At 71.5% G+C, this 112,364-nt stretch carries 99 protein-coding genes and 8 pseudogenes (2 of these 107 only partly in view); 51 read left to right on the top strand and 56 right to left on the bottom strand.

What is annotated here, in order from left to right; genetic code table 11:
- From nth to ACZ404_RS16755, 3 genes are all read left to right on the top strand, one after another.
- Positions 1-684, top strand: partial view of an endonuclease III gene (gene nth, locus ACZ404_RS16765; RefSeq protein ID WP_468440603.1) — the 3' portion only. 201 nt of this gene lie to the left of the window's left edge; 684 of the gene's 885 nt are visible here — the last part of the coding sequence; its start codon lies off the left edge, out of view; its stop codon occupies positions 682-684.
- Between the two features lie 52 nt (positions 685-736).
- On the top strand, positions 737-1,432 hold the full coding sequence (locus tag ACZ404_RS16760; protein WP_468440387.1) for an NUDIX hydrolase: 696 nt from the start codon (positions 737-739) through the stop codon (positions 1,430-1,432).
- A gap of 117 nt (positions 1,433-1,549) precedes the next feature.
- On the top strand, positions 1,550-2,749 hold the full coding sequence (locus tag ACZ404_RS16755; protein ID WP_468440385.1) for a MarP family serine protease: 1,200 nt from the start codon (positions 1,550-1,552) through the stop codon (positions 2,747-2,749).
- Positions 2,750-2,770: 21 nt separating this feature from the next.
- Here ACZ404_RS16755 and ACZ404_RS16750 read toward each other — a convergent pair whose 3' ends face one another.
- From ACZ404_RS16750 to ACZ404_RS16725, 6 genes are all read right to left on the bottom strand, one after another.
- Entirely contained in the window at positions 2,771-2,950 is a 180-nt protein-coding gene (locus ACZ404_RS16750; RefSeq protein ID WP_468440383.1) for a hypothetical protein, read from the bottom strand.
- Positions 2,951-3,088: 138 nt separating this feature from the next.
- Entirely contained in the window at positions 3,089-4,012 is a 924-nt protein-coding gene (locus ACZ404_RS16745; protein ID WP_468440381.1) for an alpha/beta fold hydrolase, read from the bottom strand.
- Positions 4,009-4,497, bottom strand: coding sequence for a phage holin family protein (locus ACZ404_RS16740; RefSeq protein WP_468440379.1), 489 nt, complete (start codon positions 4,495-4,497; stop codon positions 4,009-4,011). Before ACZ404_RS16740 ends, ACZ404_RS16745 begins: the two co-directional genes overlap by 4 nt.
- A 113-nt stretch (positions 4,498-4,610) precedes the next feature.
- Entirely contained in the window at positions 4,611-6,053 is a 1,443-nt protein-coding gene (nhaA, locus tag ACZ404_RS16735) for a Na+/H+ antiporter NhaA (RefSeq protein WP_468440601.1), read from the bottom strand.
- 182 nt (positions 6,054-6,235) lie between these two features.
- Positions 6,236-8,191, bottom strand: a complete 1,956-nt coding sequence (gene acs, locus ACZ404_RS16730) for an acetate--CoA ligase (RefSeq protein ID WP_468440377.1) — start codon at positions 8,189-8,191, stop codon at positions 6,236-6,238.
- A 92-nt stretch (positions 8,192-8,283) separates the two neighbouring features.
- Positions 8,284-10,596, bottom strand: a complete 2,313-nt coding sequence (locus ACZ404_RS16725; RefSeq protein WP_468440375.1) for a SulP family inorganic anion transporter — start codon at positions 10,594-10,596, stop codon at positions 8,284-8,286.
- A gap of 340 nt (positions 10,597-10,936) precedes the next feature.
- Between ACZ404_RS16725 and ACZ404_RS16720 the strand changes: the two genes are divergently transcribed.
- A complete protein-coding gene (locus ACZ404_RS16720; RefSeq protein ID WP_468440373.1) occupies positions 10,937-12,202 on the top strand; it encodes a polysaccharide deacetylase family protein in 1,266 nt (421 codons plus the stop codon).
- A 46-nt stretch (positions 12,203-12,248) separates the two neighbouring features.
- Here the strand turns inward: ACZ404_RS16720 and ACZ404_RS16715 are convergent, their stop codons facing one another.
- The gene (locus ACZ404_RS16715) at positions 12,249-13,229 is read right to left on the bottom strand and encodes an ATP-binding protein (RefSeq protein WP_468440371.1); all 981 of its coding nucleotides are present in this window, start codon (positions 13,227-13,229) and stop codon (positions 12,249-12,251) included.
- Positions 13,230-13,329: 100 nt separating this feature from the next.
- Here ACZ404_RS16715 and ACZ404_RS16710 point away from each other — a divergent pair, with 100 nt between their 5' ends.
- The gene (locus ACZ404_RS16710; RefSeq protein WP_468440369.1) at positions 13,330-14,154 is read left to right on the top strand and encodes a Fic family protein; all 825 of its coding nucleotides are present in this window, start codon (positions 13,330-13,332) and stop codon (positions 14,152-14,154) included.
- A gap of 676 nt (positions 14,155-14,830) precedes the next feature.
- On the opposite strand, the gene ACZ404_RS16705 is transcribed toward ACZ404_RS16710, so the two are convergent.
- The 4 genes from ACZ404_RS16705 to ACZ404_RS16690 all read right to left on the bottom strand — a co-directional run bounded on the left by ACZ404_RS16705 (position 14,831) and on the right by ACZ404_RS16690 (position 19,525).
- On the bottom strand, positions 14,831-15,670 hold the full coding sequence (locus ACZ404_RS16705) for an LURP-one-related family protein (RefSeq protein WP_468440367.1): 840 nt from the start codon (positions 15,668-15,670) through the stop codon (positions 14,831-14,833).
- Between the two features lie 94 nt (positions 15,671-15,764).
- Positions 15,765-17,813: a phosphocholine-specific phospholipase C gene (locus tag ACZ404_RS16700; protein ID WP_468440365.1), complete on the bottom strand. Its 2,049-nt coding sequence runs from the start codon at positions 17,811-17,813 to the stop codon at positions 15,765-15,767.
- Between the two features lie 210 nt (positions 17,814-18,023).
- Complete coding sequence (locus ACZ404_RS16695; protein ID WP_468440364.1) at positions 18,024-18,488, bottom strand: hypothetical protein; 465 nt, start codon at positions 18,486-18,488, stop codon at positions 18,024-18,026.
- A 92-nt stretch (positions 18,489-18,580) separates the two neighbouring features.
- Positions 18,581-19,525: a hypothetical protein gene (locus ACZ404_RS16690; RefSeq protein ID WP_468440362.1), complete on the bottom strand. Its 945-nt coding sequence runs from the start codon at positions 19,523-19,525 to the stop codon at positions 18,581-18,583.
- 489 nt (positions 19,526-20,014) lie between these two features.
- On the opposite strand from ACZ404_RS16690, the gene ACZ404_RS16685 reads away from it, so the two are divergent.
- The 4 genes from ACZ404_RS16685 (at position 20,015) to ACZ404_RS16670 (ending at position 26,555) form a co-directional block, all read left to right on the top strand.
- Positions 20,015-23,713: an AfsR/SARP family transcriptional regulator gene (locus tag ACZ404_RS16685; protein WP_468440360.1), complete on the top strand. Its 3,699-nt coding sequence runs from the start codon at positions 20,015-20,017 to the stop codon at positions 23,711-23,713.
- Positions 23,714-23,841: 128 nt separating this feature from the next.
- On the top strand, positions 23,842-24,516 hold the full coding sequence (locus tag ACZ404_RS16680; RefSeq protein ID WP_468440358.1) for a M15 family metallopeptidase: 675 nt from the start codon (positions 23,842-23,844) through the stop codon (positions 24,514-24,516).
- Between the two features lie 82 nt (positions 24,517-24,598).
- Complete coding sequence (locus tag ACZ404_RS16675) at positions 24,599-25,138, top strand: RNA polymerase sigma factor (protein ID WP_468440356.1); 540 nt, start codon at positions 24,599-24,601, stop codon at positions 25,136-25,138.
- Positions 25,139-25,382: 244 nt separating this feature from the next.
- On the top strand, positions 25,383-26,555 hold the full coding sequence (locus ACZ404_RS16670; protein ID WP_468440354.1) for a C40 family peptidase: 1,173 nt from the start codon (positions 25,383-25,385) through the stop codon (positions 26,553-26,555).
- A gap of 21 nt (positions 26,556-26,576) precedes the next feature.
- Here ACZ404_RS16670 and ACZ404_RS16665 read toward each other — a convergent pair whose 3' ends face one another.
- Positions 26,577-27,440 carry a glutathione S-transferase C-terminal domain-containing protein gene (locus ACZ404_RS16665; RefSeq protein ID WP_468440352.1) on the bottom strand — a complete coding sequence of 288 codons (864 nt, stop codon included), beginning with the start codon at positions 27,438-27,440 and terminating at the stop codon, positions 26,577-26,579.
- Between the two features lie 137 nt (positions 27,441-27,577).
- A complete protein-coding gene (locus ACZ404_RS16660) occupies positions 27,578-27,682 on the bottom strand; it encodes a putative leader peptide (RefSeq protein ID WP_468440350.1) in 105 nt (34 codons plus the stop codon).
- A 247-nt stretch (positions 27,683-27,929) separates the two neighbouring features.
- On the opposite strand from ACZ404_RS16660, the gene ACZ404_RS16655 reads away from it, so the two are divergent.
- From ACZ404_RS16655 to ACZ404_RS16645, 3 genes are read left to right on the top strand one after another with little or no spacing between them, the layout of a single operon-like run.
- On the top strand, positions 27,930-28,994 hold the full coding sequence (locus ACZ404_RS16655) for an aromatic ring-hydroxylating dioxygenase subunit alpha (protein WP_468440348.1): 1,065 nt from the start codon (positions 27,930-27,932) through the stop codon (positions 28,992-28,994).
- A complete protein-coding gene (locus ACZ404_RS16650; protein WP_468440346.1) occupies positions 28,991-29,170 on the top strand; it encodes a hypothetical protein in 180 nt (59 codons plus the stop codon). Before ACZ404_RS16655 ends, ACZ404_RS16650 begins: the two co-directional genes overlap by 4 nt.
- Positions 29,164-30,096: a PDR/VanB family oxidoreductase gene (locus tag ACZ404_RS16645; protein WP_468440344.1), complete on the top strand. Its 933-nt coding sequence runs from the start codon at positions 29,164-29,166 to the stop codon at positions 30,094-30,096. Before ACZ404_RS16650 ends, ACZ404_RS16645 begins: the two co-directional genes overlap by 7 nt.
- Positions 30,097-30,114: 18 nt before the next feature.
- Here the strand turns inward: ACZ404_RS16645 and ACZ404_RS16640 are convergent.
- Positions 30,115-30,366 (bottom strand): annotated as a pseudogene (locus tag ACZ404_RS16640) (discoidin domain-containing protein); the annotation flags it as partial.
- Between the two features lie 81 nt (positions 30,367-30,447).
- Entirely contained in the window at positions 30,448-31,134 is a 687-nt protein-coding gene (locus ACZ404_RS16635; RefSeq protein WP_468440342.1) for an MmyB family transcriptional regulator, read from the bottom strand.
- Positions 31,135-31,374: 240 nt separating this feature from the next.
- Between ACZ404_RS16635 and ACZ404_RS16630 the strand changes: the two genes are divergently transcribed.
- From ACZ404_RS16630 to ACZ404_RS16620, 3 genes are all read left to right on the top strand, one after another.
- Positions 31,375-32,031 (top strand): helix-turn-helix domain-containing protein, encoded by a 657-nt coding sequence (locus tag ACZ404_RS16630; protein WP_468440340.1) that lies wholly within the window; start codon positions 31,375-31,377, stop codon positions 32,029-32,031.
- A 32-nt stretch (positions 32,032-32,063) separates the two neighbouring features.
- Positions 32,064-32,603, top strand: a complete 540-nt coding sequence (locus ACZ404_RS16625) for a toxin-antitoxin system, toxin component (RefSeq protein ID WP_468440599.1) — start codon at positions 32,064-32,066, stop codon at positions 32,601-32,603.
- Positions 32,604-32,840: 237 nt separating this feature from the next.
- On the top strand, positions 32,841-33,068 hold the full coding sequence (locus ACZ404_RS16620) for a hypothetical protein (protein ID WP_468440338.1): 228 nt from the start codon (positions 32,841-32,843) through the stop codon (positions 33,066-33,068).
- 30 nt (positions 33,069-33,098) lie between these two features.
- On the opposite strand, the gene ACZ404_RS16615 is transcribed toward ACZ404_RS16620, so the two are convergent.
- Positions 33,099-33,773, bottom strand: a complete 675-nt coding sequence (locus ACZ404_RS16615) for a 4'-phosphopantetheinyl transferase family protein (protein ID WP_468440336.1) — start codon at positions 33,771-33,773, stop codon at positions 33,099-33,101.
- Positions 33,721-34,650 (bottom strand): metallophosphoesterase family protein, encoded by a 930-nt coding sequence (locus tag ACZ404_RS16610; RefSeq protein ID WP_468440334.1) that lies wholly within the window; start codon positions 34,648-34,650, stop codon positions 33,721-33,723. The genes ACZ404_RS16615 and ACZ404_RS16610 overlap by 53 nt, the downstream gene beginning before the upstream one ends.
- Positions 34,651-34,892: 242 nt before the next feature.
- Between ACZ404_RS16610 and ACZ404_RS16605 the strand changes: the two genes are divergently transcribed.
- Positions 34,893-36,068 carry an ATP-grasp domain-containing protein gene (locus ACZ404_RS16605; protein WP_468440332.1) on the top strand — a complete coding sequence of 392 codons (1,176 nt, stop codon included), beginning with the start codon at positions 34,893-34,895 and terminating at the stop codon, positions 36,066-36,068.
- 165 nt (positions 36,069-36,233) lie between these two features.
- Complete coding sequence (locus ACZ404_RS16600) at positions 36,234-36,761, top strand: ATP-binding protein (RefSeq protein WP_468440330.1); 528 nt, start codon at positions 36,234-36,236, stop codon at positions 36,759-36,761.
- A gap of 25 nt (positions 36,762-36,786) precedes the next feature.
- Here the strand turns inward: ACZ404_RS16600 and ACZ404_RS16595 are convergent, their stop codons facing one another.
- Positions 36,787-37,728, bottom strand: a complete 942-nt coding sequence (locus ACZ404_RS16595) for a CU044_5270 family protein (protein ID WP_468440328.1) — start codon at positions 37,726-37,728, stop codon at positions 36,787-36,789.
- Complete coding sequence (locus ACZ404_RS16590) at positions 37,721-38,371, bottom strand: RNA polymerase sigma factor (RefSeq protein WP_468440326.1); 651 nt, start codon at positions 38,369-38,371, stop codon at positions 37,721-37,723. Before ACZ404_RS16590 ends, ACZ404_RS16595 begins: the two co-directional genes overlap by 8 nt.
- A gap of 247 nt (positions 38,372-38,618) precedes the next feature.
- On the opposite strand from ACZ404_RS16590, the gene ACZ404_RS16585 reads away from it, so the two are divergent.
- The gene (locus ACZ404_RS16585) at positions 38,619-40,301 is read left to right on the top strand and encodes a carbohydrate binding domain-containing protein (protein WP_468440324.1); all 1,683 of its coding nucleotides are present in this window, start codon (positions 38,619-38,621) and stop codon (positions 40,299-40,301) included.
- Between the two features lie 808 nt (positions 40,302-41,109).
- Here ACZ404_RS16585 and ACZ404_RS16580 read toward each other — a convergent pair.
- The 6 genes from ACZ404_RS16580 to ACZ404_RS16555 form a co-directional block, all read right to left on the bottom strand.
- Entirely contained in the window at positions 41,110-44,163 is a 3,054-nt protein-coding gene (locus ACZ404_RS16580) for an alpha-mannosidase (protein ID WP_468440322.1), read from the bottom strand.
- Positions 44,164-44,196: 33 nt separating this feature from the next.
- Positions 44,197-45,537 carry a 6-phospho-beta-glucosidase gene (locus ACZ404_RS16575; RefSeq protein WP_468440320.1) on the bottom strand — a complete coding sequence of 447 codons (1,341 nt, stop codon included), beginning with the start codon at positions 45,535-45,537 and terminating at the stop codon, positions 44,197-44,199.
- A gap of 410 nt (positions 45,538-45,947) precedes the next feature.
- Positions 45,948-46,403, bottom strand: a complete 456-nt coding sequence (locus ACZ404_RS16570; RefSeq protein ID WP_468440318.1) for a MaoC family dehydratase — start codon at positions 46,401-46,403, stop codon at positions 45,948-45,950.
- 8 nt (positions 46,404-46,411) lie between these two features.
- Positions 46,412-47,914 (bottom strand): acyl-CoA synthetase, encoded by a 1,503-nt coding sequence (locus ACZ404_RS16565; RefSeq protein WP_468440316.1) that lies wholly within the window; start codon positions 47,912-47,914, stop codon positions 46,412-46,414.
- A gap of 10 nt (positions 47,915-47,924) precedes the next feature.
- A complete protein-coding gene (locus tag ACZ404_RS16560) occupies positions 47,925-48,800 on the bottom strand; it encodes an amidohydrolase family protein (protein ID WP_468440314.1) in 876 nt (291 codons plus the stop codon).
- Positions 48,800-49,717 carry an SDR family NAD(P)-dependent oxidoreductase gene (locus tag ACZ404_RS16555; RefSeq protein ID WP_468440312.1) on the bottom strand — a complete coding sequence of 306 codons (918 nt, stop codon included), beginning with the start codon at positions 49,715-49,717 and terminating at the stop codon, positions 48,800-48,802. Before ACZ404_RS16555 ends, ACZ404_RS16560 begins: the two co-directional genes overlap by 1 nt.
- Before the next feature lie 202 nt (positions 49,718-49,919).
- Between ACZ404_RS16555 and ACZ404_RS16550 the strand changes: the two genes are divergently transcribed.
- Both ACZ404_RS16550 and ACZ404_RS16545 read left to right on the top strand, forming a co-directional pair.
- Complete coding sequence (locus ACZ404_RS16550) at positions 49,920-50,339, top strand: MarR family winged helix-turn-helix transcriptional regulator (RefSeq protein ID WP_468440597.1); 420 nt, start codon at positions 49,920-49,922, stop codon at positions 50,337-50,339.
- Complete coding sequence (locus ACZ404_RS16545) at positions 50,336-51,145, top strand: IclR family transcriptional regulator (RefSeq protein WP_468440310.1); 810 nt, start codon at positions 50,336-50,338, stop codon at positions 51,143-51,145. The genes ACZ404_RS16550 and ACZ404_RS16545 overlap by 4 nt, the downstream gene beginning before the upstream one ends.
- A gap of 157 nt (positions 51,146-51,302) precedes the next feature.
- Here the strand turns inward: ACZ404_RS16545 and ACZ404_RS16540 are convergent, their stop codons facing one another.
- Positions 51,303-52,556, bottom strand: a complete 1,254-nt coding sequence (locus ACZ404_RS16540; RefSeq protein WP_468440595.1) for a lipase family protein — start codon at positions 52,554-52,556, stop codon at positions 51,303-51,305.
- 302 nt (positions 52,557-52,858) lie between these two features.
- On the opposite strand from ACZ404_RS16540, the gene ACZ404_RS16535 reads away from it, so the two are divergent.
- Positions 52,859-53,662, top strand: coding sequence for a DUF817 domain-containing protein (locus ACZ404_RS16535; RefSeq protein ID WP_468440308.1), 804 nt, complete (start codon positions 52,859-52,861; stop codon positions 53,660-53,662).
- A 147-nt stretch (positions 53,663-53,809) separates the two neighbouring features.
- Complete coding sequence (locus ACZ404_RS16530; protein WP_468440306.1) at positions 53,810-55,207, top strand: glycoside hydrolase family 16 protein; 1,398 nt, start codon at positions 53,810-53,812, stop codon at positions 55,205-55,207.
- Here the strand turns inward: ACZ404_RS16530 and ACZ404_RS16525 are convergent.
- Positions 55,201-56,115 (bottom strand): helix-turn-helix domain-containing protein, encoded by a 915-nt coding sequence (locus ACZ404_RS16525; RefSeq protein ID WP_468440304.1) that lies wholly within the window; start codon positions 56,113-56,115, stop codon positions 55,201-55,203. The two genes, ACZ404_RS16530 and ACZ404_RS16525, sit on opposite strands and share 7 nt — an antisense overlap.
- Positions 56,116-56,261: 146 nt before the next feature.
- On the opposite strand from ACZ404_RS16525, the gene tkt reads away from it, so the two are divergent.
- From tkt to ACZ404_RS16485, 8 genes are all read left to right on the top strand, one after another.
- Entirely contained in the window at positions 56,262-58,337 is a 2,076-nt protein-coding gene (gene tkt, locus ACZ404_RS16520) for a transketolase (RefSeq protein WP_468440302.1), read from the top strand.
- 19 nt (positions 58,338-58,356) lie between these two features.
- On the top strand, positions 58,357-59,499 hold the full coding sequence (gene tal / locus ACZ404_RS16515) for a transaldolase (RefSeq protein WP_468440301.1): 1,143 nt from the start codon (positions 58,357-58,359) through the stop codon (positions 59,497-59,499).
- Positions 59,499-61,091 carry a glucose-6-phosphate dehydrogenase gene (gene zwf, locus ACZ404_RS16510; RefSeq protein ID WP_468440298.1) on the top strand — a complete coding sequence of 531 codons (1,593 nt, stop codon included), beginning with the start codon at positions 59,499-59,501 and terminating at the stop codon, positions 61,089-61,091. The genes tal and zwf overlap by 1 nt, the downstream gene beginning before the upstream one ends.
- Positions 61,088-62,014 (top strand): glucose-6-phosphate dehydrogenase assembly protein OpcA, encoded by a 927-nt coding sequence (gene opcA / locus ACZ404_RS16505; RefSeq protein ID WP_468440296.1) that lies wholly within the window; start codon positions 61,088-61,090, stop codon positions 62,012-62,014. Before zwf ends, opcA begins: the two co-directional genes overlap by 4 nt.
- 1 nt (position 62,015) lies before the next feature.
- Positions 62,016-63,662 carry a glucose-6-phosphate isomerase gene (pgi, locus tag ACZ404_RS16500; protein WP_468440294.1) on the top strand — a complete coding sequence of 549 codons (1,647 nt, stop codon included), beginning with the start codon at positions 62,016-62,018 and terminating at the stop codon, positions 63,660-63,662.
- A gap of 7 nt (positions 63,663-63,669) precedes the next feature.
- A complete protein-coding gene (gene gnd, locus ACZ404_RS16495; protein WP_468440292.1) occupies positions 63,670-64,548 on the top strand; it encodes a phosphogluconate dehydrogenase (NAD(+)-dependent, decarboxylating) in 879 nt (292 codons plus the stop codon).
- Between the two features lie 6 nt (positions 64,549-64,554).
- Entirely contained in the window at positions 64,555-65,142 is a 588-nt protein-coding gene (locus tag ACZ404_RS16490) for a histidine phosphatase family protein (RefSeq protein WP_468440290.1), read from the top strand.
- 92 nt (positions 65,143-65,234) lie between these two features.
- Complete coding sequence (locus ACZ404_RS16485) at positions 65,235-65,900, top strand: TetR/AcrR family transcriptional regulator (protein WP_468440288.1); 666 nt, start codon at positions 65,235-65,237, stop codon at positions 65,898-65,900.
- Positions 65,901-65,906: 6 nt separating this feature from the next.
- On the opposite strand, the gene ACZ404_RS16480 is transcribed toward ACZ404_RS16485, so the two are convergent.
- A complete protein-coding gene (locus tag ACZ404_RS16480) occupies positions 65,907-66,248 on the bottom strand; it encodes a VOC family protein (protein WP_468440286.1) in 342 nt (113 codons plus the stop codon).
- Between the two features lie 53 nt (positions 66,249-66,301).
- Entirely contained in the window at positions 66,302-66,901 is a 600-nt protein-coding gene (locus tag ACZ404_RS16475; protein WP_468440284.1) for a TetR/AcrR family transcriptional regulator, read from the bottom strand.
- A gap of 88 nt (positions 66,902-66,989) precedes the next feature.
- On the opposite strand from ACZ404_RS16475, the gene ACZ404_RS16470 reads away from it, so the two are divergent.
- The gene (locus ACZ404_RS16470) at positions 66,990-67,886 is read left to right on the top strand and encodes an NAD(P)-dependent oxidoreductase (RefSeq protein WP_468440282.1); all 897 of its coding nucleotides are present in this window, start codon (positions 66,990-66,992) and stop codon (positions 67,884-67,886) included.
- Position 67,887: 1 nt separating this feature from the next.
- Here ACZ404_RS16470 and ACZ404_RS16465 read toward each other — a convergent pair whose 3' ends face one another.
- The gene (locus ACZ404_RS16465) at positions 67,888-68,325 is read right to left on the bottom strand and encodes a PPOX class F420-dependent oxidoreductase (RefSeq protein ID WP_468440280.1); all 438 of its coding nucleotides are present in this window, start codon (positions 68,323-68,325) and stop codon (positions 67,888-67,890) included.
- Positions 68,326-68,564: 239 nt separating this feature from the next.
- On the opposite strand from ACZ404_RS16465, the gene ACZ404_RS16460 reads away from it, so the two are divergent.
- On the top strand, positions 68,565-69,788 hold the full coding sequence (locus ACZ404_RS16460) for a serine hydrolase domain-containing protein (RefSeq protein WP_468440278.1): 1,224 nt from the start codon (positions 68,565-68,567) through the stop codon (positions 69,786-69,788).
- Between the two features lie 51 nt (positions 69,789-69,839).
- Here ACZ404_RS16460 and ACZ404_RS16455 read toward each other — a convergent pair whose 3' ends face one another.
- The 7 genes from ACZ404_RS16455 to ribA form a co-directional block, all read right to left on the bottom strand.
- Positions 69,840-73,331 carry a glycosyltransferase gene (locus ACZ404_RS16455; RefSeq protein WP_468440276.1) on the bottom strand — a complete coding sequence of 1,164 codons (3,492 nt, stop codon included), beginning with the start codon at positions 73,329-73,331 and terminating at the stop codon, positions 69,840-69,842.
- A 105-nt stretch (positions 73,332-73,436) separates the two neighbouring features.
- Positions 73,437-74,174, bottom strand: coding sequence for a hypothetical protein (locus ACZ404_RS16450; protein ID WP_468440274.1), 738 nt, complete (start codon positions 74,172-74,174; stop codon positions 73,437-73,439).
- A 20-nt stretch (positions 74,175-74,194) separates the two neighbouring features.
- On the bottom strand, positions 74,195-75,346 hold the full coding sequence (locus tag ACZ404_RS16445) for a saccharopine dehydrogenase family protein (protein WP_468440272.1): 1,152 nt from the start codon (positions 75,344-75,346) through the stop codon (positions 74,195-74,197).
- The gene (locus ACZ404_RS16440) at positions 75,339-76,400 is read right to left on the bottom strand and encodes a saccharopine dehydrogenase (protein ID WP_468440270.1); all 1,062 of its coding nucleotides are present in this window, start codon (positions 76,398-76,400) and stop codon (positions 75,339-75,341) included. Before ACZ404_RS16440 ends, ACZ404_RS16445 begins: the two co-directional genes overlap by 8 nt.
- Entirely contained in the window at positions 76,397-77,542 is a 1,146-nt protein-coding gene (locus ACZ404_RS16435; RefSeq protein ID WP_468440268.1) for an NAD(P)/FAD-dependent oxidoreductase, read from the bottom strand. Before ACZ404_RS16435 ends, ACZ404_RS16440 begins: the two co-directional genes overlap by 4 nt.
- The gene (locus ACZ404_RS16430; RefSeq protein ID WP_468440266.1) at positions 77,539-78,510 is read right to left on the bottom strand and encodes an ornithine cyclodeaminase family protein; all 972 of its coding nucleotides are present in this window, start codon (positions 78,508-78,510) and stop codon (positions 77,539-77,541) included. The genes ACZ404_RS16435 and ACZ404_RS16430 overlap by 4 nt, the downstream gene beginning before the upstream one ends.
- Before the next feature lie 33 nt (positions 78,511-78,543).
- Positions 78,544-79,203 (bottom strand): GTP cyclohydrolase II, encoded by a 660-nt coding sequence (gene ribA, locus ACZ404_RS16425; protein WP_468440264.1) that lies wholly within the window; start codon positions 79,201-79,203, stop codon positions 78,544-78,546.
- A gap of 38 nt (positions 79,204-79,241) precedes the next feature.
- On the opposite strand from ribA, the gene ACZ404_RS16420 reads away from it, so the two are divergent.
- On the top strand, positions 79,242-80,018 hold the full coding sequence (locus ACZ404_RS16420) for a creatininase family protein (protein ID WP_468440262.1): 777 nt from the start codon (positions 79,242-79,244) through the stop codon (positions 80,016-80,018).
- Positions 80,019-80,071: 53 nt separating this feature from the next.
- On the opposite strand, the pseudogene ACZ404_RS16415 reads toward ACZ404_RS16420, so the two are convergent.
- The 5 genes and pseudogenes from ACZ404_RS16415 to ACZ404_RS16395 form a co-directional block, all read right to left on the bottom strand.
- Positions 80,072-81,097 (bottom strand): annotated as a pseudogene (locus ACZ404_RS16415) (lysylphosphatidylglycerol synthase transmembrane domain-containing protein); the annotation flags it as partial.
- Positions 81,094-82,077 (bottom strand): methyltransferase domain-containing protein, encoded by a 984-nt coding sequence (locus ACZ404_RS16410; RefSeq protein WP_468440260.1) that lies wholly within the window; start codon positions 82,075-82,077, stop codon positions 81,094-81,096. The pseudogene ACZ404_RS16415 and the gene ACZ404_RS16410, both read right to left, overlap by 4 nt.
- A complete protein-coding gene (locus tag ACZ404_RS16405; protein WP_468440258.1) occupies positions 82,074-83,273 on the bottom strand; it encodes a glycosyltransferase family 4 protein in 1,200 nt (399 codons plus the stop codon). The genes ACZ404_RS16410 and ACZ404_RS16405 overlap by 4 nt, the downstream gene beginning before the upstream one ends.
- Positions 83,270-83,668, bottom strand: a complete 399-nt coding sequence (locus tag ACZ404_RS16400; RefSeq protein ID WP_468440256.1) for a 6-pyruvoyl trahydropterin synthase family protein — start codon at positions 83,666-83,668, stop codon at positions 83,270-83,272. Before ACZ404_RS16400 ends, ACZ404_RS16405 begins: the two co-directional genes overlap by 4 nt.
- Positions 83,669-83,804: 136 nt before the next feature.
- On the bottom strand, positions 83,805-84,788 hold the full coding sequence (locus ACZ404_RS16395; RefSeq protein WP_468440254.1) for a zinc-dependent alcohol dehydrogenase: 984 nt from the start codon (positions 84,786-84,788) through the stop codon (positions 83,805-83,807).
- Between the two features lie 121 nt (positions 84,789-84,909).
- On the opposite strand from ACZ404_RS16395, the gene ACZ404_RS16390 reads away from it, so the two are divergent.
- The gene (locus ACZ404_RS16390) at positions 84,910-85,683 is read left to right on the top strand and encodes a CDP-alcohol phosphatidyltransferase family protein (protein ID WP_468440252.1); all 774 of its coding nucleotides are present in this window, start codon (positions 84,910-84,912) and stop codon (positions 85,681-85,683) included.
- Between the two features lie 125 nt (positions 85,684-85,808).
- On the opposite strand, the gene ACZ404_RS16385 is transcribed toward ACZ404_RS16390, so the two are convergent.
- From ACZ404_RS16385 to ACZ404_RS16375, 3 genes are all read right to left on the bottom strand, one after another.
- Positions 85,809-86,531 (bottom strand): YcnI family copper-binding membrane protein, encoded by a 723-nt coding sequence (locus ACZ404_RS16385; RefSeq protein ID WP_468440593.1) that lies wholly within the window; start codon positions 86,529-86,531, stop codon positions 85,809-85,811.
- Positions 86,532-86,595: 64 nt separating this feature from the next.
- Entirely contained in the window at positions 86,596-87,219 is a 624-nt protein-coding gene (locus tag ACZ404_RS16380) for a hypothetical protein (RefSeq protein WP_468440250.1), read from the bottom strand.
- Positions 87,220-87,499: 280 nt separating this feature from the next.
- Entirely contained in the window at positions 87,500-88,237 is a 738-nt protein-coding gene (locus ACZ404_RS16375; protein WP_468440248.1) for an SDR family oxidoreductase, read from the bottom strand.
- 92 nt (positions 88,238-88,329) lie between these two features.
- Between ACZ404_RS16375 and ACZ404_RS16370 the strand changes: the two genes are divergently transcribed.
- The gene (locus tag ACZ404_RS16370; RefSeq protein WP_468440246.1) at positions 88,330-89,193 is read left to right on the top strand and encodes a LysR family transcriptional regulator; all 864 of its coding nucleotides are present in this window, start codon (positions 88,330-88,332) and stop codon (positions 89,191-89,193) included.
- Positions 89,194-89,382: 189 nt separating this feature from the next.
- The gene (locus tag ACZ404_RS16365; RefSeq protein WP_468440244.1) at positions 89,383-89,832 is read left to right on the top strand and encodes a spore-associated protein; all 450 of its coding nucleotides are present in this window, start codon (positions 89,383-89,385) and stop codon (positions 89,830-89,832) included.
- A gap of 223 nt (positions 89,833-90,055) precedes the next feature.
- Here ACZ404_RS16365 and ACZ404_RS16360 read toward each other — a convergent pair whose 3' ends face one another.
- Together ACZ404_RS16360 and ACZ404_RS16355 are read right to left on the bottom strand one after the other, a co-directional pair.
- On the bottom strand, positions 90,056-90,805 hold the full coding sequence (locus tag ACZ404_RS16360) for a hypothetical protein (protein WP_468440242.1): 750 nt from the start codon (positions 90,803-90,805) through the stop codon (positions 90,056-90,058).
- Between the two features lie 32 nt (positions 90,806-90,837).
- Positions 90,838-91,071 (bottom strand): annotated as a pseudogene (locus ACZ404_RS16355) (transposase family protein); the annotation flags it as partial.
- Positions 91,072-91,154: 83 nt separating this feature from the next.
- Here ACZ404_RS16355 and ACZ404_RS16350 point away from each other — a divergent pair.
- From ACZ404_RS16350 to ACZ404_RS16340, 3 genes and pseudogenes are all read left to right on the top strand, one after another.
- Positions 91,155-91,526 carry a VOC family protein gene (locus ACZ404_RS16350; RefSeq protein WP_468440240.1) on the top strand — a complete coding sequence of 124 codons (372 nt, stop codon included), beginning with the start codon at positions 91,155-91,157 and terminating at the stop codon, positions 91,524-91,526.
- Between the two features lie 131 nt (positions 91,527-91,657).
- Positions 91,658-91,741 (top strand): annotated as a pseudogene (locus tag ACZ404_RS16345) (RHS repeat-associated core domain-containing protein); the annotation flags it as partial.
- Positions 91,742-91,895: 154 nt separating this feature from the next.
- Positions 91,896-92,159, top strand: a complete 264-nt coding sequence (locus ACZ404_RS16340) for a ubiquitin-like domain-containing protein (protein WP_468440591.1) — start codon at positions 91,896-91,898, stop codon at positions 92,157-92,159.
- A 251-nt stretch (positions 92,160-92,410) separates the two neighbouring features.
- On the opposite strand, the pseudogene ACZ404_RS16335 reads toward ACZ404_RS16340, so the two are convergent.
- Positions 92,411-93,178: pseudogene (locus ACZ404_RS16335) on the bottom strand (helix-turn-helix domain-containing protein); the annotation flags it as partial.
- 36 nt (positions 93,179-93,214) lie between these two features.
- Complete coding sequence (locus ACZ404_RS16330; RefSeq protein ID WP_468440238.1) at positions 93,215-93,940, bottom strand: peptidoglycan-binding domain-containing protein; 726 nt, start codon at positions 93,938-93,940, stop codon at positions 93,215-93,217.
- 343 nt (positions 93,941-94,283) lie between these two features.
- Between ACZ404_RS16330 and ACZ404_RS16325 the strand changes: the two genes are divergently transcribed.
- The 4 genes from ACZ404_RS16325 (at position 94,284) to ACZ404_RS16310 (ending at position 97,806) form a co-directional block, all read left to right on the top strand.
- Positions 94,284-94,730: a peptidase inhibitor family I36 protein gene (locus ACZ404_RS16325; protein ID WP_468440236.1), complete on the top strand. Its 447-nt coding sequence runs from the start codon at positions 94,284-94,286 to the stop codon at positions 94,728-94,730.
- 76 nt (positions 94,731-94,806) lie between these two features.
- Complete coding sequence (locus ACZ404_RS16320; RefSeq protein WP_468440234.1) at positions 94,807-95,670, top strand: hypothetical protein; 864 nt, start codon at positions 94,807-94,809, stop codon at positions 95,668-95,670.
- Between the two features lie 704 nt (positions 95,671-96,374).
- Positions 96,375-96,791, top strand: coding sequence for a hypothetical protein (locus ACZ404_RS16315; protein WP_468440232.1), 417 nt, complete (start codon positions 96,375-96,377; stop codon positions 96,789-96,791).
- 361 nt (positions 96,792-97,152) lie between these two features.
- Entirely contained in the window at positions 97,153-97,806 is a 654-nt protein-coding gene (locus ACZ404_RS16310; protein ID WP_468440230.1) for a hypothetical protein, read from the top strand.
- Positions 97,807-97,910: 104 nt separating this feature from the next.
- Here ACZ404_RS16310 and ACZ404_RS16305 read toward each other — a convergent pair.
- Positions 97,911-98,441 (bottom strand): annotated as a pseudogene (locus ACZ404_RS16305) (transposase family protein); the annotation flags it as partial.
- Here ACZ404_RS16305 and ACZ404_RS16300 point away from each other — a divergent pair.
- The 5 genes and pseudogenes from ACZ404_RS16300 to ACZ404_RS16280 form a co-directional block, all read left to right on the top strand.
- Positions 98,441-98,593: pseudogene (locus ACZ404_RS16300) on the top strand (RHS repeat-associated core domain-containing protein); the annotation flags it as partial. The pseudogenes ACZ404_RS16305 and ACZ404_RS16300 sit on opposite strands and share 1 nt — an antisense overlap.
- Entirely contained in the window at positions 98,593-98,961 is a 369-nt protein-coding gene (locus ACZ404_RS16295; protein WP_468440228.1) for a polymorphic toxin type 28 domain-containing protein, read from the top strand. The pseudogene ACZ404_RS16300 and the gene ACZ404_RS16295, both read left to right, overlap by 1 nt.
- Before the next feature lie 10 nt (positions 98,962-98,971).
- Positions 98,972-99,403, top strand: coding sequence for a contact-dependent growth inhibition system immunity protein (locus ACZ404_RS16290; RefSeq protein ID WP_468440224.1), 432 nt, complete (start codon positions 98,972-98,974; stop codon positions 99,401-99,403).
- 786 nt (positions 99,404-100,189) lie between these two features.
- Positions 100,190-100,471: a restriction endonuclease subunit S domain-containing protein gene (locus tag ACZ404_RS16285; RefSeq protein ID WP_468440222.1), complete on the top strand. Its 282-nt coding sequence runs from the start codon at positions 100,190-100,192 to the stop codon at positions 100,469-100,471.
- A 320-nt stretch (positions 100,472-100,791) separates the two neighbouring features.
- Positions 100,792-101,996, top strand: a pseudogene (locus ACZ404_RS16280) (3'-5' exonuclease); the annotation flags it as partial.
- A 198-nt stretch (positions 101,997-102,194) separates the two neighbouring features.
- On the opposite strand, the gene ACZ404_RS16275 reads toward ACZ404_RS16280, so the two are convergent.
- The gene (locus ACZ404_RS16275) at positions 102,195-104,120 is read right to left on the bottom strand and encodes a GmrSD restriction endonuclease domain-containing protein (protein ID WP_468440220.1); all 1,926 of its coding nucleotides are present in this window, start codon (positions 104,118-104,120) and stop codon (positions 102,195-102,197) included.
- A 249-nt stretch (positions 104,121-104,369) separates the two neighbouring features.
- Between ACZ404_RS16275 and ACZ404_RS16270 the strand changes: the two genes are divergently transcribed.
- Together ACZ404_RS16270 and ACZ404_RS16265 are read left to right on the top strand one after the other, a co-directional pair.
- A complete protein-coding gene (locus ACZ404_RS16270; protein WP_468440218.1) occupies positions 104,370-104,555 on the top strand; it encodes a restriction endonuclease fold toxin-2 domain-containing protein in 186 nt (61 codons plus the stop codon).
- Between the two features lie 15 nt (positions 104,556-104,570).
- A complete protein-coding gene (locus ACZ404_RS16265) occupies positions 104,571-105,026 on the top strand; it encodes a hypothetical protein (protein ID WP_468440216.1) in 456 nt (151 codons plus the stop codon).
- A gap of 104 nt (positions 105,027-105,130) precedes the next feature.
- Here the strand turns inward: ACZ404_RS16265 and ACZ404_RS16260 are convergent, their stop codons facing one another.
- From ACZ404_RS16260 to ACZ404_RS16245, 4 genes are read right to left on the bottom strand one after another with little or no spacing between them, the layout of a single operon-like run.
- Positions 105,131-106,495, bottom strand: coding sequence for a GH1 family beta-glucosidase (locus tag ACZ404_RS16260; RefSeq protein ID WP_468440214.1), 1,365 nt, complete (start codon positions 106,493-106,495; stop codon positions 105,131-105,133).
- Between the two features lie 29 nt (positions 106,496-106,524).
- Complete coding sequence (locus ACZ404_RS16255; RefSeq protein WP_468440589.1) at positions 106,525-107,364, bottom strand: carbohydrate ABC transporter permease; 840 nt, start codon at positions 107,362-107,364, stop codon at positions 106,525-106,527.
- 10 nt (positions 107,365-107,374) lie between these two features.
- Complete coding sequence (locus ACZ404_RS16250) at positions 107,375-108,364, bottom strand: carbohydrate ABC transporter permease (RefSeq protein ID WP_468440587.1); 990 nt, start codon at positions 108,362-108,364, stop codon at positions 107,375-107,377.
- 5 nt (positions 108,365-108,369) lie between these two features.
- Positions 108,370-109,686 (bottom strand): ABC transporter substrate-binding protein, encoded by a 1,317-nt coding sequence (locus ACZ404_RS16245; RefSeq protein ID WP_468440212.1) that lies wholly within the window; start codon positions 109,684-109,686, stop codon positions 108,370-108,372.
- Positions 109,687-109,960: 274 nt separating this feature from the next.
- On the opposite strand from ACZ404_RS16245, the gene ACZ404_RS16240 reads away from it, so the two are divergent.
- On the top strand, positions 109,961-111,754 hold the full coding sequence (locus ACZ404_RS16240) for a coagulation factor 5/8 type domain-containing protein (protein ID WP_468440210.1): 1,794 nt from the start codon (positions 109,961-109,963) through the stop codon (positions 111,752-111,754).
- A 76-nt stretch (positions 111,755-111,830) separates the two neighbouring features.
- Here ACZ404_RS16240 and fusA read toward each other — a convergent pair whose 3' ends face one another.
- A protein-coding gene (fusA, locus tag ACZ404_RS16235) for an elongation factor G (protein WP_468440208.1) crosses the window boundary here: on the bottom strand, positions 111,831-112,364 show its final stretch. It continues 1,530 nt past the right edge of the window; only the last 534 of its 2,064 coding nucleotides appear in the window; its start codon lies off the right edge, out of view; the stop codon is at positions 111,831-111,833.

Raw genomic sequence — 112,364 nt, 5'->3', positions numbered from 1 at the left:
TTCGACAACCCCTTCCAGCTGGTGGTGGCCACGGTGCTGTCGGCCCAGACCACCGACCTGCGCGTCAACCAGACGACCCCGGCGCTCTTCGCGAAGTACCCCACCCCCGAGGACCTGGCCGCGGCCAACCCGGAGGAGGTCGAGGAGATCCTGCGCCCCTGCGGCTTCTTCCGGGCCAAGACCAAGTCCGTCATAGGGCTGTCCAAGGCGCTCGTGGCGGACTTCGGCGGCCAGGTGCCCGGCAGGCTGGAGGACCTGGTCAAGCTGCCCGGCGTCGGCCGCAAGACCGCCTTCGTCGTGCTCGGCAACGCGTTCGGGCGGCCCGGCATCACCGTGGACACGCACTTCCAGCGGCTGGTGCGGCGCTGGAAGTGGACCGAGGAGACCGAGCCCGACAAGATCGAGGCGGCCATCGGCGCGCTGTTCCCGAAGAGCGACTGGACCGACCTCTCCCACCACGTGATCTGGCACGGCCGGCGCATGTGCCACGCGCGCAAGCCCGCGTGCGGCGCCTGCCCCATCGCCCCGCTCTGCCCGGCCTACGGCGAGGGCGAGACCGACCCGGAGAAGGCGAAGAAGCTCCTGAAGTACGAGAAGGGCGGCTTCCCGGGCCAGCGCCTGAAGCCCCCGCAGGCCTACCTCGACGCGGGCGGCAGGCCGGCGCCGCCGCTGGGGGCCGGATGACGGAACGATCTCGGTGCCCTCGGGCGTTGGACACGGCAGGACGGGGGTGGCGATGACGTACACGCGCGACACGCAGGACGGCCCGGTGACGCTGAGCAAGGAGGGCCTGCCCGGCTGGCTGGATCCGGTGGTGCGGGCGGCGGAGACGGTCGAGCCGCTCCAGCTCAGCCGCTTCCTGCCGCCGGAGAACGGCTCGGGGCGCCAGTCGGCGGTGCTCATCCTGTTCGGCGAGGGCGAGCGGGGCCCCGAGCTGCTGCTCATCGAGCGGGCCGGCTCGCTGCGCTCCCACGCCGGGCAGCCCTCCTTCCCCGGCGGCGCCCTCGACCCGGAGGACGGCGACCCGCGGGGCGACGGGCCGCTCAGAGCCGCGCTGCGCGAGGCCGAGGAGGAGACCGGCCTCGACCCGTCCGGCGTGCAGCTCTTCGGCGCGCTGCCCTCGCTCTACATCCCGGTCAGCGGCTTCGTCGTCACCCCCGTGCTCGGCTGGTGGCGCAAGCCCAGCCCGGTCGGCGTCGTGGACCCGAACGAGACCGCCCGTGTCTTCACCGTCCCCGTGGCGGATCTCACGGATCCCACGAACCGCGCCACCACCGTCCACCCCAGCGGCCACCGAGGTCCGGCATTCCTGGTCGAATCGGCCCTGGTGTGGGGTTTCACCGCCGGAGTGATCGACCGCCTGCTGCACTTCGCGGGCTGGGAGCGCCCCTGGGACAGGGAGAAGCAGGTCCCGCTCGACCGGCGGTCATGACAGGGTGAACCCCGTGCTGTGTCGTCCCGGGGGCGCGGTGCCCCGCCGCCGTGGTGCGCGGGGCCGGGCTCCCGGCCGAGCTGCCCGGACCGGAGTGGATAGGCGAGGCCTGAAGCGGTGAACGTGCTGGACATCCTGTTGCTGGTCGCGGCCGTGTGGTTCGCGGTCGTCGGCTACCGCCAGGGCTTCGTCGTCGGCATCCTGTCGGTGATCGGTTTCCTCGGCGGAGGCCTCGTCGCCGTGTACACGCTGCCGGTCGTCTGGGACGCGGCGACCGGTGAGGCGCAGGTCGGCATGGTCGCAGCCATCGTCGCCGTGGTCGTCGTCATCGTCTGCGCCTCCGTCGGACAGGCCCTGACCACCCACCTCGGCAACAAGGTGCGCCGGTACATCACCTGGTCCCCGGCCCGCGCCCTGGACGCCACCGGCGGTGCGCTGGTCAACGTCCTGGCGATGCTCCTGGTCGCCTGGCTGCTCGGCTCCGCGCTCGCCCAGACCACGCTCCCCACCATGGGCCGGGAGGTGCGCGGCTCCAAGGTGCTGCTGGGCGTGCAGGAAGTGCTGCCCGACGAGGCCGGCACCTGGTTCAAGGACTTCACCTCGGTCCTCGGGCAGAACGGGTTCCCGCAGGTCTTCAGCCCGTTCTCCGACGAGCCGATCAAGGAGGTCAAGCCGCCCGACCCCGCCCTCGCCCACAGCGGGGTCGCGCTGCGCGCGCAGCGGTCCATCGTCAAGGTGACGGGCACCGCCCAGAGCTGCGGAAAGGTGCTGGAGGGCAGCGGCTTCGTGTTCGCCGACCGCCGCGTCATGACCAACGCGCACGTCGTCGGGGGCGTCGACGAGCCCACCGTGCAGATCGGGGGAGTGGGCCGCCGGTACGACGCGAAGGTCGTGCTCTACGACTGGAAGCGCGACATCGCCGTCCTCGACGTACCCGACCTGAAGGCGACCGCCCTGAAGTTCGCCCCGCGCGACGCGGCCGACGGCGACGGCGCGATCGTCGCGGGCTTCCCGGAGAACGGGGCGTACGACGTGCGCGCCGCGCGGGTCCGCGGGCGCATCACGGCCCACGGCCCGGACATCTACCACCGTGGCACGGTCAGCCGCGACGTCTACTCCCTGTACGCGACCGTCCGCCAGGGCAACTCCGGTGGCCCGCTGCTCACCCCCCAGGGCAGGGTCTACGGCGTGGTGTTCGCCAAGTCCCTCGACGACGCCGACACCGGCTACGCCCTCACGGCGGACGAGATCCAGCAGGACATCGTCCGTGGCCGTACGGCGAACGAGCAGGTGGGCACCGACAGCTGCGCCCTGTGACGGCGGGAGGCGGCGGGCGGCTCAGCCGCGCGGGTGACGCAGACGCACCGAGACCCAGCGCGCCCGGCGGCGCAGGATGCGCGGAATCCCCACCCTGAGTTCCGCCTCCGCCAGCTGCGGGGCGCCGCGCTGCGAGGAGACCGGCCCGGCGGCGGGGCGGCGGTTGCGGGGTGCGTCACTGTAGTCGTGCGTCCAGCCCATACCCGGACTTGTGCCCTGCCCCAAGGTCGATAACCGCCTGCGCGGCCCCCAATTGGCCTATGCGGCAGGCATGTGGCCGTTCGAGGGACATGTGTTCAGCAACCGGACGGCAACCGGACACTCCGTGCACCGCCCCGCTCACCGGTCCGGCTCGGGATCCTTCAGCCAGTTGACGAGCTCGGTGGAGAACGCCGCCGGGTCTTCCTCGTGCGGGAAGTGCCCGAGGCCGTCGAACAGGCGCCAGCGGTAGGGGGCTTCGACGTACTCGCCCGAACCGGCCGTGCTGCGCGTGCGGGTGACCGGGTCGAGGGAGCCGTGCAGATGCAGCGTGGGCACCCTGACCGGCCGCTTCATCCTGCGGTTGAACTGGATGCCGTCCGGGCGGGCCAGCGAGCGCACCAGCCAGCGGTACGGCTCGATCGCGCAGTGCGCGGTCGACGGGATGCACATGGCCCGCTGGTACGTCTCCACGGCCTCGTCCTCCGGCAGCCGCGGCCCGGACCACTCCCGGATCAACCGGCCCACCAGCGCGCCGTCGTCGGCGGTCAGCTGCCGCTCGGGGATCCACGGCCGCTGGAAGCCCCAGATGTAGGAACTCGCGGCCGTCTGCCGGGCGTCCCGCAGCATCGCGGAGCGCCAGCGCCGAGGGTGCGGCATCGAGACGACTGCGAGCCGCCGTACGAGCTTGGGGCGCATCGCCGCGGCCGTCCACGCCAGATAGCCGCCCAGGTCGTGGCCGACCAGCGCCGCGTCCGGCTCGCCGAGCGAGCGGACCACGCCGGTGACGTCGAGGGCGAGGTTGGCGGGGTCGTACCCGCGCGGGGTGCGGTCGCTGCCGCCGACGCCCCGCAGGTCCATGGCCACCGCGCGGTAGCCCGCGTCGGCGAGCGCGACCAGCTGGTGGCGCCAGGTCCACCAGAACTGCGGGAAGCCGTGCAGCAACAGCACCAGGGGGCCGTCGCCGAGTTCGGCGATGTGGAAGCGGGCGCCGTTGGCGGCGACGTCGCGGTGTGTCCAGGGTCCTTCGAGCCGTACGGCCGAAGGAGCGGCGGGCTCCGTCATGACGACGAGCGTGCCACAGCCTCGATGGCCTGGGGCGCCCGGTCCTCGGTCAGTTCCGGGCGCGGATGCGGCTTGGCGTTCTGCAGCACGCCCGCCGTCTCCTTCATCGACGCGGCGACCTTCTGCGGGCCCTTGCTCTTCTTGGCCTTCTTCGCGAACACCGTGCCGATCAGTGCGAGCAGGCCGGCGATCAGTACGTTGGCCAGGAAGGACAGCAGGAAGCAGACGGCCAGGTTCCAGCCGCTCCAGGTCCGAATGCCGTACGCCAGCGCGAAGTTGAGCATCGGCAGGGAGAACACCAGCACCGCGCCGGCCACCGAGAACGCGCCGCCGCTGACCGCGCCGCGCTTGACGTCCTGTTTGAGCTGAGCCTTGGCCAGCGCGATCTCGTCGTGCACCAGCGCCGACAATTCGGTCGTCGCCGAGGCGAACAGCTGGCCGATGCTGCGTTCGGCGCCGACCGGGCTGCCGTCGGGTGCGCTCATCGCGTTCTCCCTGTGAAGTCGTGTCTGCCGCATGGGGACTGCCCCCCTGGGCTGTCTGCCGGACGGGGCTGCCTGCCGCATGGGGCCGTCTTGTTTTGTACCGTCTCGTCAGATCATGCCGGACGGCCGTCCTCCTCGCCTGCCCCGCCCGGCACTTCTTGAAGCCCGTGGCGCGCCGCCTCGGCCTTCTCGGCGGCGATGCGCCGGTGCTCGGCGGCCTTGTCCTCGTAGATCCTCGCCATCCGCAGGTGGTAGGCGGGATCGTCCTCCTCGTAGACGTCCGGGATGCCGTCGAGGTCCTCGTCGCGCTCCTCGTCCGCGCACAGCCTGCGGTACTTGGCGTTGCGTATCTTCAGCAGCACGGTGGCGCACAGGGCCGCGATCAGCGAGCCGGTGAGGACGGAGGCCTTCACCTCGTCGGTGAGGACCGCGTCGCCGTCGAAGGCCAGTTCGCCGATGAGCAGTGAGACGGTGAAGCCGATCCCGGCGAGCGTGGCCACGGCGAACACGTCGGCCCAGGCGAGGTCCTCGCTGAGGGAGGCACGGGTGAAGCGGACGGTCAGCCAGGTGCCGCCGAAGATGCCGAGCGTCTTGCCCAGGACCAGACCGAGCACCACCCCGAGCGTCTCCGGCTTGGTGAACACGTCCCCGAGCGCCCCGCCCGACACCGTCACCCCCGCACTGAACAGCGCGAACAGCGGTACGGCGAGCCCGGCCGACAGCGGCCGCACCAGGTGCGCGATGTGCTCGCCCGGCGAGTGCTCCTCGCCCTCGCGGGTGGTGCAGCGCAGCATCAGGCCCATGGCGACGCCCGCGATGGTCGCGTGCACGCCGCTGTTGTACATCAGTGCCCAGATCACCAGCCCCAGCGGCACGTACACGTACCAGCCGCGCACCCCCTTGCGCAGGAGCAGCCAGAACACCACCAGCCCGGCGGCGGCGCCGCCGAGCGCGGGAAGACTGATCCGGTCCGTGAAGAAGACCGCGATGATCAGGATCGCGAAGAGATCGTCGACGACCGCGAGGGTCAGCAGAAAGGCGCGCAGGGCACTGGGCAGCGAGGTGCCGATGACCGCGAGGACGGCCAGCGCGAAGGCGATGTCGGTGGCGGTGGGCACCGCCCAGCCCCGGAGGGAGCCGCCCCCGGTGAGGCTGGTGAGGGTGTAGACCAGCGCCGGTGCGGCCATGCCGCACAGCGCCGCCACCACGGGCAGCGCCGCCGCTCTCGGGTCGCGCAGGTCCCCGGCGACCAGCTCGCGCTTGAGCTCGATGCCGGCCACGAAGAAGAACACCGCGAGCAGTCCGTCGGCGGCCCAGTGGGCGACCGAGAGGTGCAGGCCGAGGGCGGCGGGGCCGAAGTGGAAGTGGCTGACGGACTCGTAGCTGTGGCGCAGGGCCGGGATGTTCGCCCAGACGAGCGCGGCCACGGCGGCGAGCAGCAGCAGGACGCCGCCGACGGTCTCGGTGCGCAGCGCGTCCGCGACGACGGTCCGCTCGGGCAGGGACAGGCGTCCAAGGACCTTGCGGGCGGGGTGCGGGGTGCGGGACGCGGCCACGGTGGGGACCTCCGGGTCGGTACGGCGTCTGTCGGCCGTCGCGGGGTCGCCGACGGCTTCGCCGACCAGACTTCCCGGCACACCATGGAGCTGCCAGTTTACCCGGCTTTACCGTGTGAGGTCAGTGTGGCGAACGAACGGGGGTGCCCGACCGGACCGGGCACCCCCGTTCGACGCCGTCCTCAGTCCTCGCTCGGCGCCGCCGGAAGCTTGGCCTGGATGAGGTCCATGACCGTGGAGTCGGTCAGCGTGGTGACGTCACCGAGCTGGCGGTTCTCGGCCACGTCCCGCAGCAGGCGGCGCATGATCTTGCCCGACCGGGTCTTCGGCAGCTCCGCCACCGGCAGGATCCGCTTGGGCTTGGCGATCGGGCCGAGCGTGGCGCCGACGTGGTCGCGCAGCTCGCCGATCAGCTTCTCGTCCTCGGACGCCGTGCCGCGCAGGATGACGAACGCGACGATGGCCTGGCCGGTGGTCTCGTCGGTGGCGCCGACGACGGCCGCCTCGGCGACCGACGGGTGCGAGACGAGCGCCGACTCCACCTCGGTGGTGGAGATGTTGTGCCCGGAGACCAGCATGACGTCGTCGACCCGGCCGAGCAGCCAGATGTCGCCGTCGTCGTCCTTCTTCGCCCCGTCACCGGCGAAGTACCGGCCCTCGAAGCGGGACCAGTAGGTGTCGATGAACCGCTGGTCGTCGCCCCAGATGGTGCGCAGCATCGAGGGCCACGGCTCGGTGAGGACCAGGTAGCCACCGCCGCCGTCGGGCACCTCGTTCGCCTCGTCGTCGACCACGGTCGCGCAGATGCCGGGCAGCGGGGTCTGCGCGGAGCCGGGCTTGGCGGCGGTCACACCGGGCAGCGGCGAGATCATCATCGCGCCGGTCTCGGTCTGCCACCAGGTGTCCACGACCGGCGTCCGGTCGGCGCCGATGTTCTTGCGGTACCAGATCCACGCCTCGGGGTTGATCGGCTCGCCCACGGAACCGAGGACCCGCAGCGAGGACAGGTCGAAGTTGGCGGGGATGTCGTCGCCCCACTTCATGAACGTACGGATCGCGGTGGGCGCGGTGTAGAGGATCGTGACCCGGTACTTCTCCACGATCTCCCAGAACCGGCCCTGGTGCGGGGTGTCCGGCGTGCCCTCGTACATGACCTGGGTCGCGCCGTTGGCCAGCGGGCCGTACACGATGTACGAGTGCCCGGTGACCCAGCCGACGTCGGCCGTGCACCAGTAGACGTCGGTCTCCGGCTTGAGGTCGAAGACCGCCCAGTGGGTGTAGGCGCACTGTGTGAGGTAGCCGCCGGAGGTGTGCAGGATGCCCTTCGGCTTCCCGGTCGTACCCGAGGTGTAGAGGATGAACAGCGGGTGCTCGGCCTCGAACGCCTCCGGGGTGTGCTCGGCGGACTGCCGTCCCACCAGCTCGTGCCACCACACGTCCCGCTCGCCGTCCCAGGCCACGTCCTGCCCGGTACGGCGCACCACCAGCACGTGCTCGACGTTGTCGACCTTGGCGATCGCCTCGTCGACGGCCGGCTTGAGCGCGGACGGCTTGCCGCGCCGCCAGCCGCCGTCGGCCGTGATGACGATCCTGGCGTCCGCGTCCTGGATCCGGGTGGCGAGCGCGTCGGCCGAGAAGCCGCCGAAGACGACCGAGTGCGCGGCGCCGATCCGGGCCGAGGCCAGCATCGCGATCGCGGTCTCCGGGATCATCGGCATGTAGATGGCGACCCGGTCGCCCTTGCGGACACCGAGCTCGAGCAGGGCGTTGGCGGCCTTGCAGACCTCGTCCTTCAGCTCCGCGTAGGTGATCGACCGGCTGTCGCCGGGCTCGCCCTCGAAGTGGATGGCGACCCGGTCCCCGAGCCCGGCCTCGACATGCCGGTCCACGCAGTTGTACGCGACGTTCAGCTCGCCGTCCTTGAACCACTTCGCGAACGGCGGGTTCGACCAGTCCAGCGTCTCGGTCGGTTCCTTGGCCCAGGTCAGCCGGCGGGCCTGCTCGGCCCAGAAGCCGAGCCTGTCAGCCTTGGCCTGTTCGTACGCCTCCGCCGTGACGTTGGCGCCCGCGGCCAGGTCAGCGGGCGGCGCGAAGCGTCGCTCCTCCTTCAAGAGGTTGGCCAGGCTTTCGTTGCTCACGACATCTCCCTTTCCCAGGGTGTCCGTTGTGTCCCAGGCCACAGCTCATCAGACGCGGGGGGCCGATGACAAGGGTCGACGGCAAAATTGGTTTAGACCTGTCGGGTGGTGTGCTCCAGTACCTCCTCTCGCACCTCTTCGAACACCTCGCCGTCCGCGTCCGCGCCGAGCAGATACGCCTGCGCCTCGCCCACGTGGAAGTACATCCCGTGCAGCTCGAGCGCACCGGCCGCCAGCGCCCGGGCGACCGGCGCGTGGGCGCGCAGGTGTTCCAGCTGCTGCACCACGTTGGTCAGGCACAGCTCCTCCACCGCGTCGGCGGGCGCCCGCCCGGCCAGCCGGGGCTGGGTGCGGTGGTCGCCGGCCAGCCGCTCCAGGCTCGGCAGCCCGTGCCCGAGCCACCGCCTGAGCGGGGTGACCGCACCCCCGGGCTCGGCGGCCAGCAGGGCCTGCATCGCCCCGCACCCGGAGTGCCCGCACACCGTGATGGACCGCACCCCGAGCACGTCCACGGCGTACTCGATGGCGGCCGCCACCGAGTCGTCGCCGTGCTCCTCGCCCGGCGGCGGCACCAGGTTGCCGATGTTGCGGACGACGAACAGGTCGCCGGGACCACTGGCGGTGATCATCGACGTGACGAGCCGGGAGTCGGCACAGGTGAGGAAGAGCTGCGAGGGCCGCTGCCCCTCCCGCGCCAGCCGCGCCAGCTCCTCCCGCACCAGCGGCGCGGTGTTCCGCTGAAAGGAGCTGATGCCGCGGGCGAGTTCACGGGCGGCCGGGGTGGCCGGGGCGGTGGGTGCCCCGGTGAAGCAGGCCTGGTGGTTGCGCCACGGCGTCCAGGGCCGGCACCGGCACACCGCCGACGGGACCGGGGCGCCGGCTCCGACCGCGCTGTGCCGCCCCGTCAGCTCGGCGGTGCCGCCCCGCGCGGTGTGGGAACTGCGCCAGTCCTGCAGCGACTCGTACGCCGCGTGGTCCATGAACGAGCCGTCCAACTCCACGACGGCATGGGCGCCTTGGGGTACGAGATGCAGGGCTCGGCTGAGCCGGGGCACCGCGAGGAACGTCAGCTGGCCTCGTACATGGACGTGATGGACTCCCTTCTTCTCGTCGTGCGTGATACGGGTGCGGGTGAGGCGGTGCAGGGCCAGGGCGACCGCCACGGCGACCCCGAGGGCCACCCCCTGCAGGACGCCGAGGAACACCACGCCGAGTGTGGTGGCGGCGTACACCAGCACTTCGCGGTGGCGCGTCACCGTGCGGATGTGGTGCAGGGACACCATCTGGATGCCGACGGCCATCACCAGGGCGGCGAGCGAGGCGAGCGGGATCTGCTCCAGGAGCGGGACCATCAGCAGCGCGGCGACTACTACGAGAACGCCGTGCAGCATCGTGGAGTTCCGGCTCACGGCACCTGAATTCACATTTGCCGAACTCCGCACCGCCACGCCCGCGACGGGCAGTCCGCCGAGTGCCCCGGAGACGATGTTGGCGGCGCCCTGCCCGAGCAGCTCGCGATCCAGGTCCGAGCGCCCGACGTGGGCCTGCGGGCCGGGGCGGGACGCGACCAGCTTGTCCACGGCGACCGCGCCGAGCAGCGACTGCACGCTGCATACCAGGGTGGTGCTGAGCACGGCGGCGGCGATGCCGAGCACCGGCCCCTCGGGCAGTCCGGCCAGGGCGTGGCTGCGCCAGGACGGCAGGTCGACGCGGGGCAGGGTCAGCCCGGTCAGTCCGGCGGTGGCGGTGGCCCCGGCGACGGCGACCAGCGGGGCCGGGACCCTGCGCAGCACGCGGCCGGTGCGGCCGGGGATGCGCGGCCAGGCCAGCAGCAGGGTCAGGGTCAGGGCGCTCATCGACACGGCGGCCGGGTGCAGGCGGGCCAACTGGGCGGGCAGGGCCCTGAGGTTGGCGAGGACGGAGCTGTCCGGGCTGCCGCCGAGGACGATGTGCAACTGGGCCACGGCGATGGTGATGCCGATGCCGGCGAGCATGCCGTGCACCACGGCGGGGCTGACGGCGAGCGCGCCCCGCGCCACGCGCAGGCAACCGAGGCCCAGCTGGGCGAGCCCGGCGAGGACGGTGATGCCGCAGGTGGCCTGCCAGCCGTAGCGGTGGATCAGGTCGGCGGTGACCACCGTGAGTCCGGCGGCGGGCCCGCTGACCTGCAGCGGACAGCCGCCGAGCCGTCCGGCGACGAGTCCGCCGACGGCGGCGGCGACGAGGCCGGCCTGCAGCGGGGCGCCGGTGGCCAGGGCGATGCCGAGGGACAAGGGCAGGGCGATCAGGAACACCGCGACGGACGCGGACACATCGGCGCCCTGCGGGGTGAAGCGGCGGCGCCGGGCGGGCGGGCTGTGCGGGGGGTGGGGGTGCTGGGTGTGCGGGGGTGCGCAGGCTGACATGGTCCCGTCTCCTCCGGGTGGCGCGGTCGCGGACTAAGGGGTGCCCCGCCGAGTGCGGGGGTTCGGTCGCGGCCGTGGGGTCACGGCGTACAGCGGCGGGATGAGATCAACGCTCGGTAAACGAATCGTAATGCAGAGTAAAGGTCGGGAATAGCTTTTCGGTGCAAATGGACCACTTTGTCACCTGTGCGCATGAACCGAGCAGTTCATCGGCTTGTCGTATTAATTCACCTTTTGGTCCCGTGCGACCTTGGCGGCCCTGTCGGCACACAACCGGCAGATCACCAGAAAACGCCCTCATCAGCGTTTGCCTGAGAGAAGGAAGAAGGTGGGGCGGAACATGGCCGCCACCCAGAGGATCGCCGCCGGCGCCGTGGTCGCCGCGGCCTGTGCCGCGTCGTTGGCCGGTTGCGCGACCGGCTCCAACGGCTCGAAGGAAGGAACGTCCGGCCCCCAGAAAGGAGCGCCGGCACCCAACAGCGTGCTCCGCCTGATCGGCGACGGATCCACCGCCTACACCGGTGCGCAGCCGCACCTGCCCGTCCCCGAGCGGCTGAAGCCCGGGGAGAAGCCCCCGCAGTTCGTGGTCTTCTCCTGGGACGGTGCGGGGGAGGACAGCCAGAAGCTGTTCTCCCACTTCCGCAAGGTCGCCAAGGAGAACCACGCGACGATGACCTACTTCCTCAGCGGCGTCTACATGCTGCCGAAGGAGAAGCGGGACCTCTACAAGCCGCCGCAGCACGAGCCGGGCAGCTCGGAGATCGGCTTCAATGACGAGCAGGGCATCGCCGACACGCTCAAGCAGGTGCGGCTGGCCTGGCTCGAGGGCAACGAGATCGGCACACACTTCAACGGTCACTTCTGCGGTCCCGACGGCGGAGTCGGCGAGTGGTCGGTGGAGGAGTGGAAGGACGAGATCGCCCAGGCCAAGCAGTTCGTGAAGAGCTGGAAGACCAACACCGGCATGACGAAGACGGCCCCGCTGCCCTTCGACTACGACAAGGAACTGATCGGCGCCCGCACCCCCTGCCTGGAGGGGCAGAAGAACTTCATGAAGGCGGCCGGCCAGCTGGGCTTCCGCTACGACTCCAGCGGCGTCAACGACCAGGTCTGGCCCAAGAAGAAGGAAGGGCTGTGGGACCTGTCGATGCAGCTCGTCCCCTTCCCAGGGCACACCTACGAGCAGCTGACCATGGACTACAACTTCATGGTCAACCAGTCCGGGACGCAGACCCAGGGCGACCCCGACAAGTTCGACTACTGGGGCGACCAGATGCGCGACGGCCTGCTCAAGGGCTTCTACCGGGCCTACGACGGCAACCGCGCGCCCCTGATCATCGGCAACCACTTCGAGTCCTGGAACGGCGGCACCTACATGCGGGCCGTCGACGAGGTGGTGAAGGAGGTGTGCAACAAGCCCGAGGTGCGCTGTGTCTCCTTCCACCAGCTCGTGGACTGGCTGGACGCGCAGGATCCGCAGACGCTGAAGAGACTGCGCACCCTGAAGGTGGGGGAGGCACCCCGGCAGGGCTGGGCGTCCTTCCTCTCCGGCCGCCCGGCCCCGGCGCCGAAGGGCGTCCCCGGAGCCCCGGCCGTCAAGCAGTAGGCCTCACCGTCGCGCAGCAGCGCTTCTCACCGCCGAGCGGTGAGCCTCACGCGGGAGTGGTCACACCCTCGCTGAGGACGAACCCGGGGTCGACCTGCGCCGCCAGGTCGGCCCCGGTGCGCTCGTTGCCCCACGCCTCGGCGTTCTTCAGGTGGAACTGCACCATCTGGCGCGTGTAGCGCTCCCAGTCACGCAGCTCGTAGGTGGCGTCGGCGGCGGCCCGCAGTGCCTGCAGCGCACGGGAGTTGCCCTCCTCCAGGAGGTCGAACCGGGGCGGGCGGCCCTTCTCCATGGCACGCACCCAGTCCGAGTGCCCGACCGTCACCAGCAGGTCGTCCCCGACCTCCGCGCGGAGGAAGTCGATGTCGTCCTGCGCCTGCACCTTGTTGCCGACGACCTTGACGGCCACGCCGAAGTCGCGGGCGTACTCCTTGTACTGGCGGTAGACGGAGACCCCCTTCCGGGTCGGCTCGGCGACGAGGAACGTCATGTCGAAGCGGGTGAACATGCCGGAGGCGAAGGAGTCCGAACCAGCCGTCATGTCGACCACGACGTACTCGTCGGGGCCGTCGACGAGGTGGTTCAGGAACAGCTCCACCGCTCCCGTCTTGGAGTGGTAGCAGGCGACCCCCAGGTCGGCGTCCGTGAAGGGGCCGGTGACCATCAAACGTGCGGCGCCGCCGTCGAGTTCCACCGGGCGCGCACAGGCGTCGTAGATCGCGTTGGGCTCCCGCACCCCGACCAGCCGCGAGCCCGCGCCGGGCGGGGTCGTCTTGATCATCGTGGCGGCGGAGGCGATGCGCGGGTTGGAGCCGCGCAGATGGTCCTTGATCAGCGACAGCCGTTCGCCCATGGCGGGCAGGGCGGCCGCCTCGGCCTCCTCGAGGCCCAGCGCGGGGCCGAGGTGCTGGTTGATGTCCGCGTCGATGGCGACCACCGGCGCGCCGGCCGCCACGAGGTGGCGGATGAACAGGGAGGAGAGCGTGGTCTTGCCGCTGCCGCCCTTCCCGACGAAAGCAATTTTCATGTTCACGAAGAGTAGTCATGTGATAGCTGTGTGTGTCAGGGGGAGTGAAGAAGACCACTCCTTCGTGGGGTGCGGGCGCAAGGTGCGTAGTGTCGTACTCATGAGTACGACAGGCGCGTCCGCCGATCCGCTCGCGGCCCTGGGTTCGCTGCCCGGTGTGGCCGAGTCCGTGGAGTCCGTGCGCAAGGCCGTGGACCGGGTGTACGGGCACCGCGTCATGCGGCGCCGCAGCAACGAGATCACCTCCGAGGCCGCGCTGCGCGGCGCCCGCGGCTCGGCGGCGCTCTCCGGTGCCGACTGGGCGCTGGAGGAGGTGCGGCGGCGCACCGACTTCAGCGGCGACGCCGAGGCGCGCGTCATGGGCGCGGCGCTCAGGCTGACGGCCGAGGCGGGCCAGCTGCTGTCCATCTGGCGCCAGTCGCCGCTCCGGGTGCTGGCGCGGCTGCACCTGGTGGCCGCGGCGGACAAGGGGCCCGAGGTCGGCCGGCCGCGCCAGGCGGGGGAGCCGGTCGACGAGCCGCTGGTCGAGCTGCCGCTGCCGGACGCCGAGGAGGTCTCCGGCCGGCTCGAGGGGCTCGCGGACCTGATCATCGCGGGCAGCTCCGCTCCGGCGCTGGTGACGGCCGCCGTCGTGCACGGCGAGCTGCTCGCGCTGCGGCCCTTCACCTCGTACAACGGCCTGGTCGCGCGCGCGGCCGAGCGGATCGTCCTGATCGGCAGCGGTCTCGACCCGAAGTCCGTCTGCCCGGCCGAGGTGGGCCACGCCGAGTTGGGGCGCGCCTCCTACCTCGCCGCGCTGGACGGGTACGTCTCCGGCACCCCCGAGGGCATGGCGGCCTGGATCGCCCACTGCGGCCGCGCGGTCGAGCTGGGCGTGCGCGAGTCCACCGCCGTGTGCGAGGCGCTGCAGCGCGGCGCCGCCTGAGCGCGGCACGCCGCGGGGCGGGGCGCGGGGAAAACTGCCCGGACATGGGTTGCGGCGGTACGAGTGCTCGTACCGCCGCTGGCATGCTCACCGGGTTACCAAGCGTCCTCGATGTTCGCCCATCAGGTCGGGTACTTTGCCCGTCACCTGGTGCGGCTGGCCCGTAATCGACGGGTCGACGTCGCGTGGGTGCCCGGTGTTCATGCGCGGTCCGTGGGGCCAAGTGCGTAATGGTAGGTGATCCTCGCGGATGTCCTTTTGGTCACGCGGGCCGTTGCATCCTTTGTACTGCAAGCAGGGAGCAAGCGGAACCCCCGCCTGCACTTCTTTACTTTCACCCGTAAACGGGGCGAATCGGTCGGTCAGGTGGCGAGGTTGCGGCGCCGGCTGGCGTACCAGACCAGACCCGCGGTCGGGGGGGGGGGGGGGGGGGGGGGGGGGGGGGGGGGGGGGGGGGGGGGGGGGGGGGGGGGGAAGGGAGGGGGGGGGGGGGGGGGGGGAGGGGGGGAGGGGGGGGGGGGGGGGAGGGGGGGGGGGGGGGGGGGGGGGGGGGGGGGGGGGGGGGGGGGGGGGGAGGGGGGTTTTTTTTTTTGGGGGGGGGGGGGGGGGGGGGGGGGGGGGGGGAACCCCCCCCCCCCCCCCCCCCGGCGCCGTCATGTCCCCGTGCGGGCCGGGCTCAGCCCCAGCCCCGCGAATCCTGCTTGAGGGCGGTGTCCACGGTCAGGGCCGTCGCCACCACCAGGCTCAGCAGCGGCTCGGACAGCTGGTAGTGGATCTGCAGAACGTAGTTGTCCGCCGTCGTGAACAGCGTCTTGGCGAGGCCTTCCCAGGTCTTGGTGATCCGGGCGACCTCGTTGCCCGCGTGGTCGACGATGGCGAAGTTCCACGCCCGCCAGTTCTCCGCCTTGATCGCGCCGACCTGCTGGCCGTTCACGTTCATCGCGAAGTTGATCTTCCCGATCATGTTCTGCTGGACGATCTCACCGACCGGCGAGCCGTCCGGACGGGTCACGATCACCCGGGACTTGAAGAACTTCGCGGGCCGGGTCAGCACCAGCTGCGGCCGGCCGTGGGCGTCGCGGATCTCCAGCTTGTGGGTCATGAACTGGTCGAGACTGGAGACGAAGCGCGCGATCTTCTTCAGAACGCTCTGCCCGACCTCGACGACCGCGCCGATCTCGCGGCCGTTCTGGTCCATGACCTTGTACTCGTTGGTCAGCTCGATCAGCTTGGCCTTCTGGTTCACCACCAGGACCGGCTCGGTGAACAGGGTGCCGCCGCCGGGGCCGCCGGCCGCGACGCCCGCCTGCTTCTGCACCTGGCGCTGCACCTTGGCATCGGCGGCCTGCTGCTGCGGGAACTGCGGTACGGCCTGCTGCTGCGGAGCCTGCCCACCGGCCTGCCCGTCCGGGTTGGTGTGCTCGGTCCACTGCGCGCCGTCCCAGTACCGGAGCGTCTGCGCCGCCCCGTGCGGATCGGGGTACCAGCCTGCAGGAGTGTTCGATTGCGTGGTCACCGGGGCACACTACCCTGATGTGACCGGTACCTGACCAGTCCGTACGGAGCGGTGTTCATCGACCGTTCGGTCTGCGGCGATCGGCCCGTGACCGTCAGTCCGTGGCGATCGCCGGGTCACTGACGCCGGGGCGTCCGTTCTCGACGTGCCCGGCGAAGGCGCGCAGGAAGGCCGGGTCGGCGTCGCAGGTGACCGTCACGTCGTACCAGCGCCTGCTCGCCGTGAGGTCGACCGTGTGCTTGACGGTCGCGCCGGGTCGCACGGTCACGGAGGCGGGGTGACCGCCGTAACCGTTCACCACCTTCAGCCTCACAGTGCCGGAACCCGTGTTGGTGAAGGTGAGTTGCAGGTCCTCACCCAGGTGCCGGGCGGTGACCTCCGGTCCGGCCGCCTTGCCCTGGCCCTTGAAGACGCGCAGGAAGCCGTTGGGGCCGTGCACGGCGAGGTCGTGCGCGCCGCCGGAGTAGGCCGAGTTCCAGGTGTCGGAGAGCGACGCGCCCGCTTCGGTGGTGTAGGTCCAGGGACCGTCGGCGCGGTTGCCGGAGGTCACCAGGAAGGCGGCGCCCGCGTGCGTCCCCGAGGCGAACGTGAGCGTGAGGGTGCCGGCCGCGGTGTCGGCGCGGCCGTCCACCGCCGGGGCGTACTTCAGCGGGCGGGTGGGCCGGTGGCCGCGCTCCTGCCTGGGCAGGGCGGGGTCGGCGGGCGGCTCGGGCACGTAGTCGGGGTGCCGCTTGCGGTCCGGCGGCTCGTAGGCGGCCGTCGACGGCAGCGCGACCGGCCGCGTGTCCGTGCGGGAGAAGTCGAAGGCGCTGGTCAGGTCGCCGACGACGGCGCGGCGCCAGGGCGAGATGTTCGGCTCCCGCACGCCGAAGCGTCGTTCGACGAACCGGATGATCGAGGTGTGGTCGAAGGTCTCGGAGCAGACGTACCCGCCCTTGCTCCACGGCGAGACGACCAGCATCGGCACCCGCTGGCCGAGCCCGTAGGGGCCCGGGACATGACCGGCATCGCCCTGGAACAGATCGAGGGAGGGGTCCACGGTCGACTTGCCCTGGGCACCGGAGGCCGGCGGGAAGGGCGGGATCACATGGTCGAAGAAGCCGTCGTTCTCGTCGTAGGTGAGGAACAGCGCCGTCCTGCCCCACACCTCCGGGTCGGCGGTGAGCGCGTCGAGGACCTGGGAGACGTACCAGGCGCCGTAGTTGGCGGGCCAGTTGGGATGCTCCGTGAAGGCCTCCGGGGCGACGATCCAGGAGACCTGCGGCAGCCTGCCGGCCTTGACGTCGGCCTTCAGCCGGTCGAAGAAGCCCTCGCCCTTGCGGGCGTCGGTGCCGGTGCGGGCCTTGTCGTACAGCGGGTCGCCGGGTCGGGCGTCGCGGTACTGGTTGAAGTACAGCAGGGAGTTGTCGCCGTAGTTGCCGCGGTAGGCGTCCTCGATCCAGCCCCAGCCGCCGGCGGCGTCCAGGCCGTCGCCGACGTCCTGGTAGATCTTCCAGGAGACCCCGGCCCGCTCCAGCCGCTCGGGGTACGTCGTCCAGCCGTAGCCCTTCTCGTCGTTGCCGAGGACCGGTCCGCCGCCCTTGCCGTCGTTGCCGACGTAACCGGTCCACATGTAGTAGCGGTTCGGGTCGGTCGAGCCCATGAAGGAGCAGTGGTAGGCGTCGCAGATGGTGAAGGCGTCGGCGAGCGCGTAGTGGAACGGGATGTCCTCGCGGGTCAGATGCGCCATCGTCGTGGTGCCCTTGGCCGGCACCCACGAGTCGTACCTGCCCCCGTTGAAGGCGGCGTGCGTGTCGGGCCAGCCGTGCGGGAGGTCCTGGATGAAGGCCAGACCGAGGTCGTCGGCGTCCGGGTGGAAGGGCAGGACGTCCTTCGTGCCGTCGGACTGCCGCCAGACGGACCGGCCGTTCTGCGTGACGGAACGGGGGTCGCCGAAGCCGCGGACGCCGCGGAGGGTGCCGAAGTAGTGGTCGAAGGAACGGTTCTCCTGCATGAGTACGACGATGTGCTCGACGTCCTCGATCGTCCCGGTCCGGTGGTGCGCGGGCAGGGCGGCGGCGCGCTGGATGCTGCTGCACAGCGCCGTGAACGCCGTGGTGGCGCCCGCGACCTGGAGGAATCGGCGCCGGTTGACTTCGGGCATGGGTGGGAGGTTCCTCTCGTCCTGACGTGCGCGCCTGCGCGCGAACACGATGCCGGCGGATGACGGGATCTGCGCGCAGCGAGTGTTCCAAGAGCAGCAAACGTCAGGGAAGGGTGCGGTGACACCCATGTGAAACCCGGCGGTCCGTGAGGTGCCCGCCGGCCACGGTCCGTGCGGACCGTGGCCGGCGGGTGGGCGGGCGGACGGGCCTCAGCTGATGAAGGAGCCCGGGGCGCAGGCGCTCGAGGTCACCCAGGTGTGCGACATGATGTTGTCGTTCATGTTCGCGCCGTTGGTGAACTGGTCGCGGGTCAGGTTGTCCACGTACAGCTCCCCGGGCTTGAGGCAGCCGTACGCCCGGTCGTCGTAACCGGTCAGGTAGTAGAACGCCACGACGTCCTTGCCGCCGACGTACCCGCTGTTCATGACGGACGAGGCCGCGTTGACGTCGCTCCCCTGGAACGGCCCCGCGCCGTCGCCCCAGTTGGAGTCGCTGCCGGGCGTGACGCCGAGCAGCTCGCCCTGGCAGTCGGCGTCCCGCCAGGCCCGCACGTTGCCGTCCCGGCCCGGCCACTTGGCGTTGCAGCCGGAGACCGCGTGGGCGGACGCCGTGGGAAGGGCGACGCCGAGGGCGGCGAGGGAGAGGGTGGCGATGGAGAGGGCGAGTTTACGCATGATCACTCCGGTTCTGTGTGGGTTGGTGACAGGTGGTGCGGTGTGGTGCCGGGCAACCGCGAACGCATCGCGGGGTTCAGGGGGTCGAGGGTTCAGGCGCGGGCCGGGACGATGTGCTCGGCGCGGCGCAGGGCCTGCTGCCTCAGCCGTCGGTAGGCGTCGAGCGTGCTGCCGTACCGGGCGGGGAGCCGGCCGACGTAATAGGCTTCCCGCGCGCGGCCGACCGAGCCGAGGGAGACCCGGCGGGCGCAGGTGGCGTCGGCGACCGCGATGCGGGTCTCGGCCGCGTAGGCCTTCGCCTCCTCGGCCCGGCTCCGCCCCGCGCGGTCGCCGAGGGCCGCTCGGCGGGCGGCGGCCGGGTCCGGGTAGGGGTGGCCGGCCCGGCTCATGCAGCGCGACCAGGCCCGCACCGCGGCGGCGAAGCGCCGGTCCTTCAGCAGCTTGCCGACGTACAGGGGGCGGAGGTTGCTGACGGTCGTGTCGAGGCGGAACCAGGTGACCGGGTCGCCGTACAGCCTCTTCTCGGCCTCACCGGTGCAGCCGCCGTACTGCTTGGCGACCGTGCCCCCGGCGGGCGCCGCGACGCGCAGCAGCTCGGCGCGGCGGCCGCCGTCCAGGGCGGTGTCGTAGCCGGACTTCCGGGTGCCCTCGAGTGACGCGCGGTAGGCGATGTTGGGGTTGTGCAGGCGGGCCCGGTCCTCCTTGGCCTCGATCCGGCTGCCGTAACCGTGGGCGCGGGCCCAGTGGACGTCGTCCTGGACGTAGCCGAGGGGGCGGCTCTCCTCCAGGGTCAGCGTCCGCTCCTCCCAGTACCGGAAGCCGTGACGCGCCATGCACTGCTGGACCAGGCGCTGTTCGGCGTCGGAGATCCGCAGGTCCTCGGCGTGGGTGAGATCCCCTACGGAAGTGCTCCCGACCGGTGCCGCGAGCCGGCCGGTGCCGGTGTCGGCGGCGCAGCCGGTCAGGGCGAGGGCCGCCACCGCGACGACGGCGGCCGCGTGCGCGACCGTACGGCCGAGGGCGTGGGTGCGCTGCATCGTGGATCTCCTGGGCGTGGGCGAAGGGGCCGGCCCACCGGGATGTCGTCCCTCGGGCGCCGGTTGTGTGGGCTGCACCGCGAAGTGCGGTGTGCCTTCGCTGCGTTGACGGTGCGCGTGGCCCGTTCGTATGACACGGGTGGCAGGTGAATTCGTGGAGTGCCCGGCGCGCGTCGCGGCAGGGATGCCAAGCCGCCCCGGCGGTCATACGAAGGGCGCCGTCACGCCGTCTCCCGTACGGGCGGCTCTCCGGCCACCGGGCGGATCCGGACAACTGCCGGACGGAAGGAGGACGGGCGCGCGGAGCCCTCCCCCGGGACACGGGGCGCGATTCCGTCCCCATACCGGGTCTTGAGGCCGGTTTCGGCCCTGCGTGTGCGGGGACGGGAACCGGTCACGGCGGCCCGGTCGTCGGCATGTCCGAAGGGGCCTCGCGGATATCGTTGTCACCATCCGCGAGGGGGCGGACGGTACGGCGATCGGGGTCCCATGTTCGAGGTACGTCTGCTCGGGCCGGTGGAGGTGTGGGAGGGCGGCCGGCGGGCTCCGCTCGGCGGTATCCGGCCACTCGCCGTGCTCGGTGCCCTGGTCGTGCACCTGGGTGAAGTGGTCTCCACCGAGCGGCTCGTGGACCTCGTCTGGGACGAGAGCGCCCCGGCGACGGCGGGGGCGCTGGTCGCCACGCACGTCTCGGCGGTGCGCCGCGCCCTGTCCCGGATCGGCGCGGCCGAGGTCATCCGCACCCGCCCGCCCGGGTACGTCGCCGAGGTCGACCCCGCGCAGGTCGACGCCCGCCGCTTCGAACAGCTCCTGTCCGCCGCCCGGGTGGAGGCTGCCTCCGGCCGGGCGGCCGCTGCGGTGGATCTCCTCGGTGAGGCGCTGGGGCTGTGGCGAGGGCGGGAGGCCCTGGAGGGGCTCGGGCAGACCTTCGCGCGGATCGAGTCGGCGCGGCTCGCGGAGCTGCGGCTGGTCGCGCAGGAGGAGTCGTTCGGGCTGCGTCTGGAGCTGGGCCGGGAGGACGAGACGATCGCCGCGCTGCTGGCGCACGTCGCCGCTCATCCCTTGCGGGAGCGGCCGCGCGGCCAGCTGATGACGGCGCTCTTCCGCACCGGCCGCGTCTCCGACGCGCTGCGCACCTATCAGGAGGGGCGCGAGATCCTCCGGGAGGAGCTGGGCATCGACCCGGGGCCTCAGTTGCGCACCCTGCACCAGGCGGTCCTCACCCATGACACGGCTGTGCTGGGCAGCCCGGCGGGGCGGAGCACGCGGGGTCCCGCCCCGCTGCCGGCCCGCTCCGGGACCGACGGGGAGCACGGGGCCCAGCCGGGGACTCCTGCCGATGCACCGACGCCGGGCACGCACCGGCAACCCGACGGCCCGGACGCCTCCGCGCACCGGCAACCCGACGGCCACCACCGGGACACCGGCCGACCCCCTGGGCCGCACGCCGGGCCCTTCGCGGACACCGGCCGGCCCCACTCCCCCACCGGCCCGCACCCCGACCGACCGGACTCCGCCCCGCACGCCGGACCCGACGCCGGGCCCTTCGCGGACACCGGCCAGGACACCGGCCGCGGTTCCGCCGCCGTCCCGCACACCCGCGGGCCCTCCCCTGCCACCCACCCCCGGGCCGGCCGGCCCGACTCCGCCGCCGTCCCGCACACAGGCCAGGACACCGGCCGACCCGACTCGGCCGCCCGCCCGCAGACCGGCGACGACGGTGACCGGCCCACCGCCGCCACCCGCACGCCGGTCGGCCGGGACACCGGCCGAGACGGCGCCGCCGCCTTTCTCGCGCAGCACGACCGCGCCGCCGTCCCCGGGACCGGCCCGCTCCCGGGGTGGGCGGGCCCCGTCACCCTGCCGCCTTCCGCTCCGGGCTCGCCCGCGACCGCCCTTCCCTCCCCGCGTCCGGTTGCCACCTCCACGCCCACCCTCACCCCCTCCCACCTTCCCCCCGACATCGCCGACTTCGTGGGCCGGGAGGAGCAGGTCGCCTGGGCCGTCGGGCTGTTGGCGGCGGCCGGTGCCGCTGGGCGGACGGCACCGCCGATCGGGGTGATCTCCGGGCGTTCGGGCACCGGGAAGACCGCGCTCGCCGTGCACGTCGGCCACCGCACCGCCGAACTCTTCCCGGACGGGCGCCTGTTCATAGACCTGCGGGCCGCCGACGCCACCCCGCTGCAGCCCGCGGACGCCCTCGCCCGGCTGCTGCGGGCCATGGGCGCCGCGCCGGAGACGCTGCCGGGCAGCCTGGAGGAGCTGACCGGCCTGTACCGCACCCACATCGGGCACCGCAGGATCCTGCTGATCCTCGACAACGCGGCCGGCGAGGCGCACGTACGTCCCTTGCTGCCGCCCGGCGCCGGCTGTGCCGTGCTGGTCACCAGCCGCCGCCGGCTGGTGGCGCTGGAGGGCGCGGCCCATCTGGACCTGGCCGTGCCCGGCGAGGAGGACGCGCTGGAGCTGCTGCGGCGGGTGGCCGGGCGGGAGCGGATGAGCGCCGAGCCGGAGCAGGCGGCGGAGATCGTCGCACTGTGCGGCCGGCTGCCGCTGGCGGTCCGCATCGCCGGGGCACGGCTCGCGGCGCGCCCGCACTGGGCGCCGGGCCGGCTCGCCGGGCGACTGCGCGACGAGCGGCGGCGGCTGAACGAGCTCAGCGCCGGTGACCTGGGCCTGCGCTCCAGCCTCGAACTCGGTTACGCCGACCTGGATCCGCCGGAGCGGCGCGCGCTGCGCCGGCTGGCCCTGCTCGACCTGCCGGACTTCGCCGCCTGGATCGCCGCCCCGCTGCTCGACATCGGCACGGAGGAGGCCGAGGAGGCCGTCGAGCGGCTGGTGGACTGCCACTTCATCGATGTGATCGGCGTGGACGGCACCGGCCGGGCCCGCTACCGCATCCACGACCTGGCCCGCGAGCACGCCCGGGAGCGCTGTCTGACGGAGGAGAGCGCCGAGGAGCGTGCGGCGGCGGTGCTGCGGCTGGTGGCCTGCTGGCTGGACCTCGCCCGGAAGGCGGCCGCGCGGGGGCCGGGCGGCGCGGCCCGGCACTTCCCGGAACCGGCTGCCGTACGCCCCCTCGATCCGGAGACGGAGGCCGCGCTGCTGGAGCGGCCCGCGGCGTGGTTCGCCGCCGAGCAGGCCGGGCTGCTCGCGGCCGCCGTGCACTGCGCGGACCATCACCTGCCGCGCGCGGCGCGGGACCTGGCCGGGGCCCTGATGGCTGGTTCGGCCGCCCTGTACAACCAGTTCGACGCCTGGTCCCGCTCGCACACCGCGGCCATGGCGGCGGTGCGCCGCGGCGGCGACCGGGAGGGCGAGGCCTGGCTGCTCACCGGGCTCGGCCAACTGCGCTACGAACAGGACGACTTCGACGCCTCGTACGCCTTCTTCGCCGACGCGCTGCGGCTGTTCGAGGAGTGCGCGGACGTACCGCAGGGGGCGGCCATGGCGCTGGCCGGGATGGGCACGGCCCGGCGTGAACAGGCCCGCTACGACGAGGCGTCCACGCTGTTGCAGGCGTCGCTGGAGCGCTACGGCCCCTCCGGCGACCGGGGCGCGCGGGCTCGGGTGCTGTACGGCATCGGCTACGTGCACCGCGAGCGGGGCCGGGGTGCCGAGGCCCGGCAGGCGCTCGCTGAGGCCCTGGAGCTGTACCGCGCCGTCGCCGACCGGCACGGCGAGGGTCTCACCCTGCGCTCGCTGGCCCTGTGCCACCGCGCCGACGGCGAACCGGAGGAAGCGGAGCGGGTGTTGCACGAGGCGCTGGGGTTGTTCACCGCGCTGCAGGACACGTTCGGCGTGATGTACACCGAGCAGTCGCTGGCCAAGGTGGAGCTGCGCACGGGCCGTACTGGGCGGGCCGTGGAGCGGCTCGGCCGCTGTCTGGCGGTGGCCCGGGAGCGGCAGGACCGGTTCGGGGAGGCGCTGGTGCTGCGCACCCTGGGCGAGGCACACCTGGCGGCCGGCGACACCGACACCGCCCGTGACCCCCTGGAACGGGCGCTGGCGGCGTGGGAGGAGCTGCGCCTGCCGGTGTGGGAGGCGCGGACCCGGTGGGACCTGGCGGCGGTCCGGGCGGCCGACGGGGACGAGCCGGCGGCGCACGCGGCACGGGCCGAGGCGCTGGAGGTGTTCCGCTCGCTGGGGTGCCGGGAGGCGAGGGAGCGGGCGGACGCGCTCGGCTGACCACGGCGTGCGGCCGGCCGACGGCGTCCCGGTTACCGGTTGCCGGTTGCCCGCCTGCATCATCCCTGCTCAGCGGCTTGCAGCGAACCTGCAGAGCCTTTGCAGAGGCTCCCGCCAGGCTGTGAGGCGTGACGGACATCATCCCGCTCTCCGATCCGCGGGTCGCCGAGGTCACCGAACACGAATGCGGTGAACCCCTGGTCGACCTGCGTGACGTACCCGAGCTGCGGCTCGACGCACGGCAGGCCGACGACACCGGCGCCTACGCCCATCTGCGCTCCGGGGCGCTCGGGCGCCTCCTGCGGGCGCAGGGGCTGCTGCCCGCCGGGATCCGGTTCCTGGTGGTGGAGGGGTACCGGCCGCCGGAGCTGCAACGGCGCTACTTCGAGGACTATGCGGCCACGCTGCGCCGCGCCCGTCCCGGCGCCGCCCCGGAGCTCATCCGCGAGCTGGCCAGCGCCTACATCTCCCCGCCGGAGGTCGCCCCGCACGTCAGCGGCGGTGCGGTGGACCTGACGCTCTGCCTGGCGGACGGCACCGAACTGCCGCTGGGCACCGAGGTCAACGCCACCCCGGAGGAGAGCGCCGGCGCCTGCCGCACGGCCGCGACGAACATCGGCCCCGAGGCCCGTACCCACCGGGCCCTGATGGAGCGGGCGCTGACCGCGGCCGGCTTCGTCAACTACCCCACCGAGTGGTGGCACTGGTCCTACGGCGACCGGTACTGGGCGCTGCTGCGCCACGCCCCGGCCGCCCACTACGGACCCACCGCACCGCCCGCACCGTCCGCACGGACCGCATGACCGGCGGTCCGAAGGCACCCGCACCGGCATCGCCCGGGGCACCGGGACACGACAGAGCACGACCGACGATCGGGGGACACCGATGGAGACCAGCGGAGGCATGTGCGCCCAAGCGCCGCGCGAGAACGAGCGCGTCGGCCCGGGCGAGTTCGACGCCGCCTTCACCGCCGACATGCCGCGGCTGCGCCGCCGCCTGCTGGCACTGACCGGCAATCCGCACGACGCCGACGACCTGCTGCAGGAGACCTACCTGCGGCTCTCCCGGCGGGCCCGTGCCAGCGGCCTCGCCCAGCAGCACCACCCGTACGCCTACACCTGCACGGTGGCCCTCAACCTGCTGCGCGACTCCTGGCTGCACCCCTCCCGGCGGGAGCGCGCCACGGACCGGCTGCCGGAGGCCGGCTGGGACGGCGGGCTGGGGTCCTACGAGGCGAGTGCCACGGCCCGGGCGCTGCTGAGCGTGCTCTCCCCGAAGGAGGCGGCCGCGGTGGTCCTCGTCGACCTGGAGGGCCTGAGCCACGACTCTGCCGGTGAACGCCTCGGCGCCCACCGGGGCACGGTCCAGCGCAACCGGATGCGCGCCCTGGCCAAGATGCGCGCCGCCCTGGCCGCCCAGGGCTGACCGCCCCAAGACCCGGTGCCGCGCCCGACGGGGGTGGGCGCGGCACCGGAACCGGCGCCCTCCCGGCGTACGGTGCCGCGCACATACCCGACACCGCCGCACCTCCCGGGTGACGGCCGTACGGAAGCAGCGCGCACCCCACCGCCACCCGCGTCCCGGGTGACGGCCGGCAGGCGCCGTGCACACACCCCCCACCGCCGTCACCCGCACCGGGGTGACGGACCGTCGACGAAGGATGTGCTCCGTGCAGACCAGAACCACCCGCCGGCTCACCGCCCAGGCGCTCGCCACCACCGCGGCGGCGGCGCTCACCACGCTCGCCCTGCTGCCCACCACCGCTCACGCGGCCCCCGCCGCCCGGCACTCCACCGCCGCCGCCCGCGACGCGAGTTGCGGCGTCCTCTCCCCCGGCGCCTCCGCCACCGCGCAGGCCGCCGTGGATGCGGCCTGCTCGCAGATCGGCGTCTGGTACAGCTGGGGCGGCGGCCACGGCGCCACGCCCGGCCCGACCTACGGCTACTACGACGGGTCCGACCCCGACAGCATGCACGACAACGAGCGCAAGGGCTTCGACTGTTCGGGCCTGATGCGCTACGCGTACTACCGGGCGACCGGCAAGGACCTGCTCAACGGCACCGCCGACGACCAGTTCCACAGCTCGCACGCCGCCGTCCGCTTCTCGGCCGGCCAGGGCACGGCCCCGCTGGTGCCGGGGGACCTGATGTTCTGGGGCAGCGGGCACATCCACCACGTGGCCATGTACCTGGGCGCGGGGCAGATGATCGAGGCGTACGAGTCCGGCACCCACATCCGGGTCGCACCGGTGCGCACCGGAGGCGACTACGCGGGCGCCGTCCGCATCAACCCGACGGGCAGCCCGACTCCCCCGCCGGCCGACGGCGGCACGGTCTTCGAGACCTGGGGCACCGGGGTGCGCACCCACACCTCGCCGAGCGTGCACGCCTCCGTGGCGGACACCTTCCCCGGGCCGACGCAGGTGTCGGTGCAGTGCCAGGAGCACGCGGAGACGGTCACGGCCGAGGGCTACACCAACGACATCTGGTCGAAGCTGGCCGACGGTTCATGGCTGACGAACATCTACATCAAGGGACCGGCCGCGCTGCCCGGCGTCCCCGACTGCGGGGGCAGCAGCCCGACCCCGCCGAGCGGCGGCAGCAAGCCGCACCAGACGTGGGGCACCGGGGTGCGCACGCACAGCCAGCCGAACGTCAACGCGTCCGTGGTGGACTACTTCGCCCAGCCGACCACGGTCAACGTGGTCTGCCAGGCCCACGCCCAGGAGGTCACGGCCGACGGCTACACCAACGACGCCTGGTCCCGGCTGACCGACGGCTCCTGGATCACCAACATCTACCTCAAGGGCCCGGCCTGGCTGACGGACGTGCCCACCTGCTGACCGCCCGCCGCTGACACTCAGCTAACGGGCCGAGTGCGCCGCCCAGTCGAGGATCTGGACGGCTGCTCCGGCGGCCTCCAGGCCATGACAGCGGGCCCGGTGACGGCGTTCGATGCCGTCGAGGTCGAGGCGGGTGCCGAAGGCCGGGTGGGCGGCCAGGCGGCGGGCGTAGGCCCACAGCACCGGGTGGTCGGCGATGCGCTGTACCGCGGCGGCATCCAGGTGGTTGCGGTGCACGGTGTCGAGTTGGACCAGTGCGACCCACAACTCGACGTCGGCGGCAGTGACTTCGTCACGGATGAGGTAGGTCCGCCCGACCAGCCGGCGCTCCAGCGCGCCCAGCGTGTCCAGCAGCGTCCCGAGCGCCGCATCGCGCTCCGCCTGCTCACCGCCGGCCGAACCGGCGCGCTGTGCTGCCTCGTCCATGTCCTGCGCGCACATCCGCTCGACGGCCTCGATCTCCGACTCCGCGCCGCGGGGGTAGGGCGAGGGGCGGTCGCTGCCGAACCTCCGGGCGAGGTCGCGCATGATGTCCGGGGCGTGGGTGCTGACGATCCGTCCGGACCAGTCGTCGCTGAGCACCGGAGCGACGGCCGGGCCGGTGTACCGGTGGGCGCTCGCCTCGTACAGCGGACGCAGAGCCGAGTGACCGCCCTCGGGACAGTCGGGCACGGCGGGCAGCAAAGTCGACGGACAGACGGTGTCCAGACCGAGCAGGCCGTGGACGACGGCAATGCGGAGGCCGTCGGGACAGGCGGTCGACAGATGGAGGCGGTAGCGGCCGGGCACGGCGTAGTGGCCACTGCGCGCGTCCCTGCCGATGCGGCCCCGGAAGGCCGGTGCGGGCCGGTCGGACGCGTTTGCGGCCAGCGGTGTGACGGTCATGACTCTCCCCGGAGGCGGGCGCGGACGTACGCGCGGCGGAAGCGACGTCAAACGAGAGAGCAGGGCTCACCTGTGCGCACCGGACCGGACGAAACCCCAGGGAAAAGGGGACGCCGTCGGCGCGGGACGGGCGCGGCTCAGCCCTGGGACCTGATCGCACTGCAGACGCGCTGCAGGTCGATGTGGCGGCGGGAGGTGAGAAGGAGAGGCGGACGGCTCACTCGGACGGTGACCGCTTCCATGCGCCTCATATTTCCCTACCTGTTCACTAGGATTCCCTCAGTGAGTGTCGATCCCACCGACATCGACGTCAAGAGGGGCGTCCCACATCGCGGACGTCCCGGTGGACGCGACCCCACTCAACAACCGCCGAGGAGCGCTTCCGTCTGGCAGAAGCCGCCTTGCGCAGCCGCCGGAGCCGTCAGGACCCTGATCCCAACCACGGCACGCGGGGTGACGACGCCCCGCCGGGACAGGGACGGAACCCCCATGCCTCACACAACCGCCTTCGCCAGGAACCAGTGGTACGTCGCCGCCTACAGCGAGGAAGTCGGCCGGGAGTTGCTCGGCCGGACGATTCTCGGGGAGCCGCTGGTGCTGTACCGCGCCGAGGAGGACGGTGCGCCGGTCGCCCTGCACGACCGGTGTGTGCACCGCCGCTACCCGCTCTCGGAGAGCGGCCTGGACGGCGATCGGATCGTGTGCGGCTATCACGGGTTCACCTACGACCGGACCGGCGCCTGCGTGTACGTGCCCGGTCAGAAGCGGGTGCCCCGTACCGCGCGCGTCGCCTCGTACCCGGTGGTCGAGCAGGACTCCCTGGTCTGGGTGTGGATCGGCGACCCCGCCCTCGCCGACCGGCAGACGATCCCGCGGGCCCGGCACCTGGCCGCGCCGGGCTGGGTGACCGTCCGCGGCATGGAGCCGATCGACGCCGACTACGGCCTGCTCGTGGACAACCTCCTCGACCTGTCCCACGAGACGTATCTGCACGGCGGCTACATCGGCACCCCCGAGGTCGCCGAGACCCCGATCACCACCGAGGTGGACGAGGGCGCGGGCGTCGTGCGGGTCAGCCGGCACATGGGGGACGCCGAGTGCCCGCCGTTCTACGCCCGTTCGACCGGCATCGAGGGCCGCATCACTCGCTGGCAGGACATCGAGTACCACGCGCCCTGCCTGTACCTGCTGCACAGCAGGATCGCGCCGGTGGGGGTGCTGCCCGAGCCGGACGGCAGCGACCCGAACGGCTTCCACACCGAGATCACGTACGCGATCACGCCGTCCGCCGACGGCAAGGTGTACGACTTCTGGATGGTCTCCCGTGACTGGGCGACCGGCGACGGCGAGGTCACCGAGTTCCTGCGGGGCAGCAACCACACCGTGGTGATGCAGGACGTGGCCGCGCTCAACCTGCTCCAGCGCACGCTCGGCACCGAGCGCACCGGCTACCAGGAGCTGAGCATCAACATCGACACCGGCGGTCTCGCCGCCCGCCGCATCCTCGCCCGGCTGGTCGAGGAGGGCGCCAAGCCGGTGGAGCGGGTCCGGTGAGCGCGCCCACGGGTCAGATCTACCGCATCGACTGGCTGCCGGGCACCGACGTGCTGCACGGCACCTGCCACTGCGGGGCCGAGCACACCTCCCGGGACCCGGTCGGGATGTGGAAGTGGATGCTCGCCCACCCGGAGGGGCACCGGCTTCCGGAGGGAGGGGCGGCGGCGTGCTGAGCGAGATCCAACTCGTCGTGTCCGAGCGGCAGTCGGTGGCCGACGGCGTCGTCGCGCTCACCCTGCGCCATCCGCTCGGGCAGGAGCTGCCCGGGTGGGAGCCGGGTGCGCATGTGGACCTGCTGCTGGGGCCGGGGCTGGAGCGGCAGTACTCGTTGTGCGGCGATCCCGCCGACCGGTCGGCCTGGCGGATCGCGGTGCTGCGCGAGCCGGACGGGCGTGGCGGTTCGGCCCATGTGCACGGGCAGGTGGGCGCGGGCGACAAGGTGCGGGTGCGCGGGCCGCGCAACCACTTCCGGCTGGAGCCCGCGTCCCGCTACCGGTTCGTCGCGGGCGGCATCGGCATCACGCCGATCCTGCCGATGCTCGCGGCGGCCGAGGCGGCGGGCGCCGAGTGGTCGCTGCTCTACGGCGGCCGCACCCGCCGGTCGATGGCGTTCACCGAGGAGTTGACGCGCTACGGCGACCGGGTCGCCCTGTGCCCGCAGGACGAGGCCGGGCTCCTCGACCTGGGTCCGGTGCTGGACGAGGTCCCGGAGGGCACCCTGGTGTACTGCTGCGGTCCGGCGCCGCTGCTCGACGCGGTCGAGGAGCGCTGCCCGGGCGGGGTACTGCGGGTGGAGCGGTTCCGGCCGAAGGAGCACCAGGGCGGCGTTGACCGTGAGTTCGAGGTGGTGCTGGCCCGCAGCGGGCGTGCGGTCACCGTCCTGCCCGGTGTGTCCGTGCTGGACACGGTTCGCTCGGCCGGGGTCGAGGTGCTGTACTCCTGCGCCGAGGGCACGTGCGGCACCTGTGAGACGGACGTGCTGGAGGGCGGCCCGGAGCACCGGGACTCGGTCCTCACCGAGGAGGAGCGGGCCGCGGGCGACACGATGATGATCTGCGTGTCCCGGTGCCGGGGCGCCCGGCTGGTGCTGGATCTGTGAGGCGGGGCCGGTTCGGGGGGTCAGGTAGGCCTCGACCTCACTGAACTGCCCGGCCGGCCGGCCGGTGTTGGCGCTGACCGTCAGCCGCAGACGGCGTGGATCGGTGCCGCTCCGCAGGGAGACGGTGGCCGTGTTGCCGGTGGCCGGGTCGAAGCGGTGGTCCCGGGCTCCGAGGACGGTGGAGCAGGTGGAGCCGTCGGTGCTGCCGAACACCGTCACGGTCCGGGTGCGCGCGCCCCGGGCCGGCGAGGGCGGCAGCTTCGGCACCAGACTCGGTGAGGGTGAAGGCGCCGGAGTTCGCCGGGTTTCCGGCCCGGCTCCGTCGGTGACCTGAACACCGACGGTGCCGGGTCAGTCCTCGGCAGACGGCGCGGGCGCGGCGGACGGGACGACGGTGAGGTGGGAGCCGGTCCGGCGCGGGTGGCGCGTGGCCGTGGGGCGAGCGGCCGGGCGGGCGTCGCGCAGCACGAGCGTCAGCCGGGTGCAGCCGGCCTCCCGCAGGGTGGGGGGCGTCTCGTCGACGATCCGGCACTCGCTGGGGCCCCGGCGCGGGTCGGGGTGGAGCAGCAGGCGTACGGCGCCGTCGAGCCGGACCGCGGCCTCCCCCACGGCGTGCAGCCAGTGCGGCAAACCCTGCCGGTAGGCGGCCTCCATGATCGGGTCCTGGGCGACGTCCCGGCGGACCGACTGGAGTTCGTGGTCGTGGCCGTGGCGTTCGAGGGCGGTCTTGAGGTGGGCCAGCATCGGCAGGCACCAGCCGGCCTCGTGTTCGCCGAGGATGTCGCCGGCGTCGGGGTGGAAGAGCACGAACCGCAGGAAGTTGTCGCCGGGCATGGCCGTCGGGTGGGGGCGCATGGCGCGGAAGAGGGCCTGGAAGGCGCCGTTGGACATCAGGACGTTCCAGCGGTGGTCGAGGACCAGCGACGGGAAGGGGGCGGCGTCCAGGAGTGTGGCGTAGTCCTGGAGGTACGCCTGGGCCTCGCAGCCCTCGGGGACGGCCCGCGGCGCCGGCCACTGCCCTCCTGCCTGATGTGCCATCGGGAGGTCACCCCTCTTGCCTCTGCGGCCTTCACGCGGCGATGCGATCCTGCTGCCCCGACGAGAGCCATGTCAACTATCGTGGCATTTCATGCCGGTTGACGGCTGAAATTCGCCACAGTTGTGGCGAGACCTGGATGTGAGTTCGAGGCACCCGCTACTCTCCGGGAAGTTCACGGCAGCCGTCTGTGACAACCACGGACGCACCTGTTGCCCTCGAGAGACGTAGGAGTTCTGTCGGTGACGGATGGCTACGAGGATCCGGGCGCCACGGAGACCGCTCAGCTGCCTGCCGTCGTCGCCCGCGTCACCGCGCTCGCCGACCGGCTCGGCGTGCCGCACGCCGAGGTCTTCGACACCGGCCGGCTCTCCGTCGCCTGCGGGGTGCCGGAGCCGGTGGTCAAGGCCCTGCTCAGCGGTCGTCCGGCGGGTGAGCCGGACGTCCAGGCGCGCTTTCTGCAGCGGCTGGACCTGTTGCGGCGCACGCGGCTGAAGGCGGGCGGGCGCAAGTACACCCAGCAGGAGATCGCGGACGGCGCGGGCATGTCCCGGCAGCAGGCCGGGGCCCTCATCAACGGCGACCGGCGGCCCACCATGGAGCACTGCGACGCGCTGCAGCGCTTCTTCCGGGTGCACGCCGGTTTCCTCACCGCGGAGGATCCCGAGGCGCTGGCGGGTGCCCTGCAGCGCACGGAGCAGGAGCTGCTGCAGAAGCTGGCCGACCGGGAGCGGGCCGCCGCCGAGTCGGCGGAGGACCCGCTGGAGCGGCTGCTGCAGGACCACGGGGTGCGCGGGATCGCCTGGCGGGCCGCGCAACTGCCCACCGACCAGCACCGGGACAAGGTCGCCGAGTGGCTCGACATGCTCCTGGAGAGCGTCAAGCGGCCGGAGTCGTGAGCCGGGTGAGGGGTGTGGGCATCGGCAGGGACATGCGCCGGCTGTGCGCCGAGCTGGTCGGGGGTCTCACGCTGCCGGCGCCGGCCGTGCCGCACGAGCTGTACACGGCGCTGTGCGAGGCGATGAGCCGCCGCCGCGGGCGTCCCGTGCACTTCCGTACGGCCGCCTTTCCGCCCGGTACGGCGAGCGGGCTGTGGCTGGACATGGCCGACCGGGACCTGGTCGTAGTGGAGGAACGCACCGCTCCCGACCATCAGTTGGTGATCCTCGGTCACGAACTGTGGCACATGCAGGCCGATCACTCGGGCCACCATGTCGACGGGCTCGGCGTGGCCACCCGGCTGCTGGGCGACGACACCGACCAGACGGCTCTCCAGGCCGCCGTGCACCGGGTCGCCGCCCGCACCCGTTTCGATCACACGGAGGAGCGTGACGCGGAGGCCTTCGGTCTGCTCCTCGCCAGCAAGTGCCGCACCTGGCTGGCCGGCCCCACCCTTCGCCCGCCGATCCGCCGCAACGACGTCGCCGGGCGCATCGAGGCGTCCCTGGGCTACCCGGGGCCGCAGGGCTGAGGGGCCGGCGGCGCCGATCGAGCTGCACCCGCGCCCGTGGCGGGCATCTGCCCCCGTAGCCCGCCCTCGCCCGCGCCGCCGGACCCGCGCCGGCGGTGTTTCGTTCCGCTGGGTGGGCGAACCGGGGGCGGACGCAGCGGCGTTGTCAGTGCGGGGCGGCAAGCTGGAGGTGTGTGCCGTAGGAGGCGGTGCACGGCGCCGTGGGGCGCCTGAACCGAAACCGGGGAGAGCCGACCGATGCCGACCGCCGTACTGACCGACCGTGAGCGCACCGCCGTCCAGGCCTATCTGCGGCTTCTGCATACCGTGCGCGCCGCCTTCGACGGGCCACCGGACGGCGGCCGCCCCGTGCTGCTGCCGCCGACCGTGCTAGCCGAGGCGGAGCGGGCCCTGGCGGGGGCCGGACTCGCGGGCAACGAGGAGGAGTTCTTCCGGCTGCTGCGCCACTGGTGCCCCCAGGAGTGAGCCCGGCCGGGCGCCGCGTGACCGTCCCGGTCAGGAGTGCGGGACGGTCACCGCGGTGAGGACCAGACCGTCCTCGATCAGCCAGCCGCCCTCGAACGCCCCGAGCCGGGTGCCGCCCACCATCGGTCCGGGGACGAGGAGACGGGCGACGAAGCGGCCCCGGCCGGCGTCCGCGGGGAACAACTCGATGTCGGCCTCCGAGAAGTCCAGCCAGGCGCGGGTGAGCGGGAACCACGCCTTGTAGACGGACTCCTTGGCGCTGAACAGCAGCCGGTCCCAGTGGACGGCGGGCCCGGCGGCGCGCAGCGCGCGGTCCCGGTCCTGCTCGGCGGGCAGCGCGATGGTGTCGAAGACACCGTCCGGCAGCGGCCCGTGCGGCTCGGCGTCGATGCCGAGGGCGGCCAGGTCGGCGGAGCGGACCAGCGCGGCGGCGCGGTAGCCGTCGCAGTGGGTCATGCTGCCGGCCAGCCCCTCGGGCCACTGCGGCGCACCGCGCTCACCGGTGAGGACGGGCTGCGGCGGCACCCCGAGCTTCTCCATGGCCCGCCGGGCGCACCCCCGCACGGCCGCGAACTCCCGGCGCCGTTTGGTCACCGCCCGCGCGACGAGCAGCTCTTCCTCGGGGTACAGCGCGACGTCCTCGGCGTCCTGGTCACCGTACGTCTCCACGGCCACCACCGACTCCGGGAGCAGCTCCTCGATCACCTGGCCCGACCTCCATCGGCAGAATGCGGCGCGGCTGCCCCGGGGGTACCGGGCGGGTGCGCCATTCGCGGGGATATCCCACGGACACCTCTTCGAAGCGGACACCCTCGTGCCAGGTGGTCCGCGGGATGTGCAGATGGCCGTAGACCATGGTCGCGACGCGGAAGCGGCGGTGCCAGTCGGCGGTGCGGGTGGTGCCGCACCACAGGGCGAACTCGGGGTACCAGAGCACGTCCGTCGGATGCCGGTCCAGCGGATAGTGGTTGGCGAGGACGACGGGCAGGTCCGCGGGCAGTTCGGCGAGCCTGCGCTCGGTCTCGGCGACCCGGGCGCGGCACCAGTCCTCGCGGGACGGGTAGGGGTCGGGATGCAGCAGGTACTCGTCGTTGCAGACGACGCCGGTGCTCTCCGCGTAGGCCAGCCCCTCCTCCTTGGTGGCACAGCCGGCCGGCAGGAAGGAGTAGTCGTAGAGCAGGAACAGCGGGGCCACCGCGACCGGGCCGCCGGGGCCGCGCCACACGGGGTAGGGGTCCTCGGGCGTGGTGACGCCCAGCTCCCGGCACACGGCGACGAGATGCTCGTAGCGGGCGACGCCGCGCAGCGTGACGCTGTCCCTCGGGTGGGTCCACAGGTCGTGGTTGCCGGGTGCCCACAGCACCTTGCGGAAGCGGCCCGCGAGCGTGGCGAGGGTCCACCGGATGTCCTCGACCGTCTCCGCGACGTCCCCGGCCACGATCAGCCAGTCGTCGTCCGTGACGGGGCGCATCGCCTCGACGAGCGCGCGGTTCTCGGGATAGGAGACGTGCAGGTCACTGATGGCCAGCAGCTCTCCGGCCCCGGCCGTCGGCTCCTCCACCCGTACCCCCCTCGCGATCATCCGGTCGGCACCACGACAGCACATTCACCGTCCGGGGACAAGGCGAACTCCGGCCGGGTGGCCCCACGGGCGGCGCCAATCCGTAACACATGCGTTGCACGCGGGGCCGTCCGAAAGCCTTATGATCGCCCCAACACCATCGCCCAACTCCCTTTTCCCAGGGCTGTCTGGTGTCCCTTCCTTCTCTCCTGCCCGGGCACGGGCCGCTGCGCCCTGCCCGAAAACCCTGAAAGGCGGCCTGCATGCTCTCTCGCGTACGCGTCTGGCTCAACCGCACGTACGCGGAGAACGTGTTCTTCATGGATCAGCTGCGGAGAAATCCCAGCGATCGGGCCGTCGAGATCCATGCCACGCACGGGGACCCCGACTCCCCCGTGCTGGCCGCGGCCGACACCGCCGACCTGGAGCCGGAGGGCCTGTCCCCGGCCGGGTACGTCGAGTACGCGCTGGACCAGTGCGCGCGGCGCGGCATCGACGTGTTCGTGCCCCGGCTGCACCAGGCGGCGATCGTGGCGCACCGCGCCGAGTTCGCGGCGGCGGGTACGGCGCTGCTGGCGCCGACGCCCGAGGCGGTGGCCGTGTTCGAGGACAAGGCGACCGCGTACGAGGCGGTCCGCTCGGTCGGCGTGCCGGTGCCGCCGTGGTGGCGTGTGCGCACGGTCGACGAACTCCTCGCGGCTGTCGAGGAGTTGGAGGCGTCCGGGCACAAGGCGTGCTTCAAACCGGCCGCCGGCGCCGGCGGGGTCGGCTTCCGGGTGATCACGCGCGCCTCCTTCTCGATGACGCACCTCAACGGCTTCCCCGGTCCGCACGTCCCTCTCGACCTGGTCGTCGAGGCACTGCGCCGGGCCGAGGAGCCGGTGGACTGGCTGGTGATGCCGCGCCTGGAGCAGCCGGAGGTGTCCGTCGACTGCCTGACCGGTCCGGACAACCGCGTCCGGCTGGCCGTGGGCCGTACCAAGAACGGCCGCCGCCGGGGCTTCACGCTGCACGAGCAGTGGTTGGCGCCGGCCCGGCTGATCGCGGAGGGCTTCGGGCTGCACTACCTGTCCAACGTCCAGTTCCGGATGCTCGGTGACCGCCCGGTGCTGATGGACGTCAACACACGGCCCGCCGGCGGCCTGCACCAGCTGTCGCTCTGTGGGGTGAACGCGCCCTGGGCGGCCGTGCAGTTGGCGCTGGGCGAGGACCCGGGGCCGGTCGAGCCGCCGTTCCTGGGGCAGGACTACACGGTGGTGGCCGGGCCCCGGCCGCTGCGGCCGGTGTCGCTGCCGCAGCAGCGGGTGGAGCCCGAGGTGCTGCTGCCGGCCGTACCGGCGCCCGTGGCACCGGCCACCGCGGCCGAGGCACTCCCTCTCCAGGGCCGACTCGCCTCCATCACCTCCGACCGGCGACCGGGCCCGAGCTTGACTCCCTGAGTGTCGACGGCTGCCCGCCCTCGCCCGCCGCGTCAGGTGCAGCGGACCCGCCTGGCGCGAGTAGGAGCGATCTGAGCTGGTTTGCGGCGTACGGGCTCGGTGGCCGGGGTACACGCTCGGCGGACAGCCGTGCACAACGGCGAACAGCAGGGAAAGAGCCCACACATGATTGATCCGCTTATGAAGCAGGCGGCAGACGATCAGGGCATCAGTGAGCAGGCCACGCTGCGCTACAGCACGGTCTGGGCCGACGGCGCCGCCCGCGCCGGTGACGCGCGCCAGGCCCTACGCGCCTTCCTCACTCATGCCCCTCACGCCGGCCACGCGCCCGTTCCCGAACCGGTGGTCCTGGATGCCAGGCTCGTCGTCAGCGAACTGGTCACCAACGCCATCCGCCACGCGCCCGGGCCCTGCGGGCTCACCCTGCACCTGATCGGCGAGGAACTGGTGATCACCGTGTGGGACACCTCCGCCGAAGAGCCGGTGTTCAAAAGGCCGGACCGCCACCGCGTAGGGGGCCACGGACTGCACCTGGTGCGCGCGGCCAGCACGAAAGTGACCGTCACTCCCCTCGCCCGGGGGAAGCAGGTCACTGCCCGCCTTCGCGTCACCCCCCGTCGCGGCGGCAGCACCGCCAGGGACCGGACCGTCCTGTTCTCCCCACTCCCGGAGCGAACACGGCAGACGGACTGACCCCGGCAGGCCCCCCGGGCCGGAGTCAGCGGCGCCGGCCGATCCGGTCCACCACCCGCAGCTCCCGCAGCGTCCTGGCCTCGTAGTACCAGCCCGTCTGCTGCCACTCGCCGTGCACCTTCTTCGGCACGCTGCCCTTGGTGCGCAGGCCCAGGTACGCGTACGTCCTGCGGTCGAAGAGGAAGCTGAAGGACGCCTTCGGGTAGGAGACGGCGACGGCGCGGCGGCCGTCGGCGTCCACGGCGTCGTGGTCCAGGCGGATCCGGCGCAGTTTCGACAGCGCCTCGAAGGCGGCGGCCTGCAGGCCGGGGGGCATCACGCGCGGACCCATCATCAGCATGCTCAGATCGAAGTACACGAACAGGTCGTCGTCGGGCTTGCTCGGCAGGGCGCCCCTGAACCGGGCCAGCAGCTTGTCGGGGTCCGTCGGCAGCTTCTTCAGCTGGGCGTAGACGGTGGGCGGCCAGCGCACCTCGTGCTTGCCGAGCGGCGGGTCGTGGTGGATCTTGCCGTGCTCCTCGCGCAGAGAGGGCCGGGAGCCGTCGACCGACATCCAGCTCTCGTCGGTCCACGTCCGGGTCGGCCCGCCCTGCACCGGGGTCCGTCGGATGAAGGTCTTGGTGTAGAAGTACTGGTCGTCGCGCGGCACCGGCAGGGTGTCGCCCTCGGCGCGGGTGCGGTCGGCGGCCCGGCGCAGCACCTCGCTCGCGCCGACCGTGCCCAGGCGGGGTTTGCGGTCGTCCCCGGTGCCCTCCGCCACGACGACGACGGCACCCACCGCGGCCGCGGCCGCGCCGGCCAGCCCGCCGCGGACCAGGAGCCGCCGGCTCAGCTCACGCCTGCGGGGGGCGGCACGGCGTTCCTCGGCGATGGCGGCGGTGAGGCGGGCGCGGGCGGCGGCACGGGCGTCGTCGGACGGCCCGTGGCCGGCGGTGTCCCATCGGCGCACCCGAGTCAGTTCATCCATGGTCGCTCTCCTTCCGGGATGCGGTCGAGGGGGTGAGTGCGGGCCCGCCCAGGGCCCGGCGCAGTTTGGCGCGGGCGCGGTGCAGCCGGGAGCGCACCGTGCCGACGGGGATGTCGAGGGCCTGCGCGGCCTCCGCGTAGTCGAGGTCGCCCCAGGCGGTCACCAGCAGCACGTCCCGGTACCGGGCGGGCAGCGCGGCGAGGGCACCGGCGAGCGCGGCGTGCGTGTCCTCGGTGCCGGGCGGCCCGGTGACCGGGTCCACGTCGGGTGCGTGACCCGGTGCCAGGGAGGCCGCGCGGGACAGGGCGCGCAGCCTGCGGGCCTCGTCCCTGCGGTGGCGGCCGATCAGGTTGGTGGCGATCCCGTACAGCCAGGGCCGGGCGTGGGCATGGGACAGGTCGTAGCGTCGGCGGCGCTGGAAGGCGGTCACGAACGTCTCCGCCATCAGATCGTCGGCGGTGTCCGGGCCCAGCCGCCGTGCGACGTAGCGGTGGATGTCGTCGGCGTAGCGGTCGAAGATGACGGCGAACGCGTCGGGCGTCTCCCAGGACCGTTCGATGATGGCGCTGTCGCAGCGGTCGTGGCCGCCGGCCGCGTCCGCCGCCGCGGCGGCGACGGCTTCGGTGTCGGGCGGCCGTGTCACGCGGTGCCTCTGTGCTTCATGTCGTCTCCCTCCAAGGGCCGTTGTGCCGAACGTCTGCTGTTCGCCGTTGCGCGGCGGGGAGTTCCATCCCTTTCCGTGACCTGCCTCACACGCTCGTCGGCACCCACCGGTATGGACCAATTCCGTCGTTCTCCTTGACAGCCGGATTGGTCCATACCAAATTCAGTGACGCATCCCCCGCACTTCACTGCACTCCCCAACATCCCCATCCCCACAGGGAGATCGCGTGCGCCAGACACTCGGACGTCCCAGACGCCGGCTGCTCGCCCTGCTCGGCACCGCCGCTCTCGCCCTCGGCGGAGCCGTCGCGCTGCCCGGCACCGCCCAAGCGGCCAACCTTCTCACCAACCCCGGCTTCGAGTCGGGCGGCCTCTCCCCCTGGACCTGCACCGGCAACCTGGGGTCGGTCGTCTCCTCTCCCGTGCACAGCGGTTCCAAGGCCCTGCAGGGAGCGGTCACTTCCAGCGACAACGCGCAGTGCAGCCAGACCGTCACCGTCAAGCCGAACACGACGTACACCCTCAGCGGCTGGGTCCGGGGCTCGTACGTCTACCTCGGCGTGAACGGCGGCGCCTCGACCTGGACGACGTCCCCGTCGGCGTACAGCCAGTTGAGCGTCTCCTTCACCACCGGCGCCTCGCAGACCACCGCCACCCTCTATGTGCACGGCTGGTACGCCCAGGGCTCCTACTACGCCGACGACATCAGCCTCGACGGCCCCGGCGGCACAGGGGGCAGCGACACCCAGGCGCCGACCGCGCCCAGCGGGCTCACCTCCACCGGCAAGACGTCCTCGAGCGTGTCGCTGAAGTGGAACGCCGCGACGGACAACGTCGGTGTCACGGCGTACGACGTCTACAGCGGCTCGAACCAGGTCCTCACCGTCTCGGGGACGTCGGCCACGGTGAGCGGGCTGTCGCCGAGCACGTCGTACACCTTCACCGTGAAGGCCCGGGACGCGGCCGGGAACACCTCACCGGCCTCCAACTCGGTCGGCGTGACGACGGACGCGGGATCCGGCGGGACCGGGTTCAAGCAGGCGGCGCCGTACCTGTACGAGGGCTGGGGCGATCCGCCGAACCCGAGCACGGTGATGAGCGCGACCGGCATCAAGTGGTTCACCATGGCGTTCGTGCTGGACTCCGGCGGCTGCACGCCCGCCTGGGACGGCAGCCGGCCGCTGACCGGCGGCGCCGACCAGAGCGCGATCAACCAGATCCGCTCGGCGGGCGGTGACATCGTCCCGTCGTTCGGCGGCTGGCAGGGCAGCAAGCTCGGCGCCAACTGCTCCTCGGCGGCCGCGCTGGCCGGCGCCCTTCAGAAGGTGATCGACGCCTACGGTCTGAAGGCCGTCGACATGGACATCGAGAACACGGACGAGTTCGAGAACGAGGCCGTCCAGGCGAAGATCCTGACCGCGCTGAAGACGGTCAAGGCCAACAACCCGGGCCTGAAGACCATCGTCACCTTCGGCACGTCCACCACCGGGCCGACGTACTACGGCAACCGGCTCATCGAGCAGGCGCAGTCGCTCGGCGCGAACATCGACGTCTTCACCATCATGCCGTTCGACTTCGGCGGCGGCTCGGACATGTACGGCAACACCGTGAACGCGGCCGAGGGGCTGAAGGCCAAGCTGAAGTCCACGTTCGGCTGGGACGACGCGACCGCCTACGCGCACATGGGCATCTCCGGCATGAACGGTCTGTCCGACCAGCAGGAGAACACCACTGCGGCGATCTGGACCCAGATCCGTGACTGGGCCAACTCCCACCACATCGCGCGGCTCGCCTACTGGGCGGTCAACCGCGACCGGCCGTGCCCCGGCGGCGGCGTGGTGAGCAACTGCTCCGGCATCAGCCAGAACACCTGGCAGTTCACCTCGATCACGGCCGGCTTCACCGGCTGACCGAGGCCCCGCACGACCAGCGTCCCCCCGGCTCCCGGGCCGGGGGGATTTTTTTTCCGCCCAGGGTGTATCAGGGGGCGACCGGACGGCTCTTGTTATCAGGAACGGGGGAAGCACCGGCGGGGACGGGGACACGGGGGAAGCACCGCCGGGGGACGGGGGATCGGGTCGGCCGGCCGCGGTCACGGGGAGCGACCGGCCGACCCGAACGACACCCGCCCAGGACGCGGACACGTCTCAACCCGCCCGGGCAACCCCGCCCGGACGACCACCACGCACCGGCCACCCGCAGCACCGCGCCGAGCAGCCGCACCCGCCCGCACCTGACAACCCGTCCGGCCGCCGCCCCTCCACCACCGCGCGCCACGCATCATCAGCGCCCCTCGCAGCGGGCCGCCGGACAACCCCCTCGCTGCCCACCCAGGACCACCGCGGGCACCGACACCACCGCACCGCCGGACAACCCGTCCCGGCCACCGACGACGATCACCGCCCGCCGCAACCGTCGGCGCCCCACGGCCGGACCGCCGGACAACCCGTCCCGGCCACCGACGACGACCACCGCCCGCCGGCCGCTCCCAGCGCCGCGCCGGACAACCCGTCCCGGCCACCGACGACGATCACCGCCCGCCGCAACCGTCGGCGCCCCACGGCCGGACCGCCGGAGAACCCGCCCAGCCCACCACAGACGACCACGGCCCGCCGGCCGCTCCCAGCGCCGCGCCGGGTGACCCGTCCGGCCGCCGCCCCGCGACCACCGCGGGTGCCGCACGTCATCGGCGGCGGCCGCGGGGTCGCAACGTCTCGTTCAGCCCTTCTCGGACCGCCGCAGGCGCAGGGTCAGGATCTGGAACGGTCGCAGGGCCACGGTGATCCGGCCGTCGCCGTGCACCACCGCGTCCTCCAGTGGCCGCTCCAGCAGATCGGTGATCTGGGCCGCCGCGAGCGGGAAGCCGGTGCGCAGGACCCCGGTCGCCCGGCCGCCCCGGCACTCGTAGAGGCGTACGACGACGTCGCCGGACGTGTCGTCGGCCAGCTTCACCGCCTCCACGGTCACCCCCTCGCCGGTCACCGACACCACCGGTTCCGGCGCGCCCGCCGCCTGCGCCACGCGCAGCGGCAGGTTGAGGGCGTAGCCCTCGGCCACGGCGTCCTCGATGGTCGCGCCGGGCAGCAGGGAGTAGGTGAAGCGGTGCCGGCCCTGGTCGGCGCCCGGGTCCGGGACGCGCGGGGCGCGCACCAGGCTCAGCCGGACCGTGGTCGTCGTACCGCCGTCCTCGCGGACCGTGCGGGAGACGTCGTGGCCGTACGTCGAGTCGTTGAGGACGGCGACACCGTAGCCCGGCTCCCCGATGTGCACCCAGCGGTGGCCGGACACCTCGAAACGGGCCGCCTCCCAGCTCGTGTTGGTGTGCGTGGGCCGCTGGACGTGGCCGAACTGGATCTCGGCGCAGGAGTGCGCGGCGCGTACGTCCACCGGGAAGGCGGCCTTGAGGATCTTCTCCGCCTCGTGCCAGTCGATGTCGGTCTCGATGTCGATCCGGGGGCTGCCGGCCCGGACGGTGATCGTCTGGACGATCGTCGAGCCCTTGCCGAAGGAGCGCTCCACGCGGATCGCGCCGACCAGCGGGTCCTCCTCGACGACCGTGACCGAGTCGGCGTCCAGCAGGTCCGTGTAGCGGTTCTGGTAGTGCTTGTCGATGTCCCAGGCGTCCCAGTAGTTCGGCAGATCGGTGTGCAGGCGGAGCAGGTTGCCCGGGTCGGCGAGGACCTCTCGGTCCGCGCGCAGATCGCGTACCGACGCGAGGGTGCCGTCCTCGGCGACCTCCACCCGGACCAGCCCGTTGTCGAGGACCCGCCCGGCGACGGTCACCGGCCGCGGGGGCCCGGCCTCGCCCAGCGGCGCGCTGCCGCTCGCGGGCACCTCGACGTACGCCGGTGCGCCCTCGGCGGTGCGGACCACCTCGGCGCGGTGGTACGGGCTCGTGTTGAACACCCGCGTCCCGCCGGCGCCGAGCGCGGCCACCGCCTCGGCCGTCAGCTCCTCCAGTTCCTCGGCGACCCGGGCGTATGCGGCCTCGGCCTCGCGGTGCACCCAGGCGATGGACGAGCCGGGCAGGATGTCGTGGAACTGGTGCAGCAGCACCGTCTTCCAGAGGCGGTCGAGCTTCTCGTACGGGTAGGCGTAGCCCGGCGCGTGCAGCGCGGCCGTGGTCGCCCACAACTCGGCCTCGCGCAGCCTGTGTTCGCTGCGCCGGTTGCCCTGCTTGGTGCGGGCCTGGGAGGTGTAGGTGGCGCGGTGCAGCTCCAGGTAGAGCTCGCCCACCCAGACCGGGGCGTCGGGGTACTCCGCACGGGCCTTGGCGAAGAACTCGTCGGGGTGCTCCACGACGACCTTGGGCGAGCCCTCCAGGTCGGCGAGCCGGCGGGCCCGCTCCATGATCTCGCGGGTGGGGCCGCCGCCGCCGTCGCCCCAGCCGAAGGGGGCCAGGGAGCGCGTGGCGGCGCCCTTCTCGCGGTAGTTGCGCACCGCGCGGGCCATCTCCTCGCCGCTGAAGCGGGCGTTGTAGGTGTCGACGGGCGGGAAGTGCGTGAAGATGCGGGTGCCGTCGATGCCCTCCCACCAGAAGGTGTGGTGCGGGAAGGCGTTGGTCTGGTTCCAGGAGATCTTCTGGGTGAGGAACCACTCGTTGCCGGCGAGCCGGGCCAGCTGCGGGTAGGCGGCGGTGTAGCCGAAGGAGTCCGGCAGCCAGACGCCCTTGGTCTCGATGCCGAAGTGTTCGATGAAGAACCGCTTGCCGTGGATGAGCTGGCGGGCGAGGGCCTCGCCGCCGGGCAGGTTGCCGTCGGCCTCCACCCACATGCCGCCGACCGGGGCCCACTGGCCCTTCTTCACGGACTCCTGGATGCGGGCCCACACGTGCGGGTAGTGGTCGCGGACCCACTCGTACTGCTGGGCCTGCGAGCAGGCGAAGATGAAGTCCTCGTACTCGTCGGCGAGCGACGTGACGTTGGAGAAGGTGCGGGACGTCTTGCGCTTGGTCTCGCGGATCGGCCACAACCAGGCGGAGTCGATGTGGGCGTGGCCGACGCCGGAGACGGTGTGTGCGCTGGCGTGCGCGGGCCTGGCCAGCGCCGGTTTCAGCGCCTCGCGCACGGCGGGTGCCGAGCCGGAGACGTCGTCGAGGTCGAGCAGGTCCATCGCCCGGTCGAGGGCGTGCATGATCTCGTGCCGGCGCGGGTCGTGCTCGCCGAGCTGCAGCATCAGCTCGCGCAGCACCTGGACGTCCAGGTCGAGGTGCCAGACCTCCTCGTCGAGGACGGCGAGGTCGGCGCACCGGAAGACGTACAGCGGCTTGTCGCCGGCCGTGAGCACGTCGCCGAGGTGGGTCGGCCCGGCGAAGCCGTCGGCCAGGATGTCCGGGTTGGAGGCCGCCTCGACCAGGTAGTCGATTCTCTCGCCGCCCGTCGCGGGGTTGGCGATCGGCACGTACTGGTTGAGCGGGTTGACCGCCTTCAGCGGCCGCCCGTCGGGCAGATGGACCAGTGCCTCGGCCTGGTTGCCGGGCCAGCCGCCGACGAAGCCGAGGTCGATGACCGCCTCGACGCGCCGGCCCGCCCAGGCGGCGGGGACCCGGCCGCGCATGCGGAACCAGGTGGTGCCCCAGGGCGGCCCCCACGGGGTGTCCATGGCGAACGGCTCGTAGCGCGCGGCGGCGGCCTCCTCGAAGGGGACCGGCTCCCCGGGGGCCTGCCAGGCCGCCACCTCGAGGGGCGCCCGTTCCGCGTAGATCGCGGGCTTGATGCGCTGGGTGTGGAGGCGCTCGGCGCGCTCCTCGATCCGGCGGCGTTCGTCGTGCATCAGGAAGCTCCAGGGAGAGGTGGTGGAAAGCGCTTACCCAAGGTACGCCAGGCCGGGATGGACGGCGGTGTACCCCTCGACCAGCCGGCGGGCGACGGTGACCGAGTCGACCAGTGGATGCAGCGCGAAGGCCTTCACGGCCGTCGCGCGGGAGCCGGACTCGGCGGCGGCCAGCACCTCCCGCTCGACCGCCTTGACCGCGCAGACCAGGCCGGTCGCATGGCCGGGCAGCGGGTCGACCGCGACCGGGTGGGCGCCGTTGGCGTCGACGAGGCAGGGCACCTCGATGACGGCGTCGGCGTCCAGGACGGACAGGGTGCCGAGGTTGCGCACGTTGAGGATCAGGGTGGTGCGCTCGTCGCGGGCGATGGCCCGCATCAGGGCGAGGGCCACCTTCTCGTAGCCGCCGGAGAGGTCGTCGGCGTCGCGTTCACCGGCGCCGGCCGTCTCCCGGTTCTCGGCCATGTACGTCGCCTCGCGCTCGGCGCGGGTGCGGTCCCAGGCGGCGAGGGCCGCCGCGCCGGGGCGCTGCATCTCCTCGTAGAAGCGGGCCTGCTGCTCGGCGAGGAAGGCGCCGCGGGTCTTCTCGGCCTGCTGGTAGGCGCGCACGGCCTCGCGGTTGAAGTAGTAGTAGTGCAGGTATTCGTTCGGGACGGCGCCGAGCGATCGCAGCCACTCGGGGCCGAAGAGCCTGCCCTCCTCGAAGGAGCCGAGGAGTTGGGGGTCGGCGAGCAGGCGCGGGAGTTCGTCGCGGCCGGCGACACGCAGGCCGCGCACCCAGCCGAGGTGGTTGAGGCCGACGTAGTCGATCCAGGCGTCCTGCGGGTTCTTCACACCGAGGACGCGGGCGATGCGGCGGCCCAGGCCGACCGGCGAGTCGCAGATGCCGATGACGCGGTCGCCGAGGTGGCGGGACATGGCCTCGGTGACCAGGCCGGCCGGGTTGGTGAAGTTGATGACCCAGGCGTCCGGGGCGAGACGGGCCACCCGCCGGGCGATGTCGACGGCGACGGGGACGGTCCGCAGGCCGTAGGCGATGCCGCCGGCGCCGACCGTCTCCTGGCCGAGGACGCCCTCGGCCAGAGCCACGCGCTCGTCGTCCGCCCGGCCGCGCAGGCCGCCGACGCGAATCGCGGAGAAGACGAAGTCGGCGCCGGTGAGGGCCTCGTCCAGATCGGTCGTGGCGGTCACCTCGGGGGCGTCGGCGACGCCGGCCGCCTGCTCGGCGAGCACCCGGGTCACCGCGGAGAGCCGCCGCGCGTCCAGGTCGTGCAGCACGACCCGGGTGACCCGGCCCTCGGCGTGGTCCCCGAGGAGCGCCCCGTACACGAGCGGCACCCGGAATCCGCCGCCGCCCAGAATCGTCAGTTTCACAAGTGCACCTTTCCCGCCGGTCTTCCCGCCGGATTGCCCGCCAGGTCCGCTGCGACGCCCGCCCGCACCAGTCAGGCGCGGCGCCGGGGCGTCCGGCACGTTCGTCACCATCATGTCCTGCTGCCCAGGAGTGCGGACCTGCGCGTTCGCGCCGTTGTGGCCACCCGCTCCCCCGGCGACACGGTCGCGCCACAGGCGCCGGGTGACCGCGACGGCAGCAGCGGTTCGCCGCCGGTGCTCGGATGCACGGCGGGGTGCGGACCGACAGTCGCGTGGGCACGTCACCGGGAACCGTCCCTGTGCCGTCCGGGCGCTCAGGGCCGTGCTGACTCAAGCGAGGTCGTCTTCGACTGGCTGCAAGAGACACTCCGGTCAGGCTGAGGCCGCCGGTCGCCGCGGTGCCGTGCCCCTCAGGCGTAGAAGCGGCTCAGGCTCTGCAGCACCGCCGCCGGCTTGGCGCCGCCCTCGATCTCGATCGTGCCGTCGACGGTGATCTGCACCCCGCCGGGCACGTCCTCGGCCTCCGCCAGCCTGCCGGCCAGGCGGATGCGGGAGCCGACCTTCACCGGCGAGGGGAAACGCACCTTGTTCAGGCCGTAGTTGACCTTCGTGGTCACGCCCTGCACGTCCAGCAGTTCGGTGAACAGGGGGATGAAGAGGGAGAGGGTGAGACAGCCGTGGGCGATGGGGGCGCCGAAGGGACCCCCGGCCGCCTTCTCGGGGTCCACGTGGATCCACTGGTGGTCCCCGGTGGCGTCGGCGAACGTGTCGATGCGCTCCTGGGTGACCTCGATCCACTCGCTGGTGCCGAGGTCTGCGCCGGCCAGCTTCTTCAGTTCGTCGAGGCCGTTCACGGTGATGCTCATGGGGTTCCTTACCTGTTGCCGTACCGGGTGCGGACCCGGGACTTGAGCAGCTTTCCGGAGGCGGTGCGCGGGAGTTCGTCCGCGAGCACCACCGACTTGGGGATCTTGTACTTGGCGAGGCGGCCGGCCAGGGAGGCGAGCACCTCGTCGGGGTCGAGGGCGACGCCCTCGCGGGGGACGACCACCGCGCGCGGCACCTCGCCCCACTTGTCGTCGGGTACGCCGATGACCGCGCACTCCACGATGTCGGGGTGGGTGAGGAGCAGGTCCTCGATCTCGGCGGGGTAGACGTTCTCCCCACCGGAGATGATCATGTCCTTGACGCGGTCGACGATGACGACGTACCCGTCCTCGTCGACCCGGGCCGCGTCCCCGCTGCGGAACCAGCCGTCGGCGAAGGAGGCGGCCGTCTCCTCGGGCAGCCCCCAGTAGCCGGGCATGACGTGGGGGCCGCGGACCACGACCTCGCCGGTCTCGCCGACGTCGACCGGGCTCAGGTCCGGCCGGACCACCCGTACGTCGCTGAAGAAGTGCGGCACGCCCGCCGTTCCGGCCTTGCTCACCGCGTGCTCGGCGTCCAGGAACAGCGTCCCGGGTGCCGCCTCCGTCATGCCGTAGCCCTGGAGGAAGGTCAGCCCGCGCCGCTGGTAGGCGGCGATCAGCGGGGTCGGCACCGGGGAGCCGCCGCAGGTGAGGATCCGCAGCGAGGACAGGTCGGCGTCGCCCCACCGCGGATGCCGGGCCACCTGGTCGAACATCGTCGGCACCCCGAACATGAAGGTGATCCGGTGCCGTTCGATCAGGTCGAAGGTGGCCGCCGGGTCGAAGGCCTCGGCCAGGACGCAGGTGCCGCCCTTGAGCAGAACCGGCAGCGCCAGCATGTTCAGGCCCGCGGTGTGGAACAACGGGGCGGACACCAGGGCGCGTTCGTCGGCGATCAGATCGGTGTCGACGAGGACGTTGATCGCGTTCCAGGTGATGTTGCCGTGGGTGAGCATCGCGCCCTTGGAGCGGCCGGTCGTCCCCGAGGTGTACATGATGATGCAGGTGTCCTCGGGGGTGACCGGGTTGTCGACCGGCTCGTCGGACGCCGACGCCAGCGCCGCCTCGTACTCGGCGCCGGTCTCGAGGTAGGTACGGACGTCGGTGTGGCCGGGCAGTCCGCCGACGGTGCCGGCGTGCGCGGGGCTGTGGACGAGGGCCTTGGCGCCGGAGTCGGCCAGCTGGTAGGCGATCTCGGGGCCCGCCAGGCGGGTGTTGAGCGGCACGAAGACCGCGCCGAGCGTACCGGCGGCGAACAGGGTCTCCAGGTAGGAGGGGTGGTTCGGGCCGAGGTAGGCGATGCGGTCGCCGCGCCGTACGCCCCGCGCGTGCAGGACGTGGGCCAGGCGGGTGGTGCGGTCGTGCAACTCGGCGTAGGTGCGTGCGCTGTCGCCGTGGATCAGGGCGGTGCGGTGCGGGGTCTTGCGGGCCCGGCGTGCGGGCCACGACCCCAGTCCCTCGTTGCGCATGTCACGCCCCTTACGGTTTCGTCAGCCCGAGCAGGCGGGCGGCGTTCTCCTTGAGGATCTTCGGCCTCACCTCGTCCTTGACCGGCAGCTTCGCGAAGTCGGCGAGCCAGCGGTCGGGGGTGAGGACGGGGAAGTCGGAGCCGAAGAGGACCTTGTCCTTCAGCAGCGTGTTGGCGTACTGCACGAGCTGCGGCGGGAAGTACTTCGGCGACCAGCCGGACAGGTCGATGTGCACGCCCGGCTTGTGGGTGGCGACGGCGAGGGCCTCGTCCTGCCAGGGGAAGGACGGGTGCGCCAGGATGATCTTCAGGTGCGGGAAGTCGGCGGCCACGTCGTCCATGTGCAGCGGGTTGGAGTACTTCAGCCGGATCCCGCCCCCGCCGGGCACGCCGGCGCCGATGCCGGTCTGCCCGGTGTGGAACAGCGCGATGGTGCCGGTCTCCTCGATCACCTCGTACAGGCCGTAGGCCACCGAGCGGTCGTTGGGGAAGAAGCCCTGGATGCTCGGGTGGAACTTGAAGCCCTTCACTCCGTACTCCTCGACCAGGCGGCGGGCCTGCCGGATGCCCGCCCTGCCACGGAAGGGGTCGATGGAGGCGAAGGGGATCAGCACGTCGGCGTTGGCGGCGGCCGCCTCGGCGACCTCCTCGTTGGGGACGGGCGGGGTGCCGGTCGCCGACTCGGCGTCGACCGTGAAGATCACGGCAGCCATGTTCCGCTCGCGGTAGTGGACGGCGGTCTCCTCCAGGGTCGGCTTGCGCTTGCCCTCGACCTTGAAGTAGGCGGAGGAGGCGTCGTGCAGGTCGTCGTGCAGGGAGGAGTGGCCCTGGGAGGAGACCTCCGCGTGGGTGTGGACGTCGATGGCGACCAGTTTGCCGAGGTCCATCACGCCTCCGGGATCTTCGGGGCCGGGATGCCGACCGTCTGGGGCTCGGCGCCGACCGAGGTGTGCCAGGCGTCGGCCAGGGCCTCGGGGCTCCAGCCGCCGTCCGCGTACGCCGTCCGGATCTCCTGCGGATGCGACCAGAGTGCCACCTTGTCGCCGCCGATGCCGATCGCCTGACCGGTGATGCCGCGCGCGGCCTCGGAGGCGAGGAAGGGCACGAGGGCGGCGCAGTCCTCGGGGGTGCCGAAGCCCTCCCCCTTGCGCAGGAAGCCGGGGAGCGGCTCGCCGTTCCTCATCGCCTCGACGTAGGGGGCGAAGGCGGGGATCGTCTCGGTCATGGCGGTGGCGGCGACCGGCACGATGGCGTTGACGGTGATGTGGGCGCGGCCCAGCTCCATCGACCAGGTGCGGGCCATGGCGGCGATGCCGGCCTTGGCGGCGGCGTAGTTGGTCTGTCCGAAGTTGCCGCGCTGGCCGGCCGGGGAGCCGACCAGGATCAGGGTGCCGCCCTCGCCCTGCTCGCGCATGCGGACGGCGGCGGCGCGGGCGCAGGTGAAGGTGCCCTTGAGATGGGTGGTGAGCACCGCGTCGAAGTCGTCGTCGGTCATCTTCCACAGCACCTTGTCGCGCAGGATGCCGGCGTTGGTCACCAGGATGTCGAGCCTGCCGAACTCCTCGACGGCGCGGGCGACCAGCCGGTCGGCGGCCTCGGTGGTGCCGACCGGGACCACCTCGGCGACGGCGGTGCCGCCTTCCTCGGTGATGGTCTTCACGGCCTGCTCGGCCACGACCGCGTCGACGTCGTTGACGACCACCGAGGCGCCGTGGGCGGCGAGAGCGCGGGCGTAGGCCAGGCCGAGACCACGGCCGCTGCCGGTGACGACGGCGGCCTTGCCGGTGAGATCGATGGGGGGCACGTGCGGGTCCCTTCGGACGGGGGACGGGGGAACGACCGAGATCGAAGCTAAGAGCAATAATTGTTGTCGTCAATAGTTGTTGCAAACCTCGGGATGCGGCATGCTGGGCCTCAGCAGACGAAGAATCCGAGACAGGGAGCCCGCCATCACCCCCCGGCACACGAACGACCCGGCAGCCGTCGATCTGGACGACGAGCCGTGGATGCGCGCCCTGCACGCGGACACCGGCTATCTGCTGTACCGCCTGGGCCTGCGCTCCGGACAGCTGTTCAACGCGTTCCTGCAGGAGTCCGGGCTGCGGCTGCGCCACTACGCGGTGCTGCGGTTCCTGGCCGGCTGCGAGGGGGCCCTGCAGCGGGAGCTGAGCACCCGGCTCGGCTACGACCCGAGCGCGATCGTGGGCCTGGTCGACGATCTGGAGAAGCTCGGCCTCACCGAGCGGCGCCCGTCCCCCGACGACCGCCGCAGCAAGATCGTCGTCCTCACCGAGGACGGGCGCGCGTTCCTGCGCGGCACGGACGAGGCGGGCCGACGGGTCACCAACGACCTGCTGGACCCCCTCGACCCGGCGGAGCGCGAGACGCTGCACGCCCTGCTGCTGAGGGTCGCCGACCGGCCATGACCGCCGAGCCGCTCCGGTCCGCCCGCTCCGCGCCCGACCGGCTGCTGGCCGTGCTCGCCGCGTTCGACCACGAGCATCCGGCGCTGTGCCTGACGGACATCAGCCGCCGGGCCGGGCTCAGCCTGACCACCGCGCACCGGCTGGTGAACGCGCTGACCGCGTGGGGCGCGCTGGAGCGGGACGGCGACGGCGCCTACCACGTGGGGCTGCGCCTGTGGGAGGTGGCGGCGCTCGCCCCGCGCGGTCTGGCGCTGCGGCAGATCGCGCTGCCGTACCTGGAGGACCTGTACGAGGCGACCCACGAGAATGTGCAGCTCGCGGTGCGCGACGGTGGGGAGGTCGTCTACATCGAGTGGCTGTCGGGCCGTTCGGCGGTCGGCGTGCAGATCCGCGTCGGCGCCCGCTGGCCCCTGCACGCCACCGGCGTCGGCCTGGCCCTGCTGGCCCACGGCGACCCCGGTTTCCAGCAGGCCTACTGCGCCGGCCCGCTCGCCTCCTTCACCCCCTGCACGATCACCGATCCGGCCCGTCTGCGCCGCACCCTGGCGGAAGTTCGGCGCACGGGCGCCGCCGTGAGCGACCGCCAGATCACCGAGGACGCCCTCTCGGTGGCGTCCGCGATACGGGGCCCGTCCGGCGAGGTCGTCGCGGCGGTGTCCGTGGTGGTCCCCCACGAGACCGCCCGGACACCGGCCCTGATCCCGGCGGTCCGCCTGGCGGCCCGGGGCATCTCCCGGGCCCTGGGCTGGAGCCCGGACGGCACGGACTCCTCCCAGGGCGCCGAGGGCCTGAACAGGGGGTCGTAGGGCTCGTCCTCCGGCGTGAAGAGGAGCACGAAGTCCCTGCCGATGCCGAGCGCCACCTCACGCGGGCGGCCCAGGACACACGGAACCCTGCGCCCCGAAGTCCCCGCGCCATGGAGCTGCGGCGCGGGGACGGACGAGGGCCGTGTCGGACGGGGGGTCAGCAGTTGCCCGGGTCCGGGCGGCCGGCGAAGCGGGCGTCGAGCCAGGAGATGACGTCGGAGATCGACTGGGCGTCGCCGGTGAGGTGGTCGCCCGCGTAGGAGGTCCAGCGGGTGCTGATGCCGGCGGCGCAGTAGGCGCGGCGGGTGGCGCTCGCGGTCGCCGCCGGGATCACCTCGTCCAGCAGGCCGCGGTACTGCAGGACCGGGAAGCCGATCCGGTACCGGGCGCCCGAACCGGGGGTGCCCACGTCCACGCCGAGCTTGTTGGCCTCCACCACGTCGCTCCAGCTGGTGCCGTCCGGTGCGCGCAGCGCGTAGAGCTGGTCGAGGGTCAGCCCGTCCTTGGTGTACTGCTCGATCCGTGCGCCCGCGAACCGGCCGACCGTGCCCGTCGCGCACAGCGACTCGGCGTCCTTGACGGCCTGGTGCCCGCTGTCGTTGAGAAGGCTGTCGAAGGGCACGTCCGGGTGGGTGCCGGACAGGCCGATCACCGCGTCCATCAGAAACCCGGCGAAGAACTTCCCGTCGAGGTTGTCGGCGACCTGCTTGAGGTCGGCCGGTATGCCGCCGGAGGCCGAGCCGACGACGTGGAGCTCGGGGGCGTACGCGTGCGCGAGCTGGGCCGCCCACAGGCTGCCGGCGCCGCCCTCGGAGTAGCCCCAGATGCCGACCTCGGTGTCCGGCCCGAGCCCGCTGCCCGGCACGCCGAACGCGGCCCGCACCATGTCGAGGGTCGCGTGTCCCGCCTCGGCGCCGGCGACGTAGGGGTGGACCTGCCCGTCCAGGTACCCCTGACCGTCGGTGGCGGCGACGGCGTACCCGGCCTTGAGCAGCGCCGCGATGTTGGGCCCCTCGTAGGCGTCCTGGTACTGGCCCGCGAGCTGCTTGGAGAACGCGCACTGCGGCCCGATCCCGAGTGTGCCGGGCACGAAGGCGACGGCCGGCCGCCGGCCGGGCCCGGTCCACGGGGCGCGCGGCACGACGACCGTGCCGGCCACCGCGACCGCCCGGCCGCGCCCGTCGGTCGAGCCGTACTGCACCTTCCACGCGTCGAGCGGGGTGTCGAAGCCCACCATCGGGAGTGCGTCGAGGTGGCGGCAGGCCAGGACGGTGCCCGGGGCGGCGGTGGGGTGGTCCGCAGACCGGTAGATGTCGGCGTCGGCCGCGGAGCACGAGGCGGAGGTGCCGGCGTCGGCGGCGGCGGCCGGCACCGCGAACAACCCGCCGAGCAGGGCGGCGACGGCGAGCAGGACTCCTCTGCGGGGCCCGCGTGGGGAGGTGTGCTTGCTGGACCTGGAAGACGTCACGTCGGAACGTCCCTTCTGTGGGGTGAAGAGGTACGTGAAGCCGAGCAGGCCGTGAGGTTACGGATCCGTAGGTAAGCGCTGGTAGTTAAAGGACGACGAACCGACGGGCCCCGGGCTGCGCTCCGGTGACTAGCGCCGCTTCCCGCCGGGAAACGCCCGATCGGCGGCCGTGGTCGGCGAACTCCCGCCCCGCCGCGCAACCGAACACGGCTCGTACACCGTCTCCCAGGAACATGATCACGCCCATGCCGTCCGGCCCGCGCCCGCCGGAGCCCTGGACCCGTCAGCTGCTCGACTTCGCCTGGACCAACACCCGCGCCTGCGCGTTCGCGATCGCGCTGCTGTCCGGGGTCGCCGCCTCGGCCTCCCTGCCGCGGCTGCCGGTGGCCCGCTACGACCTGCTCGTCGTCTACGGCGTCCTGCTGACGCTCCTGTTCTGGCTGCGTGGCTGGGAGGACGGCCGGGACGTCGCCGTCATCTCCGCCTGCCATGTCATCGGCCTGGCCTTCGAACTGGTGAAGGTCTCACAGGGCTCGTGGAGCTATCCGGAGCCGGCCGTGCTGAAGTTCGCGGGCGTGCCTCTCTACGGCGGGTTCCTCTATGCGGCGGTGGGCAGTTACGTCTGCCGGGCCTGGCGGCTGTTCGACCTGGAGCTGGTCCGTTACCGGCCGCGCGCGACCGCGGTGGTGGCCGTCGCCGTCTACGTCAACTTCTTCAGCCACCACTGGCTGCCCGACGCCCGCTGGCCGCTCGCCGCCCTCCTCCTGGCCGTGACCGCGGGCACCAGCGTGCGCTATACCGTGCGGGGCGTGCGCCGCCGCATGCCGCTGGCGCTGTCCTTCACCCTGATCGGGTTCTTCCTCTGGCTGGCGGAGAACCTCGCGACCTACGTCGGCGCCTGGCGGTACCCGAACCAGCTGCACGGCTGGGAGCCCGTGGGCGTCGCCAAGTTCGGCGCCTGGGCGCTGCTCATCAGCGTCACCTTCGTCCTCGCGGCGATCGGCCGGACGAAGTCGCGGACCGGCACCCCACCCGGCTTCACAGGGTGAACCGTCCGGCGGACAGCCGACTTTCCTTGTTTTAACTCTTGACGACCGCAGGAGCGGAGAGGACATTGACCACACCTCCTGAGAGCGCTCTCAGTCGCTGTCGTGGAGCACCCGCGCACCCCCACTCCGTACCCGAGAGGCCTCCCCATGAGCGCATCCTCCGGCATACCCAGAACCCGTCCGCTGCGGCGCGCGCTGCTCGCCGCCGTCGCCACGTTCGGCCTGGCCGTCACCGCCGCCACGGCCGCCACCGGATCCGCGAACGCCTCGGCGCCGACGCCGCCGTCGGGCTGGACCCAGGTCTTCGCCGACGACTTCAACGGCGCGGCCGGCACCGGCGTCAACACGAACGACTGGCAGTACGACACCGGGACCTCCTACCCCGGCGGCGCCGGCAACTGGGGCACCGGCGAGGTGGAGACGATGACGTCGAGCACCAGCAACGTCGCCCTGGACGGCAACGGCAACCTGCTCATCACCCCGCGCCGCGACGCGTCCGGCAACTGGACCTCCGGGCGCATCGAGACCAGGCGCACCGACTTCCAGCCCCCGGCCGGCGGCAAGTTGCGCGTACAGGCGCGGATCCAGATGCCCAACGTCACCGGCGCGGCCGCCAAGGGTTACTGGCCGGCGTTCTGGATGCTGGGCGCGCCGTTCCGCGGCAACTACTGGAACTGGCCGAGCATCGGCGAGCTGGACATCATGGAGAACGTGCAGGGCCTGAACACCGACTGGGCCACGATGCACTGCGGCACCAACCCGGGCGGTCCCTGCAACGAGACCTCGGGCATCGGCAACTCGACCTCCTGCGCGGGCACGACCTGCCAGGCCGGCTTCCACACCTACGCGATGGAGTGGGACCGCTCCACCAGCCCCGAGGAGATCCGCTTCTACCTCGACGGCGTCAACTTCCACACGGTGAGGGCGAACCAGGTTGACGCGACGACGTGGGCGAACGCGACGAACCACGGCTACTTCCTCATCCTGAACGTGGCGATGGGCGGCGGCTTCCCGGACGCCTTCGGCGGCGGCCCGGACAGCGGCACCGAGCCGGGCCATCCCCTGACCGTGGACTACGTGCAGGTGCTGCAGTCCGGCGGGGGCGGCGGCACCACTCCCCCGCCGTCCGGCAACCGGGACGCCTACAGCCCCATCCAGGCGGAGTCCTACGACAGCCAGTCCGGCGTGAGCACGGAGAGCACCACGGACACCGGCGGCGGGCAGGACGTGGGCTCCCTGGCCAACGGTGACTGGGCGCTGTACAAGGGCGTGAACTTCGGCTCCTCGGCGGCCACCCAGTTCTACGCCCGGGTGGCGAGCGGGGCCGCGAACGGGGTGAGCGGGCTGGTCGAGGTGCGCCTGGACAGCCGGAGCAACGCACCCGTCGGGAGTTTCGCGGTGGCCGGCACCGGCGGCTGGCAGTCCTGGCGGACGGTCCCGGCGAACATCGGCGCGGTGACCGGCACGCACGATGTGTATCTGACGTTCACCAGCGGCCAGCCGGCCGACTTCGTGAACGTGAACTGGTTCGACTTCGGTCACTGACCGCCCCCGCGGGCGGGTCGGCTCAGCTCCGCCCGGAAGGCCACCGGCGTCGAACCGGTGTGCAGATGAAAGAACTTGGAGAAGTTCGCCGCGTCGGGGAAGCCCACGGCCGCCCCGACGCGGCCGATCGGCATGTCCGTGTGCGCGAGGAGGCGTTTGGCCTCCAGGACGACCCGCTTGTCGATGAAGCCCTTCGGTGTCTCCCCGGTGGCCGCGCGGACGGCGCGCACGAGGGTGCGGCGGGAGTAACCGAGCGCGTCGGCGTAGGCGCTGACGCTGTGCTGGGTGGCGAAGCCCTGCTCCACCGCCTCCCGGAAGCGGGTGAAGGTGGTGTCCGTCCGGTGCCGGGAGGCCTCGGCGGAGCTGGCCGCGAGGTGGGCGAGGCGCAGCAGGAACGCGGTCAGGGTGTGCCTCAGGACGGCCGTGTGCAGGCTGAGCGGGAGCGTCGTCGTGTCCTCGTACTCGCGGCGCAGTTGCTCCAGGGCGGCCCGCAGCGCGGCGAGTTGGGCCGGGCCGGGGTGCAGCAGCGGGGGCAGGTCGTAGCGGTACAGGCCGGTGGCCTCGACGGTGGCGCGGGGCAGGAAGCCGGGCTGCATGGTCAGGACGGTTCCGCGGTACTCGGTGTCCCGGGAGAAGCGGTGGACCTGTCCGGGGCGGATCCACAGCAGGTCGCCGGCCGTGGCCTCGTACTCGGTGAAGTCGATCATGTGCCGTACGGGGCCGTCGGTGAAGAGCATGACCACGTGGAAGTCGATGCGGTGGACGCGGTGCAGGGGAGCGTCGGCGTGCCAGGTGCCGCCGGTGCCCATGGGGCCGATCTGCAGGCCGACACCGCCGACGGCCAGCTCGACCGGGAAGGGGAAGGTTCTGATCCCGTCACCGTCGGATTGCTGCGTTACGTCCGCCATGTCTGCCTCGTGCCGTCCCTGTCGCGCGATCGCTGTCCCAGATTCACCACAGACTGGCACACCGCGACCTTCCGCCGAAAAAGTCAGACTTTTAAGTTTGAACGCGTCCGGCCAGCAGATTCGCAGGGAACGAGGACTTCTTGACGATGAGCACGCACACATCCGACGGCTTCGAGTGGACCGACCTGGACCGGCGTGCCGTGGACACCGCCCGGCTGCTCGCGGCCGACGCCGTGCAGAAGGTGGGCAACGGCCATCCGGGCACCGCGATGAGTCTGGCCCCGGCCGCGTACACGATCTTTCAGAAGGTGATGCGGCACGACCCGGCCGACCCGGAGTGGACCGGCCGCGACCGCTTCGTCCTCTCCCCCGGCCACACCTCGCTGACCCTCTACACCCAGCTCTTCCTCGCCGGGTACGAGCTGGAGCTGGACGACCTGAAGGCGTTCCGGACGCACGGCTCCAAGACCCCGGGTCACCCCGAGTACGGGCACACCGCCGGCGTGGAGACGACCACCGGCCCGCTCGGCCAGGGCGTCGCCAACGCGGTCGGCATGGCGATGGCCGCCCGGTACGAGCGCGGGCTGTTCGACCCGGAGGCGCCCGAGGGCACCTCCCCCTTCGACCACACCGTCTGGGCGATCGTCTCCGACGGCGACCTGCAGGAGGGCGTCTCCGCCGAGGCCTCCTCCCTGGCCGGCCACCAGAAGCTCGGCAACCTGGTCTTCCTCTACGACGACAACCACATCTCCATCGAGGGCGACACCGCGACGGCGTTCTCCGAGGACGTGCTGAAGCGGTACGAGGCCTACGGCTGGCACACCCAGCGGATCGAGCCCACCGCCGACGGCGACATCGACGTACCCGCCCTGTACGCGGCGCTGAGGGCCGCGCAGGCCGAGACCGCGCGGCCGTCGATCATCGCGATGCGGACGATCATCGCCTGGCCCGCGCCGAACGCCCGCAACACCGAGGCCTCGCACGGCTCCGCGCTCGGCGAGGCGGAGGTCGCCGCCACCAAGCGCCTGCTCGGCTTCGACCCGGAGCAGTCCTTCGAGGTGCCCCACGCGGTGCTGGAGCACACCCGCCGGGCCCTGGACCGGGGCGCCGAGGCGCACGCGGCCTGGGACAAGCGGATCGCCGAGTGGCGCACCGCCCGGCCGGAGCGGGCCGAGCTGTTCGACCGCGTCAGCAAGGGCGAGCTGCCCGAGGGCTGGGAGAAGAGCATCCCCGTCTTCGAGGAGGGGAGGTCCGTCGCCACCCGGGCCGCGTCCGGCAAGGTGCTGCAGGCCCTCGGCCCGGTGATCCCCGAGCTGTGGGGCGGCTCCGCCGACCTGGCCGGCTCCAACAACACCACGATCGACAAGGACAGCTCCTTCCTGCCCGAGGGCAACCCGCTGCCCGGGGCCGACCCGTACGGCCGCACCGTCCACTTCGGCATCCGCGAGTTCTCGATGGCCGCCGAGATGAACGGCGTCGCCCTGCACGGCAACACCCGGATCTACGGCGGCACCTTCCTGGTCTTCTCCGACTACATGCGCAACGCCGTCCGGATGTCGGCGCTGATGCAGCTGCCGGTGACGTACGTGTGGACGCACGACTCCATCGGCCTGGGCGAGGACGGCCCCACCCACCAGCCCGTCGAGCACCTGGCCTCGCTGCGCGCGATCCCGGGCCTGAACGTCGTCCGCCCGGCGGACGCCAACGAGACCGCCGTGGTGTGGGCCGAGATCCTGAAGAGGCACGCCACCGCCCCTGCCCCGCACGGGCTCGCGCTGACCCGCCAGGGCGTGCCGGTGTACGCGCCCCACCCGGACGCGGCCAAGGGCGGCTACGTCCTGCGCGAGTCCTCGACCGGGACCCCGGAGGTGATCATCATCGCGACCGGTTCCGAGGTGCACCTGGCCGTCGCCGCCCGGGAGCAGCTCGAGGCCGGGGGGATCGGCACGCGGGTGGTGTCGATGCCGTCCGTGGAGTGGTTCGAGGAGCAGCCGCGCGCCTACCGCGAGCGCGTGCTGCCGCCGGCCGTGCGGGCCCGGGTGGCCGTCGAGGCCGGTATCGGTCTGACCTGGCACCGGTTCGTCGGGGACGCAGGTCGGATTGTCTCTCTCGAACACTTCGGCGCCTCCGCCGATGCGGCCACACTGTTCGCCGAGTTCGGCTTCACCCCCGAGAACGTCGCCGCCGCTGCCCGCGACTCGCTGGCCGCGGTGGGCGCCTGACACCGACGCGATGGGAAAGATGATCACTGTGACGGAACCAATCGGGACCCCGGGAGCCCTCAAGCGCCTGGCGGACGAGGGTGTGTCGATCTGGCTCGACGACCTGTCGCGCCGGCGGATCACCTCGGGCGGCCTGGCCGAGCTGGTGGCGAGCGGCGGTGTCGTCGGCGTCACCACCAACCCCTCGATCTTCCAGGCCGCCATCGGCTCGGGCGAGGGCTACGAGGAGCAGCTCACCGACCTCGCCGTAAGGGGTGTCACGGTCGAGGAGGCCGTGCGGATGATGACGACCGCGGACGTCCGTGCGGCCGCCGACGTCCTGCACGACGTGTACACCACCTCCGACGGCCGTGACGGCCGGGTCTCCATCGAGGTCGACCCCCGTCTCGCCCATGACACGCGGGCGACGGTCGCGGAGGCCCGGCAGCTCGCCTGGCTGGTGGACCGGCCCAACGTGATGATCAAGATCCCGGCCACCGAGGCGGGTCTGCCGGCGATCACCGAGGTCATCGGCCTGGGCATCAGCGTCAATGTGACGCTGATCTTCTCCCTCGACCGCTACCGCGCGGTGATGGACGCCTACCTGGCCGGTCTGGAGAAGGCCCGGGAGCGGGGCCTGGACCCGTCGGAGATCCACTCGGTGGCGTCGTTCTTCGTCTCCCGCGTCGACAGCGAGATCGACAAGCGGCTGACCGCCCTCGGCACCGACGAGGCCCTCGCGCTCAAGGGTCGGGCCGCCCTCGCCAACGCGCGCCTCGCCTACGAGGCGTACGAGGACGTCTTCGCCTCCGAGCGCTGGAGCGCGCTGGAGCGGGCGGGCGCGAACCGGCAGCGCCCGCTGTGGGCCTCCACCGGGGTGAAGGATCCCGCCTACAAGGACACGCTGTACGTGGACGAGCTGGTCGCCCCCGGCACCGTCAACACGATGCCGGAGGCCACGCTGCGGGCCACCGCCGACCACGGTGAGATCACCGGGGACACGGTGACCGGCGGCTACGACCGGGCCCGCGCGGACCTCGCGGCCGTGGAGCGGCTCGGCATCTCCTACGACGAGGTCGTCCAGCGGCTGGAGGACGAGGGCGTCGCCAAGTTCGAGACGGCCTGGCAGGAGCTGCTGGACGCCGTCGCGAAGTCCCTGGAGAGCAAGGGAGTCGATGCGTGATGACGAGCAAGGACGCCGAACGGGCGACGCCCCCCGTGGAAGAAGTGCGCGTCCCGGTGGAACCGGCCGCCGGGTGGCTGAACCCGCTGCGGGACGCCCGCGACCGCCGGCTGCCCCGCATCGCGGGCCCCTCCGGACTGGTCATCTTCGGTGTGACGGGTGACCTGTCCCGCAAGAAGCTGATGCCGGCCGTGTACGACCTGGCCAACCGCGGTCTGCTGCCGCCGGGCTTCTCGCTGGTCGGCTTCGCCCGCCGGGACTGGGAGGACCAGGACTTCGCGCAGGTCGTGCACGACGCGGTGCGCGAGCACGCCCGGACCCCGTTCCGCGAGGAGGTCTGGCAGCAGCTCGCCGAGGGCATGCGGTTCGTGCCCGGCGACTTCGACGACGACACCGCGTTCAAGCAGCTCAAGGACGCCGTCGAGGAGCTGGACGCCTCCCGGGGCACGGGCGGCAACTTCGCCTTCTACCTCTCGGTGCCGCCGAAGTTCTTCCCCAAGGTCGTCCAGCAGCTCAAGAAGCACGGCCTGGCCTCTCCGCCCGAGGGCTCCTGGCGGCGCGCGGTGATCGAGAAGCCGTTCGGCCACAACCTGGCCAGCGCCATCGAGCTGAACAAGATCGTGCACGAGGTGTTCGAGCCGGACCAGGTGTTCCGCATCGACCACTACCTCGGCAAGGAGACCGTCCAGAACATCCTGGCGCTGCGCTTCGCCAACCAGATGTACGAGCCGGTCTGGAACCGCAGTTACGTCGACCACGTGCAGATCACCATGGCCGAGGACATCGGCATCGGCGGCCGGGCCGGCTACTACGACGGCATCGGCGCCGCCCGTGACGTCATCCAGAACCACCTGCTGCAGCTCATGGCGCTCACCGCCATGGAGGAGCCGATCGCGTTCGACGCGGAAGCGCTGCTCACCGAGAAGCTGAAGGTGCTGAAGTCCGTGCGGCTGCCGGAAGACCTCGGTGACCACACCGTGCGCGGCCAGTACGCGGCCGGCTGGCAGGGCGGCGAGAAGGTGCCCGGCTACCTCCAGGAGGAGGGCATCAACGCCAAGTCGAAGACCGACACCTTCGCGGCGATCAAGCTGGGCATCGACAACCGCCGCTGGGCGGGCGTCCCGTTCTACCTGCGCACCGGCAAGCGGCTGGGCCGCCGGGTCACCGAGATCGCGGTGGTCTTCAAGCGCGCCCCGCACTCCCCGTTCGACTCCACGGCCACCGAGGAACTGGGCCAGAACGCCATCGTGATCCGGGTCCAGCCCGACGAGGGCATGACCGTGCGGTTCGGCTCCAAGGTGCCGGGCACCTCCATGGAGATCCGGGACGTGTCCATGGACTTCGCCTACGGCGAGTCGTTCACCGAGTCGAGCCCGGAGGCGTACGAGCGGCTCATCCTGGACGTGCTGCTCGGCGACGCCAACCTCTTCCCGCGGCACCAGGAGGTGGAGGAGTCCTGGAAGATCCTCGACCCGATCGAGGAGTACTGGGCGGCGCACGGCAGGCCCGCGCAGTACGCGTCGGGCAGCTGGGGACCGAGGGAAGCCGACGAGATGCTCGCACGAGACGGACGGAGCTGGCGCAGGCCATGAAGATCGACCTGACCGACACCACGGCAAGCAAGATCAACAAGGCGCTGGTGCAGGGCCGCCGCGCCATCGGCACCCCGGCCGTGGGCATGGTCCTGACGATGGTCATCGTCACGGACGAGGAGAACGCCTACGACTCGATCAAGGCCGCCGAGGAGGCCTCGCACGAGCACCCCTCGCGCACCCTGGTCGTCATCAAGCGGCAGGCCCGCACGCTGCGCGACCGCACCACCTCCCGCCTGGACGCGGAGGTGCGGGTCGGCTCCGAGGCCGGCACCGGCGAGACGATCGTGCTGCGCACCTACGGCGAGGTGTCCGACCACGCCGACTCGGTGGTCCTGCCGCTGCTGCTGCCGGACGCCCCGGTGGTGGTGTGGTGGCCGGTGGAGGCGCCCGACGCCCCGGCCAAGGACCCGCTCGGCGCCCTCGCCCAGCGCCGGATCACCGACCTGTACGCCGTGGAGCGGCCCCTGGAGGTCCTGGAGACCCGCGTGCGCAACTACGCGCCCGGGGACACCGACCTCGCCTGGACCCGGCTGACCCTGTGGCGGTCGATGCTGGCCGCGGCGCTGGACCAGGCCCGGGAGAAGGTGACGTCGGCGGCCGTGGAGGCCGAGGCGGACAACCCCAGCGCCGAGCTGCTCGCCCGCTGGCTCCAGGCCCGGCTGGGCGTCCCGGTGGACCGGGTGGTCACCGGCGGCCCGTTCGTCACGGCCGTACGGCTGGGCACCGCCCACGGCGAGGTCGTCGTCGACCGGCCGGCAGGGCCCCTGGCCACGCTGACCCTGCCGGGCCAGCCGCCGCGCACCCTCGCCCTGAAGGTCCGCCCCACCTCCGAACTCATCGCCGAGGAGCTGCGCCGCCTCGACGCCGACGAGATGTACGCCATCGCCCTCAAGGGCGAGGCCGCCAAGGAGAACGCCTGAGATGGCCCAGTCAGAGTTCCCGACCCTCACCCGCCGGCCCGAGTGGACGGCCCTCGCCGACCACCGCGCCGAGGGACAGCCGTCGCTGCGTGAGCTGTTCGCGACGGACCCCGGCCGCGCCGAGCGGTACACCGTCCGGGCCGGCGATCTGTACCTCGACTACAGCAAGCACCTGATCACCGACGAGACCCTTGCCCTGCTCCAGGAACTGGCCGCCGCCACCGGGGTGTTCGCGCTGCGGGATGCCATGTTCCGGGGGGAGAGGATCAACCTCACCGAGAACCGGGCGGTCCTGCACACCGCACTGCGGGCGCCGCGGGACGCGGTGATCGAGGTCGACGGGGAGAACGTCGTCCCCCAGGTGCACGCGGTCCTCGACAGGATGGCCGACTTCGCCGAGCGGGTCCGCTCCGGGGAGTGGACCGGCCACACCGGCCGGCGCATCAAGAACGTGGTCAACATCGGCATCGGCGGCTCCGACCTCGGCCCGGCGATGGCCTACGAGGCGCTGCGCGCCTACACCGCCCGCGAGTTGACGTTCCGGTTCGTGTCGAACGTGGACGGCGCCGACCTGCACGAGGCGACCCGCGACCTGGACCCGGCGGAGACCCTGTTCATCGTCGCGTCCAAGACGTTCACCACGATCGAGACGATCACCAACGCGACCTCGGCCCGCTCCTGGCTGCTCGCGGCGTTCGAGGGTGACGAGAAGGCGGTCGCCAAGCACTTCGTGGCCCTGTCGACCAACGCCGGGAAGGTCGCCGAGTTCGGCATCGACACGGCCAACATGTTCGAGTTCTGGGACTGGGTCGGCGGCCGGTACTCCTACGACTCGGCGATCGGCCTTTCCCTGATGATCGCCATCGGCCCGGACCGGTTCCGGGAGATGCTCGACGGCTTCCGCCTGATCGACGACCACTTCCGCACCGCGCCGCCCGAGGCCAACGCCCCGCTGCTGCTGGGCCTGCTGGGGATCTGGTACGGCAACTTCCACGACGCCCAGTCGCACGCGGTGCTGCCGTACAGCCACTACCTGTCGAAGTTCACCGCCTATCTGCAGCAGCTGGACATGGAGTCCAACGGCAAGTCGGTGCAGCGCGACGGCGCCCCGGTGGAGTGGCAGACCGGCCCGGTCGTCTGGGGCACGCCGGGCACCAACGGGCAGCACGCCTACTATCAGTTGATCCACCAGGGTACGAAGCTCATCCCGGCGGACTTCATCGGCTTCGCCCGGCCCGTCGCCGAGCTGAGCGACGAGCTCAAGGGCCAGCACGACCTGTTGATGGCCAACTTCTTCGCCCAGACCCAGGCCCTCGCCTTCGGCAAGACGGCCGAGGAGGTCCGTGCGGAGGGCGTGCCCGAGGAGCAGGTCGCGCACCGCACCTTCCGCGGCAACCACCCCACGACCACCATCCTCGCCGCCGACCTGACCCCGTCCGTGCTCGGCCAGCTCATCGCCCTCTACGAGCACAAGGTGTTCGTGCAGGGCGCGGTGTGGAACATCGACTCCTTCGACCAGTGGGGCGTGGAGCTGGGCAAGGTCCTCGCCAAGCGCGTCGAGCCGGCCCTGACCATGGGCGCGGACGTGCCCGGTCTCGACCCGTCCACCACGGCCCTCGTCGCCGCCTACCGCACGCTCAGGAAGTGAAACTGTCATGCAGCTTGGTCTGATCGGTCTCGGCAAGATGGGCGGCAACATGCGCGAGCGGATCCGCCGCGCCGGCCACACCGTCATCGGCTACGACCGCAATCCCGAGGTCTCCGACGTCAAGTCCCTCGCCGAACTGGTCGAGAAACTGGACGCGCCGCGCCATGTGTGGGTGATGGTCCCGGCGGGCACCGCCACCCAGACGGTCATCGACGAGCTGGGGGACCTGCTGTCCCCGGGCGACACGGTGATCGACGGCGGCAACTCCCGCTGGACGGAGGACGAGAAGCACGCCGCCGCGCTCGGCATCAAGGGCATCGGATTCGTCGACGCCGGCGTCTCCGGGGGCGTGTGGGGCCTGCAGAACGGCTACGCGCTCATGGTCGGCGGGGACAAGGAGCACGTGCAGCGCCTGGAGCCGATCTTCGAGGCGCTCAAGCCGGAGGGCCCGTACGGCTACGTCCACGCGGGCCGGGTCGGCGCCGGGCACTTCTCCAAGATGGTCCACAACGGCATCGAGTACGCGATGATGCAGGCCTACGCCGAGGGCTGGGAGCTGCTGGAGAAGGTCCAATCGGTGGAGAACGTCCGCGAGGTGTACCGCTCCTGGCAGGAGGGCACCGTCATCCGCTCCTGGCTGCTGGACCTCGCCGTGAACGCGCTGGACGAGGACGAGCACCTGCAGAAGCTGCGCGGCTACGCGGAGGACTCCGGCGAGGGCCGCTGGACGGTCGAGGCGGCCATCGACAACGCCGTGCCGCTGCCGGCGATCACCGCCTCCCTCTTCGCGCGGTTCGCCTCCCGGCAGGACGACTCCCCGCAGATGAAGATGATCGCCGCGCTGCGCAACCAGTTCGGCGGCCACGCGGTCGAGAAGAAGGACTGACCCGCCGTGGGGGACCTGCTGCTGGTCCGCCACGGTGAGACGGAGTGGAGCCGGTCGGGACAGCACACGAGCTGGACCGACCTGCCCCTCACCACGCACGGCGAGGAACAGGCCAAGTCCCTCGCCCCGCTGCTCACCGGCCGGACCTACGCCCTCGTGCTGACCAGCCGGCTGGCCCGGGCCGTGCGCACCGCCGACCTGGCGGGCCTGACCGGGGCGGTGCCCCACCCCGATCTGCACGAGTGGGACTACGGCGGCTACGAGGGTGTCACCACGGTCGACATCCGTCGCACCCGCCCCGGCTGGGACCTGTGGACCGACGGCGTGCCGCCCGGCCCGGAGGGACACCCCGGCGAGTCGCCCGAGGAGGTCGGGGCACGCGCCGACCGGGTGCTGGCCCGGGTGGACGCGGCCCTGCCCGCGGGAGACGTGGTCCTCGTGGCCCACGCCCACTTCCTGCGGGTGCTCACCGCCCGCCGGCTGGGACTGCCGCCCGCCGAGGGACGCCTGTTCCAGCTGGCGACCGGCACGGTCAGCCGGCTCTCCACGGAGCACGGGCACCCGGTGATCGCCGAGTGGAACAGCCGCCCGTAGACCAGGACGCGCCCGCGGCCCGGCCCACCCCGGTGGGAGCCGGGCCGCGGGCGCTTCTACCATCACGGCATACGAGGAGTGCGGAGGACCCGATGGCGAGCGTCGACGAACCGGCCGGCCCCGGCGGGCGGGTCCGGGACGCCGCCCGTACCCGGGCCGAGATCCTCGACGTGGCGACGCGAGAGTTCGCCAGGGCCGGTTACGACGGCGCCCGGGTCGACGAGATCGCGGCGCGCACCCGCACCACCAAGCGGATGATCTACTACTACTTCGGCGGCAAGGAACAGCTGTTCACGGCCGTCCTGGAGCGGGTCCACGGGGAGTTGCTCGCCGCCGAGCGGCAACTGGACATCGACCACCTGGAACCGGAGGCGGCGATCCGGCGCCTGGCGGGACTCGTCTTCGACCACCTCGAACGCCACCCCGAGTTCGTCCGGCTGATGACCGTCGAGAGCATCCACGGGGCACGGCACGTCACCGCCGGCCGGCGACCCGGCGGGACCGGCTCACCCGCGCTGGGCGCGCTGCGGCGCGCGCTGGAGGCCGGGCAGCGGGCGGGCCGGTTCCGCACGGACGTCGACGCCGTCGACCTGCACGCCGTGATCAGCTCGTTCTGCTGCTTCCGGGTCGCGGGCCGGCGCACCTTCGGCGCCCTGTACGGCCGCGACCTGATGGCCCCGGCACACCGCGACCACTACCGGGCGATGGTCGGCGACATGGTGATCGCCTGGCTCACCGCCGAGACGGCCACGGGCTGAGCACCGCTACGGCCGGGGGTGGCGCGGCTCGTACAGGGCCAGGCGTCCGCCGCCCGGCAGCCGGAGCGCTGTCACCCGACCCCAGCGGGCCTCCTCGACCGGGTCCGCGAACTCCACGCCTTTCTCGGCGAGCTGCCGCCGCGTCGCGGCGAGGTCGTCGCACATCAGCATCAGTTCGTGCGACGGCTCGCCGTCCGTGGGGTGGCAGGCCACCTCGGCGGGCGGCGCCTTGAAGATCAGCCATCCGTGTCCGGCGTCGACGTGTGCCCACCCGAGGACGTCCCTGAGGAAGGTCCGGTCGGCCTCGGCGTCCCGGCTGTGGATCACCACATGTGCCCCATTGATCACGGGCGGAGGCTAGCGCCGGACACGGGGCGGAACAAGGACCTCGGCGCCGGGTCTCACCCGGAGGAGAGCACCGCCGCGTCGAGCAGCGGACCGAGTTCGCGCACGGCGGTCGTCAGCGGGCGCACGTCCTGTTCGGCGCGGGCCATCAGGATGGCACCCTCCAGGGTGCTGATCATCAGCGTGGCGAGGGAGTCGGCGCGGGAGGCGGGGACGCCCATGCCGGTGAGGGCCTCGGCGACCGGCACGCGCCAGGTGGTGAACGCGGCGGCCACCGCCTCGCGGGTCGAGGTGCCCGCCGTGGCGCACTCCACGGTCGCGGCGGCGACCGGACAGCCGGCGGCGAAACCGTCCCGCGCGTACTCGTCCGTCCACTGCGCGGCCATCGCCGCGAACAGTCCGCTCGGAGTGGGCTCCTCCAGCCCGGCGAGAAAGCGTGCGACGCGCGCGCCGGCGTACCGCCCGGCCCAGCCCACGGCCTCGTTGACCAGCTGCTCCTTGCCGCCCGGGAAGTAGTGCTGCAGCGAACCGCGCGGCGCTCCGGCGTGCGCGGCGACGTCCCGCATGCCCGTGGCCGCGACCCCCTCGCGCCGGATGAGCTGGGCGGCACTGAACACCATCCGCTCCCGCGGCCCGTACCGACGCGGCTCCGCCATCGCCACCACCTCCACCCGCCCACCCTATGACCGCGGTCATAGCGCTCGCTACTATGACCACGGTCATAGCGCCAGTCGGACCCCTCGAGTGAAAGGCGGAGCCGCCATGCACGTCGGTTTCATCGGCCTGGGAGTGATGGGCCGGCCCATGGCCCTGCGCCTGGCGGCCTCGGGCACGCCCCTGCTGGTCTGGAACAGGACGCCGGAGCGCGCGGAACCACTGCGCGCGGCCGGCGCCGAGGTCGCGGCGGACGCCGCGGAGGTGTTCGCGCGGGCGGAGGTGATCCTGCTGATGCTCGCCGACGAGACGGCGGTGGACATGGTGCTGGGCCGCGGCACCCCGGCCTTCGCCGCCCGGGTCGCCGGCCGCACCGTGGTCCACATGGGCACGACCTCCCCCGAATACTCCCGCACCGTGGAGGCGGACGTCCGCGCGGCCGGCGGCCGCTACGTCGAGGCGCCCGTCTCCGGCTCCCGGGTCCCGGCCGAGCATGGCCACCTGGTGGCCATGCTGGCCGGCGAGGAGTCCGCCGTGGCGGCCGTGCGGCCGCTCCTGGCACCGATCTGCCGGGAGACGTTCCTCTGCGGCCCCGCGCCCGGTGCCCTGCTGATGAAACTCTCGGTGAACCTCTTCCTGATCACCCAGGTGACGGGCCTGACCGAGGCGTTCCACTTCGCCGAACGGCAGGGCCTTGACCGGCGCCTCTTCCTGGACGTGCTGGACGCGGGCCCCATGGCCAGCCCGGTCTCCCGGATGAAGGCGCCCAAGCTGCGCGAGCGGGACTTCACCGTCCAGGCGGCCGCCCTCGACGTGCTGAAGAACAACCGCCTCATCGCCGAGGCGGCCCGCAAGGCGCACCTGGCCTCGCCGCTGCTGGACGTCTGCCACACCCTCTTCGAGGAGACGGTGGCACAGGGGCACGGCGGCGAGGACATGGTGGCGGTGCTGCGGGCGATCGAGGCGCGGACCGCCGGGGCGCCGTAGGTCAGCCGCGCGGGATGCCGTACACCCGCTCGACGGGCAGTCGCAGCACCAGGCGGCGGTCACGGACCATGGCGGCCCGGTAGTCGTCCCAGTCCGGGTGTTCACCGGCCACGTCCCGGTACAGGCGGACCAGTTCCTCCACGGTCTCGTCGTGCGGGTCCTCGGCGACCGGTGACAGGTCGGCCGTGCCCTCGGCGACCGTGTACGCCCAGCGGTCGCCGCTGGTGACGTGGTAGGAGGCGCGGGGGTCGCGGCGCAGGTTGCGCGTCTTGGCACGGTCGTCGGTGACCGAGATCCGGATGACCCGCTCGTCGGGGTAATAGACATGGCTGACGTTGGACAGCTGCGGGCGGCCATCGCTCTTGAGGGTGACGAGTACCCCGCCCCGCGTCCCGGAGAGCAGCTCGATCAGTGCGTCCTGCGTCGAGTCCTGAGTCATACGAGGGTCAACTGGCCCGGCGGACCACGCATTCCCCGCCGCCGCCCTCCTCCGGCGCGGCCGTCGCCACCGGCCGCGATCGCCGGGCCGGCCGCCCGCGGTCTGCCGGGACGCGGCGTCGCGTCGATCACACACGCCCCGGATGAGCGGGTCCGTGCCGGTGTTCCTGCGCCACGATGAGGTGTGCGTCCCGACGGGTACGCCGGAACGCGCGCGTACGACGCGACCGGAGGAGAGCGATGGCACAGCTGCGACAGGAAGTCGACCCGGGCGAGGCCGGGCTGGACGCGAAGGCGCTCGGCCGCCTCGACCAGCACTTCGCCCGCCACGTCGACGAAGGACGCCTGCCCGGCTACCTGGTGGCGGTGGCCCGCGACGGCCGCGTCGCCCACCTCACCACGTACGGCCACCGGGACCTCGCGGCCGGGCTGCCGGTCGATACGGACACCCTGTGGCGGATCTACTCCATGACCAAGCCCGTCACCGCGGTCGCGGTGCTGCAACTGGTCGAGGAGGGCCGGCTCTCCCTGGACGACCCGCTCGACCGCCACCTGCCGGCTTTCGCATCCCCCCGCGTGTACGAGAGCGGTGCGGGCGCCGACGTACGCACGCGTCCCGCCTCCGGCCCGATCCGCATCCGGCATCTGCTCACCCACACGGCGGGCCTGACCTTCGGCTTCTACTACAAGCACCCCGTGGACGCCCTCTACCGCGAGGCCGGCCTGGAGTCGTCCGTGCCGCCGGGCGCGAACCTCGCCGAGACGGTGGAGGTGTACGCCCGTCTGCCGCTCCAGTTCGAGCCGGGCACCCAATGGAACTACTCGGTCGCCTCCAACGTGCTCGGCCGGGTCATCGAGGTGGTCTCCGGACAGCCGCTGGACGCGTACGTCACCGAGCGGATCCTCCGCCCGCTCGGCATGACCGACACCGGCTTCCACATCACCCCCGAGCAGGCCGACCGGCTGGCCGAGATGTACGGCGAGACGGAGGACGGCGGGATCGCACCGATCCCGGGACTGCCGGTGCGGGGCCGGCCCCGGTTCCTGTCCGGCAGCGGCGGCCTGGTCGCCACGGCGCGGGACTTCCACCGCTTCATGGAGATGCTGCGCCGCGGCGGCGAACTGGAGGGCACCCGCATCCTGTCCCCCGGCACGGTCGCCCTGATGACCCGCAACCACCTCCCCGGCGGCGCCGACCTGCGCACCTTCGGGGCCCCCGCCCACCAGGAGCGCAGCAACGAGGGCCTCGGTTTCGGCTTCAACGTCTCGGTCGTCCTCGACCCGACCCGCACCCTGGTCCCGCAGGGCCTCGGCACCTACGGCTGGACCGGCGTGGCCACCACCGCCTTCTGGGTCGACCCGAGCCACGACCTGACGGTCCAGTTCATGACCCAGGTACGCCCGAAGAGGCTCAAGGTCTTCCCGGACCTGCGACGACTGGTGCACGAGGCCCTGCTGGACTGACCGCCGACCGCAGAGACCGGACCGGGCCTCCGCGGCGCCTTCTCTCGTCGTCTACCGACCGAGCGAGTGCGGGGCGATGTTCTCCGGGTCCGCTACACGCTTCAACAGCGCGGTCACCGCCGACGACCACGTCAGTTCCGCCGCCAGGCGGGCGCTGAGCTGGGCCGTCGCCGTGAACTCGGCCTCCGGGCGGCGCAGGGCGCCGTCGATGGCATGGGCCCAGGCCTCGACGTCGCGGTCGTCGTCCCCGACGGTCGGCACCACGATGCGGGACGCCTCCTCGGGCACGAACCCTTCCAGCAGCTTGGCCAGACCGCTCTCACTGCTCACGAGGACCGGCGTGCCGGCGGCGATCGCCTCGGCCGCGACGAGGCCGAAGCCCTCCGCCCGTGACGGCATCAACACCAGGCTGGCGCCGCGAAGGTCGGCCTTCAGAACCTCGTGATCGGTCGAGTAGGCGCGGGCCCGCACCGGAAGCGAGTTGTCTCCCGCCCATGCACGCATCTGCTTCTCGAGCTCCGTGGCCGCTTCGGGAGGGGCGCCGCGTACGACGAGTTCGAGGCGGGGCAGGCCGGGCCTGCGAAGCTGGCGTGCCCGGTTGAAGGCGAGCGCCGCCAGGTCGAGGCCCTTGAGCCGGTAGTCCTCCGTCCGGCCGACGACGAGCACCGTACAGCGTCCCTGCGGTGGCCGGCCCCGCGCGGCGCCGGGGTCGAAGCCGGGGTCGAAGCGGATCAGCTTGTCCGGGTCGATGTCACGGGCGTCCAGGTCGTGCAGGAACCACTCGTAGATGCGTGGCCCCACCGCCACGGCGCGGTGGGCGGCGGCGCTCAGGGCCAGATCGACCTCCTGCCGTTCCTCCGCCAGCACCGCCGCGTCGACCTGGCGTTCGCCCTTGTACCGCTCGATGTCCTCCGGGATCACGTGGAGGAAGTGCAGGATCTTCGCCTGCGGGAAGTCGATCCCCATCCGCTGCGCTGCCGGACCGGTCCACCGGCCGTGTCCGATGATCACTTGCGGCAGGGCGTCCTCCGGGAACGCCGGAGGGTAGGTGAGCCGCTCGGCGTCCGTGGCTCCCGGAGCCTCCCGTGCCTCGACCAGGGTCACGTTTCCTGCCGCGGCATCCTTCCGTTCCTTGTCGGTGGCCCGAAGAACGAGGCAGGTCACCTGTGCCTGCTGCGCCAGCGACAGGCACAGGCGCCGGTTGAACGTGCTCACGCCGCCCTTGCCCGAGGACCATTCCGTGGCGATCGCGAGGATGCGCAGACGCCCGTCGGGGTCCGGAACGTCGACGGTCGGTTGATGCTGCGGCAGGACGGGGCCTCCGTACTGGGACCGGATCGCCACGGCCGGCAGTCCGCTGAGGGCGGACGGCAGGACGGGGAAGACCAGCGAGGGAATGGGGATGCCCGGCCTGGCGACGACCGTGTCCCAGGCGCGCAGCAGGCGGGCGCGAATCTGGTCCTTCGTCGAGTCGGAGGCGTCGGTGCCCAGGTAGTCGCTCAAGCGTTGTGCGGCAAGGGACAGACGGTCGAGTTTCAGGGCGACGAAGCTGGCGCACCACGTGTTGACCGACCCCTTCTCGAAACGGAGGTGGCTCGGGAACCGGTCCAGGGCAGCCTGGGCCGCCTCGGCGTCATCGAGAGCGAGCCGGCACAATGCCTCGTGGAGCGTGAACGCGATGTACCTGGGATGGTGTTGCCGGCCTTCGGCGATCAGCTCGACAGCCTCTTCCCAGTGCCCCTCACGTTCCCATAGGAGTGCCTCTACCAACCTGCTCAGAGGACCCATCCCCGGTTTGTCCCGCCATGCGCCGACTTCGCGGAGCAGACCGTCCGTCGGTTCGCCTGCCGCGATCTGGGCAGCCAGCAGGCCCAGCCGGTCGACACCTCTGGTCGCATGCTCAGTACCTTCACGCAACGCGGCGACGGCTTCGCCCGGTCGACCCATCTCGGCCAGATAGCTTCCCAAGAGTTGATAGACCGAGAAGAGGCTCTTGGCGGGCGAGACGTGTGCGATGGCCTCGCGGGCCGCCGCGATCGCGGCCTCCGGGCCGTCGACGGCGTGCACCAGTTTGACCCACAGCACCCAGGGTTGGGAATGTTCCTGGCCCGCGGTCGATCGTCGCGCATGTGTGAGCGCCTGGCGCACGTCCTCCGGTCTGCCCCGATCCCGCAGCAGGGCGGCCAGGTAGAAGTGCGTGCCCGCCGTGCCCCACCGGCTCGTGTACGCCTCCAGCAGGGTGATGCGGGCGTCCCGCTCTCCGTTGGAGCTGAAGGGTGGCGCTGTCCAGCCGTAGCGCTGCTCGATGTAGCGCCGGGCCGGCTCCATGGCCGTGAGCAGGGCGTCCTGGGCATCGGCCGCGGCGTAGTGGTACCAGGCGCCCTCCAGGCCCAGGGTGAGCGTACGGTCGTGGACCGCAACTCCCCCGACGGGCTTCAGCTTCCTGGCGTACCACTCGCCCGCGCGGAGATGTGCGGCCCGCCACGCGGTGCTGTCACGGCGCAAGTGGACGACGTCGACCTCCCGGACCAAGGGGTGGACCTGATGGAGGCCGCCTCCGCGCTGCGTCGCACCTGACCCGGCGGAGCCGCGGTTCTGCAGGAGATACCGCTCGCGCGTCTCCCGCACGAGTTCCCGGACGTCGCCCCGGCTGTGGCCGATGGCGTCGACGAGGTCCCAGGCGGCCCAGTCCCGGACCACCGACATGTCGCGGAGAAACGCGCGGGCCGGCTCCGGCAGGTCCTCGGCGGCCTTCGCCAGCAGTTTCCGTTCGATCTCCTCGACGAGTCGCGGTTCGAAGGGTTCCTCGGGAACGTCACCGATGGGCGGCAGCAGATCGTCCAGAGCGTGAGTCTTGAGGAGCAGGCCGAGCAGTCTCAGGACTTCCGGATTGCGCCCCAGACGGCGCACGACTTCCAGGCGCCTGGCGTGGGGGAACCTGGCGTCGCCCTCCTCCTCGTCCAGCTTCTCCAGGACGATCGAGGTGGCGTCGGCGTCCTCGGGCGGCTTCAGCTCGGTCACATAGAGCTGTCCGGTCCAGGTCCAGTCGACATGCCGGTTGGTGACCAGCAGCAGGCAGCCCTTGTCCGCCGGACGACGCGCGAGTCGCTCGAGTGCCCGCGCCATGGACGGTGACGGCCGGCCCTGGGAGTCGAGCAGCCGCTGGAACTCGTCCACGACGACGAGGGCTCCCGCCCGCAGAAGGGGAAGGACCGTGGAGACGAACGCGGAGCCTTCCGCCGTGGGCGACACGCGGGAGGCGTGCTCCGTGCCTTCCACGCTGCTCGCGATGCGGGCTGCGAGGGCACTGTCCATTTCCAGGGGACTCTCGGGCACGTCCTCCCACGCAGTGGGGACTCCTTGGCCTGCGGCCCAGTTGCGGAGCGGCCGGACGACCCGGTCCGACTTGCCGACACCCGAGAATCCGAAGAGCAGGGCGACGCCGTGGCCCTCCAGCCACCAGTTCCGCCACAGGTCCTCCGCCACCTCGGCGCGGGCGGCACCGTCCAGGTGAAAGTTGGGTTTCGACTCGGGCTCATCCACCACAGGCTCCTCCGGCCCCCGTCCCAGGATCTCCTGACGCACCACCAGTAGAAGATCCCGCCAACGATATCGCCCCTCACGGCGTCGGATTCGGCTCCGGCGGGGTCAGGCGGCCGCGGTGGTGCTCGGGGAGGTCCCGAACGCCGCCGTGGAAACGTCCCGTTCCAGTTCCGCTCGGTGGAACCCGTACGTGGCGATGTCGGAGACCTTGATCAGGAGGCAGAACCGCTCGATCGAGGACAGCTGCTCGGCCACCCGCGCATACTCGCGCCGGAGGAGGTGGATGGCCGCCAGGTTGGCCACCGACGACTGCCCGGACACCACGAAGACGGGCCTGCTGGACTCCACCGGCGTGAACTTCGCCACGAGGGCGTACTCCTGGTTGCCGCGGTCGAAGAGGAACTTCTCCCCGCCGACCTCGATCGCCACCGAGTCCGCACGGGTGCCGTCGTAAGGATGGACCGTGACGCCGGGGAGGTGCGCCGCGAGGTGGCCTCCCGTCCGGACGTTCGCGCCCCCGGTCGGGCCGCCGACGCAGAACTCGGTTCGGTCACCGTTGCTGCCGACGTACTCGCCGGTCTCCACGGTCACCTGACAGCCCAACACTCCTGCGAGCAGAGCCAGTTCGACCACGGCTCGGACGTCCCGATGGTGCGCGGTACCGGGCGAGTTGTACTTGTTGCCCAGCACGACGAGGCAGGTCTCCCCGGGCCGGACGCCGAAGAACGCAGCCCTTCTGTTCACCGCCCGCATGCGCTTGGTCCGCTCCCACAGCCAGACGAACCCACCGCCGAGCAGGCTGGTCACCAGCCCGATCGCGATGTTCGCGAGTACCGACTCCATGCGCGCCCCCCTCGCACACTCTACTGCCCGAGTCTCTGGCCGAACTGCAGTCCGTCTCCGGCCAGTTCGGCCAGCCACCGGTCCGACCGCTGCGCCGTTTCCGCCGCCCGTTGCAGTCCCGCCGGCAGACTGCCGTCGAGGATGTGGCGGACGCCCAGGGCGAGGGGGCGGGAGACGCAGCGGGCCATGGCCGACTCCTCGGCGTCGCCCACGAGGTCGAGGAGGTAGCCTCCCGTCCAGGTGCGGTTCGGGGTCTCGACCTCCAGGGACACCGACAGCACGACGCGGTCGCGGTCCTCGTCCGTCGTCGGGTACGCCGCCGCCAGCTCCTGTGCCAGGGCGGCGATGCGCTCGTCGTCGCCCGCCCTCAGCTCCTCGAAGACCGGCTCCCACGCCTTCAGCCAGCCGTCCAGGCGCAGGGTGCCCCGTACGAAGGTGCGCGGGCTCCAGGCGGCCGGAAACCCGTACTGGGCGATGAAGGGGATGCTGTCCCGGTTGGGGTAGGCCTCGAAGGTCTCGCCGCCGAGGACGAGCGGCCGGGTCGCCTCCCAGGGCCGTTCGGCGACGGTCTCGGTGCCGTCCTCGAGGTAACGGGCCGGCGAGCGCAGGGCGCCCAGGACGCCCAGGGGCGCCCAGCTGAAGCGGTAGCGGAAGTCGTTCGGGATCGCGGGGACGCCGCCGCAGTAGGAGGTGAGGCGGTAGGAGGCGGGAGTGTCCGCGCCGATCTCCCCCCGCGCCCTGCCGACGAGGCTGTGCGCGAAGAGGTGGTCGACGCCCGGGTCCAGCCCCGCCTCGGTGAGCACCACCAGCCCGGCCGCCTGCGCCCCGGGCACCTGGTCCAGCACCTCGGGCGAGACGTAGCTGGAGCAGGCGAAGTGGGCCCGGGCGCCGACGCACACGGACAGCAGCCCGGCGTGCTGCGGCGCGGGCAGCATCGATACGACGACGTCACCCGGCGCCAGTTCGGCCGTGAGCGCGGGCAGGGTGAAGGCGCGGGGCTCGGCGCGCCCGGTCAGGCCCCGCTCGGCCAGGGCGGCCGCCGCGCGGTCCTCGGTGCGGTGCCACAGCCGTACCCGCGCGGCCCGCTCGCACAGCACGGCCAGTCCGCTGCCGGTGGACAGCCCGGCCCCCACCCAGTGGACGGTGCCGCTCGCCGGGACACGGTCAGTCATGACGGGACTCCCCTTCCGCGATGCCCAGTTCCCGGCAGGCCCGGTGGAACCGGTCCAGGCAGCGTCCCCACGCGCCCGACGTGCCGAAGTCGAGCAGCTGCGGCACCAGGTCGGCGGAGAAGTCGGTGCTGGACTCGCGGGGCAGCAGGGAGGGCAGGTTGTCGATGGCGATGAGGTCCAGCGGCGGCTCCTTGCGCAGCCGGCGCACGGGCTCCGTCCACTCGGTGGTGCGGTCGTAGACCGGCAGGACGTTCAGTGGGGAACCGACGTCGCAGGTGACGTCGCACAACGTGCGCAGCCGGCGGGCCGGGTCGTCCAGGTCCTGCTCGCGCACGAAGGGCGGGACCGGGCTGGTGGCGAGGACGCAGTTCACCAGGACGTCGTGACCGAGCAGCGCCGGCCGGTCCAGGTCGCGGGTCTCGGCCAGGTCCCAGCGGGTCGCATCCACCCCGGCGGCGTCGAACGCGGCCGAGGCGCCGCGCCCGCTGCGGCCCAGCGCGCCGATCACCAGCGCCGTGAACGCCGCGTCCCCGCCGGCCGGCTGGAGGAGGGCGTCCAGCTCCTCCTTGGTGGTCGGGGCGAGGGGTGCGTGCAGCCGGCCGCGGTGCTGGAGGACGGCGAGGGCGGCGCCCAGGTAGCCCGCCCAGTAGCCGAAGGCGGCGAGCCTGCGGCCGTGCTCGTCGACCAGGTACTCCAGGTCAAGCAGCGCCCCTCCCCCGGCCGCGAACCGGCGCAGCAGCTCGGCGGCGCCCGGCTGCCGCTTGTAGGCGTGCCCGAAGAAGAGGTGGCGGTGGGTCAGCGCGGCCGGTTCGTCGGGGAGTTCCTTCAGGCCGAGGATCACGGCGTCGGGCGGTGCCGTCACCCAGGAGCCGGCGGGGGCGCGGCGGCAGCCGGCCGCCTCGTACTCCTCGACCGGGAAGATCCGCTGCGGGGACTCCTCGACGGTCAGACGCACCCCGCTCCCGGTCAGCCGGCGGGCGTCGGCGGGGACGACCGGCGTGCGCCGCTCGGTCGTACGGGACTCGTGGCGCAGCCACAGGTGGAGCTCGGTCATACCAGGTTGGCCTCCGGGCGCGGGGCGTCGGCCGCGAACCGGCCGGCGCTCAGGGGGCGGACGTCGAGGAAGGGCGCGCGGCCCAGGTACAGGTCGCGCACGATCTCGCCCACGGCAGGTCCCTGCAGGAAGCCGTGGCCCGAGAAGCCGGTCGCGTACAGGAAGCGGGACACCGTCGGCGCCTCGCCGATCAGGGCGTTGTGGTCGGGCGTGTTCTCGTACAGCCCCGCCCAGCCGCCGGTGCGGCGCAGCTCCAGCAGGGCGGGGGCGCGCCGCTGCATCGCCTCGCACAGCCGCGGTATCCAGCGGTCGTGGGTGTCGGTGGCGAAGCCCGGCCGCTCGTCCGGGTCGGACATGCCGAGCAGCAGGCCGGGGCCCTCGGCGTGGAAGTAGAGGCTGGTGGTGAAGTCGATGGTCATCGGCAGCGCGGACGGCAGGCCGGGCACCGGTTCGGTGACGGCGATCTGGCGCCGCAGGGGCCGTACCGGCAGATCCACGCCCACCATCGCGCCGACCGCCCGTGACCAGGCGCCGGCCGCGCAGATCACCGTGTCGGTGGCGATCGGGCCGAGGGTGGTGTCGACGGCGGTGACGCGGTCGCCGCGCAGCTCGATGCCGGTGACCTCGGTGTGGCGCAGGATGCGGGCGCCGTGGGCGCGGGCGGCGGCCGCGTAGCCGTGGACGACGGCCTCGGGCGTGCAGTGGCCGTCGTCCGGGGAGTAGGCGGCGGCCAGCAGGCCGTCGGTGGTGATCAGCGGGGAGAGCCGGCGGGCCTCCTCGGGCGCGAGCATCCGGCTCGGCACCCCGAGGGAGTTCTGCAGCCGCACGCCCGCCTCGAAGGAGGCGACCTGCTCGGGCGTGGAGAGCAGGAACAGGTAGCCGACCCGGTGCAGCCCGATGTCCTGCCCGATCTCCTGCTGGAACCGGCCGAAGGCCTCCAGGCTGCGCGCGCCGAGCTGGATGTTCAGCTCGTCGGAGAACTGCGCCCGCACCCCGCCGGCCGCCCGGGAGGTGGACCCGGCGGCGAGTTCGTCGCGCTCGACGAGGACGACGTCCGGTACTCCGGCGCGCGCGAGGTGGCAGGCGATGCTGGTGCCCATCACACCGCCGCCGACGACGACCACCCGGGCCCGAAGGTTCACGCGGCTGCCTCCTTCGCGGCGCGGATCACGGCCCAGGCTGCCGCCGCGTCCTGGATGCCGAGTCCGACGCTGTTGTAGTAGACGATGTCACCCGCAGCGGTGCGCGCACCACGGCGCCTGGTCAGCACCTCGCCCAGCGGGATCAGTCCGCCGGGGGCGAGCAGCCCGTCGCGCAGGGCGGCGACCACCGGCCCGGCGTGCCCGGCGGCGGTGCCGGCGTCGTCGACCACGACGGCCGCGGCACGTCGCAGGACCTCCTGGTCGACCTCACGGCGGGTGGGCTCGAAGGATCCGACGCTGACCACCGTGCAGCCGGGTGCCAGCCAGGCGCCGTGCACCACCGGGGTGCTGCTGAGCGTGCAGGCGGCGACCACGCCGGCGTCGGTCACGGCCTCCTCGGCGCCGTCCACGGCCCGCACCGGCAGCCCGAGTTCGCCCGTCAGCGTGCGGGCGGCGGCGGTGCGGTGGTCCGGGGTCGGGCTCCACACCCGTACGGCGGTCAGCTCCCGCACCCGGGCGATCATGCGGGCGTGGGCCAGGGCCTGGGTGCCGGAGCCGAGCAGGGCCAGCTCGGTGGGTCCGGGCACGGCGAGGGCGTCCACGGCCACGGCGCTGCCGGCGGCCGTGCGCAGCGTGGTCACCGCGGTGCCGTCGAGGACGGCGGCGAGCCGGCCGGTGCCGGGGTCGAGCGCGGTGACGACGGCGTGCACGGTGGGCAGTCCGGCCGCCGCGTTGCCCGGGTTGACGCTGCCGAACTTCGCCACCGCCCCGGTGTCCCGGGACAGCCGGGAGACGTGGGCGAAGACCACGCTGTCGTCGAAGCGGCTCGGCGCCATGATCTTCCCGGGCAGGTCGGCCTCGCCGGTGGCGAGCGCGGTGAAGGCAGCCCGCTGCGAGGCGATCGCCGCGTCCGCGCCGAGCAGCCGCGTCACCTGCTCGCCGGAGAGGATGAGGACGTCGTCGGTCATCCCCTGATCCTGTCCGGCGCGCCGCCCGCCGAATCAGGAGCTGTGCGCGACCGCGTCCAGATGGGGCAGGATGTGGTCCATCCGCTCCCGCTTGGTCCGCAGATAGGTGATGTTGCTCTCGCACGGCTCGATCAGCAGCGGCACCTGCTCGGCGACCTGGATGCCGTGCCGGGTCAGCGCCTCCCGCTTGGCCGGGTTGTTCGACATCAGCCGGACGGAGCGCACTCCGAGGTCGTGCAGGATCTCGGCGGCGACGCCGTAGTCGCGGGCGTCGACCGGCAGCCCGAGCGCCAGGTTCGCCTCCACGGTGTCCAGGCCCTCCGCCTGCAGGGCCATCGCGCGCAGCTTGGCCAGCAGGCCGATGCCGCGGCCTTCGTGGCCCCTCAAGTAGACGACGATGCCGCTGCCTTCGGCGACCACCGCGCGCATCGCGGAGGCCAGCTGGTCGCCGCACTCGCAGTGCTGGGAGCCGAACGCGTCGCCCGTCAGGCACTCGGAGTGCAGCCGGGTCAGGACGCTTTCCGTGCCGATCTCCCCGTGCACCAGGGCGACTTGCTCCTCGCCCCGGTCGTGGTCCAGGTACCCGATCGCCTGGAATTTCCCGTACACGGTGGGCAGCGGGGCATTCACGACGCGTTCCGCACCCGAACGCCGCGGGGACTTCTTGCCGAGGACACCGATGTTTTCTGTCATGATCTGATTCCTAAGCAGAGACGAAAGGCCGGGAAAAGATGAGTGGTTCGGGCGCGGGTACGGCCGGCTTCGGGCTGGTGCCGGGGGACACTACGGAAGACGTACGGATGCGGGGGGCGGGCGTTTCAACACAGGTGGCCGTCCTTCCCGTGGGCAGCTTCGAACAGCATGGGCCCTTCCTTCCGTTGGCGACCGACACGCTCGTCGCCTGTGCCGTGGCACGGGAGATCGCCGCCGCGCACCCGGTGCACCTTCTTCCCCCGGTGACCATCGCCTGCTCGCACGAGCACGCGGCCTGGCCGGGGACCGTCAGCATCTCCGCCGTGACCCTCCACGCGGTGGTCCGGGACATCGCCGCGTCGCTGCGCCGCTCGGGGGTCGAGGCGCTCGTCGTGGTCAACGGGCACGGCGGCAACTACGTGCTGGGCAACGTCGTCCAGGAGGCCTCCGCGCGCGGGGAGCGGATGGCGCTGTTCCCGGCCGCCGAGGACTGGGAGACGGCCCGGGAGCGGGCCGGTGTCCTCACCTCGCTGCTCACCGACATGCACGCGGGCGAAATCGAGACCTCGATTCTGCTGCATGCTCACCCCGAATTCGTCCGCTCTGGTTACGAGTCCGCCGATTTCACCGCGGACGACCGTCGTCATCTGCTCACCGTGGGAATGTCCGCCTACACCGAATCGGGCGTCATCGGCCGTCCTTCCCTGGGTTCGGCGGAAAAGGGGAAGGAACTGCTGGCGAGCCTCGCCGAATCGTTCGGTGCGTATGTCGAGCTGCTCACGTCGGACGACGGCTCGGAAGCGGCACGGGGATAGCCGCGCATTCCGGCGCACCAGCGGGCGACGAGGACGACGGCGCCGGGCAGACTCGCGACGAAGCTGAGCACGCCGTACACGACGGCGACGGCCACCCCGCTGCTCGCGCCGAGCCCGGCGGCGCCGAACGCCCAGGCGGTGACGCCCTCGCGGGGGCCGAAACCGCCGATGTTCAGCGGCAGTCCCATGGCGACCAGGGCGAGCACCGCGAGCGGCAGCAGCACCGGCACGGAGGCGGCGGAGCCGGCGACCCGCGCCGCCACGACGAACATCGCGACGTGCCCGGCCAGGACGACGGCCGAGGACAGCGCCACGCCGGGCCCGTTCTCCCGGGACGCCAGCCCCGCGCGGGCCTCGGTCAGCGTGGCGCGCAGGGCTCCCGTGCGCCGGGAGGGGCCCCGGTTCATCCGGACGGCGAGGACGACCGCGACCGCGCCCGCCGCGGTGAGCGCGACGAGCGGGGCGAAGCCGCGGACGTCGGCGCGGACCGGTGACGGCAGCGTCAGCAGAACGGCCGCACCGCACACGGCCAGCGCGATCTGCCCGGCGACCCGCTCGAGCACCACCGCCTTCACACCGCGCCGGACGTCGCCCGCGCTCTGTCCGTGCCGGACGGCCCGGTGCACATCGCCCAGCACCCCGCCGGGCAGGGCCGCGTTGAGGAACAGCGCCCGGTAGTAGTCCGCCACGGCGGCTCCCAGCGGCAGCCGTATCCGCAGCCCCCGGGCCACCAACTGCCAGCGCCAGGCGCTGAAGACGGTGGTGACCACACCGACACCGAGGGCACCCAGCAGGGTCATCGCGTCGATACGCCGAAGCCCGTCGAGGAGCACACCGGTGCCCAGCCGCCACAGGAGGACGGCGAGGATGACGGCACCGGCCAGGGTGCCGAGGTGCGTGCGCAGGGCCCGAGGGGTGAGGCGGGAGGGGGCGGGGGCTGCGGGCTCGAAGGTTTCTGCAGGTGGCTCCTCGGTCGTGGCCGTCCCTGCCTCGACGGGGGGCTCCAGCAATGCCGTTGTGGTGGCCGTGGCGGCATCCCCGGCGGTCCGCGCGCCGCCCTCCGCCGCCTGCCCGTTCATGACGCGCCGCCCGTCGGCCGGGGCAGTGCCAGCAGGTCGCTGTGGTGCACCACGACCCCCAACTCACCGGCCTCGCACGCCGCGAGGCGCTCGCGCAGATAGCGCTCGGCGTGCTCGTGCAGCTCGGGCCGCTGCTCGACCGCCGCGCCCACCCAGCCCCGCAGCCACTGGGCGGTCAGCGCCGCGGACCCGGGGCCGAGCCGCCACGGGCTCGGATGCACCCGTACCGTCGCGCCGCGCTCGGCGAACGCCTCGCAGGCCACGGTGACCGCCTCCGGGCCGAGCAGGCCGGTACGCCGCTGGTGGGCGTTGAACGCCTCGGTGATCTCGTCGTCCAGCGGGTCGGGCCGGCTCAGTTCGACGCGCCCGGCGACGGAGAGCGTGAGCAGCGCCGGGCAGCCGGCGCCGGCGCAGGCGTCGGCGAGGGTGTCGATCTCGTCGTGGGTGAGGACGTCCAGCAGCGCCGAGGCGGTCACCAGGGAGGCACCGGTCAGCGCGTCCGGGGTGAGCCGGGCGACGTCGCCGCGCCGGGTCTCGACCGTGACGCGGCTGCCGTCGGCGGCGGCGCGCGGGGAGGCCACGGCGGCGAAGTGCAGCAGGTACGGGTCCCGGTCGTGCAGCACCCAGTGCTGGGCGCCGTCCAGGCGGGGCGCGAGCCAGCGGCCCATCGAGCCGGTGCCGCAGCCCAGGTCGTGCACCACCAACCCGTCCGCGCCGCCACCCGCCCGGCCCGGCAGATTGGCCAGCCGGATGCGCAGCGGGTCCAACAGGTCCTGCGCCCGGGCGTCGGCGTCGGCCGGCTCCCGCAACTGCAGCCACTCGGGCGCGTACCGCGGTCCCTCCTCCGCACCGCCGTCCCGCAACCGCACGGTGGCCCGCTCACCGGGCCGGGCCACGGGGCCGGCACCGGCGATGACCTCGGTCTCGCTGGGCCCCGGCTGGGCCGGGATGCCGTCGGTCAAGGTCGGGGTGTCCTTCATGCCGCCCTCCTCGGTGCCTCGGGGAGCCGGCCGAGGACCCCGGCCAGGCTGCGGGCGGTTCTCGCCCAGCCGTCGAGCGCGGCGCGGCGACTGCGCGCCGCGGCCTTCAGACGGCGTCGTACGTCCGGTTCGCCGAACCACCCGCGCAGCTCGGCGGCGAGTGCGGCCGGGTCCTCCGGCGGCACGAGGATGCCGGGAACACCGCCGTCGGGCGCCCGCCCGACCGCCTCGGGGACACCGCCCACGTCGGTCGCCAGCACCGGGATGCCGCGGGCCAGTGCCTCCGTGATCGCCATGCCGTACGTCTCGGCGTACGAGGCGAGCACCATCAGGTCGGCCGCCGCGTACCGGGCGTCGAGGGCGGCGCCGGCCTGCGGCCCCGTGAGAAGCAGCCGGTCCTCCAGACCGTGGTGCCGGATGAGGTCGCGCAGATGGGCGACGTACTCCGGGTCGCCGGTCAGCCCGCCGACGCACTCGCAGGTCCACGGCAGGTCGGTCACCGTGGCCAGCGCCTCGACCAGCCGGTGCTGACCCTTGCGCGGGGTGACGGCGGCGACGCACAGCAGGCGGGAGACGCCGTCGGTGCCGGCGGCCAGCGGCGCGATGTCGGCGCCGGGAGCGGCGACGTGCACCCGCTGCGGGACGAGCCCGTGGTGGGAGACGAGACGCCGGACCGCCCAGTCGCTGGTGGCGATGACGGCGGGCACCGCCCGCAGTACGGCCCGTTCGCGGGCGTCGAGGTCGGCGGCCACGGCCGGCTCCAGACCGGTCTCGTCGCCGAGGGGCAGGTGCACCAGTACCGCGAGCCGCAGCCGCTCCGCCTCGGGGACGACGATCTCCGGTACGCCGCACGCGACCAGCCCGTCCAGCAGTACCACCGTGTCGTCGGGCAGTTCCCGCAGCGTACGGGCGAGCGCCTCGCGGCCGTCGGCGCCGGGTCGCGGCCAGCTGCCGGGCACCGCGTGCCGCACGGCCTGCCAGCCGAAACCGGGCAGGTCCAGGCAGACCCGGCGGTCGTAGGCGTTGCCGCCGCTCGGCGCGGCCGGGTCGTCGACGCCGCCCGGCATGACGAAGTGCACGGTGCGCAGGGACATGGGGGCGATCCCGAGGTTCACGGTGTCGGTGGAGGCGGAGGAACGGGGCTGCGGGGGCACGTAGTCGAGCCGCGGCGCCCGGTGTACGGTCACGTCGGTCACAGCGCACGCTCGTAACTCGCCCAGGCGATGTGCGACTCGTGCAGCGTGACCGTGAGGCCCGCGATGCCCTTGGCCCCTTCCCCGAGGGCACCCTTGTGGATGCGTTCGGCGAGCCGGTCGGCGATGACCTTGGCCAGGAACTCGGTGGAGGTGTTGATCCCGGCGAACTCCGGCTCGTTGTCGAGGTTGCGGTAGTTCAGCTCGCCGACGACGGCGCCCAGTTCCTGGGTGGCGAGGCCGATGTCGACCACGATGTTGTCCTCGTCCAGCTGTTCGCGGCGGAACGTCGCGTCCACGAGGAACGTGGCGCCGTGCAGTCGCTGCGCGGGCCCGAACACCTCGCCGCGGAAGCTGTGGGCGATCATGATGTGATCGCGGACGGTGATGCTGAACAACGGACGACCCTCCAGGTGCGGCGCGTCTGATGCCCCAGCGGTTCCCTGCCGGGGGATTGCCGTGTAGTACGGCTCTTCGCTTCCCCGTGTTCAGCGTCCTCTCACTCTTTTCTCAGGTCAGGCGGTCTGTTCTCGGTCAGGTCGCGGCCGGGTAGCTGATGCGGTGGCACAGGGCCGGGATCTCGCCGGAGGCCAGCCGGGGCATCAGCTCGGGCAGCTCCTCGAAGCTGCTCTCCCCGGTGACGAGGGCGTCCAGGGCCGGGTCGGCGAGCAGATCGAGGGCGAGGGCCATCCGCTCGGCGTAGCCGCGGCCGGCCCGGGCGGCCGGGGAGACGGTGCCGACCTGGCTGCTGCGCACGGTGAGCCGGCGGGAGTGGAAGGCCTCGCCGAGCGGCAGGGCGACGCGCCGGTCGCCGTACCAGCTCAGCTCGATCACCGTGCCCTCCGGGGCGAGCAGTTCCAGCGAGCGGGCGAGGCCGGCCTCGGTGGCGCTGGCGTGCACGACGAGGTCGCAGTCGCCGAGGGCGTCGCCGGGCGCGGCGAAGTCCACGCCGAGCGCTTCAGCGGTCCCGGCCCGGCCCGGATCGGCGTCGACGAGCTGCAGCCGTACGCCCGGGAAGCGGGCGAGCAGCGCGGTCACGGAGCAGCCGACCATGCCGCCGCCGACCACCGCGATCCGGTCGCCGATCAGGGGCCGCGCGTCCCACAGGGCGTTCACCGCGGTCTCCACGGTCCCGGCGAGCACGGCCCGCCCGGCGGGCACCCGCTCGGGTACGACGGTCACGGCGCTCACCGGAACGACGTAACGGCTCTGGTGCGGATACAGGCAGAAGACCGTGCGGCCGATCAGCTCCCCCGGGCCCTCCTCCACGACCCCGACGCTGAGGTAGCCGTACTTCACCGGCCCAGGGAAGTCGCCTTGCTGGAACGGCGCCCGCATCGCGGCGTGTTGGGACGCGGGCACCCCGCCCCGGAAGACGAGGGTCTCCGTCCCCCGGCTGACCCCGGAGTACAGCGCGCGGACCAGCACCTCGCCCTCGGCCGGCGCCGTGAGGGTGACGTCGCGAAGCTCGCCGCGCCCCGGAGAGCGGAGCCAGAACGCGCGGGCCGAGTGGTTCATCGGCATCCTCCTGAACGATCGGGAAGTGGTGCACGTACGGAGTGCTGCACAGGGAGATGTGCACTGGCCGCGCACAGTACGCGGCATTGATCGACTCTGTCACTCGGCCGGAGGATGTGCGGTGGCCCTGAACAACACGTACGACGCGAGGCCCCAGCAGGAGACCGCTGTGGGAGCGGGCGTCCAGATCCTGCTGCTCGCGCTGCTCGGCACGGCCATCGGCATGGGCCCGGCCGGCTGGCTGACCGGACTCGTCTTCGCGCTCGCCACCTGGGTGGTCCTCTCCCGCGCCCTGCACCGCTCCCGGCTCAGCTCCTTCGGCCCCGCCAACCGGGTCACCCTCGGCCGGGCCACCCTGGTCGGCGGCGTGACCGCCCTGGTCGCGGACTCCTTCGAGAGCGCGCCGCCGGTCACGCTGCTGGTCGGCCTGACCGCCGTGGCCCTGCTCCTGGACGGCGTGGACGGCAAGGTGGCCCGCCGCACCGGCACCTCCACGGCACTCGGCGCCCGCTTCGACATGGAGGTCGACGCGTTCCTCATCCTGGTGCTGAGCGTGTACGTCTCCACGCAGCTCGGCCCCTGGGTCCTGCTGATCGGCGGCATGCGCTACGTCTTCGTCGCGGCGGCCCGCGTCGCCCCCTGGCTGAACGCCCCGCTCCCGGCGTCCTTCGCCCGCAAGACGGTGGCGGCCCTCCAGGGCATCTGCCTCCTCGTGGCAGGCGCGCAACTGCTGCCGCACGCGGCCAACTTCGCGGTGGTCCTGGTGTCGCTGGGCTCCCTGGTGTGGTCCTTCGGCCGGGACGTGCTGTGGCTGCGGCGGAACTCCGGCACGAGGGTGGAGGTGGTCACGGTCTCGGAGCCGAGGGCACTGGACCTGGAGCTGGCGACGCGCTGAGGGTCGTGAAGGAGGGGCCCGGACCGATGGATTCGGTCCGGGCCCCTCTTCCGTGTGTCTGTACCGCTGTGTCTGTACTGCTGTCGTGACCGCTGTGTCTGTACCGCTGTCGTGACCGCTTCCTGCTACGACCGCGGAGCGCGCCCCCGCAGGATCGCGAACGCGGCGGCGGCGAGGCCGAGCACGCCGACCACGAGCCCGGCGATGCCGAGTCCGCGGGCGGTCGAGTCACTGCTGCCGGCGGCCTTGGAGGTACTGGCCGAGTCGCTCTTGGAGGCCGTCGCGGCGGTGGGCGCGGAGGTTTCGTCCCCGGCGGTGAGCTTGAGCACGGGCGCCGGGTTCTCCGGCTCCTCCCCGCCGGTCGGCGCCTCGATCCAGCGGGTGACCTTGCCGTCGGAGTAGGTCTGCAGCGCCTTGAACGTCAGCTGGTCGGTGTTGTCCGGGAGTTGCCCGAAGGCGACGTCGAAGTCCTCGTACTGCCCGGCGCCGATCTTCCCGCCGGTCCAGGTGATCGCGGAGACGGCTTCGGTGATGGTGCCGTCGTCGGTCTTGACCGGCGTCTTGAGCTTGGTGGTGGTCACCTTGGGGGTCCAGCCGTCCTGCGGGTGCACCAGGACGCCGAGGACGGGATGGTCGGTGGGCAGGAAGACCTGCACCTCGGTGGTGGAGGCGCTGTCCTCCTCGTTGGGCACCCGGAAGGTGAGCACACCGTCGGTGGCTCCCTTGGCGTAGCTCTCCGGATGGACGGTGACGTGCGCGGAGGCGACCCCGGCCGCCGCGAGGACTCCGCCGGCGGTCAGCGCGGTGACGGCCACGGCGCGGCGCAGGGCGATACGGGTGGCGGACATGTTCTTGGACATGGGTGAGTGGATCTCCGTACGGGGCGGGTGACGAACGACGTAGGTCGACTGATCAGCCTGAGTACGAGATCGACACCGGGGGCCCGCGCCGGCTCACCGCATGCCGCAGCAGCAGAGTCCGGCAGGCGGATTCGGGCCCGTCCGGCACACGTACGGCACGCCCACCCGGGACGGCCGGCGGAGTCCCCCGCCACCAGGCGACGAGCCCCGGTACGAACGCGACCGCCCGCCGCAGCAGCGACCACACAGCGGCCTCTCCCCGCCGCAGCCACCAGGAGGCGAAGAGAGCGGCGAGGAGATGAGCGGCGGTGGCGGCATGGGCGGTGGAGTGGGCGTGCATGGCGACCATGGCATGGCCCGGCATGTCATGGGCCGGCATGGAGGCCATGGCCTGCATGCCGGATGCCCGCCCGGCGCCGGCGATCCGGTGCGCCGCATCGAAGGCGAAGTGCAGCGCACCCTGGGTGACCAGCATGGCCGCCCCGATGCCCGGCAACGACCGCTCCCGCCCGCCGAGCGCCCACCCGACCACGAACACGGTCAGAAAGGCCCCGGCGTCGGCCCACAGGGGCGGCATGTCCCCCATCGCCAGCCCGTGCCCGGCGACAGCCAGCAGCACACACACCGCGGCGAACACCGCAGCGCGCACACTCCTCACCGCCGCCGACGCGCTCATGGTGAGCGATCCTCCCACGGTGGGGGGATACGAAGGGCGGCGACGCGGTGTTCAGTCGGAGACACAACCGCTCGGGTCACTGGTGGGAAGACGGGAATGAGCCGGTCCGGAGCGTGGCCGTCGCCTGCGGCGACCGGAACGATTGAGACGCCGCGTCCCTGGAGATCTCAGCCGATCCGGTCCTGGTCGGACGGATGCCTCCCGCTGTCTCTTCCGATCCGGTCCGTCCGCAGCGTTTCGTGGACCCGCCGGGGCTTCGTCGGCTCAGGGCAGTTCGTGATCACCAGGGGACGACGCCTTCGTCCTCGAAGAACGAACCGCTCGGGCCTCCGTCGGGCAGCGTGGCGAGCCGGACCGCAGTGGCCGCGCCCTGTTGAGGGGTGCGGGATCCGTGGAAGCCGGTGAAGTCGGTCGCGACCAGGCCCGGACAGGCCGCGTTGATCAGGATGTTCGTACCGGTGAACTGCCGGGCGTACTGCACGGTGAGAGCGTTGAGAAACGACTTCGACGGCGCGTAGGCCGCCATGATCGGGCCGATCTCGGTGTCCGGGTCCGCCTGCCGGGCCAGGGAGCCGACGCTGCTGGAGACGTTGACGATGCGTGGCGAGGCCGAGCGCCGCAGCAGCGGCAGCATCGCGTTGGTGACCCGGACGACACCCATGACGTTGGTGTCCACGACCGTGCGGAGCACCTCCAGGTCGAGCGTGGTCGGGTCCTGCTCCCACCCCGGGCCCATCTCGCCCGAGATGCCGGCATTGTTGACCAGGGCGTCCAGGCGCCCGGCCAGCCGTTCGACCAGTGCCGCGGCATCGGTGACGCTCCGGTCGTCGGTCACGTCCAGCGGTACCCCGAACGCGTCGACGCCGAGGAGGCGCAGTTTTCCGACGGCGGTTTCACGTCGGGTCTCGTCGCGGGCACCGACCCCCACGCGGTACCCGAGGCGGCCCAGCCCGGCCGCGATCTCGTACCCGATGCCCTTGTTCGCGCCGGTCACCAGCGCGATCATCGTTTCGCTCATGCCGGTGATGGTGGCCCTCGGACGAGTGGCGGGGCCAACACCGATACGGTGCCCTGTCATACTCACCGGGTATCACCACGTATGCTGCGGCGGTGGACGCCCTGGAAACCCGCGAGTTGAGGTACTTCGTGGCCGTCGCCGAGGAGCTGCACTTCGGGCGCGCCGCCGAGCGCCTCGGCATGGCGCAGCCGCCGCTGTCGCGGGCGATCCAACAACTCGAACGGCGCCTCGGGGTCTGCCTGCTGCAGCGCAACCGCCGTGGTGTCCGCCTGACCGGTGCCGGAGAGGTGCTCCTGCACGAGGGCCGGGCGGCCCTCGCCGCGACCGCCGCCGCCGCTCGCCGCACCCGGCGCGCCGGCGGTGCCGACAGCCCCGGCGGCCCCCGCGACCGGCTGGTCCTCGCGGTGAAGGCCGCCGCGTCCCACGAACTGCTGCGGAAGCTTCTCGACGCCTACGCGGCCGAGCCCGACGGCGCCGAGATCGAGGTGCTGCCGTGCGGCATCTGCGAGCAGGAAGAACTGCTGCGCGACGGACGCGCCGATGTCGCGCTCATGCACACGCCGTGGAACTCCCTCGCCGGCTTCGACAGCGAGGCACTGACGACCGAGGGGCAGGTCGCCGTCCTGCCGGCCGGGCACCCCCTCGCCGCCCGCGAGACCTTGTCACTGGCCGATGTCAGGGAGGTCCCCGATCTGCCGCTCGCCCGCTGGCCCACCCACGGCACCTACGCACCCGGCCCTGGCCCCGAGATCCACAACCAGACGCAACTGGCCCAGCTGATCGCCCTCGGACGCACCGTGGCGGTCGTCCCCGACTCCGCCCGCTCCTGGCTGTGGGCCGAGCACACGGCCGTCCCCTTGACCGACGCACCGCCCGTCGTCACCCACATCGCCTGGCCCGCGCACAGCCGCTCCCTCACCCTGGCCGCCCTGGTCCGCACGGCCACACGGCTGTGACGGCCGCGTCGGACGGGGCTTCCCCGTACTCGGTGACCAGCTGAGCCACCCTCGATCACGCGACGGCCGGGATGGACGCGATCAGTGGTCTTGATCACTCATTTCTTGCGAACGCGGTACAACCATGCGAATGCCTTGCGTGTCATACGAGACAAAAGCAATCACCGCCAATGCCAATAAGGGGGAAATATGGCATCAAAGCGTTCCATTCTGGCTACCCTCGCGTTAGCGGCCCTGCCGCTCGGGACCATGACCGCTCTGGCAACGCCGGCCTCGGCCGCAGCCAACACCACGCCGCAGAAGGTCTGCGGAAGCGGCTACAAGACGGTGAACTCGGCAGCCGTCGGCTCGCTGGGCACCGTCTATCTGACGTACAACTCGTCGAACGGCAAGAACTGCGTCACGACCATCCGCACCAACCCCGGCACCGTCCTGGACATGTCCGCATGGATCTACGTCTCCGACACCGACCAAGGGGACGACGACTACGGGCAGTACACGTCGTACGCGGGGCCGACCTACGTCTACGGCAAGGGCCACTGCGTCGACTGGGGCGGCAACATCAGCAACGTGTACGTCCAGGTGACCAACTCCAACTGCGGCGCCCTGAAGGAGAGCCGGGTCACCTTCACCCGCTGACCCACCGCTCCCGCCCGGCCTCCACGTTCCGGTACCGGGACAGCACCCTGACACGCAGGTCGTGCGGGGGCGCGTAGCGGTCGGGCTCGCCCTGGCAGAACTCCGCGGGTTCTGCCGGGGCGGCCCTGAAACGGCACAAGCCACCAGAGCGGATGAAATACGAGGCGCATGTGGCCCGGCCTACGTGTTGGCGGCAGGGCAGGACCCTGTCAGTTGGCCGCCATCACCCCGGCGGCACGCTGGTCGGTTGGCGGAACTGTGGGAACCGCTCGGCCTTCGGGTCCAACACATCGATCAGGCTGATGAGTTTCCGCTGGAGTTCGGCGAGCCGGGGCACGGCCTGCGCTGTGTCCCCAGCGAGCCGGTCCATGTCCTCGAGGAGCGGGGTGAACCACCGGCGGAAGACGTCGTCGCCGTCGAGCTTTGCGCAGAATTCGGCATAGCCCAGGCACCTGCGCCGACCCGGTTCTCCCTCCGGGTGCACCATCAGCTCTCCGAGGGCCCGCTGCTCGGCGCGCCAAACACGCAGTACATCGTCGGCCGACGTGGTGCGATTCAGAACTGTGCTGATGGACGAGATGACCGTTACGGCGCTTCGGTTGGTCCGTGACCGGCCAAGGTCGAGGAACTGGATGTCCCGTCGCAGGATCTCCACCCAGCCCAAGTACTCGGCGAGCACGAACACCGTGCTGCGCCGCACGTACTCGCGCTGCTCCGGCGTGCCCTGCATGTGAAAGAAACTCATGAACCCGAGGAAGGACCCAGGCGAGAGGTCGGTCTGATGGCCGTGCAGGATGTTGTACAACCTGGACTGCAGGTCGTACGCGGCCCAGGCCAGAGAGCCTCCGTAGGAGTCCATGAGACTCCGCTGCTCCATCACGCGCAGGCGCCGCTGCGTCCAGTAACCGAGCACTACCGTCGTGGCTGCGCCGGCCAGCGCTACCAGCGCGGACACCAGTGTCAACGCATCCACCGCACCCACCCCCTTGAACTCTTGCAGCCGATCGCAGACTTGGACACCCTGAACAGTGGGGCCAGTTGACGCAGGGTCTGGTACGTCCGCCAGTACGCGGCGATCAGGAACACGCGGTCCTTCAGCGGCAGGCTCCAGGGTCGGCCCCTACGCACCAAGTCCACACCTTCACGCCGTAGACCGCTGATCAGTCTGCCGACCTGGCGCGGGCTCAGCGCGGTGAACCGGGCTGTCCAGGAGAACGCCGACGCCGCTGTCAACCAGATACGACGAGATCATCTCACCCATGACCGGCAGACTCCCTCCTGTGCCAGGGCACGGTGTCCGACCCTCGACCTACCATGCCCAAATGCAGCCGCACTTCACCGGCGCCCCCCTGATCACCGACGATGTCCCGGCCCTCGCCGCCTTCTGCGCCGCCGTCCGGGACGCAGATGTCGAAGAAAGCGACCCCTTCACCCGGGTGACCGTCCCCGGTGCCGTCCTGTCGTTCTTCTCCACCCAGGGCATGGAGTCGATGGTGCCCGGATCGATGGCCGGCGCTGCGAGTGGAGGCTTCACCCTGGAGTTCCACGTCACCGACGTGGACGCACGCCACGAACGCCTGCCGGCTCAGGGTGTCGAGATCCTCAAACCGCCGACAACCCAGCCGTGGGGACGCCGCTCAGTGTGGCTGCGCGACCCAGACGGCAACATCGCCAACCTCTACCGGGAGGCGTGACGACTTTGGGCGAGAAGCGCAGGCCGCCGAACTGACCCGTCGGCTGCACTCCTGCGCGTCCCGCCCTGCCCACCGCCCGGCCCGGGCCAGCGAGGACTTGCCGCTGACCGGATTGAACCCGCTGCACGTACCCAGAAACGGGCCTGCACTAAAACTACTTCCGCCACTACGACCCCGAAACCGCCCGATACCTCACGCCGGACCCGCTCGGACTAGAGCGTCTCCGGTGGGTCGCTCATTACCGTCGCGCACGCCGTCACGGGCGACGTTCGCTAGCCACTCTGCGTGTGTTGCTTCCTGCGAGAGTGCGCCGGAGAACGACGACAGGATCCTGCGGCAGCGGCTAAGGAGCCATATCAGCGAAGCGGGATGGAAACCTGTTTCACAGTGCCTGAGCAGTGGAAGGGATGGGTAATTCTTCGCCCTTTGGAGGAGTTCATGCCGGAAGATTTCGAGTACATCCCCGAGTTTGAGGACGACATCTCCGACGACACCCCCGACGAGACCGGGGTTGACCCCAAGGACATCGAATTGATCATGCAACAGGTTGGTTGTTCAAGGGCGAGGGCGGTCAGGGCTTTGAAAGAGTGCAGCGGCGACCTCATCAACGCGATCATGTGGGCCAGTGAATAGTCGGCGAGTCGTGACCGTGATCGGTCAGCATCGTCCTCCGGGAGAGGACAACGGGCCGTTTTAATGGACAGGGTGGCCCGCTGCTGCGGGGTGGTGGGCAGGGCAGTGACGCCCAGCGCGGCGTCTCTTGCAGCAAGGGCCCTACGGCTCCTTCCGTCAGGAATGATCCACAGGTACTGAGCATTGCTCGCACCACCGCCGAAGCACTCCCGACCGGGCCTGTCGCTCACGGGGTAATAGCACGCGCGCAGGCTCGACGGCCGAGGTGCGGCGATCATGCTGGTCGTGACCAGTTGCTGATCCGCCGGCCGACGGGTGCCCACGACACTCTGCGCGTGCGCCCGTGGTCCGGTGATCTCGATACGGAAGCCGGGATGCGCGGGCCATGCGCGGATCCAGCCGGCTCGGCAACTGGGACTTTCACGGATCTCCAGCCGGGTGCCGTCGGCGGCCGTGTGGCTCGCCAACGTCTTCGGGTCCTCGCACGCCGTGGTACGCGGGTTACGGCCTGCGCAGGTTCCGAGCCGGCAGACGGGCGGGCGGGCGGCCGGTGCTGGGCCCGATCCGCGGGAGGCATGGAAGACAGCCGCGGGCACCAGCATCATGGCGCACAGAAGCAAGGTCACCGCCGCCGTGGCCCTGGGGTGTCTGCCGATCAGGCCGGACGCGGCCAGGAGCAGGTGCCGTACCCGCCCTGGGGGAGGTCGGCGGCCGGAGTCGCAGGAGGGGGAGGGATGTCCGCGTCGACCCCAGGCCGCGTCCGCCGCCTCCCAGTGCCGGACCAGCCGGGCGTCGTCCTCGTCCGCGGCCTGGCACAGCGCCCGCACGGCGTGCAGCGGGGGGAACTGCTTGCCGTTCAGATACCGCTCCCACGACGACTTGCTGATGGCGGTGGCCGCTGCCAGGTCGGCCAGATTGAAGCGGGTTCGCTCTTTCAGTTCGCGCAACTCGGCCACGAGGCGCACCCATGCGTCCGGCAGCGGCTGTGGCGGCCGCTGCCGGTTCGCCGCGCTCCGCATGCTGCCGCTCCCCCGCTGTCGCACGCTCACCGCTCCTCAGTCCACATGGCGTAACAGCGCCCAGGTCTGCTCGCCGACGATGCCGTCGGCCGGAACGTGATCCTGACGCTGAAGTCGCCTGACTTCCGACTCCGTGTGCTGACCGAAGTAGCCGTCGACGTCCCCGGGTGACAGCTTGTGGCGCAGGAGCAGACACTGCACTTCGGCTGCTGCCGGGCCCGTGTTGTTGCGCATGACGACCTGCGACGTGGTGTCGCTGTTCCCGGCGAACAGCATGTCGCCGTGGCGCGCGTACCTGCACGTGTACTTTCCCACCCCGTTCGCCCCCTGCGACGCGTTCGAGACGCCCGTGTGCCCGGAGTCCAGCACCAGCAGAACGGAGATCACCGCCGACAGGAGCAGCGCGGCTCCCACCACGGCCAGTGCTCCCACCCGGATTGCCGGCCCCCCGTCCCCCCGTTCTGCACCGGCGTCGGCCGGCTCTCCGAGGGGCACGTCGTCATCGGTGCTCCTGGCCGCCGCATGACGTAGGGCCAGCAACGGAGCGGGATCCTCGCCGGCCAGTTTCGCCAGGGCTTCGACGGCGGCAGGGGGCGGCAGCACTGTCCCGTTCAGATACCGGTCCCACGACGAGCTGCTGAACGGCGTCTTCGCCTGCAGCGACTTCAGGCTCAATTCGCTGTGGTCCTTCAACCGCCGCAGTTGGGCCACAAGCCTGCGCTCATCCTCGCCGAGTGAGCGCGGCAGCTCCTTCCATCTCATGATGCTCCCACCCCAGCACCAGCTCCCCACTCATATGGAACATGTCGCCGCGAACGGCCGTCCAGATCCGATCCGGTCACGGGCAGAGGGCACCGAGCGCCTCACCGGTGTCCCGGGACGTATCCCTTCGTACGGTGTTTCCGCAGGTCACCGCCCGGGACGTCCCGGGATGTCCCGGGCTGCCCGGTGGGTCTGCGAAGTGTCCGGCACATCCGGCAGGCTCCTGCACACAACCGCTCTCCAGCGGCGCGCTGACACGAGGGTGTGGGCGCCGACGACTCCTGTCGCCCTGCGGTTGCCGGCCGGAGTCGCCGAGACCAAGAAAACGAGGGAAGGAAACCGAATGGCTGAGCTGATCGGCTCCCTGCGCAGGCGCGCGGCCCTGGCCGTCGCCGGCGCCGTGTGCGTCGGCGGCCTGGGGGTGGGGCTGGCCCCTTCCGCGCAGGCCACCAACATCGACACGTGGTCGAGCTTCTCCCAGTCCTGCGGGACGTACCTGTGTCTCTTCTACAGCCCGGGTCTCACCGGGGGCAGCTGGAGGCCCAGCGGCACGAGCTACTCGAATCTCAGCGGTTACACGTTCAGCAACGGCCAGGCCGTGCGCAACAACGCTGCCTCGATGGGCAACAACACCACCAACTGCAACGTGACGACCTGGATCTCTCCCGGCTTCACCGGCCCCTACGGCAACTACCACGACAACAACTGGCTCCATCCGGGCCACGCGGGGAACCTCAACGGCGATCTGCGCAACAACGAGGCGTCGATCAGGGTCGACCACTGCGCCTGACCTGAGACGAGACCGGGACGGGGCGGCCGCGCACCCTGCGGCGCCCCGTCACCGCGGCGACGGGAAAGGAAGCGGTGTGACCCCACGGCGGACCAAGGCGGCGAAGCTGCTGCTTGCGCTGACCGCAGCGGCGGCGGCAGTGGGCGGCTGCTCGGAGACGAGACAGCCCGCCTCCGTACCTCCGACCGGCACTGCGGCCGCGCCGGCGAACCGCATGCCGTTCGACGCCTACCAACTCAGCCCCGAACAGCAGGCGCAGCAGTCGGTCCTCCATACCGTGATCAGGAACAACTGCCTGCGGAAGCCCACTCCCCGCTCCGGCGGTGTCAAGCAGCAGATCGAGGATTCGTTGGCGATCGACCACGAGTACGCCTCCCGGCGTTACGGCATCAGTGATCCGGCCCTCGCCCGCACCTACGGCTACGAACTCAGCCCCCGGACACGGGGAGCGTCGCCCCCACAGTCGCTGTCGACGCTCTCCGCCTCCGAGCGGCGCAAACTGGCGGCCTGTACCACTCGCGCCGACCGGATCGTCTACGGCAGTGCGCAACAGGCCGACGCCCCGGCTGCGTCGATGGCACGCCGAACGAGGGACGCCTTCGAGGCGACCCAGCGGGACCCTAGGGTCAAGGCCGTCTTCGCACGTTGGTCGGCGTGCATGAAGGCACACGGCTACCACTACGCCGACCCCTTCAAGGCGGCCGGCGACACGCGCTGGTCCCGAAACCACGCCACTCCGGACGCCCTGGAGATCAACGTGGCGAAGACCGACGTCGCCTGCAAGAAGCGAACCCACCTGATCGAGACCGAGTCCGCGGTCGAGTCGGCCTACCAGCAACGAGCCATCGAGGGTTCGGAATCCGCCTTTGCGGAGGTCAGGCGAGCGTTGAGGAAGGACGCCGCGCGCATCCGCGCCCTAATGCGTCAGTACGCGAACTGACCGCCGGGGAGCGTCCCCGCCTGATGCGGGCAGTGACACCCCGAGGTGACCACGCGGCCTGACGGGTGAGCCACTGGACCTGGACATCGACTGCATCCTCAAGGATGATCTCGGATTTCGCGACGATGTCTCGGTCCACATCGCCCAGAACCAGGACGCGTGGCGACAGCAAGGGCTCGACGCCTTCGAGAAGGCCGGTGGTGACAAGACGGTCGTCGTGCCGGTGGAAAGCAAGGCGGTCGGTCGCACTTTCCGGAGCGACGAGAGGTTCTGCGCGGTCTGCTCCCACCAGCAGAACGTGTCGGGGATGGTCACCGTCACCCCCGGGGCGGACGGCAAGCCCAAGGTTTCGCTCGATACCAGGCCAACGTGTGGGACCGGTACAACTGGGACGCCGGCAAGTCGACCACCTTCCCCGGAGGTGTGGTGATCCCGGACTCCGAGATGGGGCGGTTACACAAGACCGGACTTGCTCGGGAGTTCGACACGCGAGGCAGTAGCTCCACGTACACGCACGACCTGAACAGCGATGCCAAACCGACAGTGAGCCCGCCGGACCAAGGACGAGAAGGAACCCGCGGCGATCTCTCGCGCGGTGACGAGGAGAACCGGTGACGACCAAACGAGGTGCCCTCCTCATCGCGGCAGTGGCAGCCACTTTCTTGCTTTCCGCCTGCTCCGGCCCGGACACGGACGATCGCCGTGTGACCGACGGGCGCACCTCGCGGTGGGACGAGAACGCCGGCGCACCCGAGGCGTCGGCGTTCATGCACGTGACGGCGCCCAAGGGTGCGACCGAGGTCAAGGGAGCCGTGCAGATCAACCACCAGGAGGACATCTACCTCCTCTCGTTCGTCACCAGCGAGAAGAACGCCGAAGGCATCGCGGCAGACCTTCGTCCCGAGGAACCGCTGAAGGTGAAGAAGGTCGACTTCGCCCCGGACGGCGAGCTGTTCCGGCACCTCGGGCTGGCCGAGCCGCAAACGCTGAAGGGAACCCGCTCTGCCGGTGTCTGCCCCCCGTGCGTGAAGGACGATCGCCGCAAGACGGTGCAGTGGATCGACATCTACGTCCAGGCGCTCAAGAATGATCGGGCCAGGGTCTATCTGAAGGCGTTCTGACCTCAGTCGGCAGCCGAGCGCGGCACCGGGCCCGAGGCGGACGTTGACGGCCGCACCGGCCTGAGCCGGCCCGGGCATCCGGCGACCAGGGCGCCTGGGCTACTGAGCCGTTTTCAACCTGCCGCCGATGCCGACGCTCCCTACTGATCTACGGACGTTGGCGGACGAAGCCCTTGCTCGGATTGCCGCCGACGATGAGGTCCTCGCATGGTACTGACTGGGCTGGATGCGCTGATGCGCGCCGCTGGCTCGCCATGATCAATGGCCTTCGACCGGTGCTCAGCACGTCCCCGGCGTCGATGAACGTACTCATGTTTGACTTGTGACGCAGTCGGAACTTGCGCCGTTCTACAGTGGCCAGGTGCCTGAAAACCCGTGGTTCGAGATCGATGGCCTTGTTGACGAGTTGGAGATCGACGAGGCTGAGCTCGCCTTCGCGGCACGGCTCCGAGCCCTCGCGGGGTGCTGGGACGTGCCCTTCGCGTCCAGCTGGGTGGGGAGGCCGGAAGACGACTCATCGCTCTTGGCGGTTGTCACGTTGGGGACGTCACAGCTCTCGCTGGCTGACTTCGGAGTCCACATCACCGGTTCGACGATGCGCGGCGACCGGCTGCACAATCAGTTGTACTTTCTACCGGAGCGGCCGACTTCGTTTTCGATGGAGGTCAACGGCTCCCCTGAGGAGCTGGCCGAGCGGGCCGCCGAGTGGTTCGAGACGATCCTTCGCAAGCCTGTTGTGCGGTACGAGTGGGAGCACAACGGCCAGATCTACGCTGAGCTCTACCTGTTTGCGGATACCAGGGAGGGCATGGCTCAGGGGTACGACAGCACGCTTTCTCCACCTGGGCAGGAACAAGAACTCATAGCTGCTGGCCAAGTGGTCGGCCTGAACTGGATCCAGACTTCAGGTCTTGGTCGGCCCGATCGAATCGTCCCCGTCAGAGGGACAGTAGACGACGGGGCTAGCTCCAAACGTCGACGTATGAGCTTGCGAGGTCTGCTGGGAAGGCTCTGATCAAGAGGTTTGCCGAGGCCGGGGCAGCTCTTCCTGAGGTTGCGAACCGATGACGGGGTGGGCCGGTGCGCGTGCGGAAGGCATCCAGTGAGCCGTTTCAAACCTCAGCGTAACGCTGCCAGGTGAAGGGCGAGGATGGCCTTGACCAGGCCGGTGATGCGGTTGGTCGAGCACCGGAGCTTGCGCAGGAGCCGCCAGGATTTGAGGGTGGCGACGGCCTGCTCGACCAGAGCCCGGATTCTGGCGTGGGAGCGGTTGACAGCTTGCTCGCCGACGGAGAGCGTCTCCCAACGGCCGCGGTAGGGAACGCGGACTGTGCCGCGGGCGCCTTGGTAGGCCTTGTCGGCCCAGCAGGTGATGCCTGCGTCTGCGAGGGTGCTGACGATGCCGTGCTCACGGGCCGCACGGACGTCGTGGACGGCGCCGGGCAGGGCCGGCGAGACCCACAGCAGACGGCCGAATGGATCGGCGATGACCTGCACGTTCATCCCGTGCTTCTTATGCTTCCCGGAGTAGTACGGCCCGTCGGCGGCAATACGGTCGATCGGCAGCAGGGTCCCGTCCAAGAGCACGAACGCCTTGGATGCCGCAGTGCCGGCGGCCGCCTGGAGGTCCGGGGCTAGCGCGGCTAGGAGGCCTCCACTACAACTACTTCCGCTACTACGACCCTGACACCGCCCGGTACGCCACCCCGGATCCATTGGGACTCGCGCCTGCGCCAAACCCCGTCATGTATGTCCACAACCCGTGCAGCTGGGCCGACCCGATGGGGCTCGCGCCTGAGGAATGCGGCGAGTTGGGGATTTCACCGGCGGCGCAGCGGGCTATCGAAAAGTTCGAGAACATAAAGAAAGATCCTCTTGGGACGTAAACTCGCAGCCCAATCACAATCACTATAATGCCGCCAGACGGGAAGCGAACGGAGAGGTGGTCGCACGCAAGGCCGATGGAACCCCGTTTGACCATATCGCTGAGCTGAAGCAGGCGCGGGACGGCTTGGACAGGGTGAGAAGGGTTCTCCAGAGGGAGATCGAAAGTCCACCCGAAACGCTCACGGAGCGAGGTCTGGATGTTCTAACCTCGAAGCGTAAGGAGGTAATCGGGGAACTCGACCGACTCAATGGTTTCCTGCATTCGGTCGGACATCGTACATGAGCTAGTCAGAATGGACGGCTTGGTGCTCTCGGATTTTGTCGACAAGGATAAGTCAATTGAGGAACTAGAGGGGCATCGTTGGCCGGATGCACCCCAGAACAGTACGACACTGGTCCGCGGCGTCCACGAGTTGAGGCGGCGAGCCATCAAGGATCTGTCCGTAGAGGACCTGCGTCGACTGATCAGTCAGGATGTCGGCCTTCGTTGGCTTCTGCCCGTGGCCCTGGATTTTTTGCGTGAAACGGTGCCGCAGGAGGCAGAAACTGGCTGGTATGACGATGACTTGCTGTCGGCAGTGTTGACGCGAAAGGAATCGTATTGGCGGGAGGTGCCGGAACTTGCCCGCCATTTGGCGGAGACACTGAGTCTGCTCACCGATATCTCCTCGTATGTCCAGCGGGAGGTGGACGACTATCGCTCCGCTTTGTCGGACCTGCTGTGATACGGATGCACCGGCAGAGGAACCAGAGAGATGGCTGGACTTATGGGGCCAGCATCGTCAGTTCAGTGTCCCGGGCACCCCCGCCTGCGTTCTCGACCCTGCCTGCGGCAGCAGGGCGCTGCTGGCGGCTGCCGCCCACCGGGGTGCACGCGAGCTGTACGGCCGGGCTGATGCTGACCACGCCGGGGGGCACGGTCACCGTGCGCCGCCGACAGTCTCCATGCGGTCGCCTTCCCGAACCTGCTCGTGGACGCGGTGCTGTGCAATCTGCCTTTCGGTGTCAGGGACTGGGGTCATGACACGAGCTTGCCCACGATCCCCGCTGGGCCTACGGGGTACCGCCGCGCGCCGAGTCGTAGCTGACCCGGGTGCAGCACGCTCTGGCGCGCATGACCCCGGGTGGCTACGCGACGCTGGTCCTCCCGTCGGCCACAGCCGGGCACGCATCCGGGCGTCGCGTGCGGGCGGAGCTCGTCCGCATCGGGACCCTGCGCGCGGTGGTGGCTCTGCCGGTGGGGCGCCTCGGCCCGGGAGTGGTGCACCGCAACGGCTTCGGACCTCGCGCGGGGTGGTGCGCTGGCGCTTCCGCGCACGGTGCCGGCGAGCGCGCGTGGGCGTGCGAGGGGCAGGGACGGGGGCTCGGCGGACAAGCCGGTCCTCACCGGTTCCGACATCGCGGGCGGGTCGGGGCCGACCGGTGACCCGGCGGAGCTGCACAGCGCCACCGCGCCCGTGATTGCCTCCGGGGACGTGCTCCGGCGAGCGGTCGCGGCAGGGGACGGCCCGATGGTGCGGGGCGCGAGCGAGGAGGAGGCCGGTACGCTGCTGGGCCCGCAGGTCCACCTGTTCCGGCCCGACCCGGGACGCCTGGACGCCTGGTTCCTGGCCGGGTTCCTGGGCGCGGAGGGCAACATCGCGGGCGCGTCGACGGGCAGCACCGTTCTCACTGTCACCCCCGGCCGGCTGCGCGTGCTGCTGCCGCTGGAGGAACAGCGGCGATACGGACAGGCCTTCCGGCGCGTGCATGAACTCCGGGATGGAGGCGCGGCGAGCCACGCGGCTCGCTGAGGAGAAGGCCAGGCTGCTGTCGGGAGGACTGACCGGCGGACAGTTACTGCCGTCCCGGGAGCCAACGAACGAAGAGGCACGTCCGTGAGGCAGCGGCCCACCACCCCGAGGACAGACCCTCACAGGTTCTTCACTCCGAAGGGTTGATATCTCCGTCCGCCAATCCTTGTACCCGACACCGGTCGCATCCACTACCGTGTCTTCACGCGCGCATCGTGGCTGATCGGGTACTCGCGGAGCGACTGAATTCGAGGACACACGTGCAGATCTCGCCCCTGAACCCCGAGGACTGCAACTCGCTGGGCGACTTCGAGCTCCTCGGCCGTATCAAGCGGATCATCGACGAGGCGCAGGCGGTCCGTGAATGGCGCTCGCTCCTGGACGAGCTCGGCGAGGACGGGTGGGACGCGGAGTTCCTGAACGACGAGTGGACGCAGGTGATCCTCGGTCAGGCCGTGACCTCCCGCACGGACTACTTCCGTGCCCGTCGTGCCGGACGCGGACGCACGGTCAGCCGTGCCGAACGCGCGGAGATCTGGCAGCTCACCGAGCGGTTCGCCCAGCGTCTGGATCGGCTCGGAGTGCAGACGTGGGACCAGGTCGCGGAGCGCGCGGCGCAGCTCGAGACAGAACGCGCCCGGCGTATCCAGGCCATCGACCGCCGTCGGGACGAAGCGGGCGGCCTCGACACGTCCACGTGGCCGATGGTTCGGGTGGCTGGCTGCGCTACCGGTACCGGCACATCGTGGTCGACGAGGCCCAGGACCTGCGGCCCGCGCACTGGAAGATGCTGCGCGCGATGACCGCGCCGGACCGCAACGACCTCTTCCTGGTCGGTGACACCCATCAGCGCATCTACAAGAACCAGGTGACGCTCGGCAGCCTCGGCATCAACATCCGTGGCAGGTCGTCGAAGCTGTCGCTGAGCTACCGCACCACCCGGCAGATCCTGCGCTCCGCGCTGAACGTGCTCGGCGACGAAAGCTACGACGACCTCGACGGCAGCACGGAGACACTGGCCGGGTACCGGTCGGTGCTCAGCGGCGCCGTACCTGACCTGCACCGGCTGAGCGGCTGGCAGGACGAGCGCGAGGCGATCGCCGCGCTGATCGAGTCCTGGGGTCAGGTGCCGCACGAGCAGATCGCCATCGCCGTGCCGACCAACCAGATGGCGAGCGAAGCCGCGTACACGCTGGCTCAGCACGGCATCCGGGCCCTGGAGATCGGCCCGGACGGGCCCCGCGGTGACAGCGGCGTCCACATCGGCACGATGTTCCGGTTCAAGGGTCTGGAATACCAGCGCATGATCATCGCCGGTGTGACAGACGGGCTGGTGCCGCGCGCGAGCGTCCAGCAGCGGCGCACCACGGACCCGGCGCGCTACCGGGCGGAGATGCAGCGGGCCCGGTCCCTGCTCTTCGTGGCGGCCACGCGCGCCCGCGACAGCCTGAACATTTTCTGGCACGGAGAGCCGAGCCCGTTCCTCGAGGAACTGATCAGGGTCCGGCCGCCGGTCGCGGTGTGACCGGCCCCAGTGTGCCGTGCCTGATTTCGGCTAACGCGTCATGATCGGCCCTCGGGGTACCAGGAACGGCCGCCGGGGATCCTCCGGCGGCATCCTCCTGGTCCCGAGCGCCGGATCCTGTGCCGGCAGGTGCGCGGCGAGGGCCGCATAGACCTCCGCTGCCCACTCAACCAGCCTCTCGCCCGCACGACGAAACTGCTAACGGATGCTCTGCAGCAGATCCCCAGTGGCACTGACGGTCCAGAACGACCATCCGTTGCGATTGGGATTCACATGCGGATTGAGGGCTCTCACCACGGCGACAGCCGCCCCGCTCGGAGTCTCGTACTCGCCGCGGCCCGGGCCCGAGGAAATCGTCACCGTGCGGGATGAGGGGTTGTAGTACGCGTTGACGCGACGGCCTTCGTAGACCGCGTGGATCTCGACACCATGCTCCGTGCGAAGCTCCTGAACCGCCGCGCCGACGAGCGTGGGTGCCGTCGGGTCCTCTGCGATCACCTCCTCGTCGGCAGGCAACTCATCGGCATCCTGGTGGGTGGCCTGTCCGTCGTAGGTGGGAAGCCCCAGTAGCCGGTTGAGGACGTTGGCCAGCTGGCTCCTCCGTGCAGCCAGGAAGTCGGGGAACCTGTCCAGGGACCGCAGTTCCGGATCACCGGGGATCCACTGCTCGGTCAGACGCTCCGGCGCGATACTCGCCATGTACTCGGCGGGAAGCCGGGAGGAGATCATCTTGTTCGTCTGGCCGGTGACGAAGGCCAGGTTGGCCAGGCTGTTCCACTCCTCCTTCGCGTATGTCCCCTGTACCCGGGCGCGTGGGAACACGTGGTGGAACTCGATCTTGGCACCGCTGCTCATCGGCTGGTCACTGATCGCGATGTTCGTCGCCCAGTCCCGCGCCGTCCCCCGCAGCGCCGCGATGTAGAGCAGCTTGAAGAAGGGATGTGTGGAGTACTTCTGCTCCAGATCCCTGGGGTGAAGGGCGCTGTCCCGGGACCGGGTACCGGAGGCGCGACGGATCAGTTCGGCGAACAGTTCCTCTCCCGCCCGCGACTTGATCAGCCTGGCCTCCGCGTCGAGCTTGCCCTCGACCTGCAGCGAGTAGTGGCTGAACGCCATGGCCGTGTACACCCAGCGCCGTAGAAGCTGGGCCTCCCCCGGTCGCAGCTTGCCGTCCCGGTGATGCAACAGAAGGGCCGGCACGATGGCGACGTTCGGCGACGAAAGGACCTCGGACCGAGGGATCGAGCACTCGCCCTTCAGGAAATCGATGGCGAAGCGAAGAGCCCTTTCGGTGGCCTGCCAGGCCTCCTTCAGTGCGGCTTCGTCGATGTGCGCCCCGATGAGCTTGATGTGGTGGGCCCCTGTACCGGCGAGCAGGCTCATCAGTCGCAGGACGGCCTCTCTGTTCAGAGGGAAGTTGCTGTCCTCGAGCTCCTGGTGGAAGGCATCCATGGTCTCCAGACCATCGGCCCATCGGGCCGCGATGGCGCTGTATACGAGATCGCCCTTGGACAGCCGCCTGCCGCCCTTGTTCAGCCGTGCGAAGAGCTCGGCCACCTCTTCATAGTCGTCGGACTCATAGGTGATGACGGCGATCTGGTGATGCCGGATGTTGTTCACCTTCTGCAACCGCTGAGTCCACGTGTCGAAGTTCGGGTCGTCGAACGGCACTCCTGCCTTGTGCAGGACTTGGTAGAACTGCACGTTCTCCTGCAGCAGAGTCGACACCGGGATCAGCAGCTCGTCCTTCCGCTGTACGGCGCTCGGATTGACGAACTCCTCGGTGCGCACGTCGAACCGAAGGTCGATGAGCCGGCCATCGGCCTTCGACTCCGGTCGGTAGACCCAGGCGAGGGAGGTCAGCCGCTGCTGCCCGTCCAGCAGATAAACGGGCTGGTGTTCGGACTTGGCGGTCTGGACGACGGCTGCCGTCTTGAAGGGAACGGCCAGATTGGTCTTCCACAGCAGCAGCGCGCCGACCGGATAGCCCCTGTAGAGCGAGTCGAACAGATCTCGTACGTCGGGCCTCATCCAGACGAAGTCACGCTGGATGGACGGGATCACCACTCTGCCGAGCAGCAGGTCCTCCACCTGGGAGATGATCTTCTCGTTCGCCAGCCCCACGCCGCCCCCAACTTCGAATGCTCTGCTACACACACGATATCCACGGCCTGATCCACACATGACGGCTCAGCCATGAATCGGCGGGCGCGGCGCTCCGGCACCCACACCTCGATGGGCCGCCTCAAACCGCCCCGCCGAGCATCTCCCTCCCCCGATATGCGCTGCCGTGGCCGCGCCATACGAACTTTGTGCGGTAGAGCAGACGTTCAGCCAGCCGGATCGGGCGGACTGTTCGTCGTGAGGAGAAGCGTGTGGGGCTGCCTCCGGACCTGCAACGAACGGGAGCTGAGCCGCTACAAGAACGCGATGGCCAACCCGGCCAATTCGGAGATCCGTGGTCTTGAGATCGTGACCAACGGCAAGGACAACGCCGCCTACTGGGAGTCGATGATGGCCATGAGCGGTGTCAGTGGTTCCGCGCGGTACGTACCCTGAGAGTGAAGGACTTCTGTGGCAGCCGAGTACAACCTCCGATCGAACTTCGTCTTCGCCCCGCCCGAGGACAACCCTGCCGCGTGCCAGGCGAGCCTGGAGACCTTGCGAGGCGCGTTGAAGCGGGACTTTCCCGGTGCCTTCCTGGAAGCGAACACCTCCGCTCTGCGCGGCTTTCCTGTCCTGGACTTCGAGGTCGAGGTGGCTCCAGGCATCTACGTCACCGGAACGTCAGCCATGCCGAGCACCGACTACGCCTATGTCAGCATCATCGAGGCGACCGCCGATGAAGCGGCGCTGTTCGCCGTGTGGCTCCGCGACTCATACGTACCCTCACCGGCCAGTGTGCGCTTCATGAGCAGCTTCGTGATGGAAAACGGCGACGAGACGCCGTGGCGTCTGCCGGCGACAGGAGATGCCACGGACGTCGCCGCCATGAAGCGCGATCACCTGGCAGCCGCGGGAGCCGAGTGACCGGCTCCGTGGGTCGCCAGGTGGCGCGCGGTCCTCGAGCACTTCCTGACCGTCCGCTCCGCTGAGTATCTGCGGCGGTTCCTTCTCCTGCTGGGCGGCGCGACTCAAGCCGCCCGCCCCACCACCCCCCGATGCACCCGCACGATGTCCGCGTACCGTCGCCCGCTCCCCTTGATCGTCCGTGTCTGGGTCCGATAGTCGACGTGGACGAGACCGAACCGCTTCTCGTACCCGTACGCCCACTCGAAGTTGTCCAGGAGGGACCAGGCGAAGTAGCCGGCCAGGGGGGCTCCCTTGCGGGATGCCGAGGCGCAGGCGGCCAGGTGGCGTTCCAGGTAGTCCTGGCGCTCGGGGTCGTCCACGGTGCCGTCGGGGCGGACGACGTCCGGGAAGGCGGAGCCGTTCTCCGTGACGTAGATCCTGCGGGCGCCGTACTCCTCGGTCAGGCGGAGGAGGAGGGTCTCGATGCCGCTCGCGTCGATCTCCCAGTCCATGGCGGTGCGCGGGACGCCCTCGCGGCGTACCGAACGGGCGTGAGGTGCCGGGCCGGTGGGGTCGTCGGAGACGTACGCCGGGAAGTAGTAGTTCAGGCCCAGCCAGTCCAGGGGCGTGGCCATCGTCTCCAGGTCGCCGGGGCGCAGGGGCAGATCCACGCCGTACGTCTCCACCATGTCGGAAGGAAAGCCCCGCCCGTGGATCGGGTCCAGCCACCAGCGGTTGACGTGGCCGTCGTGGCGTTGGGCGGCCGCGATGTCCTCCGGGCGGTCGGTGGCGGGGTGGACGGTGGAGAGGTTGTTGACGATGCCGATCTCGGCGTCGGGGGCCGCCGCCCGGACCGCCTGGGTGGCGAGGCCGTGGCCGAGGAGAAGGTGGTAGGAGGCGTGGACAGCGGCCGTGAGGTCGGTCCAGCCGGGTGCCATCGTGCCCTCCAGGTGGCCGATCCAGGCGGAGCAGGAGGGTTCGTTGAGGGTGGCCCAGAGCTTGACGCGGTCGCCCAGGCGGGCGGCGACCGTCGCGGCGTAGTCGGCGAAGGCGAGCGCCGTGTCCCGTTCGGGCCAGCCGCCGCGGTCCTGGAGGGCCTGGGGCAGGTCCCAGTGGTAGAGGGTGACGGACGGGGTGATGCCCGCGTCCAGCAGGGCGTCCACCAACTCGTCGTAGAAGCCGAGGCCGGTGGGGTTCGCCGGGCCCTTCCCGTAGGGGATCACCCGTGGCCAGGCCACCGACAGGCGGTAGGCGTTGACGCCGAGTCGGCGCATCAGGGAGACGTCCTCGCGCCAGCGGTGGTAGTGGTCGCAGGCGACGTCGCCGTTGTCGTCGTTCGCGATCTTCCCGGGGGTGTGGGAGAAGGTGTCCCAGATCGAGGGCGCCCGGCCGTCCTCGGCGACGGCACCCTCGATCTGGTACGCCGCTGTGGCCGTGCCCCACAGGAAGTCGTGCGGGAATGCGGCGAGGTCGATGCGGTTGGACACGGAAGTCCCTTCGGAATCAGGGGTGGGGGTCACTTGACGGCGCCCGCCGTCAGCCCCGCGACGAGATAGCGCTGCAGGAGCAGGAAGCCGGCCACCACGGGCACGCTGACGACCAGCGAGGCGGCCATGATCTGGTTCCAGTAGACGTCGTTGAGGGTGGAGTAGCCCTGGAGGCCGACGGCGAGGGTGCGAGTGGTGTCGTCGGTCATGACGGACGCGAAGAGGACCTCTCCCCAGGCGGTCATGAAGGCGTAGACGGCGACCGCGACGATGCCGGGGATCGAGGCCGGTACGACGATCCGCAGCAGCGCGCCCAGCGGGCCGCAGCCGTCCACCAGGGCCGCCTCGTCCAGATCGCGCGGCACCGAGTCGAAGTAGCCGATCAGCATCCAGATGGAGAAGGGGAGGGAGAACGTCAGGTAGGTGAGGATCAGGCCGCCCCGGGAGCCGAACAGGGCGATGCCCGTCGCGTTGCCGATGTTGACGTAGAGCAGGAACAGGGGGAGGAGGAAGAGGATGCCGGGGAACATCTGCGTCGACAGGACCGTGACCGTGAAGACGCGCTTGCCGCGGAAGTCGTAGCGGCTGACGGCGTAGGCCGCGAACACCGCTGTCACGACCGAGCAGATCGTCGCGGCGCCCGCCACGATCAGGGAGTTCACGAAGTAGCGCGCGAGCGGGACCGTCGACCAGATGTCGATGTACGGCCGGACGGTCAGGCCGCTGGGCAACCAGCGGAACTTGCCGGTGACGTCCGCGAGCGGCTTCAGGGAGCTGGAGACCATCACGTACACCGGGGTCAGGACGAAGCCGGTGAGGAGGGTGAGGAAGACGCGGCGGGACCAGAGGAACGAACGCGGCGGGGACATGGGTGAGGGATCAGACATCGGACGTCCTTCGGCCGCGTGAGGTGAGGAGGAGGTAGACGCCCGTCACCACGAGCAGGAACAGCAGGAGCAGGACGGACATGGCGGAGCCGGTGCCGAAGTTCCAGGTGACGAAGGACGCCTGGTAGATGTGGACCGAGACGAGGTCCGCGGCCTCCGGTGCCGACCTGCCGAACAGGACGTAGGGCGTGTTGAAGTCGTTGAACGTCCACAGGAACAGGACGATGAGCAGGACCTGGTTGACCGGGCGCAGGGACGGGAGCGTGATCCGGCGGATCTGCTGCCAGACGCCGGCACCGTCCAGGGCGGCGGCCTCGTACAGCTCGCCGGGGATGTTCTGCAGGCCGGCCATCACGATGAGGAAGGCGAACGGCCAGCCCTTCCACACCGACACGGTCAGCAGGGCGTAGAAGCTGTTGTCGCCGATGAGCCAGAAGGAGGGCTTGTCGGTGAGGTGGAGCTGGTCGTGCAGGACGTGGTTCACCAGGCCGTTGTCGTGCTGGAACATGAACACCCAGGTGATGACCGCCGCGTACACCGGAAGCGCGTACGGGATCAGGAAGAGCGCTCTCAGCAGCCCTCGGCCGCGGAACGTGTCCTGCATGCAGATCGCTGCCGCCGTGCCGATCAGCCAGCACAGGGCGACCGAGAGCAGGGTGAAGCCGACGGTGACGAAGAAGGAGTGGAGCAGGGCCTCGCCGACGGGGGCGTCGAAGTCCACCGACACCCGGTAGTTGGCGAGGCCGGACCAGGGGGCGGTGCCCCAGTCGCGGATGTAGAACTGGGTGAGCTCCTTGAAGCTCATCACGATGCCGATGACCATCGGCACCAGGTGGACGAGGAGTTCGAGGACCAGGGCGGGCAGGAGCAGCAGGTAGGGCAGACAGACGCGGCGGATCCGCCCGGGGCGGCGGCCGGGTTCGCTCGCCGTCGCCCCGGGGAGTTCCTTGCGCACCGGCTCCTCGACGGTGGTGGTCGTCATCGCGTTCACGCCGCCGGCATCTGCGCCTGGGCCTTCTGCAGCGCGGCCTTCACGGAGTCCGTGGTGACCGCGCGGCCGGCGGCGGCGTCGGCGAACAGGCCCTTCACCGCCGTGCCGACCGACGTCTCGAACTGCGACTCGGCGGGGACCTGCGGCAGCGCTGCGGCGCTGGTGGCGAGCGTCTGCTTCAGGACCGCGGTGGCCGGGGAGCTGAACGCCGCGTCGGACTGGGCGGACTTGACCGGCGGTATGGAGGTGTAGGCCGTGTTGAGGGTCTTCTGCTCGGTGTCGCTGGTCATGAACTTCACGAACTTCACGGCGCCGTCGAGGTTGTGGGTGTTCTTGAAGACGGCGATGTTGATGCCGGCGACCATGGAGTTGACCTGGGTGCCGGTGCCGGGGGCGCCGGAGCGCACCGGCACGGGGGCGACGCCGTACGCGTCCTCGCTCATGCCCTGGGAGGTGAGGTTGGCGGCGGCGGACTGCCAGAGCAGCATGGCCTGCTTGCCCTTGGCGAAGTCGCTGACGGACTGGTTCTGCGCGTACTCGGCGTCGCCGGTCGGGATGACCTTGTCCTTGGCCATCAGGTCGACGTAACTCTTGACCGCCTCGACCACCTTGGGGTTGGTGAAGTCGGGCTTGCCGTCGGCGGTGAAGAAGTCGGCGCCGTGCTGCTTGGCGAAGACGAAGACGTGGTGGATGTTCTCCGAGACGTTCGCGCCCTCGGCACCGAGCACCGACTTGCCCTTGGCCTTGATCTTCTTGCCGTCGGCGACCAGTTCGTCCCAGGTGGCCGGGGGCTTGGAGAGGCCGGCGTCGGCGAAGATCTTCTTGTTGTAGTAGAGCGCGTACGCCATCGAGTAGAGCGGTACGGCGGCCGGGTCCTTGCCCTGGACGCCGGTCGAGCCGAGGGCGGAGTCGACGAAGCGGTCCTTGCCGCCGATCCTGGCGAAGTTCTTCGTGTCCCAGGGCAGGAGGGCGCCGGTGGCCTGCAGGGACGCGCTCCAGGTGTTGCCGATGTTCAGCACGTCCGGGCCCTGGCCCGACGTGGTGGCGGTGAGGATCCGGTTGAGCAGGTCGGACCAGGGCACGACCTCCAGCTTGACCTTGATCCCGGTCTGCTTCTCGAACTTGTCGAGTTCGGGCTGCAGGACTTTCTTGTCGACGGCGATGCTGGCGCCCTGGTTCGAGGCCCAGTACGTCAGCGTCCTGGGCGAGTCGTTGGACCCGCCGCCGGTCGACGAACCGCCTCCGCAGGCCGTGGCCGCGAGGGCGAGAGACAGGGTGACGGCGCCTACGGCCGCGGCTCGGATGCTGCGCATGGCTCCTGGTGTCCCTTTCCGGGAGTCGAGACGTGCGGTGCCCTCGAGGCCCAGCGACCTCTCATGGCTTAATTTAGGACGTGAGTTAATCCGGGGCCGGCTCGCTCGTCAAGGGATCCGACAGCAACGGTTGAGCATCGCGGGCCGCCGGAGGGGCCGTTCGCGAATTTCCGTCCCACCCCTTGACGCATCCTTCAAGCCACTGAAGCATCCATCGGCAAGAGAGCGCTCCCAGCCCCCACTTCGTTCATTTCCTGAACCAGGAGAGCCGCACATGTCCTCTTCCTCCCCATCTGTCGGTCGCAGAGCCGTCCTCGGCGCCGCGGCGGCCGCCGCCCCGGCAGTGACCGGCCTGGCCGGCGTGACGGGTCTCGCCACGCCGGCGAGCGCCACGACCGCCCGCCGCACACCGCCCCGCGTCCTGCGGGGCGGGGGCGATCTCGGCCCGAACGTCCTCGTCTTCGACCCCGGCACGCCCGGCATCCAGGACCGCCTCGACGAGGTGTTCGCACGGCAGGAGTCGGCACAGTTCGGCACCGGCCGCTACGCCCTGCTGTTCAAGCCCGGCACCTACACCGGCCTCAACGCCCAGCTGGGCTTCTACACCTCGATAGCGGGCCTCGGCCTGTCCCCCGACGACACGACGATCCACGGGGACGTGACGGTCGACGCGGGCTGGTTCAACGGCAACGCCACGCAGAACTTCTGGCGTTCGGCGGAGAACCTGGCGCTGGTCCCGGCGAACGGCACCAACCGGTGGGCGGTGGCCCAGGCGGCGCCCTTCCGGCGGATGCACGTGCGCGGCGGACTGAACCTCGCGCCCTCCGGCTACGGCTGGGCCAGCGGCGGCTACATCGCCGACAGCCGTATCGACGGCCAGGTGGGACCGTACTCCCAGCAGCAGTGGTACACCCGCGACAGCGTGATCGGCAGCTGGCTCAACGGCGTGTGGAACATGGTGTTCTCGGGCGTGGAGGGCGCCCCGGCGCAGAGCTTCCCGAACCCGCCGTACACGACGCTTCAGACCACCCCCGTCTCCCGTGAGAAGCCGTTCTTGTACGTCAGCGGCGACGAGTTCCGGGTCTTCCTGCCGGCGAAGCGTGTCGGTGCCCGGGGCGTCACCTGGGGCAACGGCACTCCGCGCGGGACCTCACTGCCGCTGACCCGGTTCTACGTCGCGCGGCCGGGCGTCAGCGCCGCCACCCTCAACCAGGCCCTGGCCCAGGGGCTGCACCTGCTGCTCACCCCGGGCATCTACCACGTGGACCGGCCGATCCGGGTCGACCGGCCCGGCACGGTCGTCCTCGGGCTCGGGTACGCGACGATCGTCCCGGACGACGGGGTCACCGCCCTGAAGGTCGCCGACGTGGACGGCGTACGGCTCGCCGGGTTCCTGATCGACGCGGGGCCGGTCAACTCCCGCACCCTGCTGGAGGTCGGCCCGCCCGGCGCGGCCCGGGACCACTCGGCCGACCCCACCACCGTGCAGGACGTGTTCGTGCGGATCGGCGGCGCGGGCGCCGGCCTGGCGACCACCAGCATGGTGATCAACAGCCGCCACACCATCGTCGACCACACCTGGGTGTGGCGCGCCGACCACGGCACCGGGGTGGGCTGGGAGACCAACCGCGCCGACTACGGAGTCGTGGTGCACGGGGACGACGTCCTCGCCACCGGCCTCTTCGTGGAGCACTTCAACAAGTACGACGTGCAGTGGTACGGGCAGCGGGGCCGCACCGTCTTCTTCCAGAACGAGAAGGCGTACGACGCCCCGAACCAGGCCGCGATCCAGAACGGTCCGGTGAAGGGGTACGCCGCGTACAAGGTCGGCGACGACGTCACCGCGCACGAGGCCTGGGGTCTGGGCAGCTACTGCTACTTCAACGTGGATCCGAGCATCGTCCAGCACAGCGGCTTCGCGGCGCCGAACCGGCCCGGGGTGCGGTTCCACGATCTGCTGGTGATCTCGCTGGGCGGCAACGGCCAGTACGAGCACGTGATCAACGACACCGGGGCGCCGACGTCGGGCACCTCGACGACGCCGTCGACGGTGGTGTCGTATCCGTGAGCGGGGGGCGCTCCGCCGCGGTTCGTGCCGCGCACCTGGCCGGTGCGTGACACGAACCGCGGGCGGGCGACCCCGGCTAGCGGGCCGTCACCGGCACCGTCCGCGGCGCCGGTGCGTAGCCCGCCGGGCGGGTCGTGAACGTGCCGCGGCCCTGGGTGCGGCTGCGCAACCGGGTCGCGTAGCCGAAGAGTTCGGCCAGCGGCACGGTGGCGGTCAGCACCGCCGCGCCGCCCCGGGTCTCGGAGCCGGTGACGCGGCCGCGCCGGGCGGCCAGGTCGCCCAGCACCGCACCGACCGCGTCCTCGGGAGCGGTGACCGTGACCTCGGCGACCGGTTCCAGCAGGGCCATGGCGCAGGCGTGCAGCGCCTCGCGCAGGCCCTGCCGGCCGGCGGTGCGGAAGGCGGTGTCGGACGAGTCCTTCACATGGGTGGAGCCGTCGGTCAACGTGACCCGCAGACCGGTCACCGGGTGACCGCCGAGCGGTCCCTCGGCCAGGGCGTCCCGGCAGCCGGCCTCCACCGCGCGCACGAACTCCTGCGGCACCCGCCCGCCGACCACGGCCGACCGGAACGCGAACCCGGTGCCGCCGGGTTCGTCGCCGAGCGGCTC

It is taken from the genome of Streptomyces sp. NPDC030798 (assembly GCF_055572275.1).
This window is presented reverse-complemented; position numbering and strand designations above follow the sequence as displayed.

Excerpts from the sequence above, each read along its gene's own strand:
- ACZ404_RS16440 (WP_468440270.1), bottom strand. The coding sequence starts at position 76,400 with ATGACCGAGCTCCACCTGTGGCTGCGCCACGAGTCCCGTACGACCGAG.
- ACZ404_RS16465 (WP_468440280.1), bottom strand. The coding sequence starts at position 68,325 with ATGACTCAGGACTCGACGCAGGACGCACTGATCGAGCTGCTCTCCGGG.
- ACZ404_RS16475 (WP_468440284.1), bottom strand. The coding sequence starts at position 66,901 with ATGGCGGAGCCGCGTCGGTACGGGCCGCGGGAGCGGATGGTGTTCAGT.
- ACZ404_RS16610 (WP_468440334.1), bottom strand. The coding sequence starts at position 34,650 with ATGATCGCGAGGGGGGTACGGGTGGAGGAGCCGACGGCCGGGGCCGGA.
- ACZ404_RS16380 (WP_468440250.1), bottom strand. The coding sequence starts at position 87,219 with ATGAGCGCGTCGGCGGCGGTGAGGAGTGTGCGCGCTGCGGTGTTCGCC.
- ACZ404_RS16700 (WP_468440365.1), bottom strand. The coding sequence starts at position 17,813 with ATGCCCGAAGTCAACCGGCGCCGATTCCTCCAGGTCGCGGGCGCCACC.
- ACZ404_RS16695 (WP_468440364.1), bottom strand. The coding sequence starts at position 18,488 with ATGCGTAAACTCGCCCTCTCCATCGCCACCCTCTCCCTCGCCGCCCTC.
- ACZ404_RS16395 (WP_468440254.1), bottom strand. The coding sequence starts at position 84,788 with ATGAACCACTCGGCCCGCGCGTTCTGGCTCCGCTCTCCGGGGCGCGGC.
- tkt (WP_468440302.1), top strand. The coding sequence starts at position 56,262 with ATGAGCACGCACACATCCGACGGCTTCGAGTGGACCGACCTGGACCGG.
- ACZ404_RS16625 (WP_468440599.1), top strand. The coding sequence starts at position 32,064 with ATGCGCCGGCTGTGCGCCGAGCTGGTCGGGGGTCTCACGCTGCCGGCG.
- tal (WP_468440301.1), top strand. The coding sequence starts at position 58,357 with ATGATCACTGTGACGGAACCAATCGGGACCCCGGGAGCCCTCAAGCGC.
- opcA (WP_468440296.1), top strand. The coding sequence starts at position 61,088 with ATGAAGATCGACCTGACCGACACCACGGCAAGCAAGATCAACAAGGCG.
- ACZ404_RS16660 (WP_468440350.1), bottom strand. The coding sequence starts at position 27,682 with ATGGAAGCGGTCACCGTCCGAGTGAGCCGTCCGCCTCTCCTTCTCACC.
- ACZ404_RS16535 (WP_468440308.1), top strand. The coding sequence starts at position 52,859 with ATGCCGTCCGGCCCGCGCCCGCCGGAGCCCTGGACCCGTCAGCTGCTC.
- ACZ404_RS16330 (WP_468440238.1), bottom strand. The coding sequence starts at position 93,940 with ATGAGATGGAAGGAGCTGCCGCGCTCACTCGGCGAGGATGAGCGCAGG.
- ACZ404_RS16720 (WP_468440373.1), top strand. The coding sequence starts at position 10,937 with ATGGCCGCCACCCAGAGGATCGCCGCCGGCGCCGTGGTCGCCGCGGCC.
- ACZ404_RS16570 (WP_468440318.1), bottom strand. The coding sequence starts at position 46,403 with ATGAGCATCACCGTGAACGGCCTCGACGAACTGAAGAAGCTGGCCGGC.
- ACZ404_RS16530 (WP_468440306.1), top strand. The coding sequence starts at position 53,810 with ATGAGCGCATCCTCCGGCATACCCAGAACCCGTCCGCTGCGGCGCGCG.
- ACZ404_RS16460 (WP_468440278.1), top strand. The coding sequence starts at position 68,565 with ATGGCACAGCTGCGACAGGAAGTCGACCCGGGCGAGGCCGGGCTGGAC.
- ACZ404_RS16295 (WP_468440228.1), top strand. The coding sequence starts at position 98,593 with ATGCGGCGAGTTGGGGATTTCACCGGCGGCGCAGCGGGCTATCGAAAA.
- ACZ404_RS16385 (WP_468440593.1), bottom strand. The coding sequence starts at position 86,531 with ATGTCCGCCACCCGTATCGCCCTGCGCCGCGCCGTGGCCGTCACCGCG.
- ACZ404_RS16565 (WP_468440316.1), bottom strand. The coding sequence starts at position 47,914 with ATGCGCAACGAGGGACTGGGGTCGTGGCCCGCACGCCGGGCCCGCAAG.
- ACZ404_RS16420 (WP_468440262.1), top strand. The coding sequence starts at position 79,242 with ATGAGTGGTTCGGGCGCGGGTACGGCCGGCTTCGGGCTGGTGCCGGGG.
- ACZ404_RS16340 (WP_468440591.1), top strand. The coding sequence starts at position 91,896 with ATGGAAACCTGTTTCACAGTGCCTGAGCAGTGGAAGGGATGGGTAATT.
- ACZ404_RS16375 (WP_468440248.1), bottom strand. The coding sequence starts at position 88,237 with ATGAGCGAAACGATGATCGCGCTGGTGACCGGCGCGAACAAGGGCATC.
- ACZ404_RS16760 (WP_468440387.1), top strand. The coding sequence starts at position 737 with ATGACGTACACGCGCGACACGCAGGACGGCCCGGTGACGCTGAGCAAG.
- ACZ404_RS16485 (WP_468440288.1), top strand. The coding sequence starts at position 65,235 with ATGGCGAGCGTCGACGAACCGGCCGGCCCCGGCGGGCGGGTCCGGGAC.
- ACZ404_RS16365 (WP_468440244.1), top strand. The coding sequence starts at position 89,383 with ATGGCATCAAAGCGTTCCATTCTGGCTACCCTCGCGTTAGCGGCCCTG.
- ACZ404_RS16445 (WP_468440272.1), bottom strand. The coding sequence starts at position 75,346 with ATGACTGACCGTGTCCCGGCGAGCGGCACCGTCCACTGGGTGGGGGCC.
- ACZ404_RS16655 (WP_468440348.1), top strand. The coding sequence starts at position 27,930 with ATGCCTCACACAACCGCCTTCGCCAGGAACCAGTGGTACGTCGCCGCC.
- pgi (WP_468440294.1), top strand. The coding sequence starts at position 62,016 with ATGGCCCAGTCAGAGTTCCCGACCCTCACCCGCCGGCCCGAGTGGACG.
- ACZ404_RS16710 (WP_468440369.1), top strand. The coding sequence starts at position 13,330 with ATGAGTACGACAGGCGCGTCCGCCGATCCGCTCGCGGCCCTGGGTTCG.
- ACZ404_RS16240 (WP_468440210.1), top strand. The coding sequence starts at position 109,961 with ATGTCCTCTTCCTCCCCATCTGTCGGTCGCAGAGCCGTCCTCGGCGCC.
- ACZ404_RS16545 (WP_468440310.1), top strand. The coding sequence starts at position 50,336 with ATGACCGCCGAGCCGCTCCGGTCCGCCCGCTCCGCGCCCGACCGGCTG.
- ACZ404_RS16745 (WP_468440381.1), bottom strand. The coding sequence starts at position 4,012 with ATGACGGAGCCCGCCGCTCCTTCGGCCGTACGGCTCGAAGGACCCTGG.
- ACZ404_RS16685 (WP_468440360.1), top strand. The coding sequence starts at position 20,015 with ATGTTCGAGGTACGTCTGCTCGGGCCGGTGGAGGTGTGGGAGGGCGGC.
- ACZ404_RS16560 (WP_468440314.1), bottom strand. The coding sequence starts at position 48,800 with ATGGACCTCGGCAAACTGGTCGCCATCGACGTCCACACCCACGCGGAG.
- ribA (WP_468440264.1), bottom strand. The coding sequence starts at position 79,203 with ATGACAGAAAACATCGGTGTCCTCGGCAAGAAGTCCCCGCGGCGTTCG.
- ACZ404_RS16690 (WP_468440362.1), bottom strand. The coding sequence starts at position 19,525 with ATGCAGCGCACCCACGCCCTCGGCCGTACGGTCGCGCACGCGGCCGCC.
- ACZ404_RS16740 (WP_468440379.1), bottom strand. The coding sequence starts at position 4,497 with ATGAGCGCACCCGACGGCAGCCCGGTCGGCGCCGAACGCAGCATCGGC.
- ACZ404_RS16410 (WP_468440260.1), bottom strand. The coding sequence starts at position 82,077 with ATGAAGGACACCCCGACCTTGACCGACGGCATCCCGGCCCAGCCGGGG.
- ACZ404_RS16450 (WP_468440274.1), bottom strand. The coding sequence starts at position 74,174 with ATGGAGTCGGTACTCGCGAACATCGCGATCGGGCTGGTGACCAGCCTG.
- ACZ404_RS16750 (WP_468440383.1), bottom strand. The coding sequence starts at position 2,950 with ATGGGCTGGACGCACGACTACAGTGACGCACCCCGCAACCGCCGCCCC.
- ACZ404_RS16285 (WP_468440222.1), top strand. The coding sequence starts at position 100,190 with ATGGTGCGGGGCGCGAGCGAGGAGGAGGCCGGTACGCTGCTGGGCCCG.
- ACZ404_RS16250 (WP_468440587.1), bottom strand. The coding sequence starts at position 108,364 with ATGACGACCACCACCGTCGAGGAGCCGGTGCGCAAGGAACTCCCCGGG.
- ACZ404_RS16430 (WP_468440266.1), bottom strand. The coding sequence starts at position 78,510 with ATGACCGACGACGTCCTCATCCTCTCCGGCGAGCAGGTGACGCGGCTG.
- ACZ404_RS16725 (WP_468440375.1), bottom strand. The coding sequence starts at position 10,596 with ATGTCAGCCTGCGCACCCCCGCACACCCAGCACCCCCACCCCCCGCAC.
- ACZ404_RS16595 (WP_468440328.1), bottom strand. The coding sequence starts at position 37,728 with ATGGATGAACTGACTCGGGTGCGCCGATGGGACACCGCCGGCCACGGG.
- ACZ404_RS16325 (WP_468440236.1), top strand. The coding sequence starts at position 94,284 with ATGGCTGAGCTGATCGGCTCCCTGCGCAGGCGCGCGGCCCTGGCCGTC.
- ACZ404_RS16290 (WP_468440224.1), top strand. The coding sequence starts at position 98,972 with ATGGACGGCTTGGTGCTCTCGGATTTTGTCGACAAGGATAAGTCAATT.
- ACZ404_RS16605 (WP_468440332.1), top strand. The coding sequence starts at position 34,893 with ATGCTCTCTCGCGTACGCGTCTGGCTCAACCGCACGTACGCGGAGAAC.
- zwf (WP_468440298.1), top strand. The coding sequence starts at position 59,499 with ATGACGAGCAAGGACGCCGAACGGGCGACGCCCCCCGTGGAAGAAGTG.
- ACZ404_RS16525 (WP_468440304.1), bottom strand. The coding sequence starts at position 56,115 with ATGGCGGACGTAACGCAGCAATCCGACGGTGACGGGATCAGAACCTTC.
- ACZ404_RS16635 (WP_468440342.1), bottom strand. The coding sequence starts at position 31,134 with ATGGCACATCAGGCAGGAGGGCAGTGGCCGGCGCCGCGGGCCGTCCCC.
- ACZ404_RS16255 (WP_468440589.1), bottom strand. The coding sequence starts at position 107,364 with ATGTCCCCGCCGCGTTCGTTCCTCTGGTCCCGCCGCGTCTTCCTCACC.
- ACZ404_RS16550 (WP_468440597.1), top strand. The coding sequence starts at position 49,920 with ATGCGCGCCCTGCACGCGGACACCGGCTATCTGCTGTACCGCCTGGGC.
- ACZ404_RS16620 (WP_468440338.1), top strand. The coding sequence starts at position 32,841 with ATGCCGACCGCCGTACTGACCGACCGTGAGCGCACCGCCGTCCAGGCC.
- ACZ404_RS16580 (WP_468440322.1), bottom strand. The coding sequence starts at position 44,163 with ATGCACGACGAACGCCGCCGGATCGAGGAGCGCGCCGAGCGCCTCCAC.
- ACZ404_RS16675 (WP_468440356.1), top strand. The coding sequence starts at position 24,599 with ATGGAGACCAGCGGAGGCATGTGCGCCCAAGCGCCGCGCGAGAACGAG.
- gnd (WP_468440292.1), top strand. The coding sequence starts at position 63,670 with ATGCAGCTTGGTCTGATCGGTCTCGGCAAGATGGGCGGCAACATGCGC.
- ACZ404_RS16665 (WP_468440352.1), bottom strand. The coding sequence starts at position 27,440 with ATGACCGTCACACCGCTGGCCGCAAACGCGTCCGACCGGCCCGCACCG.
- ACZ404_RS16715 (WP_468440371.1), bottom strand. The coding sequence starts at position 13,229 with ATGAAAATTGCTTTCGTCGGGAAGGGCGGCAGCGGCAAGACCACGCTC.
- ACZ404_RS16245 (WP_468440212.1), bottom strand. The coding sequence starts at position 109,686 with ATGCGCAGCATCCGAGCCGCGGCCGTAGGCGCCGTCACCCTGTCTCTC.
- ACZ404_RS16350 (WP_468440240.1), top strand. The coding sequence starts at position 91,155 with ATGCAGCCGCACTTCACCGGCGCCCCCCTGATCACCGACGATGTCCCG.
- ACZ404_RS16600 (WP_468440330.1), top strand. The coding sequence starts at position 36,234 with ATGATTGATCCGCTTATGAAGCAGGCGGCAGACGATCAGGGCATCAGT.